Source organism: Actinokineospora sp. (assembly GCF_052390155.1).
Taxonomy (GTDB): domain Bacteria; phylum Actinomycetota; class Actinomycetes; order Mycobacteriales; family Pseudonocardiaceae; genus Actinokineospora.
Genome location: NZ_JBQTHF010000056.1, coordinates 1 through 113955, shown reverse-complemented (window position 1 = coordinate 113955; position 113955 = coordinate 1). Strand labels below are relative to the sequence as shown.

109 protein-coding genes, 2 tRNA genes, 2 pseudogenes and 1 riboswitch (1 of these 114 only partly in view) are annotated in these 113955 nt (G+C 70.6%); of the genes and pseudogenes, 55 read left to right on the top strand and 58 right to left on the bottom strand.

Annotated elements, in window-relative coordinates:
* The 4 genes from ACT4N7_RS19585 to ACT4N7_RS19570 form a co-directional block, all read left to right on the top strand.
* Positions 1–784, top strand: partial view of a ribose-phosphate diphosphokinase gene (locus tag ACT4N7_RS19585; protein ID WP_444830221.1) — the 3' portion only. Its footprint begins 197 nt before the window's first position; 784 of the gene's 981 nt are visible here — the last part of the coding sequence; its start codon lies off the left edge, out of view; the stop codon is at positions 782–784.
* A gap of 215 nt (positions 785–999) precedes the next feature.
* Positions 1000–1623 (top strand): 50S ribosomal protein L25/general stress protein Ctc, encoded by a 624-nt coding sequence (locus ACT4N7_RS19580; protein WP_444830220.1) that lies wholly within the window; start codon positions 1000–1002, stop codon positions 1621–1623.
* Positions 1624–1703: 80 nt separating this feature from the next.
* A complete protein-coding gene (pth, locus tag ACT4N7_RS19575; protein WP_444830321.1) occupies positions 1704–2285 on the top strand; it encodes an aminoacyl-tRNA hydrolase in 582 nt (193 codons plus the stop codon).
* A gap of 44 nt (positions 2286–2329) precedes the next feature.
* Positions 2330–3325 (top strand): DivIVA domain-containing protein, encoded by a 996-nt coding sequence (locus ACT4N7_RS19570; RefSeq protein WP_444830219.1) that lies wholly within the window; start codon positions 2330–2332, stop codon positions 3323–3325.
* A 169-nt stretch (positions 3326–3494) separates the two neighbouring features.
* Here ACT4N7_RS19570 and ACT4N7_RS19565 read toward each other — a convergent pair whose 3' ends face one another.
* From ACT4N7_RS19565 to ACT4N7_RS19545, 5 genes are all read right to left on the bottom strand, one after another.
* Positions 3495–5177: a fatty acyl-AMP ligase gene (locus ACT4N7_RS19565; RefSeq protein WP_444830218.1), complete on the bottom strand. Its 1683-nt coding sequence runs from the start codon at positions 5175–5177 to the stop codon at positions 3495–3497.
* Positions 5178–5199: 22 nt separating this feature from the next.
* Entirely contained in the window at positions 5200–6975 is a 1776-nt protein-coding gene (locus ACT4N7_RS19560) for an ATP-binding cassette domain-containing protein (protein WP_444830217.1), read from the bottom strand.
* Between the two features lie 220 nt (positions 6976–7195).
* Complete coding sequence (locus ACT4N7_RS19555; RefSeq protein WP_444830216.1) at positions 7196–8029, bottom strand: helix-turn-helix domain-containing protein; 834 nt, start codon at positions 8027–8029, stop codon at positions 7196–7198.
* Positions 8030–8035: 6 nt separating this feature from the next.
* Entirely contained in the window at positions 8036–8569 is a 534-nt protein-coding gene (locus tag ACT4N7_RS19550) for a DUF6879 family protein (protein ID WP_444830215.1), read from the bottom strand.
* Positions 8569–8769: a hypothetical protein gene (locus ACT4N7_RS19545; protein WP_444830214.1), complete on the bottom strand. Its 201-nt coding sequence runs from the start codon at positions 8767–8769 to the stop codon at positions 8569–8571. Before ACT4N7_RS19545 ends, ACT4N7_RS19550 begins: the two co-directional genes overlap by 1 nt.
* Positions 8770–9044: 275 nt before the next feature.
* On the opposite strand from ACT4N7_RS19545, the gene ACT4N7_RS19540 reads away from it, so the two are divergent.
* The 3 genes from ACT4N7_RS19540 (at position 9045) to ACT4N7_RS19530 (ending at position 10294) form a co-directional block, all read left to right on the top strand.
* Entirely contained in the window at positions 9045–9302 is a 258-nt protein-coding gene (locus ACT4N7_RS19540) for a hypothetical protein (RefSeq protein WP_444830213.1), read from the top strand.
* On the top strand, positions 9299–9535 hold the full coding sequence (locus tag ACT4N7_RS19535) for a hypothetical protein (RefSeq protein ID WP_444830212.1): 237 nt from the start codon (positions 9299–9301) through the stop codon (positions 9533–9535). Before ACT4N7_RS19540 ends, ACT4N7_RS19535 begins: the two co-directional genes overlap by 4 nt.
* A gap of 237 nt (positions 9536–9772) precedes the next feature.
* Complete coding sequence (locus ACT4N7_RS19530; protein ID WP_444830211.1) at positions 9773–10294, top strand: hypothetical protein; 522 nt, start codon at positions 9773–9775, stop codon at positions 10292–10294.
* Here the strand turns inward: ACT4N7_RS19530 and ACT4N7_RS19525 are convergent.
* The 7 genes from ACT4N7_RS19525 to ACT4N7_RS19495 all read right to left on the bottom strand — a co-directional run bounded on the left by ACT4N7_RS19525 (position 10291) and on the right by ACT4N7_RS19495 (position 18288).
* Complete coding sequence (locus tag ACT4N7_RS19525; RefSeq protein WP_444830210.1) at positions 10291–11256, bottom strand: 4-(cytidine 5'-diphospho)-2-C-methyl-D-erythritol kinase; 966 nt, start codon at positions 11254–11256, stop codon at positions 10291–10293. The genes ACT4N7_RS19530 and ACT4N7_RS19525 overlap by 4 nt on opposite strands.
* 79 nt (positions 11257–11335) lie before the next feature.
* The gene (locus ACT4N7_RS19520; protein WP_444830209.1) at positions 11336–12343 is read right to left on the bottom strand and encodes a methionine ABC transporter ATP-binding protein; all 1008 of its coding nucleotides are present in this window, start codon (positions 12341–12343) and stop codon (positions 11336–11338) included.
* A 192-nt stretch (positions 12344–12535) separates the two neighbouring features.
* A riboswitch (SAM riboswitch) is annotated at positions 12536–12624 on the bottom strand.
* A 101-nt stretch (positions 12625–12725) separates the two neighbouring features.
* Positions 12726–13574 (bottom strand): 16S rRNA (adenine(1518)-N(6)/adenine(1519)-N(6))-dimethyltransferase RsmA, encoded by an 849-nt coding sequence (gene rsmA, locus ACT4N7_RS19515; RefSeq protein ID WP_444830208.1) that lies wholly within the window; start codon positions 13572–13574, stop codon positions 12726–12728.
* A gap of 28 nt (positions 13575–13602) precedes the next feature.
* Complete coding sequence (locus tag ACT4N7_RS19510) at positions 13603–15126, bottom strand: alpha/beta hydrolase (protein WP_444830207.1); 1524 nt, start codon at positions 15124–15126, stop codon at positions 13603–13605.
* Positions 15127–15141: 15 nt separating this feature from the next.
* The gene (locus ACT4N7_RS19505) at positions 15142–15456 is read right to left on the bottom strand and encodes a hypothetical protein (protein ID WP_444830206.1); all 315 of its coding nucleotides are present in this window, start codon (positions 15454–15456) and stop codon (positions 15142–15144) included.
* A 173-nt stretch (positions 15457–15629) separates the two neighbouring features.
* Positions 15630–17132, bottom strand: coding sequence for a transglycosylase family protein (locus ACT4N7_RS19500; protein ID WP_444830205.1), 1503 nt, complete (start codon positions 17130–17132; stop codon positions 15630–15632).
* A gap of 304 nt (positions 17133–17436) precedes the next feature.
* The gene (locus ACT4N7_RS19495) at positions 17437–18288 is read right to left on the bottom strand and encodes a TatD family hydrolase (protein ID WP_444830204.1); all 852 of its coding nucleotides are present in this window, start codon (positions 18286–18288) and stop codon (positions 17437–17439) included.
* A 134-nt stretch (positions 18289–18422) separates the two neighbouring features.
* Between ACT4N7_RS19495 and ACT4N7_RS19490 the strand changes: the two genes are divergently transcribed.
* The 3 genes from ACT4N7_RS19490 to ACT4N7_RS19480 all read left to right on the top strand — a co-directional run bounded on the left by ACT4N7_RS19490 (position 18423) and on the right by ACT4N7_RS19480 (position 20833).
* Positions 18423–18995, top strand: coding sequence for a PadR family transcriptional regulator (locus ACT4N7_RS19490; protein ID WP_444830203.1), 573 nt, complete (start codon positions 18423–18425; stop codon positions 18993–18995).
* Between the two features lie 73 nt (positions 18996–19068).
* Positions 19069–20076, top strand: a complete 1008-nt coding sequence (locus tag ACT4N7_RS19485; protein WP_444830202.1) for an ATP-binding cassette domain-containing protein — start codon at positions 19069–19071, stop codon at positions 20074–20076.
* Positions 20066–20833 carry an ABC transporter permease gene (locus ACT4N7_RS19480; RefSeq protein ID WP_444830201.1) on the top strand — a complete coding sequence of 256 codons (768 nt, stop codon included), beginning with the start codon at positions 20066–20068 and terminating at the stop codon, positions 20831–20833. The genes ACT4N7_RS19485 and ACT4N7_RS19480 overlap by 11 nt, the downstream gene beginning before the upstream one ends.
* Here the strand turns inward: ACT4N7_RS19480 and ACT4N7_RS19475 are convergent.
* From ACT4N7_RS19475 to ACT4N7_RS19460, 4 genes are read right to left on the bottom strand one after another with little or no spacing between them, the layout of a single operon-like run.
* Complete coding sequence (locus ACT4N7_RS19475) at positions 20830–21114, bottom strand: DUF4185 domain-containing protein (protein WP_444830320.1); 285 nt, start codon at positions 21112–21114, stop codon at positions 20830–20832. The genes ACT4N7_RS19480 and ACT4N7_RS19475 overlap by 4 nt on opposite strands.
* Positions 21115–21138: 24 nt before the next feature.
* The gene (locus tag ACT4N7_RS19470; protein ID WP_444830200.1) at positions 21139–21561 is read right to left on the bottom strand and encodes a hypothetical protein; all 423 of its coding nucleotides are present in this window, start codon (positions 21559–21561) and stop codon (positions 21139–21141) included.
* Complete coding sequence (rsmI, locus tag ACT4N7_RS19465) at positions 21558–22388, bottom strand: 16S rRNA (cytidine(1402)-2'-O)-methyltransferase (RefSeq protein ID WP_444830199.1); 831 nt, start codon at positions 22386–22388, stop codon at positions 21558–21560. The genes ACT4N7_RS19470 and rsmI overlap by 4 nt, the downstream gene beginning before the upstream one ends.
* Positions 22385–22885, bottom strand: coding sequence for a hypothetical protein (locus tag ACT4N7_RS19460; RefSeq protein ID WP_444830198.1), 501 nt, complete (start codon positions 22883–22885; stop codon positions 22385–22387). The genes rsmI and ACT4N7_RS19460 overlap by 4 nt, the downstream gene beginning before the upstream one ends.
* A 98-nt stretch (positions 22886–22983) precedes the next feature.
* Between ACT4N7_RS19460 and ACT4N7_RS19455 the strand changes: the two genes are divergently transcribed.
* Positions 22984–24552: a dolichyl-phosphate-mannose--protein mannosyltransferase gene (locus ACT4N7_RS19455; RefSeq protein ID WP_444830197.1), complete on the top strand. Its 1569-nt coding sequence runs from the start codon at positions 22984–22986 to the stop codon at positions 24550–24552.
* Here ACT4N7_RS19455 and ACT4N7_RS19450 read toward each other — a convergent pair.
* Positions 24503–24742, bottom strand: a complete 240-nt coding sequence (locus tag ACT4N7_RS19450; RefSeq protein WP_444830196.1) for a hypothetical protein — start codon at positions 24740–24742, stop codon at positions 24503–24505. The two genes, ACT4N7_RS19455 and ACT4N7_RS19450, sit on opposite strands and share 50 nt — an antisense overlap.
* Positions 24743–24828: 86 nt before the next feature.
* Between ACT4N7_RS19450 and ACT4N7_RS19445 the strand changes: the two genes are divergently transcribed.
* On the top strand, positions 24829–25779 hold the full coding sequence (locus tag ACT4N7_RS19445; protein ID WP_444830195.1) for a helix-turn-helix domain-containing protein: 951 nt from the start codon (positions 24829–24831) through the stop codon (positions 25777–25779).
* Positions 25780–25809: 30 nt separating this feature from the next.
* Here the strand turns inward: ACT4N7_RS19445 and ACT4N7_RS19440 are convergent, their stop codons facing one another.
* On the bottom strand, positions 25810–27669 hold the full coding sequence (locus ACT4N7_RS19440; RefSeq protein WP_444830194.1) for a serine/threonine-protein kinase: 1860 nt from the start codon (positions 27667–27669) through the stop codon (positions 25810–25812).
* Positions 27670–27893: 224 nt separating this feature from the next.
* On the opposite strand from ACT4N7_RS19440, the gene ACT4N7_RS19435 reads away from it, so the two are divergent.
* The 7 genes from ACT4N7_RS19435 (at position 27894) to ACT4N7_RS19405 (ending at position 34803) form a co-directional block, all read left to right on the top strand.
* A complete protein-coding gene (locus ACT4N7_RS19435) occupies positions 27894–29771 on the top strand; it encodes a propionyl-CoA synthetase (protein WP_444830193.1) in 1878 nt (625 codons plus the stop codon).
* A 184-nt stretch (positions 29772–29955) separates the two neighbouring features.
* Positions 29956–30801, top strand: a complete 846-nt coding sequence (locus ACT4N7_RS19430; protein ID WP_444830192.1) for a helix-turn-helix domain-containing protein — start codon at positions 29956–29958, stop codon at positions 30799–30801.
* An 8-nt stretch (positions 30802–30809) separates the two neighbouring features.
* Entirely contained in the window at positions 30810–31001 is a 192-nt protein-coding gene (locus tag ACT4N7_RS19425; protein WP_444830319.1) for a DUF397 domain-containing protein, read from the top strand.
* 160 nt (positions 31002–31161) lie between these two features.
* Positions 31162–31359 carry a KTSC domain-containing protein gene (locus ACT4N7_RS19420; RefSeq protein ID WP_444830191.1) on the top strand — a complete coding sequence of 66 codons (198 nt, stop codon included), beginning with the start codon at positions 31162–31164 and terminating at the stop codon, positions 31357–31359.
* A 75-nt stretch (positions 31360–31434) separates the two neighbouring features.
* Positions 31435–32595, top strand: coding sequence for a glycosyltransferase 87 family protein (locus ACT4N7_RS19415; RefSeq protein WP_444830190.1), 1161 nt, complete (start codon positions 31435–31437; stop codon positions 32593–32595).
* The gene (locus ACT4N7_RS19410) at positions 32595–33983 is read left to right on the top strand and encodes a dihydrolipoyl dehydrogenase family protein (protein WP_444830189.1); all 1389 of its coding nucleotides are present in this window, start codon (positions 32595–32597) and stop codon (positions 33981–33983) included. Before ACT4N7_RS19415 ends, ACT4N7_RS19410 begins: the two co-directional genes overlap by 1 nt.
* 1 nt (position 33984) lies before the next feature.
* Positions 33985–34803 carry a putative RNA methyltransferase gene (locus ACT4N7_RS19405; protein ID WP_444830188.1) on the top strand — a complete coding sequence of 273 codons (819 nt, stop codon included), beginning with the start codon at positions 33985–33987 and terminating at the stop codon, positions 34801–34803.
* Here the strand turns inward: ACT4N7_RS19405 and ACT4N7_RS19400 are convergent.
* On the bottom strand, positions 34800–35366 hold the full coding sequence (locus tag ACT4N7_RS19400; RefSeq protein WP_444830187.1) for a TIGR03086 family metal-binding protein: 567 nt from the start codon (positions 35364–35366) through the stop codon (positions 34800–34802). The genes ACT4N7_RS19405 and ACT4N7_RS19400 overlap by 4 nt on opposite strands.
* 75 nt (positions 35367–35441) lie before the next feature.
* On the opposite strand from ACT4N7_RS19400, the gene ACT4N7_RS19395 reads away from it, so the two are divergent.
* Positions 35442–36050: a TetR/AcrR family transcriptional regulator gene (locus tag ACT4N7_RS19395; RefSeq protein WP_444830186.1), complete on the top strand. Its 609-nt coding sequence runs from the start codon at positions 35442–35444 to the stop codon at positions 36048–36050.
* On the opposite strand, the gene ACT4N7_RS19390 is transcribed toward ACT4N7_RS19395, so the two are convergent.
* The gene (locus ACT4N7_RS19390) at positions 36047–37492 is read right to left on the bottom strand and encodes a GAF domain-containing protein (protein ID WP_444830185.1); all 1446 of its coding nucleotides are present in this window, start codon (positions 37490–37492) and stop codon (positions 36047–36049) included. The genes ACT4N7_RS19395 and ACT4N7_RS19390 overlap by 4 nt on opposite strands.
* Positions 37493–37745: 253 nt before the next feature.
* Between ACT4N7_RS19390 and trxA the strand changes: the two genes are divergently transcribed.
* The gene (gene trxA, locus ACT4N7_RS19385; RefSeq protein WP_444830184.1) at positions 37746–38111 is read left to right on the top strand and encodes a thioredoxin; all 366 of its coding nucleotides are present in this window, start codon (positions 37746–37748) and stop codon (positions 38109–38111) included.
* A 139-nt stretch (positions 38112–38250) separates the two neighbouring features.
* Here trxA and ACT4N7_RS19380 read toward each other — a convergent pair whose 3' ends face one another.
* Both ACT4N7_RS19380 and ACT4N7_RS19375 read right to left on the bottom strand, forming a co-directional pair.
* Positions 38251–38658, bottom strand: a complete 408-nt coding sequence (locus ACT4N7_RS19380) for a histone-like nucleoid-structuring protein Lsr2 (RefSeq protein WP_444830183.1) — start codon at positions 38656–38658, stop codon at positions 38251–38253.
* Positions 38659–38803: 145 nt separating this feature from the next.
* Positions 38804–40015, bottom strand: a complete 1212-nt coding sequence (locus tag ACT4N7_RS19375; protein WP_444830182.1) for a hypothetical protein — start codon at positions 40013–40015, stop codon at positions 38804–38806.
* 160 nt (positions 40016–40175) lie between these two features.
* On the opposite strand from ACT4N7_RS19375, the gene ACT4N7_RS19370 reads away from it, so the two are divergent.
* Positions 40176–42437 carry a 2OG-Fe(II) oxygenase gene (locus tag ACT4N7_RS19370; protein ID WP_444830181.1) on the top strand — a complete coding sequence of 754 codons (2262 nt, stop codon included), beginning with the start codon at positions 40176–40178 and terminating at the stop codon, positions 42435–42437.
* 272 nt (positions 42438–42709) lie between these two features.
* Here ACT4N7_RS19370 and ACT4N7_RS19365 read toward each other — a convergent pair whose 3' ends face one another.
* The 7 genes from ACT4N7_RS19365 to ACT4N7_RS19335 all read right to left on the bottom strand — a co-directional run bounded on the left by ACT4N7_RS19365 (position 42710) and on the right by ACT4N7_RS19335 (position 47450).
* The gene (locus ACT4N7_RS19365) at positions 42710–43087 is read right to left on the bottom strand and encodes a MerR family transcriptional regulator (protein WP_444830180.1); all 378 of its coding nucleotides are present in this window, start codon (positions 43085–43087) and stop codon (positions 42710–42712) included.
* Positions 42976–43437: a hypothetical protein gene (locus ACT4N7_RS19360; protein ID WP_444830330.1), complete on the bottom strand. Its 462-nt coding sequence runs from the start codon at positions 43435–43437 to the stop codon at positions 42976–42978. Before ACT4N7_RS19360 ends, ACT4N7_RS19365 begins: the two co-directional genes overlap by 112 nt.
* Before the next feature lie 169 nt (positions 43438–43606).
* A tRNA-Ala gene (locus ACT4N7_RS19355) sits at positions 43607–43679 on the bottom strand.
* A gap of 54 nt (positions 43680–43733) precedes the next feature.
* Positions 43734–44474, bottom strand: a complete 741-nt coding sequence (sepX, locus tag ACT4N7_RS19350; RefSeq protein ID WP_444830179.1) for a divisome protein SepX/GlpR — start codon at positions 44472–44474, stop codon at positions 43734–43736.
* 177 nt (positions 44475–44651) lie between these two features.
* The gene (locus tag ACT4N7_RS19345; protein WP_444830178.1) at positions 44652–45305 is read right to left on the bottom strand and encodes a GNAT family N-acetyltransferase; all 654 of its coding nucleotides are present in this window, start codon (positions 45303–45305) and stop codon (positions 44652–44654) included.
* A complete protein-coding gene (gene glp, locus ACT4N7_RS19340) occupies positions 45298–46521 on the bottom strand; it encodes a molybdotransferase-like divisome protein Glp (RefSeq protein WP_444830177.1) in 1224 nt (407 codons plus the stop codon). Before glp ends, ACT4N7_RS19345 begins: the two co-directional genes overlap by 8 nt.
* A gap of 38 nt (positions 46522–46559) precedes the next feature.
* Positions 46560–47450 (bottom strand): UTP--glucose-1-phosphate uridylyltransferase, encoded by an 891-nt coding sequence (locus ACT4N7_RS19335; protein WP_444830176.1) that lies wholly within the window; start codon positions 47448–47450, stop codon positions 46560–46562.
* Between the two features lie 24 nt (positions 47451–47474).
* On the opposite strand from ACT4N7_RS19335, the gene ACT4N7_RS19330 reads away from it, so the two are divergent.
* The 5 genes from ACT4N7_RS19330 (at position 47475) to ACT4N7_RS19310 (ending at position 49895) form a co-directional block, all read left to right on the top strand.
* Positions 47475–48083 carry a 5-formyltetrahydrofolate cyclo-ligase gene (locus ACT4N7_RS19330; protein ID WP_444830175.1) on the top strand — a complete coding sequence of 203 codons (609 nt, stop codon included), beginning with the start codon at positions 47475–47477 and terminating at the stop codon, positions 48081–48083.
* 101 nt (positions 48084–48184) lie between these two features.
* Complete coding sequence (locus tag ACT4N7_RS19325; RefSeq protein ID WP_444830174.1) at positions 48185–48553, top strand: FmdB family zinc ribbon protein; 369 nt, start codon at positions 48185–48187, stop codon at positions 48551–48553.
* A 115-nt stretch (positions 48554–48668) separates the two neighbouring features.
* Positions 48669–49283 carry an SAF domain-containing protein gene (locus ACT4N7_RS19320; RefSeq protein WP_444830173.1) on the top strand — a complete coding sequence of 205 codons (615 nt, stop codon included), beginning with the start codon at positions 48669–48671 and terminating at the stop codon, positions 49281–49283.
* Between the two features lie 52 nt (positions 49284–49335).
* Entirely contained in the window at positions 49336–49734 is a 399-nt protein-coding gene (mscL, locus tag ACT4N7_RS19315) for a large-conductance mechanosensitive channel protein MscL (protein WP_444830172.1), read from the top strand.
* Positions 49734–49895 carry a hypothetical protein gene (locus tag ACT4N7_RS19310; protein ID WP_444830171.1) on the top strand — a complete coding sequence of 54 codons (162 nt, stop codon included), beginning with the start codon at positions 49734–49736 and terminating at the stop codon, positions 49893–49895. The genes mscL and ACT4N7_RS19310 overlap by 1 nt, the downstream gene beginning before the upstream one ends.
* Here ACT4N7_RS19310 and ACT4N7_RS19305 read toward each other — a convergent pair.
* Positions 49892–50392 (bottom strand): MogA/MoaB family molybdenum cofactor biosynthesis protein, encoded by a 501-nt coding sequence (locus tag ACT4N7_RS19305; protein WP_444830170.1) that lies wholly within the window; start codon positions 50390–50392, stop codon positions 49892–49894. The two genes, ACT4N7_RS19310 and ACT4N7_RS19305, sit on opposite strands and share 4 nt — an antisense overlap.
* Positions 50393–50525: 133 nt before the next feature.
* Between ACT4N7_RS19305 and ACT4N7_RS19300 the strand changes: the two genes are divergently transcribed.
* Positions 50526–51590: an NAD-dependent epimerase/dehydratase family protein gene (locus tag ACT4N7_RS19300; RefSeq protein WP_444830169.1), complete on the top strand. Its 1065-nt coding sequence runs from the start codon at positions 50526–50528 to the stop codon at positions 51588–51590.
* Between the two features lie 167 nt (positions 51591–51757).
* Here the strand turns inward: ACT4N7_RS19300 and ACT4N7_RS19295 are convergent, their stop codons facing one another.
* From ACT4N7_RS19295 to ACT4N7_RS19285, 3 genes are all read right to left on the bottom strand, one after another.
* Positions 51758–52810 (bottom strand): sensor histidine kinase, encoded by a 1053-nt coding sequence (locus tag ACT4N7_RS19295; RefSeq protein WP_444830318.1) that lies wholly within the window; start codon positions 52808–52810, stop codon positions 51758–51760.
* Between the two features lie 64 nt (positions 52811–52874).
* Positions 52875–53567: a response regulator transcription factor gene (locus ACT4N7_RS19290; protein WP_444830168.1), complete on the bottom strand. Its 693-nt coding sequence runs from the start codon at positions 53565–53567 to the stop codon at positions 52875–52877.
* An 11-nt stretch (positions 53568–53578) separates the two neighbouring features.
* A complete protein-coding gene (locus ACT4N7_RS19285) occupies positions 53579–54940 on the bottom strand; it encodes a hypothetical protein (RefSeq protein ID WP_444830167.1) in 1362 nt (453 codons plus the stop codon).
* 216 nt (positions 54941–55156) lie between these two features.
* On the opposite strand from ACT4N7_RS19285, the gene ACT4N7_RS19280 reads away from it, so the two are divergent.
* The 5 genes from ACT4N7_RS19280 to ACT4N7_RS19260 are packed head-to-tail and all read left to right on the top strand — an operon-like array spanning position 55157 to position 58614.
* A complete protein-coding gene (locus ACT4N7_RS19280; protein WP_444830166.1) occupies positions 55157–55816 on the top strand; it encodes a glycosyltransferase family 2 protein in 660 nt (219 codons plus the stop codon).
* On the top strand, positions 55813–56496 hold the full coding sequence (locus ACT4N7_RS19275) for a TIGR04282 family arsenosugar biosynthesis glycosyltransferase (RefSeq protein WP_444830165.1): 684 nt from the start codon (positions 55813–55815) through the stop codon (positions 56494–56496). The genes ACT4N7_RS19280 and ACT4N7_RS19275 overlap by 4 nt, the downstream gene beginning before the upstream one ends.
* The gene (locus ACT4N7_RS19270; protein WP_444830164.1) at positions 56493–57116 is read left to right on the top strand and encodes a methyltransferase domain-containing protein; all 624 of its coding nucleotides are present in this window, start codon (positions 56493–56495) and stop codon (positions 57114–57116) included. Before ACT4N7_RS19275 ends, ACT4N7_RS19270 begins: the two co-directional genes overlap by 4 nt.
* The gene (locus ACT4N7_RS19265; RefSeq protein ID WP_444830163.1) at positions 57113–58207 is read left to right on the top strand and encodes a molybdopterin-dependent oxidoreductase; all 1095 of its coding nucleotides are present in this window, start codon (positions 57113–57115) and stop codon (positions 58205–58207) included. The genes ACT4N7_RS19270 and ACT4N7_RS19265 overlap by 4 nt, the downstream gene beginning before the upstream one ends.
* Positions 58204–58614, top strand: a complete 411-nt coding sequence (locus ACT4N7_RS19260) for a hypothetical protein (protein ID WP_444830162.1) — start codon at positions 58204–58206, stop codon at positions 58612–58614. Before ACT4N7_RS19265 ends, ACT4N7_RS19260 begins: the two co-directional genes overlap by 4 nt.
* On the opposite strand, the gene ACT4N7_RS19255 is transcribed toward ACT4N7_RS19260, so the two are convergent.
* Complete coding sequence (locus tag ACT4N7_RS19255; protein WP_444830161.1) at positions 58552–59037, bottom strand: hypothetical protein; 486 nt, start codon at positions 59035–59037, stop codon at positions 58552–58554. The genes ACT4N7_RS19260 and ACT4N7_RS19255 overlap by 63 nt on opposite strands.
* 116 nt (positions 59038–59153) lie before the next feature.
* Here ACT4N7_RS19255 and ACT4N7_RS19250 point away from each other — a divergent pair, with 116 nt between their 5' ends.
* The 3 genes from ACT4N7_RS19250 to ACT4N7_RS19240 all read left to right on the top strand — a co-directional run bounded on the left by ACT4N7_RS19250 (position 59154) and on the right by ACT4N7_RS19240 (position 60862).
* Positions 59154–59993 carry a helix-turn-helix domain-containing protein gene (locus ACT4N7_RS19250; protein ID WP_444830160.1) on the top strand — a complete coding sequence of 280 codons (840 nt, stop codon included), beginning with the start codon at positions 59154–59156 and terminating at the stop codon, positions 59991–59993.
* A gap of 13 nt (positions 59994–60006) precedes the next feature.
* A complete protein-coding gene (locus ACT4N7_RS19245) occupies positions 60007–60327 on the top strand; it encodes a DUF397 domain-containing protein (protein ID WP_444830159.1) in 321 nt (106 codons plus the stop codon).
* A gap of 130 nt (positions 60328–60457) precedes the next feature.
* Positions 60458–60862 (top strand): hypothetical protein, encoded by a 405-nt coding sequence (locus ACT4N7_RS19240; RefSeq protein ID WP_444830158.1) that lies wholly within the window; start codon positions 60458–60460, stop codon positions 60860–60862.
* Positions 60863–61151: 289 nt separating this feature from the next.
* Here ACT4N7_RS19240 and ACT4N7_RS19235 read toward each other — a convergent pair whose 3' ends face one another.
* Together ACT4N7_RS19235 and galT are read right to left on the bottom strand one after the other, a co-directional pair.
* The gene (locus ACT4N7_RS19235; protein WP_444830157.1) at positions 61152–62585 is read right to left on the bottom strand and encodes a S1C family serine protease; all 1434 of its coding nucleotides are present in this window, start codon (positions 62583–62585) and stop codon (positions 61152–61154) included.
* Between the two features lie 65 nt (positions 62586–62650).
* Positions 62651–63682 carry a galactose-1-phosphate uridylyltransferase gene (gene galT / locus ACT4N7_RS19230; protein ID WP_444830156.1) on the bottom strand — a complete coding sequence of 344 codons (1032 nt, stop codon included), beginning with the start codon at positions 63680–63682 and terminating at the stop codon, positions 62651–62653.
* Positions 63683–63765: 83 nt separating this feature from the next.
* Between galT and ACT4N7_RS19225 the strand changes: the two genes are divergently transcribed.
* Entirely contained in the window at positions 63766–64329 is a 564-nt protein-coding gene (locus tag ACT4N7_RS19225; protein WP_444830155.1) for a Uma2 family endonuclease, read from the top strand.
* A 3-nt stretch (positions 64330–64332) separates the two neighbouring features.
* Here the strand turns inward: ACT4N7_RS19225 and ACT4N7_RS19220 are convergent, their stop codons facing one another.
* Genes ACT4N7_RS19220 through ACT4N7_RS19200 form a run of 5 tightly spaced genes read right to left on the bottom strand, consistent with a single transcriptional unit; the run spans position 64333 to position 68794 of the window.
* Positions 64333–65730: a sensor histidine kinase gene (locus tag ACT4N7_RS19220; protein ID WP_444830154.1), complete on the bottom strand. Its 1398-nt coding sequence runs from the start codon at positions 65728–65730 to the stop codon at positions 64333–64335.
* Positions 65730–66431: a response regulator transcription factor gene (locus tag ACT4N7_RS19215; RefSeq protein WP_444830153.1), complete on the bottom strand. Its 702-nt coding sequence runs from the start codon at positions 66429–66431 to the stop codon at positions 65730–65732. Before ACT4N7_RS19215 ends, ACT4N7_RS19220 begins: the two co-directional genes overlap by 1 nt.
* Positions 66432–66480: 49 nt before the next feature.
* Positions 66481–67635 (bottom strand): GNAT family N-acetyltransferase, encoded by a 1155-nt coding sequence (locus tag ACT4N7_RS19210; protein WP_444830152.1) that lies wholly within the window; start codon positions 67633–67635, stop codon positions 66481–66483.
* Positions 67629–68474 (bottom strand): 3-hydroxyacyl-CoA dehydrogenase family protein, encoded by an 846-nt coding sequence (locus tag ACT4N7_RS19205; protein ID WP_444830151.1) that lies wholly within the window; start codon positions 68472–68474, stop codon positions 67629–67631. Before ACT4N7_RS19205 ends, ACT4N7_RS19210 begins: the two co-directional genes overlap by 7 nt.
* On the bottom strand, positions 68471–68794 hold the full coding sequence (locus ACT4N7_RS19200) for an EthD family reductase (protein ID WP_444830150.1): 324 nt from the start codon (positions 68792–68794) through the stop codon (positions 68471–68473). The genes ACT4N7_RS19205 and ACT4N7_RS19200 overlap by 4 nt, the downstream gene beginning before the upstream one ends.
* A 59-nt stretch (positions 68795–68853) precedes the next feature.
* On the opposite strand from ACT4N7_RS19200, the gene ACT4N7_RS19195 reads away from it, so the two are divergent.
* The gene (locus tag ACT4N7_RS19195; RefSeq protein WP_444830149.1) at positions 68854–69495 is read left to right on the top strand and encodes a histidine phosphatase family protein; all 642 of its coding nucleotides are present in this window, start codon (positions 68854–68856) and stop codon (positions 69493–69495) included.
* Between the two features lie 59 nt (positions 69496–69554).
* Positions 69555–71123, top strand: a complete 1569-nt coding sequence (locus ACT4N7_RS19190; protein ID WP_444830148.1) for a diguanylate cyclase — start codon at positions 69555–69557, stop codon at positions 71121–71123.
* Here ACT4N7_RS19190 and ACT4N7_RS19185 read toward each other — a convergent pair.
* Positions 71099–71746 (bottom strand): response regulator, encoded by a 648-nt coding sequence (locus ACT4N7_RS19185; RefSeq protein ID WP_444830147.1) that lies wholly within the window; start codon positions 71744–71746, stop codon positions 71099–71101. The genes ACT4N7_RS19190 and ACT4N7_RS19185 overlap by 25 nt on opposite strands.
* 238 nt (positions 71747–71984) lie before the next feature.
* Between ACT4N7_RS19185 and ACT4N7_RS19180 the strand changes: the two genes are divergently transcribed.
* On the top strand, positions 71985–75242 hold the full coding sequence (locus ACT4N7_RS19180) for a penicillin acylase family protein (protein WP_444830146.1): 3258 nt from the start codon (positions 71985–71987) through the stop codon (positions 75240–75242).
* Between the two features lie 47 nt (positions 75243–75289).
* Here the strand turns inward: ACT4N7_RS19180 and ACT4N7_RS19175 are convergent, their stop codons facing one another.
* Together ACT4N7_RS19175 and ACT4N7_RS19170 are read right to left on the bottom strand one after the other, a co-directional pair.
* On the bottom strand, positions 75290–76498 hold the full coding sequence (locus ACT4N7_RS19175; RefSeq protein ID WP_444830145.1) for an ABC transporter permease: 1209 nt from the start codon (positions 76496–76498) through the stop codon (positions 75290–75292).
* Between the two features lie 70 nt (positions 76499–76568).
* Entirely contained in the window at positions 76569–77492 is a 924-nt protein-coding gene (locus ACT4N7_RS19170; RefSeq protein ID WP_444830144.1) for an ABC transporter ATP-binding protein, read from the bottom strand.
* Between the two features lie 149 nt (positions 77493–77641).
* Here ACT4N7_RS19170 and ACT4N7_RS19165 point away from each other — a divergent pair.
* A tRNA-Arg gene (locus tag ACT4N7_RS19165) sits at positions 77642–77717 on the top strand.
* Positions 77718–77777: 60 nt separating this feature from the next.
* Here ACT4N7_RS19165 and ACT4N7_RS19160 read toward each other — a convergent pair.
* The 4 genes from ACT4N7_RS19160 to ACT4N7_RS19145 all read right to left on the bottom strand — a co-directional run bounded on the left by ACT4N7_RS19160 (position 77778) and on the right by ACT4N7_RS19145 (position 80793).
* On the bottom strand, positions 77778–78260 hold the full coding sequence (locus ACT4N7_RS19160) for a helix-turn-helix domain-containing protein (RefSeq protein WP_444830143.1): 483 nt from the start codon (positions 78258–78260) through the stop codon (positions 77778–77780).
* A gap of 158 nt (positions 78261–78418) precedes the next feature.
* Positions 78419–79519 carry a DNA cytosine methyltransferase gene (locus ACT4N7_RS19155; RefSeq protein ID WP_444830142.1) on the bottom strand — a complete coding sequence of 367 codons (1101 nt, stop codon included), beginning with the start codon at positions 79517–79519 and terminating at the stop codon, positions 78419–78421.
* A 9-nt stretch (positions 79520–79528) separates the two neighbouring features.
* A complete protein-coding gene (locus ACT4N7_RS19150) occupies positions 79529–79972 on the bottom strand; it encodes a very short patch repair endonuclease (RefSeq protein ID WP_444830317.1) in 444 nt (147 codons plus the stop codon).
* Positions 79972–80793 (bottom strand): helix-turn-helix domain-containing GNAT family N-acetyltransferase, encoded by an 822-nt coding sequence (locus tag ACT4N7_RS19145; RefSeq protein ID WP_444830141.1) that lies wholly within the window; start codon positions 80791–80793, stop codon positions 79972–79974. The genes ACT4N7_RS19150 and ACT4N7_RS19145 overlap by 1 nt, the downstream gene beginning before the upstream one ends.
* Before the next feature lie 172 nt (positions 80794–80965).
* Here ACT4N7_RS19145 and ACT4N7_RS19140 point away from each other — a divergent pair, with 172 nt between their 5' ends.
* The gene (locus ACT4N7_RS19140) at positions 80966–82849 is read left to right on the top strand and encodes a trypsin-like serine protease (protein WP_444830140.1); all 1884 of its coding nucleotides are present in this window, start codon (positions 80966–80968) and stop codon (positions 82847–82849) included.
* A gap of 79 nt (positions 82850–82928) precedes the next feature.
* On the top strand, positions 82929–83849 hold the full coding sequence (locus tag ACT4N7_RS19135; protein ID WP_444830139.1) for a hypothetical protein: 921 nt from the start codon (positions 82929–82931) through the stop codon (positions 83847–83849).
* Positions 83850–83923: 74 nt separating this feature from the next.
* On the opposite strand, the gene ACT4N7_RS19130 is transcribed toward ACT4N7_RS19135, so the two are convergent.
* Positions 83924–85510 (bottom strand): S8 family peptidase, encoded by a 1587-nt coding sequence (locus ACT4N7_RS19130; RefSeq protein ID WP_444830138.1) that lies wholly within the window; start codon positions 85508–85510, stop codon positions 83924–83926.
* A 129-nt stretch (positions 85511–85639) separates the two neighbouring features.
* On the bottom strand, positions 85640–87202 hold the full coding sequence (locus ACT4N7_RS19125) for a S8 family serine peptidase (RefSeq protein ID WP_444830137.1): 1563 nt from the start codon (positions 87200–87202) through the stop codon (positions 85640–85642).
* Between the two features lie 248 nt (positions 87203–87450).
* Between ACT4N7_RS19125 and ACT4N7_RS19120 the strand changes: the two genes are divergently transcribed.
* The 8 genes and pseudogenes from ACT4N7_RS19120 to ACT4N7_RS19085 all read left to right on the top strand — a co-directional run bounded on the left by ACT4N7_RS19120 (position 87451) and on the right by ACT4N7_RS19085 (position 98782).
* Complete coding sequence (locus ACT4N7_RS19120; protein ID WP_444830136.1) at positions 87451–90348, top strand: ATP-binding protein; 2898 nt, start codon at positions 87451–87453, stop codon at positions 90346–90348.
* 344 nt (positions 90349–90692) lie between these two features.
* The gene (locus ACT4N7_RS19115) at positions 90693–92375 is read left to right on the top strand and encodes a M14 family metallopeptidase (protein WP_444830135.1); all 1683 of its coding nucleotides are present in this window, start codon (positions 90693–90695) and stop codon (positions 92373–92375) included.
* A gap of 180 nt (positions 92376–92555) precedes the next feature.
* A pseudogene (locus ACT4N7_RS19110) lies at positions 92556–93362 on the top strand (S1 family peptidase); the annotation flags it as partial.
* Positions 93363–93386: 24 nt separating this feature from the next.
* Positions 93387–93728 carry a proprotein convertase P-domain-containing protein gene (locus tag ACT4N7_RS19105; protein ID WP_444830316.1) on the top strand — a complete coding sequence of 114 codons (342 nt, stop codon included), beginning with the start codon at positions 93387–93389 and terminating at the stop codon, positions 93726–93728.
* A 138-nt stretch (positions 93729–93866) separates the two neighbouring features.
* Positions 93867–94667: pseudogene (locus ACT4N7_RS19100) on the top strand (S1 family peptidase); the annotation flags it as partial.
* A 72-nt stretch (positions 94668–94739) separates the two neighbouring features.
* The gene (locus ACT4N7_RS19095; RefSeq protein WP_444830315.1) at positions 94740–95039 is read left to right on the top strand and encodes a proprotein convertase P-domain-containing protein; all 300 of its coding nucleotides are present in this window, start codon (positions 94740–94742) and stop codon (positions 95037–95039) included.
* A 201-nt stretch (positions 95040–95240) separates the two neighbouring features.
* On the top strand, positions 95241–97043 hold the full coding sequence (locus ACT4N7_RS19090; RefSeq protein WP_444830314.1) for an AMP-dependent synthetase/ligase: 1803 nt from the start codon (positions 95241–95243) through the stop codon (positions 97041–97043).
* Positions 97044–97090: 47 nt separating this feature from the next.
* Positions 97091–98782, top strand: a complete 1692-nt coding sequence (locus tag ACT4N7_RS19085) for a substrate-binding and VWA domain-containing protein (RefSeq protein ID WP_444830134.1) — start codon at positions 97091–97093, stop codon at positions 98780–98782.
* Between the two features lie 4 nt (positions 98783–98786).
* Here the strand turns inward: ACT4N7_RS19085 and ACT4N7_RS19080 are convergent, their stop codons facing one another.
* The 3 genes from ACT4N7_RS19080 to ACT4N7_RS19070 all read right to left on the bottom strand — a co-directional run bounded on the left by ACT4N7_RS19080 (position 98787) and on the right by ACT4N7_RS19070 (position 105011).
* Positions 98787–103115: a fibronectin type III domain-containing protein gene (locus ACT4N7_RS19080; RefSeq protein WP_444830133.1), complete on the bottom strand. Its 4329-nt coding sequence runs from the start codon at positions 103113–103115 to the stop codon at positions 98787–98789.
* Between the two features lie 215 nt (positions 103116–103330).
* Positions 103331–103963, bottom strand: coding sequence for a class I SAM-dependent methyltransferase (locus tag ACT4N7_RS19075; protein WP_444830132.1), 633 nt, complete (start codon positions 103961–103963; stop codon positions 103331–103333).
* Between the two features lie 70 nt (positions 103964–104033).
* Positions 104034–105011, bottom strand: coding sequence for a DUF3068 domain-containing protein (locus ACT4N7_RS19070; RefSeq protein ID WP_444830131.1), 978 nt, complete (start codon positions 105009–105011; stop codon positions 104034–104036).
* Positions 105012–105159: 148 nt separating this feature from the next.
* Between ACT4N7_RS19070 and ACT4N7_RS19065 the strand changes: the two genes are divergently transcribed.
* Complete coding sequence (locus ACT4N7_RS19065) at positions 105160–106374, top strand: acyltransferase family protein (protein WP_444830130.1); 1215 nt, start codon at positions 105160–105162, stop codon at positions 106372–106374.
* A 38-nt stretch (positions 106375–106412) separates the two neighbouring features.
* On the opposite strand, the gene ACT4N7_RS19060 is transcribed toward ACT4N7_RS19065, so the two are convergent.
* The 5 genes from ACT4N7_RS19060 to ACT4N7_RS19040 form a co-directional block, all read right to left on the bottom strand.
* Positions 106413–107738 (bottom strand): hypothetical protein, encoded by a 1326-nt coding sequence (locus ACT4N7_RS19060; RefSeq protein ID WP_444830129.1) that lies wholly within the window; start codon positions 107736–107738, stop codon positions 106413–106415.
* Positions 107739–107825: 87 nt separating this feature from the next.
* Complete coding sequence (locus tag ACT4N7_RS19055; protein WP_444830128.1) at positions 107826–108404, bottom strand: DUF3558 family protein; 579 nt, start codon at positions 108402–108404, stop codon at positions 107826–107828.
* Between the two features lie 14 nt (positions 108405–108418).
* Positions 108419–108802, bottom strand: a complete 384-nt coding sequence (locus tag ACT4N7_RS19050) for a hypothetical protein (protein WP_444830127.1) — start codon at positions 108800–108802, stop codon at positions 108419–108421.
* Positions 108803–108910: 108 nt separating this feature from the next.
* Positions 108911–109654, bottom strand: a complete 744-nt coding sequence (locus ACT4N7_RS19045) for an ESX secretion-associated protein EspG (protein WP_444830126.1) — start codon at positions 109652–109654, stop codon at positions 108911–108913.
* A 417-nt stretch (positions 109655–110071) separates the two neighbouring features.
* The gene (locus ACT4N7_RS19040; protein ID WP_444830125.1) at positions 110072–110410 is read right to left on the bottom strand and encodes a hypothetical protein; all 339 of its coding nucleotides are present in this window, start codon (positions 110408–110410) and stop codon (positions 110072–110074) included.
* A gap of 404 nt (positions 110411–110814) precedes the next feature.
* Here ACT4N7_RS19040 and ACT4N7_RS19035 point away from each other — a divergent pair, with 404 nt between their 5' ends.
* The 3 genes from ACT4N7_RS19035 (at position 110815) to ACT4N7_RS19025 (ending at position 113748) form a co-directional block, all read left to right on the top strand.
* Positions 110815–111636, top strand: coding sequence for a helix-turn-helix domain-containing protein (locus tag ACT4N7_RS19035; protein WP_444830124.1), 822 nt, complete (start codon positions 110815–110817; stop codon positions 111634–111636).
* A gap of 2 nt (positions 111637–111638) precedes the next feature.
* Positions 111639–111794, top strand: a complete 156-nt coding sequence (locus tag ACT4N7_RS19030) for a DUF397 domain-containing protein (protein ID WP_444830123.1) — start codon at positions 111639–111641, stop codon at positions 111792–111794.
* A gap of 727 nt (positions 111795–112521) precedes the next feature.
* Positions 112522–113748, top strand: a complete 1227-nt coding sequence (locus tag ACT4N7_RS19025) for an IS4 family transposase (RefSeq protein WP_444830122.1) — start codon at positions 112522–112524, stop codon at positions 113746–113748.
* Positions 113749–113955 lie beyond the last annotated feature (207 nt).

Genomic DNA, 113955 nt, shown 5'->3' with positions numbered 1-113955 from the left:
CGCGTGCGCGCCGATCAACCAGTGGATCATGGAACAGCTCATCATGGTCGACGCGCTCAAGCGGGCCAGCGCGAAGCGGATCACCGTGATCATGCCGTTCTACCCGTACGCGCGGCAGGACAAGAAGCACAAGGGCCGCGAGCCGATCTCGGCGCGGCTCATCGCCGACCTGTTCAAGGTCGCGGGCGCCGACCGGATCATGACCGTCGACCTGCACACCGCGCAGATCCAGGGCTTCTTCGACGGCCCGGTGGACCACCTGTTCGCCCAGAGCCTGCTCGCCCGCTACATCAAGGACCACTACCCGGCGGAGAACATCACCGTGGTCTCCCCCGACGCCGGGCGCACCAAGCTCGCCGAGAAGTGGGCCGACGACCTCGGCGGCACCCCGATCGCGTTCATCCACAAGACCCGCGATCCGCTGCGCCCCAACGAGGTCGTGGCCAACCGGGTGGTCGGCGAGGTCAAGGGCAGGCTGTGCGTGGTGATCGACGACATGGTCGACACCGGCGGCACCATCGTCAAGGCGATCCAGCAGCTTCTCGGCGAGGGCGCGTCGGGCGTGGTCATGGCGGCCACGCACGGCGTCCTGTCCGGCCCGGCCCGTGAACGCCTGTCCCAGTGCGGCGCCCGCGAGATCATCTTCACCAACACGCTGCCCATCCCGGACGAGAAGCGGTTCTCCGGGATGACCGTGCTGTCCATCGCCCCCCTGCTGGCCCGCGCCATCCAGGCCGTCTTCGAGGACGGCTCCGTGACCTCCCTGTTCGACGGCGACGCCTGAGCGAGGCCGAACTACCGGCCCCGGTTGGAGGGGTAGTCGCGGGTTGCGTAGACTGTCCGGGTTGCCTCGGCGAGGCGGGCATCGCGCCTGGCGTGATCGACGTGGCGGTCTACGAGCCGTACGTCTCGTGCCCTCCGCGCCCCCCGTCGCAGGCTGCCGCCCCGACTGAGAAGTCGCGCCCCGCCGCCGCTTTTGATCGCAAGGAGAGCACCACCGTGTCCGAGGTACGTCTGGCCGCCGAGCAGCGCACGGAGTTCGGCAAAGGCGCAGCGCGCCGCACCCGTCGCGCAGGCAAGATCCCCGCCGTGCTCTACGGACACGGTTCCGACCCCCAGCACTTGGCGCTGCCCGCACTGGAGTTCGCCCGCGTCGTGCGTGAGCACGGCCAGAACGCGGTGCTGACCCTCAACTTCGGCGCGGGCACGGAGCTCGCGCTGACCAAGACGGTCACCACCCACCCGCTGAAGAACTACATCGAGCACGTCGACCTGCTGCTGGTCAAGCTCGGCGAGAAGGTCACCGTCGAGGTGCCGATCGTGGTCAACGGCGATCCGGCGTCCGGCACGCTGGTCACCCAGGATCTCACCACGCTGCTGATCGAGGTCGAGGCGCTGCACATTCCCGACCAGGTCGAGCTGTCGATCGCGGGCGCGGGTGTCGGCACCCAGATCCTCGCCGGGCACGTCGCGCTGCCCGCGGGCGCCACCCTCGCCACCGACCCGGACGCGCTGGTCATCGCGGTGAACGCGTCGCCGACCGCGGAGCAGATGGAGGCCGAGATCGACGCCGAGGGCGCCGGTGTGGTCGAGGACGCCCCGCAGACCGAGACCGACGGCTGAGTTCGGCTCAGACAAGTCTCCCGGTGCCCCGGTCCAGCAAGCTGGCCGGGGCATCGGTGTTCACCCAGGAGAGCGGAGCGATGGCGGAGAACGACGCGCCGATGATCGTCGTCGGCCTGGGCAACCCGGGCCCGAAGTACGTGGGCAACCGGCACAACATCGGGTTCCTCGTGGTCGACGAGCTGGCCGCGCGCGTGGGCGGGAAGTTCAAGGCGCACAAGGCGGGCGCCGACGTACTGGAGGGCAGGCTGGCGGGCACCCGGGTGGTGCTCACCAAGCCGCGCTCGTACATGAACGTCTCCGGCGGACCCGTGGTGGGCACCGCGAAGTTCTTCTCTGCGCCTGCGGAGAACCTGGTGGTCGTACACGATGAGCTGGACTTGCCGTACGGCACCGTGCGGCTCAAGCTCGGCGGCGGCGACAATGGCCACAACGGACTGCGGTCGATCACCAAGTCGTTGGGCGACAAGGAGTACCACCGGGTGCGCTTCGGCATCGGTCGTCCGCCGGGCCGAATGGACCCGGCCGACTACGTCCTGCGCGATTTCTCCGCCGCCGAGGGTAAGGAACTCGCCTTCGAGGTCGATCGGTGCGCCGACGCGGTCGAGGCCCTGGTCGGCCAGGGGCTGCTGGCCGCGCAGAACGCCTTCCACGTGACCTGAGCGGCCCCTACGATCGGCGGACCGGGCCAGAAGTGGAGCTGAGGATGTCGTTGACCCCGGGCGCCGTGCGGGCCGTGACCTTCGACAAGGCGCCGTTCGGCAAACGCGGCTACCACGAGGATCAGGTGGACGACTTCCTCGACCGCGTCGAGGCCGCCTTGGCCGGGGCGGGCGCCCTGACCGCCGACGAGGTACGCAACGTCGTGTTCGACGCGGCGCCGCTGGTCAAGCGCGGCTACCATGAGGACCAGGTGGACGCATTCCTGGACGAGGTGGTCGCGGAGGTCGAGCGCCGGGAACTGGCCGGATCGGGTGACACCGAGCCGATCGACCCCGTGCGCGACCCGGCGCCCACCGCCCATGCCGCCCGGCCCGGACCCGTTCCGCCAAGGCCCGAACCGGCCAACCAGGCCGCCAACCGCGCCGAACAGGTCGCACCCGACCCTGGGCAGACCGCACACACCCATCTTCCCACCCGACCAGAACAGGCCAACCAGGCAGAACCGGTCGTCGCCCGACCCGGGCAGACCGCCCACGGCGCCCCCGACCCCGGGCAAACCGCTCACTCCGCCGCTCGCCCCGGGCAGAACACCCACGTCCCCATTCGACCCGACCACACCACCCAGGTCGCCCATCCGGCGGACCCGGTCGCTCCCCGCCCCGGCCAGGCCGCCCAGCCCGGGCACAACGCCCACCTCCCCACCCGGCCGGAGCCTGCCGGGCAGGCCACCCATGGCGCAGGCAGGGCCGAGCCGGTCCACCGGCCGGAGCGGATCGCGGCGCCGGTGGACTCCGATGTGCCGTTCCTGCCGCTGCCGCCGTCACCGCCCGGCGAGCGCGGCTACCGGCCCGCCGACGTGGACAAGTTGGCCCGCCTGCTCGCCCGCGCCGCCGCCGACTACTCGTCGGCGCCCACCGTCGCCGAGGTTGCGGCGGTGCGGCTCGGCCTGACGTTCTTCGTCGGGCAGGGTTACCACCAGGGCACGGTGGACGCCGTCATCGACGCCTGGACCGCCGAACTCCGCCGCCGCGAGGCTTAGAGCCGCGCTAGTGCGGTGGCCACGAACGTTTGCCGTGGTCGGCCGGTCCACGGCGTGGCTGGCGGTGCCGCGGGAAAGACGCTCGTACTGGACGTACTTGGTCTTTTCGGCGGTGCCGTCAGGCGCGTCGTGGGCCTGTCGAACGCGGTGAACGTTGGTGGTCACCGCACTAGCTGGCCTCGGCCTCGCGTTCCTTGATCGTCATGGCCAACTGCTCCCCCGCCGCCGCGCGGCGCAGCTTGCCCGACGGGGTTTTCGGCAAGGTGCCCGGGGCGAGGACGACCACCGCGACCGGACGCGCGCTCAGCGCCTCGAAGACCCGGGCGCCGACGTCCTTGCGGATGCGCTTCTCCGCTTCCCCGTCGCCCGCGTGCTTCGACTCGACCACCACCGCGAACCGCTCGCGGCGGCTCCCGGCGTCGATCCGCACGGCGACCGCGTTGCCCGCCCGCACACCGTCCACAACGGACGCGGCGCGCTCGATGTCGGTCGGGTAGATGTTGCGACCCGCCAGGATGATCACGTCTTTGGCGCGGCCGCAGATCACGATCTCGCCCGCCATGGTGTAGCCGATGTCGCCGGTGTTGAGCCAGCCGTCGGCGTCCTGGGTGTCCATCGGACCGTTGACCGTCAAGTATCCCGGGGTCACCGCTTCGCCGCGGAGCCGGATCTCGCCGACCTCGCGGTCGCCGAGCACCTTCCCGTCCTCGTCGACGATCTGGGCCTCGATACCGCGCAATGGCTTGCCCAGCACGGCGAACGAGCGCACCGACGCGTCCGTGCCCGGCTCCACCGGGACGGCGCGGTTCTCCGCCTCCAGCTTCTCCGCGTCGATGTAGTCGAGGGTCAGGCCGGAGAACAGCGGCGCGAACGACACCGCCAGGGTCGCCTCGGCCATGCCGTAGGCGGGGAAGACGCACTCGGGCCGCAGGCCGAACCGGGCGCCCTCGTCGGTGAACGAACGGACCGCCTTCTCGTCGACCGGTTCGGCGCCGTTGAGCGCCAAGCGCAGCGAGGACAGGTCGTACGCGTCGTCATCGTCCACACCGGACAGTCGGCGGCCGAGCAGGGCGTAGGCGAAGTTGGGGGCCGCGGTGATGGTGCCGCGGTGCCGCGAGATCAGGTCGGCCCACACCAGCGGACCGGTGAGAAACTCGACCGGGGTGACCTTGACCAGTTCGAGGCCGATGGTCATCGGGACGGTCAGGAAGCCGACCATGCCCATGTCGTGGAACAGCGGCAACCACGACACCATGATGTCGGCATCGACGTCCAACCCGGACGCCTCGACCATCGAGATGAGGTTGGCGAACAGGTTGCCGTGGGTGATCCGAACGGCCTTGGGGTCGGCGGTCGACCCGCTGGTGAGCTGGAGCAGTGCGGGCGCGCTCTCGTCGACCTCGACCACCTCGGCCAGCGGCTCGCCGTCGGCGAGGTCGCCGAGCTGCCGGTAGCCGATGCCGTGCTGGTCGAGCACCGGGGCGAGCTGGTCGAACGGCGCGCCGAGCAGCACCAGCTCGGACCCGATCATCGTCAGCACCCGCACGGTGTCCGCGGCCCACTCGGCGAGGTCGGTGCGCGCGGTGGGCTGGTGCAGCATGGTCACGCTGCCGCCCGCGAGCCAGACCGCCTGCACGGCGGGGGCGATCGTCACCGGCTCCGCGGCCAGCACCGCGACGGCGCCGCCCTTCTCCAGGCCGCCCGCGACGAGCGCGCCCGCCATCCGCGTGGCCCGCTCGTGCACCTGGGCCCAGGTGTGGCGCACGGGTGCCTTCGGCTCGCCGGTGGTGATTCCCCTTGCCCCGCCGCCGGTCCTAGCGGTCTCCAACAAACTGTCGACGAACCTGCTCATAGGTTCACACGATAGATGAGACCTACTCGGCGAGATCGGCGACATCGAGCCAGCGCAGCTCGACGTCCGCCTTCTCCGCGACGACCTTGCGCAGCTCGGCGTCGAGATCGAGCAGCCTGCCCGGGTCGGTCGCGGCCTCGGCGAGATCGGCGTGCAGCCGCGCCTCTTTCTTGTCCAGCGTGCCGAGCTGACGCTCCAGCCTGGCCAGTTCCTTCTGCGCGGCGCGGCGCTCGGCGGCGCCGACCTTGACCGCGACCGCGGCGGGCTGCTGCGCGGTCTTCGGCACCGCCGCCGCCAGCATGGCCGTGCGCCGCGCCAGGTACTCGTCGATGCCGCCGATGAGCTGGGTGATCTTGCCGTCGCCGAACAGGGCCACCACGGTGTCGCAGACGCGCTCGACCAGGTACCGGTCGTGGGACACGACGACGATGGTGCCCGGCCACGAGTCGAGCAGGTCTTCGAGTTGCTGCAGGGTGTCGATGTCCAGGTCGTTCGTCGGCTCGTCGAGCAGCAGCACGTTCGGCTCGGCCATCAGCAGCCGGGCGAGCTGGAGCCTGCGCCGCTCGCCGCCGGACAGGTCGCCGACCGGGGTCCACTGCCGGTTGGCCGGAAACCCGAACTTCTCGGCGAGCTGGGAGGCCGACAGGTCCTGCTTGCCGAGCGTGACCCGGCGCGCGATCTCCTCCACGGCCTCCAACAGCCGCTGCTCGGCGGGCAGTTCCTGCAACTCCTGGGTCAGGTGCGCGAGTCGCACGGTCTGGCCCTGCACCCGCTTGCCCGCGTCCGGCTCGCTGTCGCCCGCGAGCAGCTTGAGCAGGGTGGTCTTGCCGGAGCCGTTGACGCCGACCAGGCCCACCCGGTCGCCCGGGCCGACCAGCCAGGTCTCGTCGTCGAGGATCGGCTTGTCGCCCGCGGCGATACTGACGTCCTCCAACTCCAGGACGGTGCGCCCGAGCCTGCGCTTGGCGAACGCCACCAACTCCACCTTGTCGCGCGGCGGCGGCACGTCGGAGATCAGCGCCTCGGCCGCGTCGATCCGGTAGCGCGGCTTCGACGTGCGCGCGGGCGCGCCGCGGCGCAGCCAGGCCAGCTCCTTGCGGGCCAGGTTGCGCCGCTTCTCCTCCAGCGTGTCGGCCAGCCGGGCGCGCTCGGCGCGCGAGTAGATCCAGTCGGCGTAGCCGCCCTCGTACTGCTCGACCTGGCCGCCGACGACCTCCCACGTGCGCGTGCAGACGGTGTCGAGAAACCACCGGTCGTGCGTCACGACGACGAGCGCGGTGCCCGCGGCCAGCAGGTGGTCGGCGAGCCAGCGGACACCCTCGACGTCGAGGTGGTTGGTCGGCTCGTCCAGCACGACCAGGTCCAACTCCTGCACCAGCGCCGCGGCCAGCGCGACCCGGCGCCGCTCACCGCCGGACATCGTGTCGACCGGACTGTCCAGCCCGAGCGTGGTGATCTCCAGACCCTCCAGGATCGACCGCGCCCGGGAGTCGGCCGCCCACTGGTGGTCCTCGGTGATGCCGAGCGGTTCCAGCACGGAATGGCGCACCGTCGAGCCTTTCGGCAGCTCCGTGCGCTGGGTGACCACCGCCATCCGCAGGTCCCGGTTGCGACTGACCCGCCCCGAGTCGACGGGCTCGATCCCGGCCAGCACCTCCAGCAGCGTGGTCTTGCCGCCGCCGTTGAGCCCGACCACCCCGATCCGGTCGCCCCGGCCGACACCGAGGGACACCGAGTCGAGCAGGGGGCGCACGCCGTAGCTCTTGCTGACGTTCTCCAGGTTGACCAGGTTGGTCATCTACCAGCACTTTCACCGGAAACGTGGGACGGATGTGGGACAGACGACTGTTGACTCGAAGATCGAGGAGACGACATGCCCCGCCGTATCGCCACCATCATCGCAACCGCCCTGCTCCCGCTCGTCACCGCGGCGTCGGACTGTCCGACGGAACAGGCACGGAACAAGGTGGGCTGCCCAACGGCAGCCAACTATGCCTGTGCTCGGTGACGGCTGAGTCCTACAACGTCGCCGATGTGGCCATCAGCGCACTCCTGGCGAGCTCGCCCTCGACGGCGACCGACCAGAGTTGATCAACGATGCGGTGGTGGGCGGCGATCTGCTCCGGGTCGCCGATCCTCAGCTCGGAGGTCAGCGTATCGGCGAGGACTGCCGAGTCGTCGTGCACGATGAACCCGTTGGTCACAACGAAGGGAAGCCGCCGTCCGCTCGGCAGGAAGCCCAAGCGGATGTTCGGCACGCCGATCGCGGAGACCATGCGGTCGATCTGTCCACGGAGCACGGGTACCTCGCACACCGGATGTCGCACGGCCGCCTCAGCGACGATGAACTCGAACGAGCGACCGGACTCGTACAGCACCTGCTGGCGGCGCAGGCGAGCCTGCACGGCGTCGTCGATGTCGTCGGTGGTCTCATGTAGGGCGGTCTGCGTGGTAAAGATCGCGCGGGCGTAGTCGGCGGTCTGGAGTAGGCCGGGCACGGCGAGCATCTCGACAGCGCGGACCCGGATCACGGCCTGTTCGGCGGCTGCGATCTCGCCCTGACGGGCGCGGTGTCCGGCACGGATCTCCCGGTGCCAGACGGCCTGATGCACGCGGAGGTCGGCCAGCTCGTCGAGCAGGGCGAGGCGCGTTGCGTCGTCGACGTCAAGCGTGTCGCACCAGTCGGTAACGTCGCTGTCGGTGGGCGTCTGCTTTCCGGTCTCGATCTTCGAGACTTTCGGTTGGCGGGTGCCGAGCGCGGCGGCGAAGTCGCGGCCGTTCATGCCGGATCGGGCGCGCAATTCGCCGAGCTTCGCGCCGTATGCGGCGCGGCGCTGCTCGAAGTCGGTCACTTGGCCTCACCTGTGCACTGCGAACTCTCGCTCTCGGTTTGGTTGGGCAGCTTCCCATGTCCGGCGGCGGATGGCGCGAAGGTGGGCGATCTTCGCTGGGTCGGTGACAAGTATGGCGTGGGTGAAAGTGCCGTCGACGAAGTGCAGTGTGGCGACGACCTGGTTGTCGAAGAGCCAGAAGTCCTCGTCCAAAGGAACGCCGAGTGCTGCGGCGTCGGGGCGGTCCAGCACGCGCAACTGTTCCCCGGCGGGCACGTTGCAGCGGGCGGCGAGATCCATCACGAACCGCTGATATTCGGTCGGCGGCACATCGAGCACGCGGACCCGTTCGACGCGCCGCCCGTTGCTGGGGAGGCTGCGCAGGAGGTCGAGGTAGTCGGAGGCCCAGGTGTCGTCGGGCGGTAGCCCAGCGGCGAACCGACTCACGGCGTCGGCTTCGTGGGGCTCGCGGTAGGCGGTCAGTGTTTCCAGCCGGAACGCCGAGTCCGTGAAGGTGGTGAACAGCTTCGCGAACTCGGCGCGGCCGAGCTGTCGGTCCATCAGCGGGGCGCGAAGTTGAGCAGGGCCTTGGGGATCTCGACCACGGTCTCGCCTTCGGGCAGGCCGCGGGCGCGCAGGGTGGCAAGCGCTTCGGGGTCGGTGACTTGGTAGCCCTGGACCAGGTAGGTGCCACGGTCGGTCTCATAGAGGTTCGGGCACGTTGTGGTGCCACTGGTGGTGCCCAGGTGAGTGAGTTTCACGAGTCCTCCGGTGATCGGTTCGGCGACGGGCGTCGCATCCATCGAACCGCTTCGATTCGCGGATGGGATCGCCCGATCGTGTGAATCACACCGAATATTCTCATCTGATTCTTGTTTGACTCTCACGTGTGGCGCAGAGTGTGGGCATATCTCGCCGCGCACCCGCCGCGCCGAGACGACCGGGTTCGTCGTCGCGCCACCGTCGACACGTCATGAGCGGGTTTGCAGCGGACATCCAGTTCGGAAAGTGAGCGCGGAGAGGTGGTCGCGGTGAAGTGGTCGGGTTCTTCGAGTTGATGGCCTACGCGTGGTTCGTGGTGCCGTTGCTGGTGTGGGCGGTATTGGTGGAGCGCCGTCCGGTCCGCCGCCACCGCCGCGCGAACCGTCGTCTGCTGCGCCGGGCGCGCTCCCACGACCGCCGGGTCGCCATGGCCGCCTCCCCGCAGCCGGCGGCGGCCCGGCCCCGAACCCCGGTCGGCACGGCAGACCCCCGAGCTGTCGCGTCGACCGGCCACCAGGGGCGGGCCCGGTGAACGGCCACTACGACATCGTCGACCCGCGACTCGCCGAACTCGTCGAGGTGCTCAACCTGCTGCCGAAGATGGTCGTCAACCTCAGCCTCGACGTCATGACCTCGACGCGGATCGACCCCGACCGGTGGGTCGAACTGCGCGGCGTGCTGCGCGACGCACTCGACCTACTCCCCACCCCACCACTCGTCCTCACCGAACACGACGACGACATCGGCGACTCCGGCGCTCGGTGACCCCGTCCGATCCGATCAACCCTGAGGGGACCCTCATGCGTGCTGGACAAGTCCGTCGACCTGACCAGGAATTGCGCTCAGCCTAGTTGCACTCGAACAATGACTGATGGTGAGCCCGGTCCGTGCGGGAAATGATCGTGCGCGATGGATCGGGCACGCTCAGTGTGATTCTGCCCGAAAGGGTAACGAAATCCCCCAGGTGACGACCTAAATCGTCGACTGGGAGGTGAAATGTCCGTGGCCCGCCGGAGTGCCCGGGTCGTCGCCTGCATCGCGGTGATGATCTTCGCGCTCAGTGCTTGTTCGAGCGACACCAGTGGTTCCATCGCCGGAACGCAGGTGGCGAAGCTCGGCAGGCAGATCGATATCAGCTCCAGCGGCAGCCCGCCGCTGGCCGCGCTCTGGCTCGACAGCGTCGAATCCGTCCGCTGTACCGAGCGGGGAAGTCTGCCACCCAACAACGGTCACTATCTGGCCGTGACGATCGTGCTGCGGACCACCGAGGAGTACGAGCCGGATTGGGGGTGGTGGATGAGCGCGACCGATTTCGCGACCTACGACGCCGACGGAAATGCCACCGGCAAAGGCATCTTCACCTCGTGTCTGCCGGTACAGCGCTACCTGCCCGACGACTTCTACCTCGCCGACGCGGGCTACTACGGCGTCGTCCTGCTCGACTCCAGCAGCGAACACGGCACCCTGACCTACAAGCCGCACAACATGCCCGCCGAGGTCACCGGCTGGCGCTGGCAGTACTAGGCGTGTACCTGCGGCGGCACCGGCCGGTGCGTCTCGTCGCCGCCGATGACGCGGGCGCCGGGGACCGGGCCGTGGGCGACGCGGACTGTTCGGCAGACGCCCGCGCCGGACAGTTCGGCGGCGACCCGCAGGGCCGAGTCGGCGTCCTCGCAGAGGAACGCGCAGGTCGGGCCCGAGCCGGACACCGTGCCCGCGAGCGCGCCCGCGCTGACCCCGGCCCGGAGCGTGCGGCGCAGCCCAGGCCGCAGCGACACCGACGCGGCCTGCAGGTCGTTGCCCAGCAGCAGCGCCAACTGGCGCGGATCGCCGCTGGTCAGGGCCGCCAGAACGGGTTCGACAGCGCCGACGCGCGGCGGGTCGCCCTCGGCGCGCAGCCGGTCGAGTTCGGTGTAGACCTTCGGGGTCGACAGGCCGCGCCGGTCGAAGGCCAGCACCCAGTGGTAGGTGTGCCTGGACAGCACCGGCACCAACTGCTCGCCGCGGCCGGTGCCCAGCGCGGTGCCGCCGTAGAGCACGAACGGCACGTCGCTGCCCAGCCGCGCGGCGACGGTGGCCAGGTCGTCGCGGGTGGTCTCCAGGCGCCAGAGGGCGGCGAGGCCGACCAGGGCCGCAGCCGCGTCGGCGCTGCCGCCCGCCATCCCGCCGGACACGGGGATGCCCTTGCGGATCACCACGCGGATCTTCGGCTCGTCCGGGTCGCGGCCCACGTGCCGGGCCAACTCCTGCACGGCGCGCCAGGCCAGGTTGCTCGCGCCGGTCGGCACCGCGTCGGCGCCCTCGCCGTGCACCTCGACGCCCGGCTCGTCCGCGACGGCCACGGTGACCTCGTCGGTCAGCGACAGGGCCTGGAAGACGGTGGCCAGCTCGTGGTAGCCGTCCGGCCGCGCGTCGCCGACGGCGAGGTGCAGGTTCACCTTGGACGGCACACGGACGGTCACCGGCGGGGGCACGACTGCGAGCACCTGACCAGCCTACGGGCGCGGTCGGCGCGACTCCGCCCGCCCACCGACATGCGGCACGCGGGCGGAGTCGGGAATCCGGTCAGGCGGCGATGCCCTGCGGTCCCCGCAGACCCTGGCGCACGAGGCCGCCGCGGTCGGCGATCCAGGCCAGCGCGGAGTCCGAGTGCGCGCCGGTGACCCCGAGCAGGAACCGGGCGACCGGGGTCTCGCCGACCCGGGTGAGCCCGCCGCCGAGGACCGAGATGGCGGCGCCGAAGCGGCCGGTGGCCTCCGGCAGCAGTGCGCCGACGGCGGCGAAGCCGATCAGCACGACCTCGGCGAGCCGGTCGTGCTGGGCGCGCGCCGCGGGCGGGGCGTCGATGGCGGGCAGCACCGCGCCCGCGAGCAGGCTGTCCGGGGCCTGGATCAACGAGAGCAGGTGGCCGCTCTCCTGGACGCGGCCGTCGACGAGCAGCGCCACCTCGTCGGCGACGCGCCGGATCACGCCCGCGTCGCTGGTGACGACCAGCACCGTGGCGCCCAGTTCGGCGCGCGCCCGATCCAGGACGGTGAGCACTCCGGCGGCGGCGTCGGCGTCGAGGCCCTTGGTTGGCTCGTCGGCCAGCAGCAGGCCGGGGTCGCCGACCAGCGCACGGGCCACCGCCACCCTGGCCTGCTGACCGGGGGTCAGCGCGTCGGGGTAGAGGGCGGCCTTGTCGGTGAGCCCGATCAGGTCGAGCAGCTTGCCGACCTTCGTGCGGCGTTGCGGGCCGTCGACGCCCGCCTGCTCCAGCGGCAGCGCGATGTTGCCCGCCGCGGTGCGCTGGGGCAGCAGGTCGCCGTACTGCACGACGCCGATCCGCCTGCGCGCGGCGCGCAGCCTGCGCGGGTCGAGGCTCGCGATGTTGTGGCCCTCGACGCGGATCACGCCGCTGTCGGGGCGTTCCTGGAGGGACACCAGGCGGGCCAGGGTCGACTTGCCGGAGCCCTGCGGCCCGACGACGCCGGTGATGGCGCCCGCGGCGACGTCCAGGCTGACGTCGTCCAGGGCGACGACGGGGCCGGTGGTGCCCCAGAACGACTTGCTCAGATTCTCAACGGTGATCACGATCTACTCCAACGCGGCGTGACGGCAGGCCACCCGGACGGTCCACTGTGGACGGTCGGGCGGACGAACCTCGGGGGATGCGAACGACGTACTGGCTGCTTCGAGCTAGCTACGCATTCGGCGACACGCGGTCACGCCGCGCTTACACTGGTCGATGACCCGCCTGCTGGTCAGGATCTCCATCGTCTCAGTCCTCCATCGTTCCTGGCGGTAGCACCTGCCCACGGGGGTGGTTGCTGCGGCGTCCTAGAGCCAGGTCTCTCAGCCGCTCGGGATGGATAGCGAAACCGAGTACACCCGATCCCGGCGCATGAGCGCAAGGTGCCTGTGCGGGTTGGCATGACGGGGTACCTAAGATCACACCGACGAAGTAGTCCACCGCTTACGCGCGGCTCGCAATGCGCACGAAATCGTCGACCGTGAGCTGCTCGCCCCGCCGCTTCGGGTCCACGCCCGCCGCGGTGAGCACCTCTTCGGCCCGAGCGGCCGATCCCGCCCACCCGGCCAGCGCGGCCCGCAGCGTCTTGCGGCGCTGTGCGAAGGCCGCGTCCACGACGGCGAACACGGCCGCCCGGTCGGCGTCGGGCGTCGGCCTGCGGGTCATCAGCACGAGGGCGGAGTCGACGTTGGGTACCGGCCAGAACACCGAGCGCGGCACCGTGGCCACCCGGCGGGCCTGGGCATACCAGGCGACCTTGACGCTGGGCACGCCGTAGACCTTGCCGCCCGGGCCCGCCGCCATCCGGTCGGCGACCTCGGCCTGCACCATGACCAGCACCGTGCGCAGCGACGGCAGCTCGGCCAGCAGGTGCAGCACGACGGGCACGGCGATGTTGTAGGGCAGGTTCGCGACGAGCGCGGTGGGCTCGCCGTCGAGCTGGTCGGCCCGCACGCGCAGCGCGTCGGCGGGCAGCACGGTCAGCCGGTCGGCCAGGTCCGGGGCGCGTTCGCGGGCGGTGGCGGGCAGCCGCGCGGCCAGCACCGGGTCGATCTCGACGGCGAGCACCCTGGCGCACGCGGGCAGCAGCGCGAGGGTGAGCGAGCCGAGGCCGGGGCCGACTTCGAGGACCACGTCCGCGGGGTCGAGCCCGGCGGCGGCCACGATCCGGCGGACGGTGTTGGGGTCGTGCACGAAGTTCTGGCCGAGCTTCTTGGTGGGCCGGACGTCGAGTTCGGCGGCGAGCCTGCGCACGTCCACGGGCCCGAGCAGCGCCGATCCACCCACCGTCACCCGGGTGAGCCTACGCAGGGCCCGCCGGTCACCCGGCCCGTGGTTCCCGGCCCGCGATGATGTCGCCGATGTTGTTCAGCGCCGGGTTCTCCGGGTGGTTGTCGAAGTACTGGCTGTGCGGGTCGTCGCCGGGCAGGGACACGGGTGTGTCGGACTCGAACTGCCGGGCGCCGAACTCCTCGTTCGACGGGTCCCGGCCGTGGTTGACCAGGTTGTCGGCGATCCAGTCGCCGTCGGTCTCGGTCACCCACACGTGGCCGGGCGGCAGGTTGAGCTGGTCCGCGTGATCCACCCCGAGGCCGATGCTGCCCGCCGAGACGAACTCGTCCACCGGCAGGACTTCGTCGCGCGCTGCGGCGCCCGCGACCAGCGAGCCGTAGCTGTGCCCCACCACGGTGTTGTGCGACGGCGCGCCCTGGTGGCTCGCCCGCAGTCCGTGCTGGAAGCTGTCGAGGTCGCGCCGGGCGTCGTCGGCGTAACCGGAGGCGAACGGTGCCAGCGCCAGCGGCGGGCTGTCGTAGTCCAGCCAGGTGATGACCGACGTCGACGGCGACCCGGACCGCTCGGCCGCCGCACGCAGGTTGTCGGCCCGGTCGACCGAGCCGAGCACGCTGTCCAGGCTGGTGTCGGCGCCGGGGATGAAGGTCGCCACGTTGGCCGCGGTGTCGGGGTTGCCCGCCGCCACGATGGCCCTGCCGTCGCCGCGCGGGTCGAGTCCGAGCAGGAAGTACCGGTCGTCGGGCCCGCGGCCCGCCGGCGCGTCCAGCCGTTGCTCCAAGGCGTCCAGCCTGCCGCGCTGCCGCTCCAACTCGGCGATCTGCGTACCGACGCCGGGGATCGCCCGCAGGCGGTTGAGCCGGTCGATCTCGCCGGTGAGCCGGGCCTGTTCCCGGTCGAGCAGGATGCGGTTGGCCTGGTCGCGGTGCACCGCCGAGAAGCCGTCCCGGTTGCCGACCAGGTCCGGGTTCTCCCGGATGAGCTGCTGGCGCTGCTCCTCGGTCAGCGAGTTCCAGTACGCGGCGTTCTGCTCCGGGGGCGCCCCCTCCGGCGGCGGTGGCGGCACCGCCGCGACGGCACCGCCCAGCCCGGCGACCCGGCCCGCGGCGTCGGACATGAGCTGGTTGACCATGCCCGCGAGCTGCGTGACGAACACTTCCTGGGCGACCGCCGACACGCCTGCGGGCAGCAGCGACGTGCTGGCGAAGATCCCGAGGTTGGCCTCGATGAGCGTGCGGATGCCGGTCTTCACCTGGGTCACCTCGCCCGCGAAGTACGTCGCGCGGTCGGCGAGCTGGGTCATCGTCTCCGCGCTGCGGGTCGCCTGGTCCAGGTTGGTGCGGGCGCGGTCCTGAAAGGCCACCGCCACGCTGTCGGCCCAGGAGGCGGCGACCGCGCCGACGTTGAACCGGCCCGCTTGGGCAAAGCTCGTCCCGGCCGTGCTCCACGCCGTGGCCAGGGCCTGCATCGAGGTCTCGTCCGTCTCCGGCCACCCGGAGAGCGCCTTGACCCGGGGCCACAGCCCGAGCGCGGCTGACGGCTCGGCGATAGGCATGCGCGGACCTCCGGCTCAGTGAACGGCGGGGAAGGCGGCGGCCGCGCGCTGGTCGCCGGTGCCGTAGCAGCCGACGCAGAACGCGCCCGCATCGGCGTCGGCCAGGATCGACGCGGGCACCTGGTCGGCCGCCTGCCGCGCCGCCGTGCTCGCGGGCAGGTAGACGCCGCGGAACGCCTGCGCGAGCAGGTCGGAACCGATGCCCGACTCCCCGTCCGCGATGGTCGACTTGCCGCGCTGCCAGGTGCTCGCGAGGTGTTGACCGGTCTGGGACAGGCCGTTCATGAAGCCCTCGGTGCCGCTGGTTTCCATGTGCATGAACCCGGTCATGGTGGCCTCCCAAGGTGGGCGTGACGAAGGTGGCGACCACCCGCCGACAATGTGCGCCAACCACGCGGGCCCAGACCGGAATTGACCTGTTGCTGTCAGGGTGTGCTCCCGAAACGTCGAAGCCCCGCCCTGGTGGGGGCGGGGCTTCGACGGTGAAGGCGGTTGACCGAGTCCTAGCGGGGCAGGCCCAGCTTGCGGGCGCAGCCTGGCCAGGCGCTGTAGCCGCCGCGGGCGTCGCGGAGCTTGGTCGCGATGGCGATCTGCTGCTCGCGGGTCGCCTGGTGCGGGTAGGCCGCGTACTGGCCGCCGCCGTTGGAGTCCCAGGTGCTCTTGTTGAACTGCAGGCCGCCGTAGTAGCCGTTGCCGGTGTTGATGGCCCAGTTGCCGGTGGCCTCGCAGTAGGCGAGCCGGTCCCAGACCTCACCGTCGGAGATGACCGGCTGCGGGGGCTTCTTGGTGCCGATCTTGACGACCTTCGGCTTCGGCGCGACGGTCTCCTTCGCGCCGATCTCCTCGCGCTTGGTCTCCTTGCCGTTGCGCTGGGTGATCCGGTAGGTCGCGATCCGCTCGCCGGGGGCGCCGGGGTCGAGGACGATCTCCTTGCCCTTGTCCAGCTCGGCGTCCTCGATCTTCTGCACCGGCGGCGCCACTGGCTCGGTCTGGTTGATCACGGTGACGCCGGTGCGGCTGATCCGCACCTCGGCGCCGGAGGTGATCTTCAGGTCGCCGCCGGGGGTGATCGAGTCGTTGGGGCCGAGGGTGAGCTTGAGCTCGTCCATCAGCTCCTGGACGGTCACGGCGGTGGTGGTGATCGGCGCGGGGGCGTTGCCGCCGTCGAACACCATGATGGCCTTGGCGGTCTTGATCTCGACCGCGAAGCCCTCCAGCGGAACCGGCGTGTCCATGCCCGCCGACGTCCACGCGCCCGCGACCGGCGCGTTGGCCTGGCGCAGCGCCTCGCCGAGCGAGGTGGCGCGGACCCACGCGTCGCGCTTCTCGCCGTCGACGGTCATGTGGAGCTGGCGCCCGCGCTGCAGGACGATCTTGCCGTCGTCGCCGATCTCGGCCGTCGGAGACGGGCTCAGCGAATCGTGCGAGCCGACCGCGATGCCCTCCTCCGCCAGCACCTCCCCGACGGTGTCGGCGTAGGTGTTGACCTGGCGGGCCTGGCCGTCGACGTCGACGGTGACGGTGTTGTTCATCGCGATGGCCGCGGCGCCGCCGCCGACCAGGGTGACCAGCACGGCCGCGATGGTGGCCTTGAGGAAGGTGGTCTTCCACCGCTTGACCGCGGCGACCAGGCCGGGAGCGGGCTCGTCCCGCTCGCGGGAGCCGACCTTGAGCGGCTGCGGCCCGGTGGCGATCTCGTCCGGGATGACCGGCAGCACCGTGGTCTCGGCGTTGATCAGCCGGATGAGCTCGTCGACGTCGAGACCGGCCGAGGCCATGATCTCGTCGGCCTGCGGACCGAGCGCGTGGCGCACGTCCTGGTCGGTGATGCTCAGCGAGGAGGAGAAGCCGGAGTCGTAGTCGTAGTCCGGGAACTCCGAGCGCCACGCCGTGAAATCGCCGTCCAGGGTGGCCGTGCCGACCGACGACACCGGGGTGAACCAGTCGGTGTCGGCGAAGCTGTCCTGTCGGGGGCGGTCGAAACCGCTGGTCTGTTTACCGCTCACAGGGTCGATTCCTCCAGAAGGCGGACGCCGTGGCCCACACGCGATGGCGATCGGTCAGCTCGGCTGGCGATGGCCTGTTCCTTTCGCGTGCGTGCGCGGCTTCGCGCTTTCGTGTGTGCTGACGACCCGCAACCAGCCACCCCGACGTGTACTGGCCTAGCTCCGGGCCGACCCGGGACAGGTGCCCCGAGTCGTACGGTCACGGGACAGTAACGAGCGCGGGCGGGTTGCGCAAACACATCCGGCAATGTCGTGAGTCCAGTCACACCACCGGTGGACCAATCGGGTCGCCCATTCATCGCAATCACGCACAGCCCGGAAGGTCGGACGTTACGGCCCGCAACCGGAACACCCGGTCCGCGGTCGCGGACACCGCGCGGGCGAGGTCGGCCACGGCCACGCCGCGCAGCTCGGCGAGCGCGCGGAGGGTGTAGGCGGCGCAGTACGGCTCGTTGGGGCGGCCACGGAACGGGTGTGGGGTGAGGAACGGCGCGTCGGTCTCGACGAGGAGCTGCTCGGCGGGCACGAACGCGGCGGCCTCCCGCAGCTCGGTGGCGTTGCGGAAGGTGACCGGGCCCGCGAACGAGAGCACGTAGCCCTTGTCGACGCAGCGCCGGGCGAAATCGAGGTCGCCGGAGAAGCAGTGGAAGACCACCGAATCGGGTGACCCTTCCGCGTGCAGGACAGCCAGGATGTCCTCGTGCGCGTCGCGGTCGTGGATCATCAGCGGCTTGCCGACCCGCTTGGCCAGGTCGATGTGCCAGCGGAACGCCTCCCGCTGGGCCGCGCGCGGCGAGTAGTCCCAGTAGTAGTCGAGGCCCGTCTCGCCGACCGCGACGACCCGGGGCCTGCCCGCCAGTTCCTCCACCACGGCCTTGTCCGCGTCGGAGAACTCCGCCGTGCGGGTCGGGTGCACGGCCACCGCGGCGAACAGCCGATCGTCCCAAGTGGACGCTTCGGCCGCCCACCTGGCCGACCCGAGATCGTCGGCGACGGTGATCACCCGGTCCACGCCCGCCGCCGAGGCCCGATCGAGCACAGTGGACACATCGGCGGAATCCTTGGCACCACAGGCGTCCAGGTGCGTGTGCGCGTCGACAACGGGCGCGGGCAGCGCCGGGGGCACGGGGGGCGGCTCGCCCTTGCGCGGCGTCACAGCTCGATCGGCGGCTGGGGGTGACCGACACTACGGGGGCACCGGGCGGGCAGCCGGGCCACCGGGGTCGACACGGGGGCGCTCATGACCGCTTAGCCTACGGAGGTCGGTTTCGCACGGGTGCAGGAGGCAGGATGTCGGCCACGCGGATGCTCGTGTTGGGCGTCATCCACTGGGCGGGCAAGGCGCACGGCTACCAGGTCCGCGCCGAGCTGATCGGCTGGCGGGCCGAGGACTGGGCCCGGATCAAGCCGGGGTCGATCTACCACGCCATCCGCAAGGCGGCCGCGGACGGGCTGATCGAGACGGTGTCGGCCGAGCCGGGCCAAGGCGGCCCGGACCGCACGGCCTACCGGATCACCGAGGCGGGCGACGCCGAGCTGCTGCGGCTGATCCGGGAGGGGCTGCGCCGGACCCGCGACCCGTGGATGCTCAACGCCGCGCTGGCGATGCTGCCGCTGCTGGGCCGCGACGACGCGAAAGACCTGGTCGGCGAGCGGATCGAGCGGTTGGCGACCGATCTGGCCGACCTCGAACACTGGGTGGCCAACCCCGAGCCGGACACCCCGGACCACGTGCGCGAACAGGCGACGCTGTGGATCGGGTTGGTGTCCACCGAGATCACGTGGGCCAAGACCCTGCTGGCCCGCCTCGACGACGGCGCCTACGAGATGGCGGGCGAGAAGCTCGGTGCCCACCAGGTTTGACTAGGAGTGTGCTCGATTGGCGTCTGGCATACTCCTGCCCAAGTACTCAAAGTTGATTAGCAGGGGGTCCACCATGATCGAGGCACGCGGCCTCGCGCGGACGTTCCGCACGCGCGGCCGAACCGTCGAGGCCGTCCAGGGGGTCGATCTCGACGTCGCGCCCGGGGAGCTGGTCGGCTTCCTCGGCCCCAACGGCGCGGGCAAGACCACGACCTTGCGCATGCTCACCACCCTGCTCACCCCGACCGCCGGTCAGGCCACGGTCGCGGGCTGCGACCTGGCCACCGACCCGATCGGGGTACGGCGCCGGATCGGCTACGTCGCGCAGAACGGCGGCGGCACCCCGGAGTCGAAGGTCATCGAGGAGCTGCACCTGCAAGCCCGGCTCTACGGGCTGTCCAAGGCCGACGCGCAGGCCCGCAGCGCCGTGCTCGCCGCGCAGCTCGACCTCGCCGGGCTCGACCAGCGGCAGGTCAAGACCCTCTCCGGCGGCCAGCGGCGCAGGCTCGACGTCGCGCTGGGCCTGGTGCACGACCCGAAGCTGGTCTTCCTCGACGAGCCCACCGCGGCGCTCGACCCGCAGAGCCGCGCCAACCTGTGGGAGCACATCCGCGCGCTGCGCGCCGAGCACGGCACCACGGTCTTCCTGACCACCCACTACCTGGACGAGGCCGACGCGCTGTGCGACCGCGTGCTGGTCATCGACAACGGCACCATCGTCGCGCAGGGCACCCCCGAGTCGCTCAAGGCGCGGGTGTCCGGCGACCTGGTCGCGGTCGGCGTGCCCGCCGCGGAGGTCGAGCTGACCACCGGCATCGCCGCCCGGATCGCGGGCGCCTCCGAGGTGACCGCCCGGGGCGCGACGGTCGAGTTCCGCGTCCCGCGCGGCGACCTGGCCCTGCCCGACCTGCTGCGCGCGCTCGACGCGGCGGGCATCGGCACCACCTCGCTTCAGGTGCAGCGGCCCACCCTGGACGACGTGTTCCTCACCCTGACCGGCCGCAGCCTGCGCGACGCCGAACTGGGCAGCGAGCCCGCCGCCCCCATCGACCAGCGACAGGAGGCCGGAGTTGTTGCGTGACACTTGGCTGATCTTCCGCCGCGACATGACCCTGTCGCTGCGCAACCCGGCCTGGATCGTGATCGGTCTGATGCAGCCGGTGCTGTACCTGTTCTTCTTCGGGCCGCTGCTGGAGAACATCACCGCGAACACCCCGGGCTTCCCGCCGGGCACCGCGTGGCAGATCCTCACCCCGGCGCTGATCGTGCAGATGGCGCTGTTCGGCAGCTCGTTCGTCGGCTTCGCGCTGCTGGCCGAACTGCGCACGGGTGTGGTCGAGCGGCTGCGGGTGACCCCGGTGAGCCGCACCGCCCTGCTCCTCGGCCGCGTCCTGCGCGACGCGGTCCAGGCCGTGGTGCAGGCGTTGATCATCATCCTGCTGGCGTTCCTGCTCTTCGACCTCAGCGCGTCGGTCGGCGCGATCGCGCTGAGCCTGGTGATCGTGGCGATGCTGGCGATCACCTTGTCGTCGTGCTCCTACGCGCTGGCGTTGCGGCTGAAGAACGAGGAGGCGTTCCCGGCGATCCTCAACACCGTGCTCATGCCGGTGCTGCTGCTCTCGGGCATCTTCCTGCCGATCACCCAGGGCCTGGCGCCGGACTGGCTCTACGCGATCTCGCGCTGGAACCCGTTCACCCACGTGGTCGACGCCGAGCGGGCGTCCTTCCGCGGCGACTTCAGCACCGACGCCCTGCTGACCGGCGCGCTGGTCCTGCTCGCGATGACCGCGCTCGCCTTCTACTGGGGCAGGCGCACGTTCCAGCGGGAGAACGCCTAGACGGTCAGCCGGGTGCGCATCAGATAGACGTTGTAGGGCGCCCAGCGCGACATCGCGTAGTAGACGACCGGGCCGTCGGCCGACGCCGGGTGCAGGAAACCGCCGTACAGACCGGGAAACCGGTCTCCGGCGGCGACCACCTGGCCGTCGGTCCACGGTCCGGTCGGCTGTTCGGCGGTGCGCAGCACGATCGCCGCGCGGCCCTCGTCCAGGTGCAGGGCGAGCCAGCGTCCGAAGTGGACGTTGTAGACCACGGACAGCTCGGCCACGGGCCCGCCGATGACCGGTGTGGCCGGGCCGCGGGCCTACGAGTACTGGGCGGGCGACCGGGCTTGTCCCAGGTGTGGCCAGCGTCGCGGGACACGGCGATGCCCGTGCCGAACAGGTAAACGAAGTCGGCGTCGCGGGCGAAGCAGCACATCGTCTTCGGCAACACCTACGGCTGCGGCTGGTGCGGCGACGGCGCGGCCGCCGACCGCGACCTCGACACCGGCTTGCGCATCGAGTCGGTGGTCGCCCGCGAGGAAGTTCCACGCCCGCCAGGGCCCGAGCGAGGGCGCCGATTGGCGCTGCAACGTCCTCGCGATCGCGACGAACGTGCGGCCCGCGCCGTCGTCCCACATGATGCCGAGGTCGGTGGCGTGGATGCCGTACCGCTGCGCCGTGCCGTTGATCGACTCGTGCCCGGTGATCTGCGCGATCAGGTCGGTCTCGGCGACCCGGATCACGCCCGGCTCACGGCGGCGTCGTAGAGCGACTTCTTGCTCACCCCGGTGGCCGCCGCGACCTCGGCGGCGGCGTCCTTGAGCCGGGTGCCCGCCGCGGCCAGCGCGCGCACCCGCTCGACCAGCACGGCCAGGTCCGGCGCGGCGGCGGGCTCGGCGCCCGCGAGCACGACGGTGATCTCGCCGCGCAGCCCGTCCGCCGCCCACGCCGCCAACTCGGCCAGCCCGCCGCGGCGGACCTCCTCGTAGGTCTTGGTCAGCTCGCGGCACACCGCTGCGCGGCGGTCGGGCCCGAGCACCTCGGCGGCGTCGGCGAGCAGGCTCGCGATCCGGTGCGGCGACTCGAAGAACACCGCCGTGCGCGGCTCGGTGTCCAGCGCCGCCAGCCACTTGCGCCGCTCCCCCGGCTTGCGCGGGGCGAACCCCTCGAAGCAGAACCGGTCGCACGCCAGGCCGGACAGCGCCAGCGCCGTCGTCACCGCCGACGGGCCGGGCAGGCAGGTGACCGGCAGGTCGGCCTCGACGCACGCGGCGACCAGCCGGTAGCCGGGGTCGGACACGCTGGGCATGCCCGCGTCGGTCACCAGCAGCACGGTCTGCCCGGCGCGCACGGCGTCGACCAGCGCGGGGATGCGGCTGGTCTCCACGGCGTCGTAGAAGCTCACGATCCGACCGGCGGGCGTGACGCCGAGCGCGCTGATCAGGGCGCGGGTGCGGCGGGTGTCCTCGGCGGCGATCACCTCGGCGGTGCCGAACGCGGCCACCAGCCGCGCGGAGGCGTCGCGGGCGTCGCCGAGCGGGGTGGCGGCGAGCACCAGCCTGCCGCTCACCGCGCTTGCCGGGCCTGCGCGCGGGCCACGGCCGGGCCCAGCTCGGTCTGGCGCCAGTCGGCGAAGTACGTGGTGAGCGGGACGGTGCGGTCGGCGCCGGACTTGCGCAGCCTGGCCTCGACCCCGCGGCGCAGCCCGCCCGCGCCCGCGGGCTGGACCAGGCCAGGACCGAACACCAGTTCCTCCCGGTGCGGCGTGGTCTTCACCCGCAGCTCCTCGAAGTCGGTCCAGAACAGCGAGATCCGCGCGCCGTCGCGCTCCATGACCACGCCTTCGCGCACCACGGTGAGCTTGCGCTTGCGCAGGTTGACCACCGCCATCGCGAAGGCGCCGACGCCCAACGCGATCGGCACGATGCCGATGTCGTCCAGCGTCGGATCGCCGATCAGCACACCGGACAGCACCCAGCCGACGACCGCGGCGAGACCGATGGTGACACCGGTCAGCGCGGCGTAACCGAGGACGTACAGCCAGCCTGGCCGGTAGATTGTCGCCACGGCCGAGAGCCTACCCAGGGCCCGCTGACCAGCGTGGCGTGCCGGATCTCGACCGATCCCGACGCGGATCGCACACCGCGCACCCTACGATCACCCCCGTGAGCGTCCTCGTAGCCGAAGACGAGGCCAGCCGGGCCGCGTCACCGGACCCAGCGCCCCGGCAGGCCGACGCCGCCGACGACATCCACGCCCGGGTGGCGGGCAAGCCGATGCCCGCCGACCGGCTGCGCGGCTGGCTCGTCACGGCGTTCCTCGGCGTCCTCGGCGGGATCATCCGGTTCCAGAACCTCGGCTTCCCGACCGACAACGGCACCCCGGTCTTCGACGAGAAGCACTACGTGCCGCAGGCGTGGCAGATGCTGCGCAACGGCGGGTTCGAGGACAACCCCGGGTTCGAGCTGACGGTGCACCCGCCGCTGGGCAAGACGCTCATCGCGGCCGGTCAGTGGCTGTTCGGCTACGACGGCTGGGGGTGGCGGTTCACCGCCGCGCTGGCGGGCACGCTCATGATCGTGCTGGTGGTGCGGATCGCCCGCAGGCTGACCAGGTCGACCCTGCTCGGCGCGGTCGCCGGGGTGCTGCTGATCGCCGACGGGGTCTCGCACCTGCAGTCCAGGATGGGGATGCTCGACATCTTCCTGGCCGCGTTCGTGCTCGCCGCGTTCGCCTGCGTGCTCTGCGACCGCGACCAGGTCCGCGCCCGGCTCGCCGTCGCCGCGGCCGAGGGCTGGGCCGACGAGTCGCCGCACGGGCCGCGGCTCGGTGTGCGCTGGTGGCGGCTCGCGGCGGGCGTGCTGCTGGGGCTGGCCTGCGGGGTGAAGTGGTCCGGGCTGTACTACATCGCGGCCTTCGGCATCCTCACCGTCGCCTTCGACCTCACCGCGCGCCGGGCTGCGGGGGTGCGCCACCCGTGGGCGGGGACAATGCTGCGCGACGTGCTCCCGGGGCTGTGGGCGTTCGTCGGCGTCGGGCTGCTCGCGTATCTGGGCACCTGGTACGGCTGGTTCGGCAGCGAGACCGGCGTCGACCGGCACCTGGTCGCCACCACGGGCGGCAGTCCGGTCGAGGTGATCAAGGGCGCGGTCGGGTCGCTGTTCAACTACAGCGAGAACGTGCTGCGCTTCCACAGCGAGCTGGTCACCAAACCCGACCAGCAGCACCCGTGGGAGTCCAAGCCGTGGACGTGGCCGATGGGGCTGCGCCCGATGCTCTACTACTACGAGGGGTCCACCACCGGCTGCGGTGAGACCAAGTGTGTCTCCGCCACCATGCTGGTCGGCACCCCGGCGCTGTGGTGGCTGTCGCTGCCGATGCTCGGCTGGGGCCTGTGGCGGATGATCGCCCGGCTCGACTGGCGGTACGCGGCGGTCGTGGTCGCCTATCTCGCGGGCCTGCTGCCGTGGTTCCTCAACCTCGACCGGCAGATGTACTTCTTCTACGTCACCCCGATGGCCGCGTTCCTGGTGCTCGGGATCACCCTGGCCCTCGGCCATCTGCTCGGCCACCCGGGCCAGGGCCAGGAGCGGCGGCGAACCGGCCTGCTCGTCCTGGCCCTCTACACCGGCCTCGTGGTGGCCAACTTCGTCTGGCTGTGGCCCATCCTCAACGGCGATTCGATCACCGAGAGCCGATGGCAAGCCGAACTCTGGCTTCCCTCCTGGCGGTAGTGGCCGGTCGCCGGTGCCGGGTCACGGCTCGGGTCGCGCGCAGGTCGGCGACCACTCGGGCGGTGTCGCGGTCCTCGACGTCGGTGCTCCCGGCGAGCCGGGGGCGGGGCTGGGGCTGGGGCAGGTTGTTGCGGTCCAGGCCGTAGACAAGCAGCGCCAGCAGGGCGGTGAGAACGAGTGCGGTAGTCATGGCGCTAAGTTTGCGCTGCCCGACTTCCTGCCACCAGTGGCAGGTCTGACCTTGTGCCACAAAATCCTGCCAGCTACCCTCCGGGGGTGCTGAAAACCGTGGCGGCAGTCCTGATCGACGGCCTCGCCCCGTTCGAGTTCGGCGTGATCTGCGAGGTGTTCGGCATCGACCGGACCGAGGAGGGCGTCCCGCCGATCGAGTTCCGCGTGTGCGGCGCGGTCGCCGGGCAGGAACTCCAGGCCAGCGTCGGCGTGCGGATGGTGCCCGAGTTCGGCCTGGACGCCCTCGACGGCGCCGACCTGGTGGCGCTGCCCGCGTGCACCATCCGCCCCGAGTACCCGCCCGCCGTCCTCGACGCGCTGCGCGCCGCCCACGCCTGCGGCGCCACCCTGCTGTCGGTGTGCAGCGGGGCGTTCCTGCTGGCCGCCACGGGCCTGCTCGACGGCCGCCGCTGCACCACGCACTGGCGCCACGCCGACGAGTTCGCGGCCCGCTTCCCCCTGGCCCACCTCGACCCCGACGTCCTCTTCGTCGACGACGGCGACATCGTGACCAGCGCGGGCACCGCGTCCGGCATCGACGCCTGCCTGCACCTGGTCCGCCGCGAACTCGGCTCCGGCCCGGCCACCACCATCGCCCGCCGCATGGTCGTCGCACCCCAGCGCGACGGCGGCCAGCGCCAGTTCGTGGACCTCCCGGTGCCCGAGTGCACGGCCGACAGCCTCACCCCGGTGCTCACCTGGATGCTGGAGAGCCTGGCCGACGACCACTCCGTGGCCGAACTGGCGCGGCGCGCCCGGATGTCGGAGCGCACGTTCGCCCGCCGCTTCGTCGCCGAAACCGGCACCACCCCACACAAATGGCTCTCCACCCAGCGCGTCTTCCACGCCCGGCGCCTCCTGGAGGACACCACCCTGACCGTGGACGACGTCGCCCAACGGTGCGGCTTCGGCACCGCGGCCCTGCTCCGCCACCACTTCCAGAAGATCGTCGGCGTCGCTCCGAACGACTACCGCCGCACCTTCGCCACCCGCTGAGCCGTACCAAGTGGCACCTTCGGCCCGCGGTCAGCGCATGGGGCGGGTGCGGTCGACGGCGTCGATGTCCTTGCGGCGGACGATCTGGGTGACCGGGCCCGTCTCGGTGTGGCCCTCTCGCCCGAGCCAATCGCTCAGGTCGCGGGCTACGGCTTGCAGGGTGGGGCGGCGTGCCGGGTCTGAGCCGAGGGACGCCGACAGCAGCCGCAGGTGGGCGCTCTTGTGGGGCAACTGGGATAACGGTTCGCCCTTGGCGGCGGCCATCAGGGCGGCCATCGCGTTCTCGCGGGTGCCGCGCGGCGGCTTGCCGGTGAGGGCGAAGCTGACCGTGGCGGCCAACTGCCACGCGTCGGAGGCAGGGGTGGCGTTGGCGCCCGCGGCCGTCTCGGAGGCGAGGAAGTCCGGGGTGCCGACCATCATGCCGGTGGCGGTCAGCGTGGAATCGCCCTTGGAGCGGGCGATGCCGAAGTCGATGAGGTGGGCGTTGCCGTCCGGGTCGATGATGATGTTGGACGGCTTGACGTCGCGGTGCAGCACGCCCTTGGCGTGGGCGGCGGACAGGGCGCCCGCCATGGTGATCCACAGCCGGGCGACGGCCACGTCGTCGAGCGGGCCGCCGCTGGTTACGCGGTCGGCGAGCGGCTGGCCCTCGATGTATTCCATCACCAGGCCGAGCCCCTCCGGCTCGGACACGATGTCGTACACCCGCACACAGTTCGGGTGGTGCACGGCGGCCAGCGCCCTGGCCTCGCGCAGCATCCGCTCCTCGGTCTCGGCGTCGGGGGCGTGCGCCATCTTCACCGCGACCGTGCGGTCGAGCTGGGTGTCGACCGCGAGCCACACCGTGCCGAAGCCGCCGTGGCCCAGTGCGCGGACCTTGCGGAACCGGCTGCCCGACGGCTTGACCGGCGGCGGTGGCGGGGCGGCCGAGCGCGGCGTGAACGGCAGCGGACCCGGGTCGGCCGCGAGCCGGGCGAGGGCGGCGCGGTCCGGTTCCGGCTCGCGCAGCGTCGGGTTCGGCGGCGGGACGTAGGGCGGCGGCTTGCGCACCGGCTGCGGTGGCGGCGGCTGGTACTTCGGCACCTGCGGCTGCGGCGGCGGCTGATAGGGCTGGCGGTTCACCGCGGACTGCGGATGGCTCAGCACGGACTGCGGATGGCCGGCCGATGGCTGGGGCTGGCCCGCGGGCGGCTGGTACCGGCGCTCGATGGTCGTCCAGCTCGGCGGGCCCACCACGAACACCGGGATCAGACCCAGGATGCTGATCGGCAGGAACCCCATCCACAGGTGCGCGGCCGTGTTGGCCTCGACGGGCAGGCTCAGCACCACCATCAGCGCGAACGGCGCCCACACCAGCCTGCCGGGCCACTTCGGCCCGCGGCGCAGCGCGGCGCGCGCCTGGAGCAGCACGAACAGCAGGCACAGCCCGGGCAGCACGACCAGCCCGCCGACCCGCAGCAGGTACACCGGGACGGATTCGAACGGGTGGAACAGCACCTCGTAGACGTTGGCGCGGCCACCGAGGTAGACGTCCTGCGGGCCGATCCAGCAGAAGCCGTTCTGGAACGAGGCTGTCTCCGCCGCGGTCAGCCGGACCGCGCCGTCGCCGGTGAACACGCTGCGGTAGACGCCGCTGATGCCGTTGAACAACAGCCACGGCATCAGGAACGCGGTGAACGCGCCGATGGCCCCGAAGACCGAGATGGTCACCCCGTTGTAGGTGTTCCCGGTGGCCTTGCGGACCAGTGCGATGGTCAGCGTGCCCAACACCGGCAGCAGCGCGATCAGCGCGCCTGCCGTGCTCGTCGCCCACACCCAGTCGCCCGGGCAGAGGCCCGGGCCGAAGATGGTGTGCGCGAAGGACAACAGCGAAGCCGCAAGGTCGAGCACCGCGTCCGAACTCCTCTCTGGGCCTGCCCGGTCGTCGGGTGAGACCGGGGCGTGGGTGCGTCCGGTTCCAGCCTATGTCGAGCTGTGACCAATGGCGGCGTTTCATCCACAGGACGTCCCACGGCGTGCCGAGGTTGTCCACAGGCCCCCTGTCGGACGGGGCCGAACCGCCCGTCAACTGGCAAGGTATCGGTCAACGGACCACGACGAGCGGAGGCCGGCCGATGGGCGACTACGTCGAGACCTACCAGCGCAGCCTGGGCGATCCCGAGGGCTTCTGGCTCGACGCGGCGCGCGCCGTCGACTGGACGACCCCGCCGTCCAGGGCGTTGGACGCCTCGGCCGCGCCCATGTACCGCTGGTTCCCCGACGGGGAGCTGAACACCTGCCACAACGCCCTCGACCGGCACGTGGCCGCGGGCCGGGGCGGACAGGCGGCGCTGATCTACGACTCGCCGATCACCGGCACCAAGGCGAGCTACACCTACGCCGAGCTGACCGACCTGACCGCCCGGTTCGCCGGGGTGCTGGCCGGGCTCGGCGTGGTCAAGGGCGACCGGGTGATCATCTATATGCCGATGGTGCCGCAGGCCGTGGTGGCGATGCTGGCGTGCGCGCGGCTGGGCGCGGTGCACTCGGTGGTGTTCGGCGGGTTCGCCCCGCGCGAACTGGCGACCCGGATCGACGACGCGCGGCCGAAGGTGATCGTGGCGGCGTCGTGCGGCATCGAGCCGACCAGGGTGGTGGAGTACCGGCCGATCATCGCGGGCGCGCTGGCGGCGGCGGAACACCAGCCCGAGCGGGTCGTGGTGTTGCAGCGTGCGCAGGCCAGGGCCGAGCATGTCGAGGGCGATCTCGACTGGGACGAGGCGATGGCGTCCGCGACGCCCGCCGACTGCGTGCCGGTCGCCGCGACGGACCCGCTCTACGTGCTCTACACCTCCGGCACCACGGGCAAGCCGAAGGGCGTGGTGCGCGACAACGGCGGCCACGCGGTGGCGCTGACCTGGTCGCTGCCCAACATCTACGACATCGGTCCCGGCGACGTGTTCTGGACCGCGTCCGACGTCGGCTGGGTCGTCGGGCACTCCTACATCGTGTACGCGCCGCTGCTGGTCGGGGCCACCACGGTGCTCTACGAGGGCAAGCCGGTGGGCACGCCGGACGCGGGCGCGTTCTGGCGGGTGATCGCCGAGCACAAGGCGAAGGCCCTGTTCACCGCGCCGACGGCGTTCCGCGCGATCAAGCGCGTCGACCCGGACGCCGTCGAGCTGGCCAAGTACGACCTGAGCGGGTTCAAGACGCTGTTCCTCGCGGGCGAGCGGCTCGACCCCGAGACCTACCACTGGGCGAGCGAGAAGCTGGGCGTGCCGGTGGTCGACCACTGGTGGCAGACCGAGACGGGCTGGCCGATCTGCGCGAACCTGCGCGGCCTGGAGCCGATGCCGATCAAGGCGGGCTCGCCCAGCGTCGCGGTCCCTGGTTACGACGTCCGCGTCCTCGACCAGTCCGGCGAGTCGCTGCCCCCCGGCCAGGAGGGCGCGATCGTGATCCGGCTCCCCATGCCGCCGGGCACGTTCCCGACCCTGTGGGAGGACGACGAGCGCTACGTCGAGTCCTATCTGTCGCGCTACGACGGCTACTACCTGACCGGCGACGGCGGCTACATCGACGAGGACGGCTACGTGTTCGTCATGGGCCGCACCGACGACGTGATCAACGTGGCCGGTCACCGGCTGTCCACGGGATCGATGGAGGCCGTGCTGGCCGCGCACCCGGCGGTGGCCGAGTGCGCGGTGATCGGGGTCCACGACGCGCTCAAGGGGCAGCTCCCGCGCGGCTTCGTGGTGCTCAAGGCGGGGGTGCGGATCGAGGAGTCCGTGCTGCGCGACGAGCTGGTCGCCGCGGTCCGCAGCGAGATCGGGCCGGTCGCCGCGTTCCGCGACGTCTCCGTGGTGGACGGCCTGCCCAAGACCCGCTCCGGCAAGATCCTCCGCAAGACCATGCGCGCCATCGCCGACGGCCGCGACGAGCCGGTGCCCTCGACCATCGAGGACCCCGCGGTGCTCGACGCGCTGCGGACAATCCTGCACCGTGGTTAGGCGTGTCCGGCTGACCTTCCAGGTGGGGTTGTCGCAGTCGCGGTCCAAGGTCGAGGTGGTCGATTCGACCCACGGATGCACGGGGCAAGTGCGTCTCCCAGGGTGAGACGTGATCCCGATCGTGTAGTTCCGCTGACCGGGTCTCCGCTGGTGGGATGGGCGGGCATGCCGACCGGGAGGAATTGTGACGACACGACAAGGCTCATCGAGGGCTCGGGCACTGGCCGCCGAACTCAAGGAACTCCGCGCCCGGGCGAACCTGACCACCCGACAGGCCGCCAAACGGATCGGTATCTCGTCCGCCAGCCTGAACCGGGTCGAACTCGGCTTCCGCCTCTCCAGCCCGGAGGAGGTGTCCGCGCTGCTGGTGATCTACGACGTCACCGGCGTCGAACGGGAACGAGTGCTCGCCCTGGCCAGGGAATCCAACGCCACCGGCTGGTGGGAAGTCGGCCGCAGCGACCTGCCCAAACATCTCCCCGCCCTGATCACCTTCGAATCCCAGGCCACCAGGATCACGAACTTCGAGCCATCTGTGATTCCGGGGTTGTTGCAGACCAACTCCTACTCGCACGCGATCATGCGGCGGTACGGAGTTCCCGACGCCGACGCCAACGCCCGGGTCTCGGCCCGTGCGGGTCGGCAGACCGTGCTGACCCGCAAGCGGGCGCCACGCCACTTGGCGATCATGGACGAAGCGACGTTCCATCGCCCTTTCGGCGGCCGAGCGGTCATGGCGGAGCAGATCCGCAAGCTGATCGACTCGGCCCGCCTGCCCAACGTGACGATCCAGGTGATCCCTTTCGACCGGGGCGGCTACCCGATCTACGGGCCATACGCGATGTTGGAGTTCGGCAAGGCGCCGACGATCGTGTTCCTGGAGCACAAGCTGACAACCGGGTTCCTCGACAAGCCGGAAGTCACCGATCCGATTGGTGCCCTCACCGTTACGCTGACCGAGACGGCACTCGGACCGGCAGAGTCCATCGAGTTCCTGGCCGCCATGGCGACTCGATACGAGCGAGAGTGAGACAGAACATGGACTTCTCCACCCACCACTGGCGCAAGTCCAGTTACAGCGCGGACGAGACCGTCTGCGTAGAGATCGCTCTCGTGGTCGGATCGCCTGAGGTCGGGGTGCGGGACTCGAAGAATCCTGGTGGCGGGCACCTGCACATCCCCGCCCCGGCTTGGCTGGCGCTCACGGGGACGTTGCCGCGCGGACGATAAGACCCGCCTGCTTTCGGTGGAAACGAGTCCGACCGTCCCCAGCGTCCCCGCGCCCCGGATACGCTGACGGTCGGTCTCGCCGCCGAGATCGACCGGTGGCCGGACGCGTGCGGAGATCGAACGTCCACCGAGACTCGGGAGCGCGATGGAGCGTCGGCCGGTGGAGTCCGCCAGCATCGCCTCGGTCGGGTACGACGGGATGACCGGGACGCTGGAGGTCGAGTTCCGCAACGGCGGGGTGTACCAGTACATCGACGTGCCCAAGCGGCTCTACTGGCGCCTGATGTCGGCCGACAGCCTCGGCGCGTTCCTGAACCTGGAGATCAAGGACCGGCACGAGACCCGCAAGGTCCGCTGACCCGGCCAGGGTCCATCCCGGACCATGCCGCGCCGATAGGGTGACCCCATGGGGGATGTGGGCATCCTGCGACGGGTGCCTGTCGCGGTGATCTGGCTGGCCACGGGGTTCGTCGGGACGGCCGTCGTGTGGTGGATGGCGGGCCTCGGGCTGGGGGTCGACAGCTCGGTCTACCGGGCTGGCGCGCTCACCCTGCTGCACGGCGACTCCCTGTACGCGCCGCTGACCACCGGGGCGTCGTGGGCGCCGCCGCTGCCGTTCACCTACCCGCCGATCGCGGCGGTGGTGTTCGTGCCGCTGGCCGCCGTGCCGCCGCAACTCGGGTGGGGCCTGCTCGCGGCGGCCTCCGCGCTGGCACTCGGCCTGGTGCTGCGCACCTGTCTGCCACGCGCGCTGGCCCACGGCTGGCCGTTCGGCGTGGCGCTGCTGGGCACGCTGGCCCTGGAGCCGGTGTGGCGCTCGCTCGCGCTGGGCCAGGTCAACCTGCTGCTGATGGCGCTGATCGTCGCCGACCTGCTGCGCCTGCGCGGCTCACGCGCGTCCGGTGTGCTGATCGGGGTCGCGGCGGCGATCAAGCTGACCCCGCTGATCTTCGTGGCGCACCTGGTGCTCACCCGGCGCTGGGCCGACGCCCGCCGCGCGCTCGGCACGTTCGCCGGGCTGCATCTGCTCGCCGCCGCCGTGCTGCCCGGGGACACGGTCCGGTTCTGGACCGAGGCCCTGATCGACGGCAACGACGCCACCACGAACTCGTGGATCGGCAACCAGTCGCTCAACGGGCTCGTGCAGCGCGTCACCGCCGAGGGCGCCACGGCGTTCGCGCTGTTCGCCGTGCTCGCGGTGGCCTGCCTGGCGTTCGCCGCGCCTGCCGTGCGCGCGCTCGACGCCCGCGGTGACCACCTGGGCGCGGTGCTGGTCACCGCGGTCGCCGGGCTGCTGGTGTGCCCGGTGTCGTGGACGCACCACTGGGTGTGGGTGGTGCCGCTGGCCGCGTTCCTGCTGGGCCGCGCGAGCACCGGGCCCCGGGTCGCGCTCGCCGCGCTCGCGGTGGCCTTCGCGGGCTGGCAGTTCCGGCTGGTGCCCAGCGGCGCCAAGGCGGAGCTGCGGTGGACGCCGCTGGACGCCGTGCTCGGCAACGCCTACGTCCTGGCCGGGCTGGTGCTGCTGGCGGTGTTGGCGCTGCACGCGCGGCCACGCCGTGCTGAGGTGGTCACCGAGACCGCTTCGAGGAGCTGATGACCTTGACAGGCGACACGCTGACCGTCGACATCGCGGTAGTCGGGCTCGGCCCGGGCGGGGAGGCCGTGGCCACCCGACTTGCCCGGGGCGGGCTGTCGGTGGCGGGCATCGAATCCCGACTCGTCGGCGGCGAATGCCCCTACTTCGCTTGTGTGCCGACGAAGATGATGATCCGCGCGGCCGACGCGCTCGCCGAGGCGCACCGGGTGAGCGAGCTGGCCGGGTCGGTTGAGGTGCGGCCCGACTGGGCGCCGGTCGCCGCGCGGGTCCGGGCCGAGGCCACCGACGACTGGGACGACACCGTCGCCGTCGACCGGCTCGTGGCGGCGGGGGTGACGTTCGTGCGCGGCCGCGCGCGGATCACCGGCCCGGGTGAGCTGACGGTGTCCGGCCCGGACGGCGAGCGCACGGTCCGGGCGCGGCGCGGGATCGTGCTCAACCCGGGCACCGATCCGGCGGTGCCACCGGTCCCCGGCCTGGCCGACACTCCACATTGGACCAACCGGGACGCGGTCGCTGTCGAGGTGGTGCCCGACTCGCTGATCGTGATCGGCGGCGGCCCGGTCGGCTGCGAGTTCGCGCAGGTCTTCGCCCGGTTCGGTGCCAAGGTCACGCTCGTGGAGGCGCAGGACAGGCTGCTCGCGCTCGACGAGCCGGAGGCGGGCGCGCTGCTGGCCGAGCGGTTCGCGGCCGAGCACATCCTGGTCCGCACCGGCGCCAAGATCACCGCCGCGAGCCACGACGGCCAGCGGTTCACCCTGGAGTTCGACGGCGCCGAGCCGGTCTCCGCGCACCGGTTGCTGGTCGCCGCCGGGCGCCGCACCGACCTGGCCGCGCTGGGCGTCGGCGCGGTCAGGCTGGACGAGTCGGCCAAGGGCATCGAGGTGGACGAGCACCTGCGTGCGGCAGCAGGCGTGTGGGCGATCGGCGATGTCACCGGCAAGGGCGCGTTCACGCACATGTCCATGTACCAGGCCGAGATCGCGGCCGCCGACATCCTCGGTGAGGACTCGCCGGGCGCCGACTACCGCGCCGTACCCCGCGTGACGTTCACCGACCCGGAGGTCGGGTCGGTCGGCCTGTCCGAGGCCGCCGCGCGCGAAGCGGGGCTGACCGTGCGTACCGGCATGGCGCAGATCGCGTCGTCGGCGCGCGGCTGGATCCACAAGGCGGGCAACGAGGGCCTGATCAAACTGGTCGAGGACGTCGATCGCGGGGTGCTCGTCGGCGCGACGTCGGCCGGGCCCGCGGGCGGCGAGGTGCTCGGCGCGCTGACCCTGGCCGTGCACGCCGAGGTTCCGGTGGACGACCTGCGCCGGATGATCTTCGCCTACCCGACTTTCCACCGCGCCATCGCCGACGCCCTCACCGACCTGCGGAAGTGACTTGCTCGCCGACGTCGTGCCCTACCTGGCCTGCCCGCAGTGCGCGGCCGACCTGACCGTCGACGGCGGCGCGCTGCGCTGCGCCAACCGGCACACGTTCGACGTCGCGCGGCAGGGGTACGTCAGCCTGCTGCGCGGCAGCGCCACCTTCACCGGCGACACGCCCGCGATGGTCGAGGCCCGCGCCGCGTTCCTCGGCGCGGGCCACTACGCGCCGATCGTGCGCGCGCTCGTTGACGCGGCCCTCCCCGGGCCGGGCTGCGTGATCGATGTCGGCGCCGGGGTCGGGCACTACCTGGCCGCGGTGCTCGACGCCCTGCCCGACCGGGTCGGCCTCGCGGTCGACGCGTCCAAGCACGCGATGCGCCGGGCGGCCCGGGCGCACCCGCGCCTCGGCGCCGCCGTGTGCGACGCCTGGCAGCCGCTGCCGGTGCGGCCGGGCTCGACGGGCCTGGCGCTCACCGTGTTCGCCCCGCGCAATCCGGCCGCGCTGCGCCGGGCGCTGCACCCCGATGGCACGCTGCTCGTGGTCGCCCCGACCGACCGGCATCTGGCCGAACTGGTGTCCACATTGGACTTGTTGGCCGTCGAGAAGGACAAGGCGGAGCGGATCGACGCCAAGCTCGCCCCGCACTTCACCCCGGTGCGCCGGGACGACTGCGAGTTCACCATGACCCTGCCGCACGCCGCCGTCGCGGCCCTGGTCGGCATGGGCCCCAACGCTTTCCACCGCACCGCCGACAGCGTTGGCGCACGCATCGCCGCCCTGCCCGCGCCGGTCACGGTGACCGGGTCGGTCACCGTGACCACCTATCGCTAGAGCGCCGACCAGACGGCCGAGCGGCCGGTCAGCGCGAGCAGCCGCTCGTGCGCGGGCGCGTCGTCCGCGACCGGCAGCCGGTCGGCGAACACGCCGTTCGGACCCCAGATGTTCGGGGAGTCCGGGAACATGGCCACCATCGCCAGCGCCGCCTCGGCGAGGTCGTCCTCGATCAGGACATCGATGCCCACGGCCGTGCCGATGTCCCAGCCGTGCACCAGGACGTCGGTGAAGTGGATGCCGAGCGCGACCGCCCCGGTGAAGGTGCCCAGCGCCATCTCGTACGGCACGGCGAGCGCGGTGCCGTCGGCGAACGCGGCGGTGAAGACGGCGGCCGACTCCCGGTAGTCCGCGCGCGGGTCGAGCCCCGGCGCGACCGGGGTCTCGGGGCGCCCGGCGAGCTTGTCGACCGTGCGGTGGTTGTTCTCGACCATGTGCTGGATGACGCCCCGCACCGTCCACTCGGTGCACGGCGTCGGCGCGTCGAGTTGCGCGTCATCTAGCCCGTCGATGATCGACCCGGTCGACTCGATCGCGCGCCGGTCCAATTCCCTGATGTCCATGAGCCCTCTCCATAAAAGTACGAACGATCGGTCAAATAGTTCCAGATGACCGATCGTTCGTCTAGATTGGCCGCCATGGACGGTCGACTCGCCCGCGGCGCCGAGACGCGGCGCACGACGCTGCGCCGCGCCGCCGAGATCGCCTCCGTCGAGGGCCTCGACGGGCTGACGATCGGGCGGCTGGCGACCGAGCTGGCGCTGAGCAAGAGCGGGATCTTCGCGCATTTCGGCTCCAAGGAAGACTTGCAGCTCGCCACGATCGGCTACGCCGAGGGGATCTTCGTCGAGTGGGTCGTCGACCCGGCGCTGGCGGCCGAACGCGGGCTGCCCCGGCTGACCGCGCTGTGCGAGCGCTGGCTGGACTACTCCCGCGCCCGCGTGTTCCCGGGCGGCTGCTTCTTCGCCGCCGTCACCGCCGAGTTCGACGCCCGCGAGGGCCGCGTGCACGACGCGGTGCTGTTGCGCCGCCAGGGCTGGGTCGCACTGATGGAATCCCTGATCACCGACGCCGTCGAGCTGGGTGAGCTGCCCGCCGACACCGACGCCGGACAGCTCGCGTTCGAGTTGGACGCGCTCGTCAGGGCCGCCAACGCCCAGGCCGTGCTGACCAGCGAGGACACCGCCTACGACCGGGCACGCACCGGCATCAGCCACCGCCTGGGGGAACGCAGCGTGGCGACCTAACCAGCGGCCAGACGGGCGAGCCGGGTCTGGGCCATCGGGAGCCGGGCGTCCGCGCGGGGCAGCAGGCCGACGAGGGTCTCGTGCACCTCAAGGTCGTCCGCACCGTTCGGGCCCTGGGCGAAGGTCCACAGGTCGTCCGCGTCGCCGCCGTCGAGGATGGCTCGGCGGGCCGCGGCGACCAGGTCCTCGCGGTGTTCGCGCACCGACGGCGCGTCCGAGCGCGGCAGCAGCGGCCCCGCCTCCGCGACCTCGCGCAGCTTGCCCGCGCGCAGCAGCTCGGGCACCAGCAGGAAGTCGGCGGACACGTCGGCGGCCAGCCGGTAGGGCCTGGTCAGCACCACGCGGTCGCCGAGGGTGAGCCGCAGCCGGTGCACCTCGGCGCGGGCGGTCACCGGGTTGCCCGCGTCGCCGTAGAGGCCGAGGGCGAGTTGCTCGGCGGTCAGCCCGGCGGGGTGCAGCGCGAACAGCGTCAGGATCTCGGCGTGCCGCGGCGTCAGCGGCTGGTCGCGTCCGTCCACAGTGGCCACCGGGTGGGTGGCGCCGAGGAACGCCAGCGCCAGCCGCGGCCGCCGGGACCGCCGCGGCGGCTCCGTCGTGCGCAGCAGATAGCCCTCGGCGAGCGGTTCGATCACCGCGTCCCGACCGTCTGGAAGGGACAGTGGACCGCCGGAGACGTCCAGCCGCGCGGGCAGCGGACCGCAGGAGTCGGCGGCGATGACCCGGCCGGACGCGCTCAGCAGGGCACCCGCGGCGCCGCGCAGGCCGCGCAGGTGCGGCAGGTTGCGCTGGCGCAACTGTTCGTCGCGCGCGGTCATGCGCAGCCGCAACTGGCCTTCGGCGAGCTGCGCGGCCGCGGTGACCAGCGCGAGGGTCGCCGGGTGGCGGGTGCGCATCGGGCCGGTGACGTCGATCGCGCCGAACATGGCGCCCGTGTCGGGGTCGTGCACGGGCGCCGCCGCGCACGTCCAGGCGTGGTAGGCCCGCACCAGGTGCTCGGCGGAGTGGATCTGCACCGGCTTGTCGAGCGCGAGGGTGGTGCCCATGGCGTTGGTGCCGATGGCGTCCTCGCTCCACCGGGTGCCCTCCGACAGCCGCACCCGGTCGGCCAGCAGGCACACGTCGACCTGGCCTTCGCGCCACAGGATGTGCCCGTCGGCGTCGGTGACGATCATCAGGTGCATGGCTTCGTCGGCGATGCTGACCAGTGTGGACCGCAGCAGCGGCAGCACCTGGGCGAGCGGGTGGGCGCGGCGGATCTCGACGAGGTCGGCCTCGGCGTAGACGACGGGCGGGAGATTCGCGTCCGGGTCGACCCCGCCCGCGAGGGAGCGGCGCCACGACTCGGAAATGACAGCGCGCGGCGCGGCGGGGGCCGGGTCACCGCTGAGCACGGCCTCGTGTACGCGCTGCATCAGTCGCGCGTACTCAACCGGATCGGTCATCACCGTTGATGATGCGGCCGAATCGCCGATGGAGCAAGGCTGCAACGTGACTGCAACGTTGCCGTTCGTACCCTCGCGGGTATCCGGTCGCCCGCTCGTCGAGTGTGGCCACCGTGCAGGGCGTGTCCCGGTGTGGCCCCGGTTGGGGCGCACCGACCGGCCACACCGGGACACATCTTCCTGCCGTGGAATGTTTGCCGCGGCCCGTTCGTTGCATCGCTCGACAGCGCATGCCCCGGACTGAGGAGGCCACGTGGCGACGGTCGAGCTGACCACCGAGAACTTCGACGAGGTCGTGAACGGAGGCGGCACCGTTATCGTCGATTTCTGGGCGGCGTGGTGCGGTCCGTGCAGGCAGTTCGCGCCGACCTTCGAGAAGGCGTCGGAGAAGCACGGCGAGGTCGTGTTCGCCAAGGTCGACACGGAGGCGCAGCAGCAGTTGGCGCAGGCGTTCGGGATCTCGTCCATCCCGACCGTGATGGCCGTGCGCGAGGGCGTGGTGCTGTATTCACAGCCCGGCGCGCTGCCGGCCGCGGCGTTGGATGATCTGATCACCCAGGTCCAGGCGGCGGACATGGACGAGGTCCGCGCCAAGGTGGCGGCGCAGAACAAGCAGTAGTCCCGTGGTCGCGGAATGGCTTCCGCGGCGTCCTGGTCGGCGCCGCGGAAGCCATTCGCGCGTTTGGGCCGCTCCCCGCGTTCATTGCGGGCCGATCGGATTCGACGTCGGCCGGGCCGACGTCGAGGCGAAGAATGGGTCAGCCCGAAAACGAGGCCGTCTTCGGCTTCCCGTTGGTCTTGCTCTTGCTCGCGTGGGCGTCCTCGAAGGCGTCCACGATCGCCGCGGGGATGCGTCCGCGCTCGGAGATGTCGTGCCCGTTCTGCTTCGCCCAATCGCGAATGGCCTTCGTCTGCTCCTTGCCGCGCCCCTCGCTGACAGCGGGCTTGGCCACTTGGGCCACAACGCCGACCCGCTTGATCCGCCCGCCGGTGCGCCGCGCCGCTTCGACGAACTCGGTCAGCTCGTCGCGCAGCCGATTGGCATTGGCGCCGTTCAGGTCGATCTCGTAGTGCACGCCGTCCAGACTGAACTCGACCGAGCGAATGTCGTCGCCGGTCGACCCGTCGAGGTCGTCGAAGAGCTGAACGATGGTCTTCTGAGCCATTAGACACCTCCTTGAACCCCATGTGGCCATTTATCCCCTCCCACATTAGAGCCGCACCCCCCACACTCCCAAACCGCCCCAGGAAACCCGAATGCCCGCCCACCGCTTCGGACGCAGCCGCGGGAGAACGAAGAGCGGTTCCGCTTTACCGGGTGGTGCGGAGAAGTTCGCCAAGGCGTTCGCCGATGATCGAGACACTGGGCACCGGTTCGCGGTCGAAGTAGGGCTTCTTGCGGCGACGGAGCAGTTTCTCCCCGTCGCGCGACCACAAGAACCCGGGCTTGCGCAGAAGTGCGCGAAAGACCGGGTCGGCGCCGTCGGGGTGACGCTGTACCAGGCGGCGGATCGCCAGCGGCGAGACCGACTCGTCGTCGAGGTACTCGCGCAACTGGGCAAGGCGGGTTCGGTCACGAACCAGTGCGGGGTCGGCGAAGAGAGCATCGAGGTGACCGAAGTCGCGGTAGTAACAGAGTCCTTCGACCTCGTCGTAAATCACCGCGATGCTGTCGGCATCCAGCAGGTCGTCGGCCAATCGGCCCATGTCCCCGGGTGTCGGACCGGCGGTCTCGGGACTCTTGGCTGCCTTTCCGTCGAGACGTGCCGCCGCGATGTCCCGGAGGCGGCGGTAGTGCTCCCGCAACGTCTCCTGCGCCTCGTCCGGGGGCAGCACCACGAGGTCTGAGCCGACCTGAGCAATGAATGCCGCACGATGCTCGGCCTGCGTCTCCCAGCCCGCCTGGAGCGTGACCGGGTTGCGACGCAACAGTTCCGGGTGAGCGACAATCTGCCGGGCGGCGGTTTCGGCGACCTTGCGCCGAGCGGATTCGGGGAACGCGGCGAAATGCCCGCTGACCAGCCAGGCATCGGTCGCCGGGTGGACCGGCACTATCCGGCCTACGACGAACATCCCCTTGCGCAGCGTGGCGAACACCCCGCGGCCCATAGTGGAGTAGACGCGGTAGACGAGATCGTCAATGAGATTGTGGAGCTCGATGGCATCGCCGTCGAAGCGGCGGAACTCGAAGCACCCCTCGACGACATCGCGCCACCCGAGCATCATCTCTTTCTCGACATCCGATAGCGCCGGACGCCGCTGCGAGACAAACCGCTCGACGACGGTGCGCCCGTCGGAGCGGCGGTGTTGCAACGCGAAGTGGTCAACGGTGAGTACGGCCGTGGCCTCGTCCAGACGGCCGTGGCGACCGGCGGCATCGAACAGCAGCGCGTCCAGCACCCTCGCGAATCGAGGACTCTGGGCGAACGCCACCAGTTCGACCTTGAGGTCCCCGGCGCGGGCGATCAGATCATCGACCGCGGTGTCGTCACATGCGGAGCGATCGACATCTTGCGTAGTCATCACGCCAACGATACTTTGCCGCCGCCCCAACCGAACACGACATCCGCCAGCGTGGTGCGTGGCTGACCCGACCTGCCAGGGCGCGGGCCCGGTGCCTCCTGTCGCCCGCCACTACAGTCTGGCCGCGGAAGCGCAACCTGGCGAACGCGAGTGAGAACACATGGCGACGACGGCGCGAGAACGGCTGGCGCGGCTACTCGGCGACTCCGAGCCTGCCGGATCGTTCAGTGCTCATCTGCTGGCACCGGCCCGATTGCTCCAGCTTGAGGTCGCCGGTGTCGGACCAGTGAGCCTTCCGGTCCGCGCCCCCCTGGCGAAGAAGCTGATCGCGGTGGCGAGGTCCGCGAGGTTCGGGCGAGGGGAGCGGACGCTGACCGACACCAACGTCCGCGACACGTGGGAGCTCACTCCAGATCAGATCACGCTCGGCGGACCCAACTGGACGACGCTGATGAACGGCGCGTTGGAGCACTTTCGTGGCGAGCTCGGACTCCCGCAGACCACCCGCCTGCGGGCCGAGCCGCACTCGATGCTGGTATACGGCAAGGACCAGTTCTTCCTTCCGCACCAGGACTCGGCGAAGGACGACGCGATGGTGGGCACGCTGGTGGTGTCACTGCCTTCGGCGCACACCGGCGGTGAACTGGTCATCGACCACGCCGGGGAGAGCACCGCCTACCGGGCGTCGAAAGAGGACCTGACCTTCGTCGCGTTCTACGCCGACTGTCGTCATCAGGTCACGCCGGTCAGGTCCGGGTACCGGGTGACGCTCACGTTCAATCTGCTCGCCTGCACTGCGGCCTCGGCTCTGGAGGCCGGCCCGGCAACCGAGCTGGCGCAGTGTCTGACCGAGCACTTCGGGACGCCTGCCACCCCGCGATACGGGGGCCGGGACCTCGGCCTGCCGAACCGGCTGGTCTTCCTGCTCGACCACGAGTACACCCAGCGGGGCCTGAACTGGCGCCTGCTCAAGGGTGCCGACGCGGAGCGGGCCGCGCTGGTGCGCGCCGCTGCGGAGCAGGCCGGGTGCGAGACAGTGCTGGCCCTCGCCGAGGTGAAGGAGACCTGGGACGCCCTGCCGTCCGACGGCGACCCTTGGGACAACAACGGATACGACGAGGACGAGGACTGCCGCGACCCGAGTGCGGACCCCGACGACTACCAGCTCACTGAGCTGATCGACGACGAGGTCACCCTCGGCTGGTGGACCAGCCCGGACGGCACCGGCGGCGAGCCGATCTCGCTGCACCTCCCCGACCACGAGGTGTGTGCCGCCACCCCGAGCGTGCGCCTGGCGCCCTACCAGTCCGAGTACGAGGGCTACATGGGCAACTACGGAAACACGCTGGATCGGTGGTACCGGCGGGCCGCGGTTGTCGTGTGGCCGCGGGACAGGGCATTCGCCGCACGTGCCGAGGCCGGATCGCACTGGGCTCTCCACGATCTGCGCGACCGCATCGACGCCGGAGACCTGGCGGGCGCACGTGCCGCGGCGCAGTCGCTCGCGCCGTTCTGGAAGAAGATCGGTGCACAGGCGGGGCTGTTCAGTGCGACCCTGGACGTGGCGGAGGGCCTGGGCTCCGCTGGGACGGCGGCGATGCTGCTGGAGCCGTTCCGCGTGGCGACGGTCACGCTGGACCATGCGGACAGACTGGCGGCAGCGGCCGGGCGGTACGGCGAGGACTGGACACGGGATGTTGTCGACGGGTGGTTCGGGCAGGCGCACCGCTTCGGACCCGAGCTGTCCGAGTGGATCGACGACGGCCTGCCGGAGTTGTGCGCGGCGCTGCGTACCGCTGGGAGGCCGGAGGTGGCACGGCTATTGGCCGCCCGAGCCTGGCACTGGGTGGGTGGCCAGCTCCGGCTCTGGACTACCACCCTGCGATCCGAAGTCCGCCAACCGCAATTGGAGATGCTGAGCTCGCCATTGGTGCGGCTGCTGGAGGCGGCCGATGACAAGCTGTGCGACGAGATCACGGGAGGGCTGCGCGGGTGCGGGAACAACGTACTGGAGTGCCTGATGCCTGCGCTGCGTCTGGCGGGCGCGCGGCGCGCGGCGGGGCTCGGCGCGGTCGCGCGGGACTGCGCGGAGCGACTCGGCGCGATCATCGCGCGGCCGCTGCGCGACGAAGACGACTGGTCGATCGAATGGACCGGGTGCGGATGCGGCCTCTGCGACACGTTGGGGACGTTTCTCGGCTCACGGTCACGGCAGATCTTCGCGTGGCCGCTGGCGGCACGGGCGCAGACATGTGCACGCCCAGATCGACTCGGCGGGGCTGCCGGTGCGACACCAGACCAGGCGGCAGGGGCGGCCATTCACTCTGGTGCTGACGAAGACCGACGCGCTGCACACTCGCGCGACGAACGCGCGGCACCAGGCCGTGACCGACCTGGCGTGGCTGACGTCGACGCGGGGTGACGCACCGACACGGTCGTAAGGTGACGAAGCCCCCTTCACCAGCAGCTCACCGCTCAACTCCGCAACCTGGAGAACCTGATCAGCCTCGTCGTCGACGGCAACGGGTCCCGATCTGAGACGAAACCCAGGGCACCAACAACAGGAAACCAACTCGACCAACCCACGACTCCCGCCCGCACAGGTCAAATTCCGCCAGGTCTTCAGCGGCGTGCCGGGGTCTATCTCATGAACGGTGTTTCCGTAGGTTCGCGTTCGGATCGGTGAGGGGTCTGTCAGTGCGCTCGCGCGTGGCTTTCTTCCACTGAGCGGCCGCGCTGTCGCCCTTCGATGATCGCCCGGAATCGGGAGCATTTCATGGGCTCGCCGGCCGGGCATTGCCTGCCGTGTTCGAGTGCGGCGCGGGCCACCTCGATACGGTGTTGCTGCTCGGTCAGTTCGGCCAGCTTATGATCGATCATTCCCCGTCGGTCTTGCCGCTCGCCCGCGAGGAAGCGGCCGATCTCCGCCAGCGAGAATCCGATCTCGCGGAAGAAGCGGATCACGCTGACGTCCGTGACGGCCGACGCGGCATAACGCCGTCGTCCCGCCACCCGCGCCGTCGGCCGCACCAAGCCGAGTTCGTCGTAGTACCGCAGCGCGCTCGTCGGCACGCCGGTACGTTCGGGAAGACAACTTGCTTGACCTCGGTACTGATGAGATGCCACCCAGCGCCAAAGCCAAGATCAAGCGGAAGCTTCACGACATCGAGCAGCAGCGCCAGCACCTCACCGAACGGCTGACCGAGACCAGCGAAGACATCTCCGTCGCCGCGCACCTTGTCGAGCTGTGCCTCACGCTTCTGGAAGATCCACAGGCCCTCTACCGCCGATGTGACGACGAGCAGCGACGCCTGCTCAACCAAGCCCTCTTCCACGGCCTGTACGTGGAGAACGACCGCATCGCCGATCACGAGCTGCGTCAGCCGTTCGCCCAGCTTCACGCCATCCAGAAGGGCCATCACGAGACGGAGTCCGCAGGCGACAAGCCAGACCCAGGAACGTCGACAACCGAACCTCAAGACGACAGCAGGGCCACCCCGGTTTCCGGGAGTGGCCCTGCTTCGTACTACGAGATCTCCGGCCTACTCACTGGCATGGATTTGGCCCAGTGTTCTAGTAAGCCTTCTAACGTGGAGCTGAGGGGATTCGAACCCCTGACCCCCTCGATGCGAACGAGGTGCGCTACCAACTGCGCTACAGCCCCGATGTGGTGCTGGCGAAGCTTATCAGCGGCCATCACCACCCGGTGAGCCGGGGGCTACTCCCCCACGGCCTGCCGGTACGGCAGGTTTCCCGGGTCGCCGAGTTCGTCGAACCAGGGGTCTTCGTCGTCTATGTCGACCACCACGGCGCCGGGGTGAGCCACTCTCGGCGGCGCGGTGACGCGGGCCGTGGGCACTTCTTCCTCGGCGTAGGGGTGTTCGACCGGGCGGGCGTGGGAGCGTCGGGCGGTGGACATGCGGGCGAGCCTGCGTTGCCGGATCTCCTCCTCGATGCGCACTTGCCTGCGCAGGTACGTGAGGTAGCCGACGAGGCCGATGTCGATGGCGCCGTGGGCCCACCAGACCGCGGGCACGGCGATGGCCGCGGTGACCGCTGTCGCGACGGCGGCGAGGATCATCAGCAGTACGACGCGTTGGCGGAAAGTGTATTTGGCGCGGGCGGCGCGGGCGGCGGCGTCGGGGTCGAATCCGCCGCGGCCGGGGCGGTAGCGGCGCTCGACGAGTGGTTCGTCGGTGTCGTCGGCGAGCTGGTGATCGTCTTCGAGTTCGTCGGCCACACCGTCGGCGTCGCGCATGGCGAAGTCCTCTCGGGCGTCGTCGGCCTCGTGGTGGAGGTCGGTGTCCTCGTGGTCGTGGCTGTCGCCGCTGCGCACGACGCGCGCGGCCAGCGTGGAGTCGGCCGTCCGGGCGATTTCCTGGCGCCTGCGCACGACCATCGGGACGAGGACGACGAGCCATGCCACCACTAGTGCGACCACGATCAATGAGCTCGGCATGTCCCGGCACCTCCCCCTGACGTTTCCCACACGCGACCTGCGTTCGCCACGTTAGTCACAACAGTCACACCCGTGGCGGAGGCGCGCCGACTGCGCTCACCCGTTCGGGTAGTTCGTCCGTCGACCGTTCTTCGTAACGGGTGTGATCGAACAAATACGCGGCGCTACCGGAAACCCTTACGGCAGGCTGGCTTTGCCCTCGGCGAGCAGTCGCGAGACGAGGCCAGCCGGAATGTCCTCTGTGGTCAGTGCGAGGCACAGGTGATCGCGCCAGTCGCCCGCGACGTCGAGGTAGCGGCGGAACACGCCTTCCTCGCGGAAGCCGAGTTTGCCGAGCACGCGCAGGCTGGCGAGGTTCTCCGGCCGGACGGTGGCCTCCACCCGGTGCAGCCCGGCCGAGGCGAAGCAGTGGTCGACGGTCAGCGCGACAGCCGCGGTGGCCACCCCGCCGCCGACCGCGTGCCCGGCGACCCAGTAGCCGACCCACGCCGAGCACAGCGAGCCGCGGACGATGTTGCCGACGGTGATCTGGCCCGCGAACCGGCCGTCGACGGTGATCACGAACGGCAGCGTCATCCCCCGCCGGGCCAGCGCGCGCAGCGTCGACCACTGCGCCGGCCATGCGAGGGACGCGTTGCGGTCGGTCCAGGGACCGGGCGCGGAGGGCTCCCAGTTCTCCAGGTGCGGCCGATCCCGCAGCCGGATGCGGCTCCACGCGCCGCCGTCGAGCAGACGGGGGCGCCGCAACTCGACCGTCCCGGCGGCGACCCGCAGCGGCCCGAGCCGGGCGGGCCAGCCGGGGTGTCTGCCCGCGGGCCCGCCGCTAGCCACGCTGGGCGAGGAAGCTGACCTGTACTTCCTCGCCGACCGGCACCTCGGTCGTCTCCTCGCCGATGAGCAGGAGGCAGTTGGCCTCGGCCAGCGACGAGAGCAGGTGCGAGCCGGACAGGCCGAGCGGCTGCACCAGGTACTCGCCGTTCGCCTCGTCGCGCAGGAGTTGGCCGCGGAGGAACCCGCGCCGGTCCTTGGTCGAGGTGACAGGCGAGAGCAGCCGCGCGGTGACCACGCGGCGGTGCGGGTTGCGCTTGCCCTGGGCGGCGCGGATGAGCGGGCGCACCATGACCTCGAACACCACCAGCGCGCTCATCGGGTTGCCGGGCAGCAGGAACGTCGGTACCGCGTCGGCCCCGAGCCTGCCGAACCCCTGGACCGAGCCGGGGTGCATGGCGACCCGGGTCATGTCGACGTCGCCGAGGTCGGCGATCGCGCTGCGCACCTCGTCGGCCAGCTCGCCGCCGACGCCGCCCGCGATCACCACGATCTCGGAGAGCAGCAGCCTGCTCTCCACCACCTCGCGCAAGCGTTTGACCTCGCTCGGCACGATGCCGACGCGGTTCACCTCGGCGCCCGCGTCGCGCGCGGCGGCGGCCAGGGCGTAGGAGTTGACGTCGTAGACCTGGCCCTGGCCGGGGGTGCGGTCGATGTCGACCAGTTCGTCGCCGAGGGAGATGATCGAGACCCGTGGCCGTGGGTAGACCAGCACCTTGGACCTGCCGACCGCGGCGAGCAGCCCGACCTGCGCCGAGCCGATCACCGAGCCGCGCCGCACGGCCACGTCGCCGGTCTGCACGTCCTCGCCGGTCCGGCGCACGAACGCGGCCGACGGCACCGGTTGGTGCACGGTGACCCGGGCGTGGTGGCCGTCGGTGTAGCCGGTGGGCAGCACCGCGTCGGCGAGGGTAGGCAGCGGCGCGCCGGTCGCGATGCGCACCGCCTGCCCCGGTTGCAGCCTGCGCGGCTGGCGGGAGCCGGACGCGATCTCGCCGACGACCGGCAGCAGCACCGGCTCCTCGCCCGCGGCCTGCGTGTCGACGCTGCGCACGGCGTAGCCGTCGACCGCCGCCTGGTCGAACCCGGGCAGCGCGCGCTCGGCCACGACCTCCTCGGCGCACAGCAGACCCTGCGCCTCGGAGATGGCGACCCGCACGGGGGCGGGCCGGACCGCGGCCGCCAGTGCCCTGGCGAGTTGCTCGTCGACAGACCTCATCCGGTTACCTTGTCATTCGCGCGCCGGTCGCGCGGGGCTCACGCGGTGCCGATCCGGGCCCGCAGCCACGTGTGCAGGTCAGGCCCATACTCAGGATGATCGAGGGCAAAGTCCACGGCGGCACGCAGGAAACCGCCAGGATTTCCCAGGTCGTGCCGTTCGCCGCGGTGGACGACAACGTGCACCGGGTGGCCCTCGGCGATGAGCAGGGCGATGGCATCGGTGAGTTGCAGCTCGCCGCCCGCGCCGGGGGTGATCCGCTTGAGCGCGTCGAAGATCGCCCGATCGAGCAGGTAGCGGCCCGCCGCGGCGAAGGTGGACGGGGCCTGGTCGGCGGGCGGCTTCTCCACCATGCCGTTGACTTTCTTGACGTCGGCGTCGTCGGTGTCCTCGACGTCGAACACGCCGTAGGCGGAGATCTGCTCGCGCGGGATGTCGAACGCGCAGAGCACCGTGCCGCCGAACTCGGCGCGGACGGCGGACATCCGGGTCAGCACGCCGTTGGGCAGGACGAGGTCGTCGGGCAGCAGCACCGCCACGGCCTCGTCGTCGCCGCGCAGGTTGCCCTCCGCGCAGCCCACGGCGTGCCCGAGGCCGAGTGCCTGCTCCTGGATCGCGGTCTCGACCGACAGCAGGCCGGGCGCCCGCCGGACCTTGTCGAGCAGGTGGGTCTTGCCGCGGTCGGCGAGGGTCCGCTCCAGTTCGGGCTGCGGGCGGAAGTACTCCGCGACCGCGTTCTTGCCGGGCGAGGTGACGATGATCAGGCGGGTCGCCCCGGCCTCGGCGGCCTCGGCGGCGACGTACTCGATGCCCGGTGTGTCCACGACAGGCAGCAGTTCCTTCGGCACGGCCTTGGTCGTGGGCAGGAACCGGGTGCCGAGGCCCGCTGCGGGGACGATGGCGGTGGTGAATGCGGTCGACACGCTCATGGACAGTCAGCCTAACCTCGTCATGTGGCCGGGCCTGGGAGTGATCTCGATGCGACTCGCGCGTGGACCAAGGACCAGTGGCGCAGGGCGCTGCTCGCGGAGCGGCGCCGAGTGCCCGCGAGCGTCCGATTCGCCGAGGCGATGCAGCTCACGGCGCTGTTGACCAGCGGCCGGGTGGTGCGTCGCGGGCAGACGCTGTGCGCGTACGTGCCGATCGGGTCGGAGCCGGGGTCGGTGCAGATGCTCGACGAGGTCGCCGACCATGGGGTGCGCGTCCTGCTGCCGATCGTCGCGGGCGCCGGGCCGCTCGACTGGGCGTGGTACGACGGGCGCGAGTACCTGCGGCCGGGACCGTTCGGACTGCGCCAGCCGATCGGCGAGCGGTTGGGCCAGGCCGCGCTGCGGATCGCCGACGTCGTGCTGGTGCCCGCGCTTGCCGTCGACCGGTCCGGCGTGCGACTGGGGCGCGGCGCGGGCTACTACGACCGGTCGCTGTCCATGGCCGCGCCAGACACCCCGCTGGTCGCGGTCGTGCGCGATCCAGAGTTGTTCGACCTGCTGCCCTCGGAGCCACACGACGTGCGGGTGACCGGGGTGCTGACGCCCGGTCGGGGCCTGTTGCGGCTGCCGTGATGTGAGTTTTGCCCTCGGTGTTTGCGCTCGGCGCGCGCGTTGGTCAGAATTGGGTTAGCACTCTGGTCGACCGAGTGCCAGGCTTCGAAAGGGAGCTATTCGTGCCCACGTACCAGTACGCCTGTACGGCTTGCGAGCACCGCTTCGAAGCGGTGCAGGCGTTCTCCGACGCGTCGCTGTCCGAGTGCCCGGAGTGCACCGGCAGACTGCGCAAGCTGTACGGCTCGGTCGGCGTGGTGTTCAAGGGCAGCGGCTTCTACCGCAACGACTCCCGCCCGGGCGAGAAGGTCAAGGCGGACGCGACGAGCATGGAGTCCTCGACGACCGCGAAGTCCACGGAGACGTCCAGCGGCGCCACGGAGAAATCCAGCGGCACCACGGAGAAGTCGGCCGCGCCGAAGAAGTCGGAGTCCGCCACGACCTCGACGCCAAGCTCGACGTCGACCTCGACCTCGGCCAAGGCGTCCTGAGCCGGACTTGTCCACATAGCCGCGAACTGTCCACAGCTCCGGCACACCGGGTTCCGCGGACCCGCTCCCCGCCCTAACGTCGAGTCGTCCGATATCTCGACCTGGGGAGCTTTCGATGCCCACACCGCTGTCGCCGCGCCTGCGCGGCCTGTTCGACGCGCTGCTCCGCGCGTTCACCCTGCGCCGCGTCGTCGCGACGGCGCTCGTCCTGCTCGCGGCGGCCCTCGCGCTGAGACCGGCGCCCGACTCCGTGCCGGTGCTCGTCGCGGCCCACGCGCTCGCGCCCGGCGTCGGCCTGTCGCCGTCCGACGTCCGCGTCGTGCGCGCGCCGCCGGACTTGCGACCGGAGTCCGCCCTGGTCGACCCGGCGGAGGTGTCCGGGCGGATGCTGGCGGGCGCCGCGGCCGAGGGCGAACCGATCACCGACGTGCGCCTGGTCGGTGCGGCGAACACCCGGCTGGCCACCGGTCCCGATGCCGCCGCGGTGCCCGTGCGGCTGGCCGATCCGGCGGTCGCGGGCTTGCTGCGCCCTGGCACCCGCGTCGACGTCGTCACCGCCGACCCACGCGGCCGGGAGCCGGTCGTACTGGCGCGCGACGCGGCCGTCGTCACGGTCCGAGCCGACGAGACGGGCCGGGGCAGCCTGGTGCTGCTCGCCCTGCCAAGGGAATCCGCGACACGGGTCGCGTCGGTCTCACTGGGACAGCCGGTAACGGTTACGCTCCGGTAGCCCGTTTGCCCAGGGCGGTTTGCTGCCGTCCCGCTTGCTAAGGAGTTCGCACGTGCTGAAGGGTTTCAAGGACTTCCTGATGCGCGGGAACGTCATCGATCTGGCCGTCGCCGTGATCATCGGCGCCGCGTTCACCACCATCGTGACGTCCTTCACCGACGGACTGGTCAAGCCATTGATCAACTCCATCGGCGGGTCGGATGCCGCGCAGGGACTGGGTTTCCGAATTCTCGGCGACAACCCGTCGACCTTCATGGACTTCGGCGCGGTGATCAACGCGGCGGTCAACTTCGCCATCGTGGCGGCGATCGTGTACTTCGTGATCGTGCTGCCGGTGAAGCACATCCAGGAGCGCCGCAAGCGGGGCCAAGAAGCGGGCCCGGCCGAGCCCACCGACGTCGAACTCCTCATCGAGATCCGCGACCTGCTGCGCCAGCAACAAAGCCGCTGATGAGCGAGGAGCCGCTGCCGGACGAGAAGCGCCGTGACCTGGACGCCATCTTCGGCGATGTCCTCCCGGACACCACGTCCGACGAACGCGACCCCTCGTCACCCGACGACAGTGCCGAGGACTGGTACCGGAGCAACCGTCCGCCCCATCATGGGGGCTAGTTGCCGTCCAAACCGGACAGTTCGCCGATGACGTAGGGAACCAGCGCGGTCAAGGTGGCCATGCCGTCGCGGACGGCGCTGCGGGAGCCCGCCAGGTTGACGATCAGCGTGCTGCCGGAGACCCCGACGAGGCCACGCGACACCCCCGCGTCGACCGAGCCCGCGGCCAGCCCGGACGAGCGCAGGGCCTCGGCGATGCCGGGGATCGGCCGGTCGAGCACGCCCTGGGTGGCGTCCGGGGTGACGTCGCGCGGGGAGACACCCGTGCCGCCGACGGTGACGACGAGGTCGGCCCCGCCGATCACCGCGGTGTTGAGCGCGTTGCGGATGGCGACGGTCTCCGCCTCGACCGGGACGATGCCGTCGACGATGAACCCGGCCTCTTCCAGCAATTCGGTCACCAGCGGTCCGACGTTGTCGTCGTACTCGCCGTGCGCCACTCGGTCATCCACGATCACGATGAGGGCTCGACCGAGCCGCTGCGCGCTGCGTTCCATGGGTCCAACCTAGCCGTCCGCGCCGATCGGGGTCGCCCTTGGTGAGGTGTGGCGGCCGAGGAAACCTGACGGATTTGTGACGGCCGGGTCACTCGGTGAGCGGGAGGCGTGGGGCCGCCATAGCGTCGAGGGCATGCGAGTACTGATCACCGGTGGCGCGGGTTTCGTCGGCTCCCATGTCGCGGACGAGCTGACCGGCCGCGGCCACGACGTCGTTCTGCTGGACAACCTGCTGCCCAAGGCGCACGGCACCGACGAGGCGCCACCCTGGACCGCCGCCCACCACCTCGTCCGCGGCGATGTGCGGGACGCGGATCTGCTGGCGGGTCTGCTGTCCGACGTGGACCTGGTGTGCCACCAGGCGGCGGTCGTGGGGCACGGGCTGGACCCGTCCGACGCGCCGGAGTACGCCTCGCACAACGATTACGGCACCGCGGTGCTGCTCGCCGCCATGCACCGCGCGGGCATCGGCAGGCTCGTCCTGGCGTCCTCGATGGTCGTTTACGGCGAAGGCCGCTACGAGTGTCCCGACCACGGCGTGGTCCGCCCGGCCCGCAGACGCCCAACTGACATCGACGCGGGCCGGTTCGAGCCGCCGTGCCCGGCGTGCGGGGCGGCCCTGGAGTCCCGGCTGGTGCCGGAGGACGCGCTGATCGACCCGCGCAGCACGTACGCGGCGACCAAGGCGGCGCAGGAGTACCTGGCGTCGGCGTGGGCGCGGCAGACCGATGGGCACGTGTGGGCGCTGCGGTACCACAACATCTACGGCCCCCGGATGCCGCGCGACACCCCGTACGCCGGGGTCGCGTCGCTGTTCCGCTCGGCCCTCGAACGCGGCGAGGCCCCCACCGTCCTGGAAGACGGCAACCAACGCCGCGACTTCGTCCACTCCACCGACGTCGCGCTGGCCAACGCCCTGGCGATCGAGACCGCGGGCGAACCCGGCGAACTGACCCCGGTCAACGTCTGCTCCGGCGAACCGCACACCGTCGGCGACCTGGCCCGCGAGCTCGCCCTCGCCTGCGCGGGCCCCGCGCCGGTCATCGCCGGGGGCGCCCGCGCCGCCGACGTCCGACACGTGGTCGCCGACCCGGCCATGGCCAGAAAACTCCTCGACTTCGAAGCACGAGTGGCCTTCGCCGACGGCATCAAGACCTTCGCCACAGCTCAACTGCGCGACCCCGTCACCCGCCCGTAGCCCGTCACCTTCCGACCCCGTCACCGGGACGAGGTATCCACATACCCCCGAACCATCCACAGCCCAAGCACCACAACCCCGAAATCCACCAGGAGCCGATAAGCTGGAGCAGGGCAGACCCCCCAAGGGAAGGGCGGGGGCTGCCCTGGGGCAGGCTGGGGTGTCGGTCAGACGGCGGCGAGCGGAAGCCGGACCTCGAAACGGCAGCCCCGCCCGTGGTTCTGCGCCGCGATCAGCCCGTGATGCGCCTCCACCAGGCCCTTCGCGATGGCCAGCCCCAGCCCGCCGCCCACGGGTTCGTCGCCTGCGGGGCTCGGCGTGCGGGCGGCGCTGCCGCGGAAGGCGACGTCGAATACTCGGGTCAGCTCGGCTTCGGGGATGCCGCCGCAGGCGTCGTCGACGGAGAGGACGGCGTGGGCGCCGTCGACGCCGATCTGGATGGCCACGGTGCCGTCGGGTGGGGTGTGGCGGATGGCGTTCGACACGAGGTTGCGCACGATGCGGGCCAGTTCCGGGTCGCTGCCCAGCACCACCGGCCAGGCCGCCGCGTTCGCAAGCACCGTGACGCGCTTGCGTTGGGCCACCGGCACTTGCCCGGACAGGGCATCACTCACGACGTCCTGCAAGGGCACCGCGGACAGCGTCAGCCGCAGGGCGCCCGCCGTGATCCGGGACAGTTCGAACAGGTCATCGACCATTGTGGACAGTCGGTGGGTCTCGCTGCCGATGCGGTTGGCGTAGCCGTTGACCTCGCGCGGCGACGACACCACGCCGTCGGCGAGGGCCTCGGCCATGGCCCGGATGCCTGCTAGTGGCGTGCGCAGATCGTGGCTGATCCAGGCTACGAGTTCGCGGCGCGACGCCTCGGCCGCCCGTTCGCGCTCGCGCGCCTCCCGCTCCCACACACTGCGGCGGGCGATGCGCCTGCCCAGGAACACCGCGACGGGCACGGTGACCAGCGCGACCAGCAGACACACCAGCAGCATCGTGGTCAGCGCGGTGGTGAACATGAACCCGCTGATGCCGACCACGCCCGCGACCATCGCGGCCACGGGGACCAGCACCAGCACCGTCATGGCGGTGGACAGCGATCCGTTGCGCAGCAAGTGCAACAGCACCGCGCCGAGCAGCACCACTGGCAGGACCAGCGCCAACGCGAACGGCAGGATGTCGACCAGATGCCGCAGCATCTGCCAGAAGGACTCACCGGAATCCAGCATCATCCACCCCCGTCACACCGAACGACGCCCGCCGGACGCCGCGACACCAGCCGGAAGTCGGGCATCATCCGCTCCGGTCGTACCGGTAGCCGACGCCCCATACCGTGGTGATACGGGTGGGCTTCGCCGGTATCCGCTCGATCTTCTCCCGCAACCGTCGCACGTGGACGGTCACTGTGGACTGATCGCCGAAGTTCCAGCCCCACACGCGATCCAGGAGCTGTTCGCGGGTGAACGCCTCGCCGGGGTGGCTCAGCAGGAACTCGATCAGGTCGAACTCGCGGCCGGTGAGGGAGAGGTCGGCGCCCGCGAGGCTGGCCTTGCGGGCGGCCGCGTCGAGCCGTAGGTCGCCGTCGACCAGGACGGTGGTGGCGGGTGGGGCGGCGGCGCGGGCGCGACGCAGGACGGAGGTGACGCGCAGGGCAAGTTCGCGCGGGCTGAACGGCTTGGTGACGTAGTCGTCGGCGCCGAGTTGCAGGCCGGCGATCCGGTTCTCCTCCTCGCCGAGCGCGGTGAGCATGACCACCGGGATCGAGCTGTGCTCCCGCAGCCTGCGGCACACCTCCAGCCCGTCGATGCCGGGCAGCATCAGGTCGAGCACCACCAGGTCGGGCTGGTGCTCGGCGATCCAGCGCAGCGCGTCCTCGCCGTTGTCGGCGAGCGCCACCTGGTGCCCGGCCCGCTCCAGATAGCGGCGCACCACGTCGGACACCGTGAGGTCGTCGTCCACGACGAGCACTCGGCCGGTCGGATCCATCCGCCCACCCCTCACCAGTTGGTCAGCAATAGATGATTCACCACAAGTGCGGTCGCGGCCTGTCCGGCGAGCCACCAGCGGTGCGATCGCACGGGTAGGAACGCCGCCGCGGCCACCAGCCACACCGCGAACGGCAGCCAGATCCGCTCGACCTCGGCCTTCGACAGCCCGGACAGGGTCGCGCCGAGCACAGCCACCACGGCACCGCCGATCAGCACCGATGTCGTGTTGGGCCAACGCAACCGGCGCAGCCCGGCCGCCGCGGCCGGGCCGACGGCGAGCACCAGGCACGCGAGATCGGCCCACACCCAGTACGCGTACGGCCGGTCGGAGGCGATGCCCTGGTAGTACCGCTCGACGATGAGGTGGTAGCCGTCGAGCCACCAGAAGCCCGCGAGGGCGAACACGGCGACAACGGCCAGCGCGCCCGGCACCGCCAGCGCCAGCGCGCGCCAGTTCCGCGCCGCGAGCAGCACGGCCAGCGCGATCGCGCCCATCAGCATCAGCCCATAGGACAGGAAGATCCCGTACCCGAGCACGACGCCCGCCGCGACACACCCGGCCGCACCAGCCCGCGAACCACGGCCAAGCGCGCGAGCACTGACCGCGAGCAGCGCGATGCCGGTCGCGGTGACGCCCGCGAACAGCGCGTCGGCGGACACGCCCATCCACACCGCGCCGGGGAACAGCGCGACGAACGGCAGCGCGGCCCGCGCGCGCTCGGGGTCGCCCAGCGCGGACACCGTCACCGGCACGGCGACAGCGACCAGCGCGCCGACGAGCACGCACAGCACCGCCGCCCACGAGCCGCCGCCGAGGCCGAGTCGGTCGAGCCAGACGAACACCAGGGTGGCGCCGGGCGGGTGGCCCGCCACGTGGGTGATCCAGGAGTCCGGCTGGAAATCAAGGATGCGGTCGGCAAAAGTCCGCAGCAGCACAGGAATGTCGGTGATCCCGGGGACGGCGCTCAGGTATTCGTCCTGCGAGGTGAGCTGTCCGGCGACGCCGCGGCTCCAGCCGTCGATCATGGCGAGGGCGAACGTCCACGCCACAGCGAGCCCGTAGGCGGCGGCCAGCGCCCCGCGCCACGGCAGGCGAACGGCCAGGGTGGGCCCCCACGCGACCGTGGCGACCGCGACGAGCACGGCGATCGGCGTCCCGACGCCGACGTGCGGCAGCCACTCGCCCAGCACGGGCCATTCGCCGAAAGTCGATGGCGCGCCGGGGAAGTGGGCGTCGCCGGTGAGCCGGATGTCGAACACCCAGCCGACCACGGCGGCGAGCGCGACCAGGCCGAGGGCGAGTCCGGCGGCGATCAGGTCGGCGCGGTGCGCGGACGTGCGCGGGCGCGGCGGTGAGAGCAAGGGCACCACCGGAACCTAGCCGAGCCGGGGTGCTGGGCGCGGACGGGCGCCGGGGTCGTCAGCACTCCGTAAGGTGCCGGGGCCGCGCGATCGTAGTGGTCCCGCGCGATCTCCGCCGGATGGGACCCTGGATCGGTCAGAAGTTCGTAACACTTATGACAGCGTCACTCTTTGGTAAGCGCGCCAACACTTTCCGAGTGTCCACGGCGGACTTAGGTTAGTCCCATGGATCTGCGACAGGTGGATGTGGTGCTGCCCTGCCTCGACGAGGCGGCGGCGCTGCCCGGGGTGTTGGCGGCGCTCCCGACGGGGTATAGAGCAATCGTGGTGGACAACGGATCAGTGGACGGCTCACCGGAGGTGGCCGCCGCGCACGGCGCGACCGTGGTGCACGAGTCGCGCAAGGGCTACGGCGCCGCGGTGCACACCGGTTTGGAGCACGCCACGGCCGACGTCGTGTGCTTCCTCGACGCGGACGGCTCACTGGATCCGGGCGAGTTGCCCGCGCTGGTGGCCGCGCTGGCGGGCGGGCGGACGAAGCTCGCCGTGGGCAAGCGCGTGCCGGTCGGCCGGGGCGCGTGGCCGTGGCACGCGCGGGCGGGCAACGCCGTGCTGGCCGCACTGTTGCGCAGACGCGGGCTGCCGGTGTCCGACATCGCGCCCGCGCGGGCGGTGCGCCGCACCGATCTGCTCGATCTCGGCGTGCGCGATCGCGCCTTCGGCTACCCGCTGGAGCTGCTGATCCGCGCGGCGGAGGCGAAGTGGTCGGTGGTCGAGTTGGACGTCGCCTACCGGCCGCGCGCGGCGGGCACGAAGTCGAAGGTGTCGGGGTCGGTGCGCGGCACGCTGCGCGCGGTGCGCGACATGGCGGGGGTGCTGCGATGACGTGCCTGCTGGTGGTTGCGAAAGCACCGGTGGCCGGGCTCGCGAAGACGCGGCTGAGCCCGCCCGCCACGCCCGCGCAGGCGGCCGGGATCGCGGCGGCGGCGCTGCTGGACACCCTCGACGCGGTGCTCGCCACCCCGGGCGTGCTGCCGGTGGTCGCCATGACCGGGGCACTGTGCACAGCGGAACGCGGGCCGGAACTGGCCGACCTGCTCGCCCGGTGCGCGGTGTTTCCCCAGCGGGGCGACGGTTTCCCGGAGCGGTTGGCCGCCGCGCACGCCGATCTGGCGGCGCGGTTCCCGGGCCGCCCGGTGTTGCAGATCGGCATGGACACCCCGCAGGTCAGCCCCGACCTGCTGCGCGAGTCGGTCGACCGGCTGCTCGACCCGGGCATCGACGCGACCCTGGGGCTGGCCGAGGACGGTGGGTGGTGGGCTCTCGGGCTGCGTGACCCGGCGCGGGCCGACCTGCTGCGGATGGTGCCGACGTCACGGTCCGACACTGGCGTTCGCACACTCTCGACGTTGCGGGACAACGGTTTGCAGGTGGGACAACTACCCGAGTTGTCCGATGTGGACACTATGGCGGACGCGCTGCGGGTGGCGGCCCAGGCGCCCTACGGCCGATTCGCGCACGCCGTCGCCGCGCTCGGCACCTCGTACACGGGGGCCACGCGATGACCGGCACCGATCTCTTCGAGCCCGGCCTGCTCGGTCGGGAGTGCTGGCTGGAACTGGCCAGCGGCGAGTGCATCACGCTGCCGGTCGACCGCTGGGGCAACACCCCGGGGGCGGGCGACGCGCTGTTGCTGGACCACTGCTGGGGTCCGACGCTCGATGTCGGCTGCGGGCCGGGCAGGCTCACCGCCGCGCTGGCCGAGCGCGGGGTGGCCGCGCTCGGCGTGGACACCTCGCCGATCGCGGTCGCGCTGACCCGGTCGCGCGGCGCCGCCGCCCTGCACCGCGACGTGTTCGAGCCGCTGCCCGGCGAGGGCCGGTGGCGGCACGTACTGCTGGCCGATGGCAACGTCGGCATCGGTGGCAACCCGGTGCGGCTGCTGCACAGGATGCGGGAATTGTTGTCCCCCAATGGAAGCGCGTTGGTCGAGGCGGACGAGCCGGGGTGTGGGATGCGGCCGTCGCGAGCGCGGGTGATCCGGGAGTCCGGCAGCGGACCGTGGTTCGACTGGGCACAGCTCGGCGCGGACGCGATCCCGCAAGCGGCGGCGGAGGCGGGGATGGCAGTGCGCTGGATACGGGAACACCTTGGCCGCTGGTTCACGGAGTTGGTGCCCGCATGAAACTCCCCGAGGTCAAGACTCCTGAGTTCGCCGCCCCGGCGCACGACGAGCGCGTCACCTCCCGGGTCGGCCGGTGGCTCGGCATCGCGTTCGGGATCTGCTTCCTGACCGGGCTGCTGAGCCACGGCATCCAGTACCCGCCGTCGTGGTTCTTCTGGCCGAGCAGCCCGGCGTGGCTCTACCGGATCACCCAGGGCCTGCACGTGATCACCGGGATCGCGTCGGTTCCGTTGCTGCTGGCCAAGTTGTGGAGTGTCTACCCGAAGCTGTTCGAGCGCCCGCTGGTGAAGTCGCCGCTGCACGCGCTGGAGCGCGGGTCGATCCTGGTGCTGTCCGGGGCGGCGTTCTTCGAACTGGTAACGGGAATCTTCAACGTCGCCCAGAACTACCTGTGGGGCTTCTACTTCCCGACCGCGCACTACGCGGTCGCGTGGATCGCGATCGGCTCGATCCTGGTGCACATCGCGGTGAAGCTGCCGATCATCCGGCGCGGCCTCACCACCGAGGTGGACGAGTCGCGGCGCACGTTCCTGCGCACCACCTGGCTCGCCTCCGGCGTGGCCGTGGTGGCGACGGCGGGTGCCACGGTTCCGTTCCTGCGCGACGTTTCCGCGCTGGCGTGGCGGTCCAGCGGTGGGCCGCAGGGCCTGCCGGTGAACCGGACCGCGCAGGCGGCCGGGGTGACGGTGCCCGCCCAGTGGCGGCTCGAAGTTGTTGCGGCGTCGGGCATGCGGCAGTTCACCCTCGACGAGTTGGCCGCTTTGCCGCAGGCGACCGAAGAACTCCCGATCGCGTGCGTGGAGGGCTGGAGCGCGTCCGCCCGGTGGACCGGCGTGCGCGTCACCGACCTGTTGCGCGCGGTCGGCGCGACTCCCGGCGCGGAGGTGCGGGTGGAGTCGCTGGAGCGCGACGGGCTCTACCGGGCGAGCACGCTGCCGGGCGAACACACCGAGAATCCCGCGACGCTGCTTGCGTTGCGGGTCAACGGCGAGGTGCTCTCGGCGGATCACGGGTTCCCGTGCCGGATCATCGCCCCGAACCGACCCGGTGTGCTGCAGACGAAATGGGTGTCACGGTTGGAGGTCCGATGAGGACGGTGCGGGCACTGTTCGCGGTGGCCGGGCTGGCCGCGCTCGCCTGGGGCGGGCTGCTGGCCTTCGAGTTCGCCACCGGTTCCTTCCGCGACGCCTGGCAGGGCGCGGCGTGGCTGGTGGGCGGGCCGGTGATCCACGACGCCGTGGTGGCGCCGATCGTCGGTGTGATCGGCCTGCTCATCGCCCGCCACCTGCCGCCGCCCTGGCAGGCGCCGGTCGCGGTGGGCGCGGTGTCCAGCGGGGTGTTGGTGCTGCTGGCGATTCCCCTGCTGTGGCAACCATTCGGCGTGCCGGTCAACCCCGGCCTGCATGACCGGAACTACTGGCTCGGCCTGGGCATCTCACTGGCTGTCGTCTGGGTAGGTGTAGCTGTGGGTGGGCTGATACGTACCCGACGCGTCTGAGCTGACGACAAGCCGGTCGCGGCAGGGGCCGAACAGAGCGCAGAACGCCACCGCGCCCGGGTCGAGTTCGCGCGCTTCGCCTTCCAGGGACACGAGAATCTCCTCGAAGCGGTCGTGGGACAGCGGCAGGATCATGGTTCCGGCGTAGTGCTGGTCGCAGCCGCCGAGCACGCCCACCGAGGTGATTTCCACCGCTTCGGTGATCCGGCCCTGGATCTCGGCGCGGAGCCGCCGCGCGCGCAGGGTCGAGATCGGCGCGTCCTCGGACAGGTCGAGCCCGCCGAAACTCCACGCGTACTGCCAGTGGTCGACCTCGGTTGTCGACCCGGACCAGTCTGGGCGGTGGTTGAACAGGGCCGGGATGGGGGCCTCGACAAGCGCGTGCGTCGGGGCGTCGGGGGCTGTCGTGCGGATGGTCTCCATGCCGATCGAGTATCCGGGTGGACAACCGCGACTCACCGGTACCGATCCGCACACGCAAAGTACGCACTGTGCGTGTGGATGATATGGGTAATCATTCGCACACAGGAGGTAGTCGGATGGCAGTCGTACCGCCGTTCCGCCGCAGGCGTCTCGGCCGCAGGCTCCGCGAACTGCGCGAGAGCAGGCACCTGACCATGGAGGAGGCCGCCGAGGGACTGGAGATGACCAGACCCACGCTGAGCAGGCTGGAATCGGGCCACGCCAAGGTGAACATCCACCTGGCGAAGTCCATGATGGACCTGTATGACTGCTACGACGAAGAGCTGATGGAGCAGGTCCGCCGGGCCGCGCCGCCGGGCTGGTGGACCAAGTTCGGCATCAACGATCGCGGCTACATCGGCATGGAGACCGAGGCGTCCCATGTCTACGAGTTCAGCCTGATCAATGTGCCCGGCCTGCTCCAGACCACGGACTACATGAAGGCCCTACTCGCCGCCGGTCGCGTGGACCGGACTGTCAAGGAGTTCGGCAATCAGGTCGCCGCGCGACTGATCCGGCAGAAGCGGCTCACCGACGAGACCTTCCCGCTCAACCTGACCGCCGTGATCGACGAGGCGGTGCTGCGCAGGCGGGTAGGCGGGCCCAAGGTGATGCGAGCGCAACTCATGCACCTGATCGAGCGCAGCGCGCTGCCCACAGTCACCTTGCAGGTGTTGCCGAACGACCTGGGAGCCCATGTCGGGATGGACGGGGCGTTCATTGTGCTGAGCTTCCCTGAAGCGGAAGACCCCGACATCACCTTCGTCGCCTATCCGACTGGTGCCGCGCACATCGAGCGGGCCACCGAGGTCCGCGAGACTAGACTGGGATTCGATCAGTTGCGCTCGATGGCGCTGAGCCCAGCGGACTCGGTGGCCTACATCGAAGGTGTGGCGAGCGAGTATCGAACCAAGTGAAAGAGGCGATCGGATGGCGACGGCGAACTTCTCCGGCGCGGTGTGGCGCAAGAGCAGCCGCAGCGGACAGGGCAACAACGACGCGTGCGTCGAGGTCGCGTTCGTCGGATGGCATAAGAGCAGCCGCAGCGGACAAGGCGTCAACGGCAACTGCGTGGAGGTCGCGTTTGCCGAGTGGCACAAGAGCACTCACAGCGGACAGGGCAGCAACAACGCCTGTGTCGAGGTGGCCGTCAACGCCGAGGCCGTGGGGGTCCGGGACTCCAAGAACCCCACCGCCCCCCACCTCACCTTCCCCGGCGACGCCTGGCACCACTTCCTCGCCCACAACTGACCCACGACCCGCCCAGCACATACGCCAGAGAGCACGCCGGATCATGATGGGCATCGTTGTAGTGGTGCCATTGGTCGAGAACGGGTCCGAGCGCGAGTTCGCAGGCTGGCGGGTGTAGGACAATGCGAAGATGGACGCACCCATGACGCTGACCGGGACGCGGGTCCGGTGGCGCGGACTCATGCAGGTCCAGCTCACCAAGACGGTCTACCAGGCCGAGTCCGGTGCGGGCGATCCCCGACCGCCTGGGCCGGGTGACGTCCACGAACTGGCCGAGGGGGACGAGGGAGTCATCGGCGAGTTGGTGCGTGTCGACCCGACCGGGGGGCACGTCTATGTCATCCGGTGGGATGCGGGCGTCGAGATGGAGACCGACCTCCCCTCGCCTCTGGTCGCGCCCGTACTCGCCGAACCTGCCGCCCTACCTGCCCTGTCCCGCCGCTACGCCGACATCGCGCGGCCCGGGATCTGGGCACGCACACGAACCGCGCTCCGGCGGACACTGCCGTCAGCGCACCGGACGAGCCGGGGCTGACATCGAGCGTCGCTGGTGGTCGGCCGCCGAACTCCGACTGTGCCGGGACAAGCTCCTGCCGGGCAACCTGCCCGACCTGCTCTACGACCTACTCGCCGACCGCCTGAGCGAAACGCCCTGACGCTGGTCGGCTGAGCCACCCCGCAACTGTGCCCAGGAGCCGCAAGCGGGCGGGCGAGGGGGTTTCCGCCCGCTTGCGGCTCCGTGTTCGGCCTCCGGGGTAGGGAGCCCTCCGGTCCGGGGGCAGCGAACCGGAGCTGGTCTCGGCCGCGCGAACGCGGCCGAGCGTCTACTCCGTCTCGACGGGCTGGCCGCCCAGCGTCGCCTCGACGGTGCGTGATCCGTCCCCGATCACGAGCCGGACCTTGTCACCGGGGGCCTTGGAGCGGACAGCGGCGACCAGCGCGTCAGACGTGTCGACCCGGCGGTCGTCCAACCGGGTCACCACTTCGCCCTGCTGGAGGCCCGCGTCCGCGCCCGCGCCGCCCGCGACGACCTCGGCGATGAGGGCGCCGCCCTCGGGGTTGTCGCGCACCGAGACGCCCAACACGGTCTGGGTGGCCTTGCCGGTCTTGACGATCTCGTCGGCGGTGCGGCGGGCCTGGTCGATCGGGATGGCGAAACCGATGCCGACCGAGCCCGCGTTGTCCGTGCCGGAGCGGGGGCTGTAGATCGCGGAGTTGATCCCGATCACCTGGCCGCGCATGTCGACCAGCGGGCCGCCGGAGTTGCCCGGGTTGATCGCGGCGTCGGTCTGGATAGCGTCCAGGACCGTGGTTTGGCTGCCGTTCTCGCCGCCCGCGCGGGTGGGCCTGCGCAGGGAGCTGACGATGCCGGTCGTGACCGTGCCCGCGAGTTCGAAGGGCGAACCGATCGCGACGACACCCTGGCCGACCTGGAGATCGTCGGAACGGCCCAGTTCGGCGACGGTGAGCCCGTCGACACCGGCGGCGCGGACCACCGCGACGTCGGAGGTGGGGTCGCGGCCGACGATGGTCGCCTTGGCGGTGCGGCCGTCCTGGAACACCGCGACGATCTGGCCGCCGGCCGCGGCGGCCTCGACCACGTGGTTGTTCGTCACGATCAGGCCGTCCGCGCTGATCACGAAGCCGGACCCCTCCCCAGCCGAGGACTGGCCCCGGACCTGCAACTGCACCACGCTCGGCAACACCTTCGCCGCGACCGACTCGACCGAGCCGACCGGCGCGGGAGTGGCCGCCTGCTTGGCGGGTTTCGGCGCGTCGAGCGCGGTGACCGACGTGGCGGGCGAGCGCGTATCGGCCACCAGGTAGCCGCCTGCGGCACCGGCCGCGCCGCCCACGATCAACGCGAGCACCGTCATCCCCACGACGAGCCCGCCCGCCGACCGGCGCGGCTCAACAGGCGCCGGAATGTGTTGGGGCGGTGGATAAGCGGGGTTCGCGAAGGCGGAGCCGAACAGCACCCGCTCCCCGGTCGCCGGACGGCTGGGGCCCTGCTCCCCAGCCGCCCGACCACCGGGTTCCGACGCGGCGGGGCCCTGCTCCCCAACCGCGCCGGGGCCTGTGTCGAAATGATTCGTATGGGAGACATCCCCGGTTTGGTGCCCGGTGAAACCCCGGTGGCCAGGGCCCTGCTCCCCGGCCACCGGGTTCCCCGACTCCCGTGCGGCACTACGCGCCGACCACGGGTTGACCTCTGGCCCCGGCCGACCGGGGTTGTCCTCGGGCCTGTTTTCCGTCATGGCTCCACCTTGCGCTCCGGGACTGAGAAGCACCTGAGACCGGCCTGTGGTTAGCCCGAGAGTCCTCAGTGGCCGTAGCGCGCGGGGGCCGCGCGCAGCCGCGCGGCCAAGTCCGCCGGGAGGACGTCGTTGATCCACACCGCCATGCCGGACTCGGAACCCGCCAGGTACTTCAGCTTGTCCGCTGTGCGCAGTATGGAGAAGACCTCCAGGTGCAGCCAGGCGAGGTCGCGGCCCGTGCGCACCGGAGCCTGATGCCAGGCGGCGACGTAGGGCAGCTCGCGGTCGTACAGGCCGTCGAGGCGGCCGAGGACCCGCAGGTAGACCCGCGCGAAGTCGGCACGCTCGGCGTCGGTGAGGGCGGGCAGGTCGGGCACCTGCCGGTGCGGCACCACGTGCACCTCCACCGGCCACCGCGCGGCGGCGGGCACGAACGCCGTCCAGTGCGCGGACTCGACCAGCACGCGGGCGCGCGCGTCGTTGAGGACGTCGCCCATCACCGGCCTGCCGTGCTCGGCCAGGTACCGCGCGGCGACCTGGAGCATCCGCTCGGTGCGCGGGGTGACGAATGGGTAGCCGTAGACCTGGCCGTGCGGATGGGCCAGCGTCACCCCGATCTCGTCGCCACGGTTCTCGAACGGAAACACCTGCTCGACGCCGGGCAGCGCGCCCAGCGCGGCGGTGCGGTCGGCCCAGACGTCGACAATCATGCGGACACGGTCGGGGCTCAGGGCGCCGAAGGACGTGGTGTGGTCGGCGGTGAAACAGACGACCTCACAGCGGCCCGCAGGCGCGGTGAACGACGGGAAGCGGTTCTCGAAGACGACCACCTCGTAGTCGGACTCCGGGATCTCGGTGGGCCTGGCGGGCGCGGACGGACACAGCGGACACAGCCCGGCGGGCGGCTTGTAGGTGCGGCTCTGCCGGTGCGCGGCCTGGACTACCCACTCGTCGGTCAGGGGATCGCGGCGGAGCTGGATGTCGGTGTCGTCGCGGGGTAGGTCGCGGGGGTCGACGGCGGTGCGTTCGGGAGCGGCCGGGGAGTCGAAGTAGATGATCTCCCTGCCATCGGCCAGCGTGCGGACGGTCCGCCTCACCCGCGACCTCTCGGCCCAACGGCGATGACGTGGCGCACGGACGAATCGTACGTGAGACGCTCAAGCGCGACCGGGAGGACACGATGGCAACACCATGGCCGGACCATCTGCTGACCCTCGATGAATGGACCGCGCGGCCGGTGGACACCTCCCGACACTTCGAACTCGTCGAAGGAGTGCTGGTCGCGGCGCCGAAACCGGCGCCCACCCACCAACGGGCCGCGCAACGGCTGGCCTACTGGCTCGATGAGCAACTCCCGGACGACCTGACCGCGGTGATCGACATCGAGGTCGTCGTCAGCGCCCAGTTCCCCCCGATTGTGCGGGCACCGGACGTCACCATCGCCTGCTCGGCCGCTGTCGCGTCAGGGCGGGCGCGGTTGTCCGCCGCGGACGTACGCTGCGCCGTGGAGATCATTTCGCCCGGATCGAGCCGGACCGATCGGCTGGTCAAGCCGATCGAGTACGCCGAAGCGGGCATCCCCGCGTACTGGCTGGTCGACCTCGACGCCCCAGCCAGCCTGATCGCCTGTTCCCTGGTTGCGGGCGACTACCACGCCGACGCCGAGGTCACCGGGACGTTCTCGGCCGTCTTCCCGGCGCCGGTCACCGTCAACCTGAACGATCTGACGCCACGGCGGACCTGACCCTCACCCCGGCTGCCCGGGGAGCCGCATCGCCATCAGGGCGCCGCCGTCGGCGGAGCGGCTGGCGAACACCGAACCGCCGTGGCGTTCGGCGGCCTGTTTGACGATGGCCAGGCCGAGGCCGGAGCCGGGCAGGGTCCGGGCCTCCGACGAGCGGTAGAACCGGTCGAACACGTGTGGGAGGTCGTCGTCGGTGATTCCCGGGCCCGCGTCGGCGACCTGGAGGAAGGCGTACCCGTCGCCCGCGGGCTGTAGTTCGACGCGCACGGTGCCACCCGGTGGGCTGAATTTCACCGCGTTGTCCAGCAGGTTCAGCACCGCCCGCTCCAGGGACGCGGCGTGGCCGACCAGGTGCCACGGTTGCAGCTTCACGTCGAAGTGGACGTGGCTCGCGCGTCGGCGGGCCCGGTCGAGCGCCTGCTCCACGACTTCCAGCAGCTCCACGTGCTCCTGCACGGCGGGCGCGGCGTCCTCGCGGGCCAGCTCGACCAGGTCGCCGATGAGCTGGGTCAGCTCGTCGAGCTGGGCGCGGAGGTCGTCCTGGATGTCGGCGTGGTCCTGGGCGGACAGGTTCGGCGCGCCGGGCGCCTCGGCGGCGAGCAGCAGTTCCAGGTTGGTGCGCAGGGAGGTCAGCGGGGTGCGCAGCTCGTGGCCCGCGTCCGCGACCAGCCTGCGTTGTCGCTCCTGGGACTCGGCGACGGCGCCGAGCATCGTGTTGAAGCTGTCGGTGAGTCGGGACAACTCGTCGTCGCCCGCGACCGGGATCGGGCGCAAATCACCTGTTCGAGTGACGCGTTCGGTGGCGGCGGTGAGTCGTTGCACCGGGCGCAAACTGCCGCGCGCGACCGCCGTCCCCGCGAGCGCGGCGACGATGATGCCGGAGCCGCCGATGACGATCAGCACGACCGCGAGCTTGCCCAGCGTGCTCTTGGTCGACTCCAGCGGCTGCGCCAGCACGAGGGCGGTGTCGGACAGGAACGGGAACCGCACGGCGAGCACGCGGGTGTCGGTGGCCGTGTCGGTGCGGAACGACTCCGTCCAGACGCCCGCGGCGACCTTCAGCTCGTCCGGGCCGATCGGCGGGCTGACCACCGGGCGGTTGATCGCCGACACGCCGCGCTCGTTGATCACGTCGAACTTGATGTCCGACAGCTCCAGGAAGAACTCCGGGATTTTGGTGCTGCTCTCGTTGATGACCTGGGTGTTGTTGACCAGCGCGGTGGCGCGCTCGACCAGGTTGTCGTCAATCTGCTGGTAGAGCCCGCGGTAGACGGTGATGTAGGCGCCGAAGGAGACCAGCGCGACCGCGCCGCCCACGCAGAACGCGGCCAGCAGGGTGATGCGGGAGCGCAGCGAGACGCGCTGACGGAGCCCGTCGGCCTCGCGCTCGGTGTGGATCATCAGGGTGGGGTCTCCCGGAGCACGTAGCCCACGCCGCGCACGGTGTGCAGCAGCCGCGGCTCGCCCTCAGCCTCGGTCTTGCGGCGCAGGTAGCCGACGTAGACCTCCAGCGCGTTGCCCGAGGTCGGGAAGTCGTAGCCCCAGACCTCTTCGAGGATGCGGCCCCGGGTGAGCACCTGCTTCGGGTGCGACAGCAGCAGCTCCAGCAGGGCGAACTCGGTGCGGGTGAGGCTGATCGCGCGCTCACCGCGGCGGACCTCGCGGGTGCCGGGGTCCAACTCCAGGTCGGCGAACCGCAGCGACGCGGCCGGGGCGGTGCCCGGCTGCTCCGGTGTGGCGCGGCGGAGCAGTGCGCGCAACCGGGCCAGCAACTCCTCCAGCGCGAACGGCTTGGGCAGGTAGTCGTCGGCCCCGGCGTCGAGCCCGGCGACCCGGTCGGACACCAGGTCGCGCGCGGTGAGCACGAGGATCGGCAGGTCGTCGCCGACCCCGCGCAGCCGTCTGCACACCTCCAGGCCGTCCAGCCGGGGCATCATCACGTCCAGCACCATCGCGTCGGGCCGGGCGCCGTCGGTGCCGAGCACCGAGTCGAGTGCCTGCTGACCGTCGCTGGCGAGGTCTACCTGGTAGCCGTTGAACTGCAACGACCGCCGGAGGGACTCGCGCACGGCCCGATCGTCGTCGACCACGAGTATGCGCATACGGCCAGTGTTCCCTGCCCTGCTGAGATGCGCCTGAGAGGCGCGCTGGTCAGAACGCGTCCGCGATTCGCAGCAGGCGCGGGCCGCCGACCAGCGCGTCCAGCCCCGCCGCCGACTCCCCGGTCAGCAATCCGGCCCGACGCAACGCGGCGGTGTCCGCCGAACCGGCGAACCACGGACCCAGCGCCCGCGCGTGCAACCGAACCGCCCCGTCGCCGCCCGGCTCACACACCACCCTCGTCCCGTCGAACATGATTCGATACCGACCCGCCTGCCACGGCGCGTGCTCATCGACCACCTCGACCGACACCTCGAACGGCCGCAGAAACTCGGCTGCCGGCCACCCGCGCGCCGCGACGGCGGCGGGCAGGTCGACCACGCGCAGCATCCATGGGTGCACGTCGACGGCCGAATCCAGCACCCGGGGCAACACCAGGTCGTGCACAGCCGGATCGAGCACCCGCAGCCGCACCTCGCGGAGTTGACCGGCCCACGAACCCAGGCCGCGCAGCAGCGCGCGGGCGGTGTCCGCGTCGTCGGCGACAAGGTCGTGGACGATCAGGCGGTCGCCGTCGGGGCGGTCGGCGGTGACGTAGCCGCGCAGGCCGTCCGGGCCGGGCACGACGTCGACCACATCGAGTTCGAGCACCCGGGCCACGGTGAACGGGGGCTCGCCACGGTCGAGCATGCCGTCGACCGCCGCCGCCATACGCAGGTACGCCTGACGCAGCGCGGGCAGGTCGGCCTCGGTGGCGGGCCGAACCTCGACGTCGGACTTGGGCAGGGCGGCCAGGGTCTCCGGCGCCACGACAACGCGTTCCAGCGTGCCGACCTGCTCCCAGCCGTAGCGCCGGTACAGCGTCGGCACGGACGGGTAGAGCGTGGCGATGACCTGCCCGGCCGCGCGCATCTGGTCGAGCGCGGCGCGCAGGAGTTCACCGGCGACGCCCCGGCCGCGCGCGTGCGGCGCGACCGCGACGCTGGCGATCCCGCCGGTCGGCACGGCGACGCCGCCGAAGAACTGCCGGTAGTCCCAGATGCGGAGGAAGCCCGCGCGCCGGTCGGCCAGCTCGGCGACGAAGCCGCGCCAGCCCGGCTGGTCCGTCCAGTTCGGGTCGATCTCGCGCGGCCCACCGAACGAGAGGCGCCGCAGCCGGTAGATGTCGTCGGCGTCGTCGTCCCGGAACGGGCGGACCGTCACCATGAGAAGAAGCCCTGACCGGACTTGCGCCCCAACTCGCCGCGGGCGACCTTGTCGCGCAGCAGCGCGGGCGGGGTGAAGCGCGGGCCCAGCTCACGGGCCAGGTGTTCGGCGATGGACAGCCGCACGTCGAGGCCGACCAGGTCGGTCAGCCGCAGCGGGCCCATCGGCCAGCCGTAGCCCAGACACATGCCGGTGTCGATGTCCTCGGGCGACGCGACGCCGTCCTCGACCATCCTGATCGCCTCCATGCCGACCGCGACCCCCAGCCGCGACGTTGCGAACCCGGGCGAGTCGCGGACCTCGATCACGGTCTTGCCCAGCGCCTCGGCCCAGCCGCGCACCCGGGCGGTGACCTCGGCGGACAACCCCGCGTGGTGCACCAACTCGACCAGCGACTGCACCGGAACCGGATTGAAGAAGTGCATCCCGATCACCCGCTCGCCCGGCAGCCCCACGGCCAACTCGGTGATCGACAGCGACGAGGTGTTGGACGCGAGCACCGCGTCCGGGCAGGCGTCGGCGACCTGGCCGAACACCGACCGCTTGAGGTCGAGGTTCTCCGGCACGGCCTCGACCGCGAGCGCGACATCGGCGGGCAGATCACCCAGTTTGTCCACAGTGGACAATGCGGCGAGCAGCGCGTCGGCGGTGCCGCCCGCCAGCTTGCCGCGGTCTTCCGCCTTGCGCAGCGACGTCTCGACGGCCTTCGCCCCCGCGGCGGCCCGCTCGGCGTCGGCCTCCGCGAGCACGACCGCGCTGCCCGCGGCGAGGAACACGTGCGCGATGCCCGCGCCCATCGTGCCGCCGCCGATCACGGCCACGGTCGCCGGAACGGTCACGGGTTCTCCACGACCTCGGCGGAGAACATGGCGACGAGGTCCATGCCGCCGATCTCGGTCAGGTTCGCCCCCGACGCCTGCCATTCGGGTGACTTGAACGCCTCCTTCATCGCCGCCGCGGACTCGAAGTACAGCTCGGCGATCAGGTACGGCTCGCTGTCGCCGAGGAAGCCCGGCACGAACGTGCGCTGGACCCGCGCGATCTCCTGACGCACCAGGCCAGGGGTCCGCACCGCCAGCGGCAGGTGGCTGCCGAAGTACTTCTCGTCGAACTCGTCGGCGTCGGCCGGACGCCGGTACAGGGCGATGTACTTGATCACTACGACACTCCAGGGTCTCGACGGCGACCGCACTGTAATGCGTCGGGCACCATAGGCGCGTGCGGATCATCCTCCTGCGGCACGGGGAAAGTCTCGGCAATATCGACGAGCTGGCCTACTGCCGCGTCCCGGACCACGCCCTCCCGCTGACCGACCACGGCGCCGACCAGGCGCGCGCGGAGGGCCTGCGGCTGCGGGCGCTGCTGGCCGACGCGCCCGTCGCCGCCTACGTCAGCCCGTATGTGCGCACCACGCGCACCTTCGAGCTGCTCGACCTCGCCGTCGAGCGGTTCGTGCCGGAGCCGCGGCTGCGCGAGCAGGACTGGGGCAACCTGCAGGACCCGGTGGAGCAGCAGGTCCAGAAGCAGAAACGGCACGAGTTCGGGCACTTCTTCTACCGCCTCGCGCACGGCGAGTCCGGCGCGGACGTCGACGACCGGGTGGCCAGCTTCCTCAACGAACTGGAGCAGCGGGTCGAGGTCGATCCCACGCACCCCGACACGGCGCTGGTGGTGTCGCACGGGCTGACCATGCGGCTGCTGTGTCGGCGGATGTTCTCGTGGAGCATCGAGCTGTTCGAGTCGCTGTCGAACCCGCCGCACTGCGACCACCGGGTGCTGACCTACGCGGGCGGGCGCTGGCACCTCGACCGGCCGTTCGAGCAGTGGCGCGCGTCCCCGGACGGCACCGTCCAGCTCTGACCCGTTACTCCGAACGGGGTGCACCCCAGGGGCCTTGTAGCCTCTTGAACACTGTGTCGTTGACCACGATCGCGCCGCGTGCGGCCGTTCGGCGAGACATCGAGGACTGTGTGGGGCAGGACGACCAAGTAGCGGCGACCGAGGCACTCCGTGCCGACCGCGAGGTCCGGCTGTTGATCGACGCCGGTCGCGACGACGAGGCCAACGCCCTGTTCGACCAACTGCTGTCCAAAGTGCCCCCCGGGCTCGATCCGTGGACCCGCGCGGCGATCCTGACCAGGCGCGCGGTGGCCGCGTGGCGGCTGCGGCGCATCCCGCTCGCGCTCGAACTCGCCGCCGAGGGGTGGAGCGACATCGACGCCGAGCAGCCGCGCGGCTCGTTCGCCGCGGACACCTTGGGCAGACTGGGTTACCTGCTCGAAGGCATCGGCCACCGGCGCGCGTCGCTCGACATCAGCCGGATCTCGGTCGAGGTGGCGCGGACCGGCGACGACGTGGAGATCCTGGCGCATTCGTTGCAGGGCTTGGGCGGCACGCTGAACTTCCGGGCCTGCGAGCAGCCGCCCGAGGAGGCCGAGGCGACCTTCCGCGAGGCGATCGCGCTGTTCGAGGAAGGGCTGGGCCTGGTCGACAGCGGCCGGATCCACCTCGCGCTGCTGTCCGCCTACGCGGCGTCGCTCGCCGGAATCGGTGCGCTGGACCGGGCCGAGGTCACCGCGCACAAGGCACTGGCGCTGGCTTTGGCCGACGGCGACCGGTGGGTGGCCTCGGTCGGCAACTGGGTGCTGGCCACGATCCGGCGCAAGCAGGGCAGGCTCGCCGATGCCGCCGCGTACGCGCGGATCGCGGTCGACGAGGCCGAGCGGATCAACGACACCTCGATGCTGCAACGGTATTCCCAGGACCTGGCCGACATCTGCGGGGCGAACGGCGACCCGGTGGGCGAGGCGGACGCGTTGCGGCGCAACATCAATTCGCGGCGCACCGCGATGGAAACGTTGCAGGAGGGCCTGGGGCAGGCGTTGGAGCAGCGCAGGCTCGCGATCCGCGCGCAACGGCTGGCGACGGCCGCGCAGGAGGCGGCCGCGCGCGACCCGCTCACCGGCCTGGCGAACCGGCTTGGCCTGGAGCGCACGGCGCCGGAACTGTTGGAGCGCGCCATATCCGCCGCGCGGGTGCCGTGGCTGGTGCTGATCGACGTCGACTGGTTCAAGGGCGTCAACGACGCCGCCGGGCACGCCGCGGGCGACGCCGCGCTGCGCGAGATCGCCCAACTCCTGCGCGCGGAATGCCGGGCGGGCGACTTGATCGCGCGGTGGGCGGGGGACGAATTCGTCGTGCTGCTGAGCGAATCGCCGATGGATCACAGCACCGGCCTGACCAGCCCGGTGGGTGTCGCGGTGGCCGAGCGCATCCGCGTCGCCGTCGACCGGCACGACTGGACGGCCGTGCTCGGCACCACGCAGCGCCCGACGGTGAGCATCGGCGTGGCGACCGGGCCGGACCCGCTGGAGAAGCTGTTCGCCAACGCGGATGTCGCGCTGTACCGGGCGAAACGACGCGGGCGCAACCGCGTCGAGGTGCACCAGCCGGTCGACGACGGCTACGCGATCAGGCCGCCCCGGTAGGCGACCAGCGCGGCCTGCACCCGGTTCGCGGCACCGATCTTGCCGAGCACCGAGGACACGTACCCCTTCACGGTGGCCTCGGACAGGTGCAGCGCGTGGCCGATCTCCGCGTTCGACATCCCTTGTCCGACAAGGCCGACGACCTCAAGCTCCCGATCGGACAGTGCCGAGAGCAGCCTGCGCGCGGGCTCGGCGGCACGCTCGCCGTCAGCGACCGCGTGCACCACGCGCGCCGCGACCGAGGGATCGAGCACCGCGCCGCCCCTGGCCAGATCGCGCACCGCCTTGACGAGCTGGACCGGCTCGATGTCCTTGAGCAGGAAACCGTTCGCGCCGATGCGCAGCGCCTCCTGCACGTACTCGTCGACGTCGAAGGTGGTGAGCATGGAGACGGCGGGCGGCTCGGGCAGCGCCATGAGTCTGCGCAGGGCCACGATTCCGTTGGCCGAGCGCATCCGAATGTCGAGCAGCACCACGTGTGGCCGGTGCAGGCGGACCAGGTCGGCGACGTGCTGCCCGTCGTCGCACTCGGCCACGACCTCGATGTCGCCCGCACTGGACAGGATGGTGCGCAGACCCGACCGGACCAGGTCCTCGTCGTCCGCGAGCAACACCTTGATCACAACGCCTCCCGACTGGCGGCCGCGGTACCGCCTGCCGCCCGTTGTCTCACCCGTTCGGGGCAACGTTGCCTGACTCCGAACTGGGCTCGTACACCGTCGGATCTTACCTGGTAGCTCGCTGTGATCACGGGCTCGCGTACTGGCCCGACGCCCGGAAAACCCAACGCGAAACTCTTTCGCGACCACGTCACGCGGCGGTAACGTAACGGATCGTCACGTTCGCGAGAGGAGTCTCGGCATGGCACGTGCTCGAAACCTGGCCTGCCTGGCGGCGGCGCTGGCCGTGGCGGGCGGCGTTGTCGTCGGCCAGCCCGCGTACGGCGCGTCCGCACCGCTGCCACCCAGGGCCGTCGCCTCCTTCGCCCCGGGCGACTACTGCCTCGGCCAGTGCGCCGACATCGTCCCACCGGGCCAGAACGGCAGCGCCACGCTGGTGGAGATCCTGGCGCACAAGGCTTTCGGCACCCAGCCGAAACACGCCGACGACCAACTCGGCAGGTACGACGCGCTCGCCAAGGGCTACCCCGGGCTGACCACCGACAAGATCACGAACTTCTTCAACGACGCCTCCTTCGGCGTGCCGCCGAACCAGGTGGAGAGCACGCGCAAGCCCCGCGCGGACGTGACGATCATCCGCGACAAGGCCACCGGCACCCCGCACATCTACGGCACCACCCGCTCCGGCACCACCTTCGGCGCGGGCTACGCCGCCGCGCAGGACCGGCTGTTCCTGATGGACGTGCTCCGCCGGGTCGGCCGCGGCCAGCTCACCCCGTTCGCCGGTGGCGCCGCGGCGAACCAGCAGTTGGAGCAGAGCTTCTTCGCCGACGCCCCGTACACCGAGGCCGAACTACAGCGCCAGGTCGACGATGCCGCCGCGTTGGGCCCGCGCGGGGCACTCGCCATCGCCGACGCCCGGTCCTATGTGGACGGTATCAACCAGTACATCCGCGAGGCGTACACCGGCCGGTACTTCCCCGGCGAGTACGTGCTGCTCGGACACGTGGACGCGATCACCAACGCGGGCAGGATCGAGCCGTTCAAGCTGACCGACCTCGCGGTGATCTCCTCGGTCATCGGCGCCCAGTTCGGCGGGGGCGGCGGCGGCGAGGTGCAGGCCGCGATCGCGAAGCTCGCCATCCAGGAGCGCTACGGCGTGGTCGAGGGCGAGCGGGTCTGGCAGGGCATGCGCGCCGAGGACGACCCGGAGCACATCACCACCGTCCACAACGGACAAAGCTTCCCGTACGGCAAGCGGCCCGCGAACCCGCAGGGCGCGGCGCTGCCGGACAAGGGCTCGGTGACCGCGCAGCAGCTCGTGTTCGACCGCACCGGCACGGCCGCGACCGCCACGGCGCCGCGGGCCCGCACGGACGTCACGGTGCCGAACGGCATCTCCCCGACCACTCCCGACGGCAAGCCGAACCTGGAGGCCGCCAAGGGAATCCTCGCCGACGGCGTGCTCCCCGGCGACCTGCTGGAGAACAAGCACGGCATGTCCAACGCGCTGCTGGTCTCCGGCGCACACACCGCGAACGGCAACCCGGTGGCCGTGTTCGGCCCGCAGACCGGCTACTTCGCCCCGCAACTGCTGATGCTGCAGGAACTCCAGGGCCCCGGCATCAGCGCGCGCGGCGCGTCGTTCGCGGGCATCAGCTTCTACGTGCTGCTCGGCCGCGGCCAGGACTACTCGTGGAGCGCGACCAGTTCCGGCCAGGACATCACCGACACCTACGCGGTCGACCTGTGCGCCCCGGACGGCAGCCCGGTCACCAAGGACAGCACGCACTACCGGCTGCGCGGGCAGTGCGTGCCGCTGGAAGTGGTGGAGCGCAAGAACTCCTGGTTCAAGTCGGTGGGCAGCCCGGCGGAAGCGGGCTCGTACACCCTGCGCGGCTACCGCACGAAATACGGCCCGGTGACCCACCGCGGCACCATCGGCGGCAGGCCCGTGGCCTATTCCCAGCTCCGCTCGACCTACCAGCACGAACTGGACGCCGTGATCGGCTTCCAGCAGTTCAACGACCCCGACGCGATCCGCTCGGCGGCCGACTTCCAGCGCGCGGCGGCGGACGTGTCCTTCACGTTCAACTGGTTCTACGCCGACGCCGACGACATCGCGTACTACAACTCCGGCAGCAACCCGGTCCGCCAGTCCACTGTGGACCCGAGCATGCCGGTGCTGGCGAACGCTGGCTACGACTGGGTGAACTGGAACCCGGACACCAACCGGGCCGCGTACACCCCGGACGAGCAGCACGCGAACGCGGTCAACCAGGACTACCTGATCTCGTGGAACAACGGCCAGGCACCGGGTACCGCGGCCGCGGGGCTGGAACGCCAGTCGGTACACCGCGGCGATCTGCTCGACGCGCGGGTGAAGACGTTGGTGCGGAGCGGAACCCCGGTCGACCGGGTGAGCCTGACCAAGGCGATGGCCGAGGCGGCGCTGGTCGACCTGCGGGCCGAGCGCATCCTGCCGCTGCTGTTCCGGGTGATCGGCGACGGCGCGATCAGCGATCCGGCGACCGCGACCGCGGTGGCCGAACTGAAGCAGTGGAAGGCCGCGGGCGGGCAGCGCAAGGAAACCACCCAGGGCAGCAAGACCTACGCCAACGCCAACGCCGTCAAGCTGCTCGACGCGTGGTGGCCGCTGCTGGTGAAGGCGCAGTTCCAGCCCGGTCTCGGCGATGCCGCGTACACGGAGCTGACCCGCACCATCAAGATCGACGAGACGCCGTCGACCAACAACGCCCACCAGGGCTCGTCCTACCAGTCGGGCTGGTGGGGCTATGTGCACAAGGATCTCCGCACGATCCTGGGCGACCCGGTCCAGGCCCCGCTCGGCGCCCAGTTCTGCGGTGCCGGGAACGTCGGGCAGTGCAGGCAGATCCTGCTGGACACGCTCAAGCAGGCCGCGGCCACGCCGAAGGAGCAGGTCTACCGCGGCGACGGCAACTGCGCGGCGGGCGACCAGTGGTGCGCGGACGCGATCGTCCACAATGCACTCGGTGGTCTCACCCACAAGCCGATCAGCACCCAGAACCGGCCGACGTACCAACAGGTCGTACAGTTCCCGGCCCGACGCGGCGACGCCATCGCCAACCTCTCGGCAGGCGCGAGCGCGACGGCGAGCAGCTACGAACGCGGCTTGTTCTACAGCCTGCCGCCGCACAACGCGATCGACGGCAACCTCGACACCCGCTGGGCGAGCGAACGCGGTGACAACCAGTCGTTCACCGTCAACCTCGGGTCGGTGCGGCCGGTGTCACGGGCCGTACTGAAGTGGGAAGCCGCCTACGGGTCGGCGTACCGCATCCAGGTCTCCACCACCGGCACCACCTGGCGCGACGTCTGGTCGACCACCACCGGCGACGGTGGCACCGACATCGCGACCTTCGCCCGGACCGACGCCCGGTTCGTGCGGATGCAAGGCGTGACAAGGGCAACCGAGCACGGCTACTCACTCTACGAGTTCGACGTCTATTCCAAGTAGACACCAAAGACGGGCCCCTCGCCGTGAGGAGCCCGTCTTTGTTGTTGTCAGGCCGCGCGCAGGGCCTCGGAAAGCTTGACCCGGGCGCCGCTGCGCATCACCGCGTTGCGGTAGATCCGGCCGGAAAGCCAGACCAGGGCCGGAATCAGCGCGAGCACCAGCACCACCGCGAGCCCTGCCTCCCACGCGGGCACGCCACCCATGGCCAGCCGCATCGGCATCAGCGTCGGGGCGAACAGCGGGATGATCGACAGGATCTCGATCAGCCGGTTGCCCGGGTCGGTGGGCAGGATCGAGATGCCCAGCACGTACCCGAGGATCACGAACATCAGCGGCGGCGTGATCACCCCGCCCACGTCCTCCTGCCGCGACACCAGCGCGCCGAGCGCGGCGAAAACCAGTGAGTAGGCGAAGAATCCCAGCAGGAACCAGACAACCAGCCACACCACGGTGCCGACGGCGGCGCCGACCGAGATGGTCAGCACGCCCGTTGCCAACCCCACCCCGATCCCGACCCCGCCGATGACAAGCATCTGCACCAGGCCCACCGCCCCGATGCCGAGCACCTTGCCCGCCATGAGCTGCCACGGCCGAATAGTGGCGAGCAGCAGTTCGACCACCCGACTCGACTTCTCCTCCACCACCCCCTGCGCCACCGACTGGCCGTTGATCAGCAAAGACATGTAGATCAGGATGCCCGCGATCATCCCGATGACGAGCTGCTGGCCCTGGTAGTCGAACGGCGGTTCGAGGGGCCGCACCTCGGCCCTCGCCCCCGCGACCGCCTCGCTGACGTTCGCCGGATCGCCGCCGAGATCCCGGATCTCCTGATTGAGCGCGAGCTGCCCCGCCAGCACGTCCAGCGCGGTGCGGAGAGACTCGTCGATCTCCTTCTTCACCACCACGACGATCTTCTTGCCGTCCCCCACCAACAACGCGTCCAGCGTGCCGTCGTCCACCTGCGCGCGTCCGGCGGCCTCGTCGGACACCGCGCGGGTCTCGATGGTCTGACCGATGGTGGCCGCGGAGTTCTTCAGCGGTGCCGCCAGCGCGGTACTTCCCCCCGTGACACCGACTGTTGCGTCAGACCCGCCGCTGACAAACTTCATGACGAGCGTGAAACCCACCAGCAGCAACAAAGTCGCGGCCGTGGTGATGATGAACGCCTTGGACCGCAACCGAGTGTCGATCTCCCGGCCCGCCACCAGCCCGACCGCCGCCCAGTTCCCCATCCGCACATCCGGCAGCTCACTCATGACATCCCCTCGCAAGCTCCGTGCTGTCCCTCGCGGACGCGCGGTGACACTGATTCGCTCGCAAGCTTGCTCATGCCGCCACCTCACCGTTCTCGGTGACCACGTTGCGGAACAACTCGGTCAGCGATTGCCTGCGCCTGCTGAACTCCGTCACCGGCCCGGTGCTCAACGCCGTCCGCAACACCGCCTGGTCGTCGGCGCCCGCGCCGAGTTCGAGAACGGTCTGCGCGCCCTCGTGCGCGCGCACCGTCACCCCCGGCAACCCGTCCGCCCACCCCGGCGGCGCCATCGGCGCCCCCACCACGAGCTGCTCAATCCCCCCGGCCTGCAACGCGTCGACCGTGTCACAGGCCACCATCTGTCCATTTCGGACAATGCCGACCCGGTGACACAGCCGCTCGACCAAATCGAGCTGGTGACTGGAGAACACCACCGGTACGCCGTCGTTCGCCTTGTCCTGCAAAACTTTGCTCATGATGTCCACCGCCACCGGGTCCAACCCCGAGAACGGTTCGTCGAGCACCAGGATCGCCGGATTGTGCACCAGCGCCGCGGCGAGTTGGACGCGCTGCTGGTTGCCCAGGCTCAACTTCTGCACCTCGTCCCCGATCCGGCCCGCCACCCCCAGCCGCTCCGTCCACTCAGCCACCGCCCGCTTCGCGGCGGCGGTCGACAACCCGTGCAGTCGGGCCAGGTAGACCAACTGCTCGCCGACCTTCATCTTCGGATAGAGCCCCCGCTCCTCCGGCATGTACCCGATGTGCCGCCGCGTCTCCAACGTCACCGGCTCCCCGTCCCACCGCACCTCCCCCGCGTCGGCGGCCAACACCCCCAACGCGATCCGCATCGTCGTCGTCTTCCCGGCCCCGTTGCTGCCCACGAACCCGAACAACTCCCCGGCGTTGACATCGAACGTCATCTCCCGCAGGGCAACGACATCCCCGTACCTCTTGGATACCCCGTCGATCTCCAGCCGTCGATCGGCCACCGTCATCTCCCCTTACCGTCCACGACGCACACGTCGGATTGCCCATCCTGCCGCCGCGCCAACCGGACCGACATCCGGCATGCCCCCTAGTGGACCACCCACACGCCCACACCCGCGTCACCCCGCAGGACGACGCGGTATCGTATGGCTCGCCCGCCCTCGTAGCTCAGGGGATAGAGCATCGGTTTCCTAAACCGTGTGTCGCATGTTCGAATCATGCCGGGGGCACCACCTTTCGCCGGGTGAAATCAGGCCCTGACCAGCGCAAAGCCGGTCAGGGCCTGATTCTTGTTACTCGGCGGTTCGGTCAGGGTCGCGGGGGGATTCCGGCTCGCTGAGCGAGGCACCGTGGCGATAGCGCTCGACGGTCGCGGGCGATGAGGTCGGCAGCCAGCCTTTGAACGTGCGGATGATGTCGATGAGCGTTCGGCGCTCCGGCTCGGTCAGTTGGTTTGCCAGGCTGGTGATCTCGGCGACGGTCGCGATCGGTCTGCCCGCCTGGGACGGTTCGTACTTGTCCGGCTTGTGGTCGGTCCGGGCCAACACCTCGCGGGGGTCGAGTTCGAGCGCCCTGGCCACCGAGTTGATCGTCTCGAACCTCGACTCGACCTGTTTGCCCGACTGGCCCACCCGCTCCAGGTTCTGCACGGTGGAGCGCGAGACACCCGCCCGTTTCGCCACGACTTTCTGGTTCAACCCGAGGTCGTCGCGGCGCTGCCGGAGGGCGGGGCCAAGGGGCACCGAGGGATCCAACTCGCGCTTCCAGCCAGTCATGCCGCCGATGATCCCGGAGGGTCGAGGCCCGACTCGCCGACGAAACACCGGTGCCTGTTAATGGCGAATAGTTGCGTTAAAGTAGGCATTCGGCGGTCGGGTCAGCGGCGGGAAGACGAGGGGGGCCTACCGCGCCGCGACGGGAGCGGGGAGGCTCGTCACGTCGAGCACAGTCGGCACGGCGGGGTGGTGGGCCTGCCGCCGCGCAGGTGGGCGCGGACGTGGTGGGCGATGGCTTCGGCCAGCATCGGCGGGACGGCGTTGCCGATCTGCTTCGCCACCTGGATCTTCGTCCCACACCACTCGTACGGGTCGGGGAAGGTTTGCAGGCGGGCGGCTTCGAGGTGGGTGATCGGGCGGTCCACCCGGTGGCCGGGGTGCAGGTACTGGCCCTTCTCCGGCTTGTAGAACTCGGTGCGGATGGTGAGCGACGGCTCGTCCCAGCGCATGCGGCCCATGACGTCGGTGGTGCCGGTTTTCTTGTCGCGCCAACAGCGGGGCAGCAGGTGGTCGGGCAGGTCGAACCGGCCGCCGCCGGGGGGAATGTGGCGGTAGCGCTGCAGGGAGAGCGCGGTCGGGTTGCGGCCCAGGTGCAGGTCGGGGCTCTTGAACCGGCCGGGCACGCGGCGGCCGAAGAGTTCGACCGTAGAGTCCGGCAGGCTGGTGCTGACCGGTTTCTCGGGGAGCCCGGCCAGCACCGAGCGGACGCCGTGCCAGCGGTCGCGGGGGTGGGTGGGCGCGGGCAGGGGGATGGCGCCGACGCGGGAGCCGATGACGAAGGCGCGTTTGCGGCGCTGCGGCACCCCGAAGTCGGCGGCGAGCAGCAGGCCGGGCGTCAGGTCGTAGCCGTCGAGCAGGCCGCCGGGGCGGGCTTCGGCGCGCAGTAGCCCGAACTCGGCGGAGGTCAGGAAGCGGTCGACGTTCTCGATGACGAAGGCGGCGGGGCGGGCGTGCCGGACGAAGCGCAGGTACTGCTTCCAGAGTTGGTTGCGCGGATCGTCGACGTCGCGGGCGCCCAGGTTGGAGAAGCCCTGGCAGGGCGGGCCGCCGATGATGACGTCGGCGGCGGGGATGTCGGCATCCGGGATGTCGGCGATGTCGGCCCAGCGGACGTGGTCCTCGCCGAAATTCGCCGCGTAGGTGGCGGCGGCGTGCAGGTCCCACTCCACGGCGAGGACCGGGTGGTAGCCGCCTGCCGCGACGAACCCCGAGGTCATGCCGCCGCAGCCGGCGAACAGGTCGATCATGGAGAGCGCCACGGGGCCAGGCTAGCCCGGCGGCGGACTTTCGCCCTGCCCACGCGCCGTGTCCCGTCTGGCGGCGACGACCGCGCTGATTCGGTGGGCGGCGGCGGCCGGGTCCTCGTGTTCCCACACCCGCACGGCCAGCCAGCCCAGGGACGCCAATTTACCGTCCGTGTCGAGGTCGCGGGCGCGGTTGGTCTCGATCTTGGTCCGCCAGAACGCCGCGTTGCGTTTGGGCCAGGTGGCGTGGTCGGGGCAGCCGTGCCAGAAGCAGCCGTCCACAAAGACCGCCACCTGGGTGGGGCCGAAGACCACATCGGCCTCGCGGCGGACGCCGGGCACGGGTCTGCGGTGCACGCGGTAACGCAGGCCGAGCGCGTGCAGCGCGCGGCGCAGGGCCAGTTCGGTGCCGGTGTCGCGAGAACGCTGCCTGCTCATCCGCAGCCGGGTCTCGGCGGTCGTGTCCATCATCCGGCGCGGCGTTCCATGAGGACGGTGTCGCGCCAGCGGCCGTCCAGGCGGGCGATGCGTTCGCGCAGGCCGATGGTGCGGAAGCCCGCCGAGCGGTGCAGGGCGACGCTTCCCTTGTTCTCCGGGAAGATCCCGGCCTGGATCGTCCACAGGCCACCCTCGTCGGCCGCGGTGACCTGGCGGTGAATCAGGGTCTTGCCGACGCCCCGGCCGCGGGCGGATTCCGCCACGTACAGCGAGTTCTCCACCACACCCGCGTAGCACGCGCGGGTGGACACGGGCGCCAGCGCCGCCCAGCCGACCGGTTCACCGTCCACTTCGGCCACCCAGCGATGGTCCGGCAGCCACTTGCGGTCGAGGGTGTCGCGCGGGGGGACCTTCGTCTCGAACGTCGCCTCGCCGGTGGCGATGCCCTCGGCGTAGATCCGGCGGACCACCGGCCAGTCGTCCTCGCGCAGCGGGCGGACGCGGACGTCGGCGGGCAGGTCGGCCGGGCAGCACGGGCGGGCGGCCAGCGCGCCCATCACGACGTCGGCGGCGTGCGGGAGGCCGACGCAGCAGGCGTCGTTGATGGAGACCAGGGTCTGGGTGCCTTCCTTGCGCAGCAACACGAAACCGACGTCGGCGAGCTTGCGCAGGTGGTGCGAACACGTCGGCTGGGTGATGCCGACCTGGGTGGCCAGCACGCCGACCGACACCTCGCGCGGGGCCACGGCGACCGCGTGCAACACCGTCACCCTGGTCGGATCGGCCAGGCAGGCGAACCAGTTCGCATACGTCGCCGCCGCTTCGCTGTCGAGTCCGAGAGTTCCCGCCACCCGGCCAGCATAGACGAACGTCGATGGTTGCGGCGGGCCCGGATAAAGTTCCGTACCCCTACGGATACGCATCCTGATTGTTCCTCACCGGGCGTCACTTGAAAGTGACCAGCAGCGAACCGCCGCCGTCCCTGCCTAGAGGCGAGCGTTCCTGATTCGGAGAGGAACCATCGTGAAACGAACACCACGGTCCTGGGGCCTGCTGGCGCTGGCCGCCGCCACGGTGCTGGTGCCGATCGGCACCAGCATCGCGGCCGCGGTCGAGCCGACCGCCGCCAGTCCGGCGACCACTCCCGCGGCGAACTTCGAGGGCGACACCGTTCCCGCCAGAAGCGGCGACGTGAGCCCGCTGTTCCACAACGGCGAGAACGCCACCGTGAGCGAGTTTCCCGGGATCATCGCGGGCCTGCGCGCGGGCGGTGTCCGCCCCGAGGGCCAGACCTGCTCGGGCACCGTCGTGGCACCGCGCAAGATCCTGATCGCCGCGCACTGCGCGGATGCCCAGGGCGAGAAGAGCTTCGTCTACGGCCTGGACGACCTCAAGGACTACAACGGCGGCAGCGGAACGGGTTTCGCGGTCAAGGTGGTCGAGTACAAGAAGCACCCGAAGTACGTCAACTTCGACCAGGGCTTCGACGTCGCGGTCGTCACGGTGGACCGCGACATCGCGCTCAAGGGCGGCGCGGCGTACCCGCGGGTGGCCACCTCCGCCGACGCCGGGCTCGAAGCGCCTGGCCGCAGCGGACTCGGCTTCGGCTACGGCAAGAAGGACTTCGACGACAACCTGCGCGACGTCACCCTGGACAAGGCGACCCTGCCGATCGTCAACGGCGCGCAGGTCTGCACCGGGGTCGGCGCGGGCTTCAAGGCCGCCACGATGGTCTGCGCGGGCTACCCCGACGGCCGCACGACGATCCTGCCCGGCGACAGCGGCGGCCCGCTGATCGTCGACAACAAGATCATCGGTGTCGCGTCGTGGAGCCGGGCCGACTTCAAGTGGTACGGCGTGTGGGGTCGACTCACCAACGAGATGGGCGACTGGGTCAAGCAGGAGATCGGCACGACGAACCCGCCGGTCGGCGACTTCGGCCTGTCGGTCAGCCCGACCAGCGGCTCTGTCGCGGCGGGCAAGTTCTTGTCCGCCACAGTGAACACCACCGTGGGCGAGAGCGGCGCGGAGAGCGCGACACTGTCGGCGTCGGGTCTGCCGAGCGGGGTCAAGGCGGTGTTCCAGCCGACCTCGGTCACCACCGGCTCGTCGGCGAAGATCACCTTCGACGCGGCGGCCGACGCGGCGAACGGCACCCATGAGGTCACCGTCACCGGCACCACGTCGAGCGGCAAGTCGGCCGCGGGTACGTTCTCGCTGACCGTGACCGGCGGCGGACAGCCCCCGGTTGGCGACTTCAAGCTCGCCGTGTCGCCGGGCAGCGTCAAGGTCGCCAAGGGCAAGTTCATCTCCACGACGGTGTCCAGCACCCAGGGTTCCGTTGGGGCGGAAGACATCTCGCTGTCCGCGTCGGGTCTGCCCAGCGGAGTCAACGCCGTGTTCCAGCCGACCTCGATCAGCACCGGGTCGACGGCGAAGCTGACCTTCGACGCCTCGGCCACGGCCACCGCGGGCACGTCCACCGTGACCGTCACCGGGACCAACGCGGCGGGCAAGACCGCGACCACCACGGTCTCGCTCACCGTCGAGGGCAGCACCGAACCGCCGGTCGGCGACGTCCGGGTCACCGCGACACCGTCGTCGGGCAGCGGGTGGCAGGGCCAGATCGTGCAGACGCGGGTGAGCGCGAGCGGCGGCACCGGCAACCTGACCCTGTCGGCCTCGGGCGCCCCCGCCGGCGCGCAGGTGCAGTTCAACCCGGCCACCATCGGGCAGAACGGCGCCAGCCAGGTCTGGCTGTTCACCAACTTCCAGACCCCACCCGGCAGCTACCCCATCACCATCAAGGCCACCTCGGCCGACGGAAAGACCGGCACCACCACGTTCACGCTGACCGTGACCCGGTTCGGCATGAACTCGGCCGGACCGAAGCGGATCGCGAGCTGACTCACCGCGACACCTGATCGGCAGGACGGCAGGCCCTTCACCCGAGGGCCTGCCGTCCTGCTTTGTGGAGGCAAGGATCATGAACAACCATCCCCGGTATCCCGAAGCCGTTGTGCTGGAGACCTTTCCCGCGGTGCTGTCGCGCACGATCGAGCGCAGCGGCATGAGCCTGGAACACCTGCAGCGGCGCGTTGCCGCGCGCGGCGCGAAGGTCAGCCTGTCGACCCTGAGCTACTGGCGCCGCGGCCGGACCCGCCCGGAACGCCCCGATTCGCTGCACGCGGTGCGCGTCATCGAGGAGGTGCTGGGACTGCCGAACGGGTACCTGCTGACGCTGCTGGGCCCCCGAAAACCCCGCGGGCGGTGGGTGTCGCGCGGCGGCCTCGTTCGGCCGCACGAGGCGTTGTGGGACACCACAACGGGTCTGGCGCCGATCCTGGCCGAACTCGGCGAACCCGAACCGACCGCACTGACCTACCTGAGCGTGCAGGACCAGCACTTCCTCGACCACCAGCGGCGCGACTACCACACCAGGGTGCGCATCGTGGTTCGGTCCGAAGTGGACTGGCTGGGCTCGTGTGTGGTGCTGCACCAGGCGGAACGGACCGACCGGGCGCTGCCCGTGGTCGTCGCGGGGACCGGCTGCCTGATCGGGCGCACGCGGACTCAGCCCGCGAGCCGGTTCACCGTCGCGGAGATCCTGTTCGACCGCAGGCTGAAAGCCGGGGACACGGCGATGTTCGAGTACGAGGTGCGCTGGTTCGGGGTCGGCCGGTCGACCCGGTACACCCGCGCCACCCGCCGCGCGACGCGGGAATACCTGCTCCAGGTCAACTTCCACCCGACCGCGCTGCCCGCGCGGTGCCACGAGTACGCGCAGACCACCGTGCGGGCGCCGGAAACGGTGCTGGGCAAGTTGGAGATCGGGACGCTGGCGGGGGTGCACGCGATCATGCGCGACTCCGACGCGGCGATCCGCGGCATCCGCTGGGACTGGTGAACCACGGCTTGGAGGCGTCCGATGTGGACGCCTCCAAGGCCGTACTTGTCAGTTGTCCGAACGCGGGACACGCCCTACAGGGTGACGGTCCAGGTGTCGATGGTGCCGGTGTCGTAGGTGTAGACGTCGGTCACCTGGAGTTTCCAGGTGCCGTTGCGGTTCTCCGCCGACGCGTCGACGGTGAAGGTCTCGTGCACGCCCGTGGCGGAACTGGCGCCGCGGGCCTTCTTCAGGCTGTGGACCGCGCCGGACGGGCCGACGAGGTCGATGGCGAGGTCACCGGTGTAGGTGTGGTTGATGTCCACCTTCACCTTGGTTGCGGCGGGCGCCTTGCCGGTGCAGTTGGTGACCGACACCGACGAGGACACCGGGGTGTTGTTGTCTGGAATGGACATATCGGTGCCGTTGGTGCCGCCGTTGCAGGTCGGCGGCTCCGGGTCGCCGCCGCCGATGAACCCGCTGTAGAGCAGCTTGTTCGGCGAGCCGGAACCCGGGTTGGTGACCTTGCCGTCGGTGGCGTTGGTGACCAGCGCGTCGCGAACCTGTTGCGGGGAAGCGGAAGTGTTGCCCGACAGGTAAAGCGCGCCGACGCCCGCGACGTGCGGGGAAGCCATTGACGTGCCGGACATGGTGGTGCTGCCGTTGTTGGACAGCGACGCCGAGGTGATGTTGTCACCGGGGGCGAAGATATCCGAGCACGAGCCGTAGTTCGAGAACGACGCGCGGGCATCCGTGCGGCTCGTGGCGTTCACCGTGATGATGTCGGCGATGTTGGCCGGGCCTGTCGCGCAGGCGTCGGCCGAGCTGTTGCCGGAGGCCGCGACGAGTTGGATGCCCGTGCGGAGCAGGCCCGCGATGGCGTCGTCGCCGATGTCGGCGCTGTCGAAAGTCCAACTAGCGTTGACGATGGCGGGTTTGACGCCGTTCGCGGTGATCCACTCGATGGCGCGTACACCCGCCGAGTCCGGCGCGCTGCCGCCGCAGTTCTCGCCGAGCATCCGAACCGACACCAGCTTGGCTTTCTTTGCCACGCCCCAGGTCTTGCCGCCGATCGTGCCGGACACGTGCGTGCCGTGGCCGGAACAGTCGATGCCTTCCCTGCCGTCGCCAACGAAGTCGGCGCCGACGCTCGCGCGGCCTTCGAATTCACTGTGCGCGGTCTGGATTCCGGTGTCGGTGACGTAGACCGTCACGTTCGACGCGGTGGCGGTGTAGTTGTACTTCGTGTCCAGCGGCAGGTTCCGCTGGTCGGTGCGGTCGATGCCCCAGGTCGCGTTGTCCTGGACCACGGCGGCGTGCGCGGTGCCGTCCTGGAACACGCGCTTGACCGCCGGGTCGGCCGCCAGCCTGCGCGCGCCCGTCTCCGACAGGCCCTTGACGAGGAAACCCCGCATCGACGCGGAGAACACGAAGTCCAGGTTTCCGCCGTAGGACTGGACCAGGCCAACGGAAGCGGCCTGGATCGACGCCGCGCTCGCGGTGGCGGCGCCGGGCTTGAGCGACACGACGAAGCCGCGGCCCGCCGCGGGTTGCCTGGCGCGCACGAAGTCCGCCTCGGCCGCGGTGGCCGGGCTCGCCACGGCCACCAGGGTCGCGGCGACGGACGCCACGCCCAGCACGGCGAGCGCGACCCGCCCGCGGGGGCGAGTTGTTCGGTGCATTTCTTGTCCTTCCACGAAGGTCGACACACGGCCGACAGAAGGGATCGCCATTCGGGAACACACGGCCCGGGCACCCGCGGCGCGATCGCACCGCGCGGCGGATGCCCGGGTTTCCTTGGACCGCGACGACTAGAAGGAGATCGTCCAGGTGTCGATGGTGCCGACGTCGTAGCTCAGGACGTCGGTCACCTGGAGCTTCCAGGTGCCGTTGCGGTTCTCCGCCGACGCGTCGACGGTGAAGGTCTCGTGCACGCCCGCCGCGGAACTGGCGCCACGGGCCTTCTTCACGTTGTAGACCGCGCCGGACGGGCCGACCAGGTCGATCACCAGGTCACCGGTGTAGGTGTGGTTGATGTCCACCTTCACCTTCGTCGCGGTGGACGCCTTGCCGGTGCAGTTGGTCACCGACACCGACGAGGACACCGCCGTGGCATTGTCTGGAATGGACACATCGTCGCCGTTGGTGCCGCCCGCGCAGGTCGGCGGCTCCGGGTCGCCGCCGATGAAGCCGACGTAGAGCAGGCTGTTGGTGGAGCCGGACCCCGGGCTCGTCACCACGTTCTTGGTTCCGTTGTCCACCAACGCGTTGCGCACCTGCGCCGGGGTGGCGGCGGTGTTGGCCGACAGGTACATCGCCGCCGCGCCAACGGTGTGCGGGGTGGCCATCGACGTGCCGCTGAGCTGGTGGGTGCCGCCGCCGTTCTTGGTGGAGGTGATGTTGGTGCCCGGCGCGAAGATATCGGTGCAGGAACCGTAGTTGGAGAACGAGGACCGGTTGTCCTGGTTGTCCGTCGCGTTGACCGTGATGGCCTCCGGCACCCGCGCGGGCGACGTGCCGCACGCGTCGGTGTTCGAATTGCCCGACGCCACAACGAAGGTGACGCCCGCCTGGATGGCCTTCTTCACCGCGTTGTCGGTGGCCGTGTCGCCACCGCCGCCGAGGCTCATGTTCGCCACCGCGGGCTTGACCGCGTTCTTGGCCACCCAGTCGACGCCCGCGATGATCTGCGAGAACTGGCCGGAGCCCTGGCAGTCGAGCACCCGGACGCTGATCAGGTTGACCTTCTTGGCCACCCCGTAGGTCTTGGCCCCGACCGTGCCCGCGACGTGCGTGCCGTGCCCCTGGCAGTCCGACGCGTCGCCGTCGTTGTCGATGAAGTCGTACCCGTCCTTGGCGCGGCCCTCGAACTCCGCGTGCTGCTTGTGGACGCCGGTGTCCAAGATGTACGCGTTCACGTTCGACGCGGTGTTGGGGTAGGTGTAGTTCGAGTCCAGCGGCATGGCGCGCTGGTCGACCCGGTCGAGCCCCCAGGTGGCGTTGGGCTGCGTGTCGGTCATCCGCGCGACGCCGTCCTGCTGCACGTACGCGACGGCCGGGTTCGCGGCGAGCCGCTTGGCGCCCGCCTCGTCGAGCTGCACCGCGAAGCCGCGGATGGACGAGGTGTAGGTGAGCTTGACCTTGCCGCCGTACTGCCTGGCCAGGTCGAACGCCGCGCCGTTGGTGGCCGGGGCACCCGCCGTGGCGTCCTTGAGCACGACGATGTAGCTGCCCGCGACCGGCTGGGCGGACCCGAGGATCGCGCCGGTCGCCGCTTGGGCGGACACCGGGACGGTCGCGACAGCCAGCACGGCGGCGCCCGCGGCCAGGCAGGCTACGGCGACCCGGCGGCGGGTTTTGCGATCATGTCGCATCTAGCTTCTCCATTTCGCTCCACCGGGTGAACGGCGCCACTCGGAGGCGTGGCCGTCGGGCAGGGTAGGTAACTGACAGCCACTTGCGGATCACCATCGGGCGGCGGCGGAGCGCGAACAATCCGGGTATCGGTACGTAGGGATACCCGTCTTTCACTGAAGATCGACTACTCGCAACCGAGTTTCAGATCACCGCGAAGCCGCCTACGCTCCGAAAAACACACCCCAACCCTGATCCGGGAAAGTGGATGACGCGGACACCGAAACCGAACGCGAACCGCGCCACCTTGATGCGGACCAGCTCCCCCGTGCTGGTCGGCCGGGGCCACCAGCTCGGTTCCCTGCGCTCGGCGGTGCCCGCCCAACCGGCGGTGATCATGATCGAGGGCGAGGCGGGAGTCGGGAAGAGCAGGCTCGTCCGCGAACTCCTGGACACCGACCTCGGCCCGCTGTCCGTCCTGATCGGCTACTGCCAGCCCGTCGGCGAGCCGTTTCCCTACGGCGCGGTCCTGGAAGCCCTGCGGGGCGCGGACGAACGCCTCGGCCACCGTCCCAAACTGACTCCCGTGACCGGGGTGATCGGCCCGCTGCTGCCCGAGATCAGCGAGTTCCTGCCGGACCCGCTGCCGCCGACCGGCGACCCGCGCGCGGATCGGCACCGGCTCTTCCGCGCCCTGCGCGAGCTGCTGAGCGCGCTTGGCCCGGTGCTGCTGGTGATCGAGGATCTGCACTGGGCCGACGACGGATCGCGCCAGCTCCTGCGGTTCCTGATGGGCGACCCGCCCGCGAACCTGACCATCGTGGTCACCTACCGCCGCGAGGACACCCCCGGCGGCATCCCGCTCGGCACGGCCTACCGCCCGCCCACCGGGATCACCAGCATGCTCGTCGAACTCGGCCCGCTCGACGTCGACGAGGTGCGCGCGCTGACCGCGGCGATCCTGGACGAGGACGCGGTGTCCGCGGAGTTCGCCGCGAAGCTGCACGAGCGCACCGCGGGCATCCCGTTCGTGGTCGAGGAGACGCTGCGGGCGCTGCGCAACCCGGCTGGCGCGGTGCACGCCGACGGCGCCGCCGCGCGCAGGCTGCTCGACACCGTCGAGGTGCCCGTGCTGCTGCGCGACGCGATGGCCGAGCGGCTCGCGGCGCTGCCGACCACGGCCACCCGGCTGGCGCAGGCCGCCGCCGTGCTGGGCGTACCCGCCCCGGCCGAGCTGCTCGGCGAGGTCGCCGCGATCGCCGCGCCCAGGGTCGGCGCCGCACTCACGCACGCGCTCACCGGGCACGTGCTGCACGAGGTCGAGGGCGGTCGCTACGGGTTCCGGCACGCGCTGGCCCAGCAGGCGGTCTACGACACCCTCGGCGGACCAGACCGCCGCAAGCTGCACACCCGGGCCATCGACGCGCTCGACCAGGTGGAGCCGCGCCCGCTGGTGCAGCTCGCCGAGCACAGCGAGCGCGCGGGCCGGGTGGCCGCGTGGCTGCACTACGGCGAGGCGGCGGCCGACCGGGCCACCGAGTTGGGCGACGCGGCCACCGCCACCGGGCTGCTGCAGCGGCTGCTCGCCGAGCCGTCGGTGCCCGCGCAGGACGTCGACCGGCTGGCGATCAAGCTCGGCCGGGTCGCGCACACCGGCCTCGACCAGCACGATCCGACCGAGACCCTGGAGCGGCTGCTCAACGACCGCAGGCTGTCGACGTCCGCGCGCGGCGAGGTGCGGCTCTACGGCGGACTCCTGCTGATCCGGCAGGCGGGCAGACTGGCCGAGGCCCGCTCGGAGATCGAGGTCGCCTTCCACGACCTGACCGAGCGGCCCGACCTGGCCGCCAAGGCCACGGCCGTGCTGGGCCAGCCGTTCGTCGGCATGGCGACGCTGGCCGAACTGGAGCCGTGGCTGCACCTCGCCGACCGGTACCGCGCCGCGTGCGCCGACAACGAGCTGCGGATCTCCTTGCTGGCCAACGAGTTCGGCTCCAAGCTGCACGTCGGCGACCCGTCCGTGCTGCGCGGTCTCGGCCAGCTCCCGGACACCGGGGCCACCGCGGGCGAGCAGCGCCAGCTCGCCCGCGCACACTGCAACCTGGCCGACGCGTGCACGTCGGTCGGCCATTTCCGGCTCGCGGGCGAGCTGCTGCGCAGCGGGCTGCGGCTGGCCGCCGAGTGCGGGGCGCCGTTCGTGGTGAGCACCGCCCGCGCCACCCAGGCCCGGCTCGACTGGTTCACCGGCGAGTGGACGGGCCTGGCCGACCGGGCCGCCCGGCTGCTCGACGAGTACCGCGACCTGTTCCCGGTGGCCAGCGAGCTGTGCCTGGTGCTCGGCTCGCTGGCGGGCGCCCGCGGCGAGTGGGCGGAGGCCACCAGCCTGCTCACCGAGACCGGCGCGTTCGCCCCGGCAGAGTCCATCACCCCGGTCGCCATCGCGGGCTGCGCCGGTCTGGCGTGGACGATGCTCGCGCAGGACGAGGTGGCGCGGGCCTGCGTGGACGCCGACCGCGGCCTGGACATCGTGCGCACCAAGGGAGTCTGGGCGTGGGCCAGCGAGATCGGCCCGGTCGCGGTGGCCGCCTACCTGGCCGCCGGACGCGAGCGGGACGCGGCCGGGCTGGTCGAGGAGATCGCGACAGGCATCGCGGGCCGGGACGTGCCGGTCGCCGTGGCGGCGCTGGCGCAGTGCCGTGGGCGGCTCGCCGAGTCCAGCGGTGAGCTCGTCGAGGCTGTCGAGCACTACCGGGAGGCGGGCGGGGCCTACGAGCGGCTGCCCGCGCCCTACTTCGCCGCGACCGTGGCCGAGCGGGAGGCGATCTGCCTGCTGCCGTCCGACAGCGAGAAAGCCACGGAGGTGCTGTCCGCCCTGGTCGACACCTTCGACGCGCTCGGCGCCACCCGCGACGCCGCCCGGTGCAGGCACCTGCTGCGCGGCATGGGCGGCGCCAAGCCGTCGCGCCGCGGCAGGCGCGGCTACGGCAACGAGCTGTCGCCGCGCGAGCACGAGGTGGCCAGGATGCTCGCGGGCGGACACACCAACCGCGAGATCGCCGACGTGCTGTTCCTCTCGCCGCGGACCGTCGAGCAGCACGCCGCGCGGGTGCTGCGCAAGCTGGGCGTCGCCTCCCGCGCCGAGTTGCAGGCCGACGACCTGGCATAGCCGGGTGGGGAGGGAGACGAGGGCGTTGGCGTCTCCCTCCCCGGGAGGCACACGGTGCCCGCGCCCGGACGGGCCGACAAGCCGGACACCGGTAGGTAGGCGTACGTATCTTTCGCGCGGTCCGGTGGGGCGGGGCCGCGCGGAACGTGAAACAAGTGTGAATTAAACGGGAACGAAGCACCTCTTCCGCAGCCTTGTGATGGTCACGATCAACGGGTCAGTATTCGTGCTGTCAACGTCGGACAGTCGCGGTCGTGAGGGCACCCAAGGGTTCGACCGGGCGGTTCGGCACAAAGCACACCCTCCAGTGCCGGAAACTCCGGCACTCCCTGCAGGAGGCACGCGTGAAACGCAAACGCCTGTCCGTATTGGTCGGGGCGGCAGCCGCCATGACCATGATCTTCTCGATGAACGGCAATGCGACCGGCGCCCCGCCGGAGACCGCGGGCGCCCGGGCGTCGGCCGAATACCACGTTCTCGGGGTCAAAACGTCCCAGCAGCGCAGCGCCGTCGCGGCGACCGGTGCGGCGATCAACGGCACCGAGGACAGCCGGGTCATGATCACGGCGACGCCCGCCGAGGTCGCCAAGATCCGCGCCCAGGGCTACAAAGTCGAGGCGGAGGCCGTGGCGTCCCCGTCCGCGGCGGGCGCCCGCGGCGCCATCTCGCCCGCGGACTTCCCCGGTGCCGACTCGAATTACCACAACTACGCCGAGATGACGGCCGAGTTGAACGCCGCGGCCGCGGCCTACCCCGCCATCCTGAGCAAGCAGGTCATCGGCAAGACCTTCCAGAACCGCGACCTGTTCGCGATCAAGATCTCGGACAACGTCACGACCGACGAGAACGAGCCCGAGGTGCTGTTCACCTCGAACCAGCACGCCCGCGAGCACCTGACCGTCGAGATGGCCCTGTACCTGGTCAAGACGTTCACCCAGAGCTACGCCTCGGACAGCCGGATCAGGGGGCTGGTCGACTCCCGGGAGATCTGGATCATCCCGTCGATCAACCCGGACGGCGCCGAGTTCGACGTCGCCACCGGCTCCTACGCCGGCTGGCGCAAGAACCGGCAGACCAACGCGGGCTCGTCCAACGTGGGCACCGACCTCAACCGCAACTGGGACTACAAGTGGGGCTGCTGCGGCGGTTCCTCTGGCAGCACCGGCAGCGAGACCTACCGCGGCACGGCCCCCGAGTCCGGCACCGAGGTCAAGGTGCTGTCGAACTTCGTGCGCAGCCGGGTGATCGGCGGCAAGCAGCAGATCACCGTCGGCATCGACTTCCACACCTACAGCGAGCTGATCCTGTGGCCGTTCGGCTGGACCACCGCGAACACCGCGCCCGGTCTGACCGTCGAGGACGAGCGCGTGTTCTCCACCATCGGCCGCGCGATGGCGCAGACCAACGGCTACACCCCGGAGCAGTCCTCCGACCTGTACATCACCGACGGGTCGATCGACGACTACCTGTGGGGCGTGCACAAGATCTACGGCTACACCTTCGAGATGTACCCGGGTAGCGGTGGCGGCCTGTCCGGCTTCTACCCGCCCGACGAGGTCATCCCGGCGCAGACCGCGCGGAACAAGGACGCCGTGCTCTACCTGCTCGACTACGCCGACTGCCCGCGCCGGGTCATCGGCCTGACCTGCGACGGCACCCCGCCGCCGCCGCCCCCGCCGGGCACGGTCTTCGAGAACACCGCGAACGTCACCATCCCGGACGCGGGCGCGGCCATCACCAGCAACATCACGGTCAGCGGCGTGGCGGGCAACGCCCCGTCCGGCCTGCAGGTGGGCGTGGACATCAAGCACACCTACCGCGGCGACCTGGTCATCGACCTGATCGCCCCGGACGGCAGCGCCTACCGGATGAAGAACTCCAGCGGCAGCGACTCCGCGGACAACGTGATCACCACCTACACGGTGAACGCGTCCACCGAGGTCGCCAACGGCATCTGGAAGCTGCGGGTCCAGGACGTCTACAGCGTAGACACCGGCTTCATCGACTCCTGGAAGCTCACCTTCTGACGCCACCGCGCCAGGAGAGAACTCACGATCGGATGCTCCGGGTCGGCTGACCACTCGTCGGCCCGGAGCATCTCCATACACGGCCGCCCATCGGGCGGTTGGCAGCAAACCCCTGCGTAACCACGACATCGTCGACCGTCCATCCCCCTGCTTCCACTGTGGACAGTCGCGAAAGGAATCATCGTGCGCAAGAACCTCTTCGGGAAGGCGGGTGCCCTGGCAGCGGGCATCGCGGCCGTCCTGGTCACAGCGGCGGGCCAAGCCGTCGCGGCTCCCCCGCCCACCGACCCGGGCGACCTGACGCCCCAGGTCGTCGGCGGCACCACCGCGGCCAAGGGCGAGTTCCCCTGGCTCGTCCGGCTCTCCATGGGCTGCGGCGGCGCCATGTACACCACCCAGATCGTGCTCACCGCCGCGCACTGCGTCGACGGCACCGGGCCGGACACCAGCATCGGCGTCACCTACGGCGTCGTCGACCTGCAGGACTCCACCAGGATCACCCGGACCTCGACCTACGTGCACTCCGCGCCCGGGTTCAGCGACGTCACCACCGGCAAGGACTGGGCGCTGATCAAGCTCAACAGCCCGATCCCCGGTGCCGCGCTGCTCCCCATCGCCACCACCACGGCCTTCGACAGCGGCACGTTCACCATCGCGGGCTGGGGCTCCACCAGTGAGGGCGGCGGCCAGCAGCGGTACCTGCGCAAGGCGACCGTGCCGTTCGTCAGCGACACCACGTGCAGCGCGGCGGGCAGCTACCCGAACCTGGTGAAGCCCGACTCGATCTGCGCGGGCTTCCAGCAGGGCGGCGTGGACACCTGCCAGGGTGACTCCGGCGGCCCGATGTTCCGCCGGGACGCCAACAACGCCTGGATCCAGGTCGGCATCGTGAGCTGGGGCGACGGCTGCGCGCGGCCGAACAAGTACGGCGTCTACACCCAGGTGAGCACCTTCGCCGCCGCGATCCAGGCGGCCGCCGCGAACCTCGGCACCCCGCCGCCCGGCGGCAAGGTGTTCGAGAACACCACCAACGTCAACATCCCCGACGCGGGCGCCGCGGTCACCAGCGCCGTGTCGGTCACCGGGGTCACCGGCAACGCGCCCGCGACGCTGCGGGTCGACGTGGACATCAAGCACACCTACCGCGGCGACCTGGTCATCGATCTGGTGGCCCCGGACGGCAGCGCCTACCGGCTGAAGAACTCCAGCGGCAGCGACTCCGCGGCCAACGTGATCACCAACTACTCGGTGAACGCGTCGTCCGAGGTGGCCAACGGGAGTTGGAAGCTGCGCGTGCGTGACGTCTACAGCGCCGACACGGGCTTCATCGACTCCTGGAAGCTCACCTTCTAGTTCCGCTCCACCTGATCAGACCGCCGAGAGAGACACGCCCCGGACGGGCCGCACCGCCCGTCCGGGGGCTCCCGACCGAGCCGGTCCGACCCCGGGCGGGCTCCGGTGCATCCGTGTGGAAGTGGGAAGGGACAACCAGTGACTGAGGGCACCTGGATCGGCAAGTTCCGCAAGGCGGTGCTGGTGACGGCGGGCGTGGCCGCGATCATCAGCGCCGCGGGGGCCACCACGGCCGCGGCCGCGCCACCATCGGATCCCGTGACGCCGCAGGTCGTCGGCGGCACCCGGGCCGCCCAGGGCGAGTTCCCCTGGATGGTGCGGCTCTCGATGGGCTGCGGCGGCGCGATGTACAGCGACAACCTCGTGCTGACCGCGGCGCACTGCGTCAACAGCACGGGCAACAACACCAGCATCACCGCCACCTACGGCGCGGTCGACCTGCAGGACCCCGCCAGGGTCACCCGGCAGTCGAACTACGTCTACCGCAACCCCGGCTACTCCACGTCGGCGGGCGGTGACTGGGCGCTGATCAGGCTCGCCACCCCGATCACCGGCGCGGCCAAGCTGCCGATCGCGACGACCACGGCCTACGACACCGGCACGTTCACCGTGGCGGGCTGGGGCGCGGCGACCGAGGGCGGCGCGCAGCAGCGCTACCTGCTCAAGGCCGACGTGCCGTTCGTCAACGACACCACGTGCAGGCAGGCGTACCCGAGCATGAAGGTCGCCGTGGAGATCTGTGCGGGCTTCCCGCAGGGCGGCGTGGACACCTGCCAGGGCGACTCCGGCGGCCCGATGTTCCGCCGGGACGCCAACAACGCCTGGATCCAGGTCGGCATCACCTCCTACGGCCAAGGCTGTGCCCGGCCGAACTACCCGGGCGTGTACGCCGAGGTCAGCGCGCTGTCCGCGGCTATCGCGCAGGCGGCGGCCAACCTCGGCGGCGGCACCCCGCCGCCCACCGGCAAGGTCTTCGAGAACACCAGCAACGTCAACATCCCGGACGCGGGCGTGGCCGTGACCAGCAACATCGCGGTCACCGGGGTCGCGGGCAACGCCCCGTCCGCGCTGCAGGTCGGCGTGGACATCAAGCACACCTACCGCGGCGACCTGGTCATCGACCTGATCGCCCCGGACGGCTCGGCGTACCGGGTGAAGAACTCCAGCGGCAGCGACTCGGCCGACAACGTCATCACCACCTACACGGTCAACGCCTCCACCGAGGTCGCCAACGGCACGTGGAAACTGCGCGTCCAGGACGTCTACAGCGTCGACACCGGCTTCATCGATTCGTTCAAACTGACCTTCTGATCCACCCGCGAGGCCCCGGCCGGGACACCTGTCCCGACCGGGGCCTTGCGCGTGTCCGGTAGGTCAGGTTTCGATTGCGTACACCCTCTGGCCGTTCGCGGAGGTTGCGGGCAAGATACCGACAAAGTTACCGCTAGGTAGCCGAGCTTGTCTCCGATCGGGCAAGCCCGAGCGCTCACCGTGGCCGTCGAGGAGCAGATCATGCGCGAGTTCGCCGTCCCATCCGTCGCGAAGCGTGAAGAGACTGGCGGGCTGGCCGACCTGGTCTACACGAACGCCGCGGAGGCGGGCCACCAGGTGGCGTTCCGCCGCCGAACCCCGGGCGGGCCGTGGCACGACGTGACCTGGGAGCAGTTCCACACCGAGGTCGTCGACGCCGCCAAGGGCCTGATCGCCGCGGGCATCGGCGCGGGCGACCGGGTCGCCATCCTGGCCGCGACCCGCTACGAGTGGACCCTGTTCGACTTCGCCATCTGGGCCGCGGGCGCGGTCCCGGTGCCGATCTACGTCACCTCCTCGCCCGAGCAGGTGCAGTGGATCCTCGCCGACTCCGGCGCCGTCGCGGTGATCGTGGAGTCCGGCGAGCACAAGGCCAGGGTCGAGGGCGTGCGGCACAATCTGCCCGCGCTGCAACACGTCTGGGAGATCGAGGACGGCGCGGTCGAGACGATCGTCGCCGCGGGCAAGGACACCGACTCCGGCGCCGTCGACGCGCGGCGCAAGGCGGTCACCGGCACGGACGTCGCCACGATCATCTACACCTCGGGCACCACCGGCCAGCCCAAGGGCTGCGTGCTGACCCACGACAACTTCTTCGCCGAGTGCGGCTACGCCACCGACGTGCTGGCGCCGCTGTTCAAGGGCAAGAACAGCACCGAGGACCCCACCACGCTGCTGTTCCTGCCGATCGCGCACGTGTTCGGCCGGATGGTCGAGGTGGGCTGCGTCTACACCCGCGCCACCATGGGCCACGGCCCGGACGTCAAGAAGTTGCTCGACGACCTCGCCACCTTCCAGCCGACCTTCATCCTGTCGGTGCCCTATGTGCTGGAGAAGGTCTACAACGGCTCGCGGCAGAAGGCGCACGCCGCGGGCAAGGGCAAGATCTTCGACGCGGCCGCGGCCACCGCGATCGCCTTCAGCGAGGCCGAGGGCAAGGCCGGGCTCGGCCTCAAGCTCAAGCACGCGCTGTTCGACCGACTGGTCTACTCGAAGCTGCGCGCCGCCCTGGGCGGCAAGGCCAAGTACGCCATCTCCGGCGGCGCGGCGCTGGGCCTGCGGCTCACCCACTTCTACCGCGGCATCGGCCTGGTGGTGCTGGAGGGCTACGGCCTCACCGAGACCACCGCGTCGGGCACGGTCAACGCGCCGGGCAACTTCAAGGCGGGCACCGTCGGCCAGCCGCTGCCCGGCACCACGATCCGCATCGCCGAGGACGGCGAGATCCTGATCAAGGGCGAGCAGGTCTTCCGCGGCTACTGGAACAACGATGCCGCGACCAAGGAGACGATGACCGAGGACGGCTGGTTCGCCAGCGGCGACCTCGGCGCGCTCGACGACGAGGGCTTCCTGTCGATCACCGGGCGCAAGAAGGAGATCCTGGTGACCAGCGGCGGCAAGAACGTCGCGCCCGCCGTCATCGAGGACCGGATCGCCGCGCACCCGCTGGTCGGCCAGGCCATGGTGGTCGGCGACGGGCAGAAGTACATCGCCGCCCTGATCACCGTCGACACCGAGTACTTCACCTACTGGAAGACCACGGTGGACAAGCCCGCCGGGGCCACGGTGACCGAACTGGCCGAGGACCCCGACCTGCTCGCGGAGATCCAGAAGGCGGTCGACGAGGGCAACGCCGCGGTGTCCAAGGCGGAGTCGGTGCGCAAGTTCCGCGTGCTGGACACCGAGTTCAGCCCGGAGACCGGCCACCTGACGCCTTCGCTCAAGCTCAAGCGCCGGGTGATCATGAAGGACTTCGGCGCCGAAGTGGACAGTCTCTTCACCTGAGACAGCCCGGCTTGATCCGTCCGTAGCTGCTGGAAGGCGAACCACCCATGGGACGACACTCGTCGACCACGGGGCGCAAGGCGGGCTTCCGCGCGCCGATCGTGCTGCTCAGCGCGGTGCTGGTGCTCGTGCTGGTCGGGTGGTTCGCCTTCGACTTCGTGCGGGACCGGCTCAGCGGGCCCGCGTGCGAGTCCACCACCGTCCTCAACGTCACCGCCGCGCCCGACATCGCCCCCATCGTCGACCAAGCGGCCAACCGGGTGTCCACAATGGACACAGAGTCCTGCTACCAGGTCACCGTGTCGAACCGGGATTCGGCGAGCACGGCGGAGTCGCTCGCGCTGTCCGACGGCTCCGAGAAACCCGACGTCTGGCTGCCCGAGTCGTCGCTGATGTTGCAGCGCGCCCAGGACAAGGGCGCGTGGACCACCCCGGTCTCCGGCACCTCGGTGGCCTCGTCACCGGTCGTGCTCGCGCTGACCGACGACCTCGCGGACACCCTCGGCTGGCCCGGCAGGAAGCCGACCTGGGCCGACGTGCTCGCCGCGCCGGACGCGCTGGTCGGCCTGCCCGACCCGGCCCGCGACTCGGTGGGGGTGGCCGCCCTGCTCGGCGTGCGCGATGCCGCCAAGCGCGCGGCCGACCCGGGCGCGGCGCTGACCACCACGCTGCGCAAGCTCTCGGCCAACACGCTGCCGCTGTCGGCGGACCTGTTCGCCCGGCTGCCCGGCGGCGGCAGCCCGGCCGAGCCGCTGGGCGCGTTCCCGTCCTCCGAACAGGCGCTGCTCAAGCACAACATCACCAGCTCGACCGCGCCGCTGGTGGCCGCGTACGCCGACCCGGCGGCGCCGTCGCTGGACTACCCGTACACCGTGCTGCCCACGACCACCGGCGACAAGCGCGCCGCCGCGCAGAAGTTCCTGGCCAGGCTGATCGCCCAGGACGCGGTGACCACCTTCGCCGACGCCGGATTCCGGGCGCCGGACGGGAAGGCGCTGCGCGACCGGTCGCAGGACAAGCGGACGGTCGTCACGCCGATCGAGCAGGTGTCCCCGCCCAGGGCCGAGGACGTCGACGGGGTGCTGAACCAGTGGGCCGGGGTCAACCTCAGCTCGCGGATGCAGGTGCTGCTCGACGTGTCCGGGTCGATGGCCGAGCCCGTGCCCGGTACCGGACTCGACCGGATGGCCGTCACGCTCAAGGCCGCCGAACTCGGCATCGGCCTGTTCCGACCGACGACCAAGTTCGGCATGTGGCTGTTCTCCACCAACCTCGACGGCGACAAGGACTACAAGGAACTGCTTCCCGTGCTGCCGGTGACCGACCAGCTCGCGGCCGGTGCGCTGGAGAAGCTGCGGGCCGTCCAGTCGGTCAGGGGCGGCGCCACCGGCCTCTACGACAGCGTGCTCGCGGCCTACCAGTCCGCCAGGCAGAACTGGGAGCCCGGCCGGATCAACCTGGTCGTGGTGCTGACCGACGGCAAGAACGAGGACCGCAACGGCATCACCCGCGACCAGCTCCTCGCCGAACTGGCCAAGCTCCAGGACCCCCGGCGCCCCCTGGTGATCGTCGGCATCGGCATCGGCCCGGACATCGACGTCGCCGAACTCGACGCGATCGCCAAAGCCTCGGGGGGTCAGGCGTTCACCACGCCCGACCCCACTAAGATCGGCGACATCTTCTACGCCGCTCTGAGCAGGCTGCTCTGCCAACCGCCGAGCTGCAAACCCGGCGCCTGAGCCCTCAGTACAACCAGTTGCACCGGCCGTCGTAGTCGTTGAAGTAGCGACTGGTCGAGTACTTCAGATAGCCGCCCCAGTGCAGGTTGGCCTGCATCTCGTAGGCGTTGCCCTGCCAGGCGTTCCCGTAGACCTTGAGGGAGGCCAGGGACATCGCGCCGTAGGCGGCCATGTACGCGGGCACGCTGCTGTGCCAGGACCATTGGGTGGAGTGGCGGCCCTCGTGCAGCAGCAGTGCGGGCCCGTAGCTGTCGGCGTAGGAGCGACCCCGCTCGCGGCGTACGTTGGCCCGCTTGTACGCCTCGCAGGTGATCCTGGCGTCGAACGCGCCCTCGCTCTGCGACCACAGCAGGTAGTCGCCGACGGTCATCGGCTGGCCGGTGAGGTTCGAGGTGGTGTCGTAGCAGATCCGCTGGTGATCGGAGTCCTCGCACCGGCCGGACGGCCACCCGGCGACCAGGAGATTGCTGCCGTTGGCCCAGTTGCCGAACCGGTAGCCGAATCCGCCCATCCGCCGCTCGGGCACCGCCTCGTCGGGCGAGGTCGCCGTGCTCACCCCGGAGATGTTCTCCGCGGTCACCTTGAACTCGTTCAGCTCGCCGTTGAACAGCCCGCCGGTGAGCCTGATCGAAGTGCCGGACACCGGGTAGGCCGAGCGCTGCCACGCGCCCGAGTCACCCGCCATCCGGTAGTAGATCCAGTAGCTGACGTCCGGGGTCGGGCTCGCCCCCCAGCTCAGCCGCACCGAGAACAACCCGTCCGGGGAAGCCGACAGGTAGGTGGGCGGCTGCGGGGCGGGCGGCATCGGCCGCGCGCTGACCGCGGGCGACGGGCCGCTGTCTCCCGCGAGGTTGGTGGCGAACACGCGGAACTCGAACCACACCCCGTTCGGCAGGTAGGACACGGTGTGCGTGCAGCAGCTCGCCACCGGGTACGGCAACCGCACCCAGGTCCCGCCCAGCGCGCGGTACTCGACCCAGTAGTAGACGTTCGGCGTACCGCTCGCGCCCCAGCTCAGCGTGACCTGCTTGTGCCCGCCGACCGCGGTCAGCGTGGCGGGGGCCTGCGGGATCGGCGGCATCGGCCGCGCGGTCGCCGTGTTGGACGCCCCGCTGTCGCCCGCGAGGTTGGTCGCGCGCACCCGGAAGTCGTAGGTGGTCCCGTTCAGCAGGTACGTCACGGTGTGCGTGCAGCACGTGCTCAGTGGGTACTTGAGCCTGGTCCACGAGCCGCCCGCCGGGCGGTACTCGATCCAGTAGTACACGTCCGGGCTGGGGCTGGCCGTCCACCGCAGGGTGACGCGGCCGTCTGCCGGGGTCGCCGAGAGCCCGGACGGGGCCCCGGGCAGAGGTGGCAGCGGTCGCGCGGAGGCGACGTTGGTCGCGCCGCTGTCGCCGGAGACGTTCGTCGCGCGCACCCGGAACTCGTAGGTGGTGCCGTTGAGCAGGTAGCCGACGGTGTTGGAGCAGCACGTGGTCACCGGGTATTGCAGGCGCTGCCACGAGCCGCCCGCCGCGCGGTACTCGACCCAGTAGTAGACGTTCGGCGTCGGGCTCGCCGACCACGACAGGGTCACCTGCCCGTTGCCCGCGCTGGCGTTCAGCCCCGAGGGCGGCAGCGGCAGCCCGCCGATCGAGGTCACCTGCGCGACGCTCGACGCCGGGCCCTCACCGCCCGCGTTCTCCCCGGTCACCTTGAACTCGTAGACGTGGCCGTGCACGAACGGGCCCATGGTCGCGGAGGTGTTCAGCGTCGGGTAGACCGACCTGGTGAAGCCCTGGCCCGCGGTCACGTCCCGCACGTAGACCCAGTAGTACAGGTTCGGCCCCGCGGCGTTCCAGTCGAGATCGATCGTGCCGTCGCCCGCGGAGATGGCCCGCATGCCGCCCGGCGCGGGCGGCGGTGAGTAGCGGGCTGTCGCCTGCGCGACAACGGACAGCGCGCCGAGCCCGGTGGAGTTCTCGGCGGCGACTTTGAACTGGTAGACGTGGTTGTGCGCCAGGTATCCGGCGGTGAACGAGCAGCACGTCGAGGTCGGCAGTGACAGCCGGGTGAACCCGGTCTCGCCGGCGGTCACGTCCCGCTGGTAGATCCAGAAGTACACCGGCTCGCCCGGGTCCGACCAGCTCAGCCGGACACCGCCGTCGCTCTGCGCGGTCGCGGTCAGCCCGGTGATCTGCGCGGGCAGCGGCAGCCGCGGGGTGGCGCGCACCGTGTTGGTGAACGCGGACTCGCCGCCCGGCGCCACCGCGGTGATCTTGAACTCGTACTCGTGGTTGTTGGCGAGGTAGCCGGGGGCCATCGTGCAACACGTGGTCAGCGGATACGGCAGCCGCGTGAACCCGGTCTCCCCCGCGGTCACGTTCCGCTGGTAGACCCAGTACCACGCGCCCGCGGTCGGGCTCGCCGTCCAGTTCAGGGTCACCGCGCCGTCGCCCGCGGACGCGGTCAGCGCGCTCGGCGGACCGGGCAGCGGGTAGGCCGAGGTGGCCTGCGCGGTCACGGACCGCGGCGACTCGCCCGCCCGGTTGATCGCGGCCACGGCGAACTCGTAGCGGTGCGCGTGCAGCAGGTACCCGGCGACCATCTCGCAGCAGGTGACGATCGGGATGGGCAGCTTGGTCCACGCGGTCTCGCCGATGGACAGGTCGCGCTGGTAGATCTGGTACCACAGGTTCGTGCCCGCGTCCGCCCAGGTGAGCCTTATCTGGCCGTCGGTGAGGGCCGTCGCGGTCAGCCCGGTGGGCGTCGGCGCGGGGGCGTAGCTCGCGGTCGCCGTGGCCACCGCCGAAATCGGCGACTCACCGCCGCCGTGGGTCGCGGTCACCACGAACTCGTAGGCGTGCTGGTGTTCCAGCCACTCCGCGACGAACGTGGTGTCGCCCGGGTCGCCGTCGGTGATCCGGCTGAACTCCGGGTCGCCCGCGGTCACGTCCTTGCGGTAGACGTCGTAGCGCCAGGCGGCGTGGACCGGGTTCCACGTCAGGGTGACCCGACCGTCCGGTGTGGACACCGCGGCGATACCCGTTGGCGCGGCGGGCCGGTCGATGGTGACCAGGACGCTGACGGCCGAGGAGATCGGCCCCTCGCCCACCGCGTTCGCGGCGCTGACCTTGAACTCGTAGGTGTGGCCGGTGTCGAGCATGCCGACCTGGGTGGCGGTGGTCGCGGTGTCGCGGACCGCCTTGACGAAGTGCGTGGCGCCCTCGGTCACGTCGCGGTGCCACACGTCGTAGGTCAGGCCGGTTCCCGGCGGCGGCGTCCAGGACACGGTCGCGACGCCGGTACCTCGGTCGACGCCGACCGCGACCCCGGTGGGCGCGGCGGGCACGGTCGCCGGGTCGGGGGTGGGCCGGGGCCACGCGATGTCGACGAACCGCGGCCGGTAGATGCCCGCGTCCTGGTAGACCGCGCCGTCCTCCAGGCTGTTCACGTTGTAGGACACCAGGATCTTGCCGCTCGGCGCGAGTTCCGGGTGGAACCGCGCGTCGTAGACGATCTGAGCGCGGCCCTGCGCGGGCTCCGGGGCGACGAACAGGTCGATCGGGCCGGTGAACGGACCGGTGGGCGAGGCCGCGGTGTAGGCGACCACGGCGGGGTTGAACAGCAGGCTGCCGTCGACGGTCAGCACCACGTACTGGCCGCCGATCTTCTGCACGCCGAACGCCGTGCCGACTCCCGACAGCGGCAGCCGCGCGGAGTCCGCAACCGCGGCCGACCAACCGGTGCCGTTCCAGAACTGCCACGCCCCCGCCAGTCCGCCCGCGGGCACGCGGGCGAGGTGGGCGAACCGGACCTGGCCGGGCCGGTCCTCGGAGCCGTAGAGGTAGGTGTAGCCGCCGTCCTCCAGAATGCCGGCGCCCCAGGCGATGTCGGTCCCGAGGGGCAGGTCCACCTTGCTGGTGACGGTCAGCGCGGGCAGCGCGATGGTGACCAGCGCCGTGCCCGCCAGCACGACGTCGAGCGACCCCGTGCCGACCTTGCGGTACTTGTTGTAGAGGACCTTGAGGCTGCCCGCCTCCACGGTCCCGTCGGCGACCCAGTACATCTCGTCCGGCCCCGCGGCCACCAGCGACTGCGGCACCGACGGCGACCCACCGTGCACAGTGGACACCAGCGCCGAGCCGTCCTGCACCACGATGGAGTTGTTGATGAACGCCGAACTCGTCGGCCGGGAGCCGTCCGGGTTGACGGTGCCGATGAAGGAGTCCGAGAACAGCCAGGCGATCCGCCCGTCCGGCAGCGGCACGGACGCCGTGCTGTCGGCGCCACTCCACCGGCCGCTGGTGTCCCCGTAATTGTCGAACAGCGTCGTGAGCTGCGCCCCGGTCATCCCCCCAACCGGCGGCGCCGCGGCTTGCGCGACAGGCAGGGTCGGCGACCCCACCGCCACGACACCGATCACCGAAAATGCGCACAGCAAACGTCGGCCCAAGTCCCGCATGGCCATTCCCCAGTCCATCAGACTCATCCCAGTGGGGTGAAGCTAGCAGGTCACCGGGGTTCCCAACATGGACCAAACGGCCCTGTCCGAGCGATGCGGTACACCTACCTGTTCCGTGCGCGAACAAGCAGTGTCCCCTGCTCGCGGCAGGCGGGCGGGGCAATGACCTCGGCAGTCGCGTCGTGGAATCCCATGTCCGTCAACACCTGTGCCCACTGGCTGGTGGGGTGGTTCCACTTCGCGATTGCCCGATCACCGGCCGCAGGTTCACCGGAGAACGGAACCTGGGCGAAAGCGAACACCCCGCCTGCGGTCATCCTGTTGCGCACCAAGGGAAGTAGCACAGCCGGGTCGGTGAACCAGACCGCACCGAAGACCGAATAGATCACGTCGAAGCTGGTCGTGGTGGTGGCAAGGTAGTCGACGGCATCCGCGGTGACGAACTCCAGGTCCGCCACGTGGCCCCAGGTGTCAGCGGCGACCACGGCGCGACTGGGAGCCAGGTCCACACCGACACAGCGGGCACCGAGAGTGGCGACGTGCGCCAGGTTCGACCCGGTGCCCGAGCCCAGCTCCAGCACTCTCGCGCCACTGAGGTCGCCGAGCACGGACTCGTCCGGGCCGTGGTCGGGGTACTGGGTCCAGTTGAGCCACGTCACCGCCCCAGCGGCGTTGGTTTCCCTTCGCGGCTTGGCTTTCCCCGCGTAGCGTTCCCACGCCCCGACTGCGGTGAGCACTTTGCGGAACCTCCGGTGCGCCGCGCCGCGACAGCACCAGGCGGACTGTCGCGGCGCCAAGGGGCAGGTGCTAGGCGTCGGCGGTTTCCCGGGTTGTGCCGCGGTTCGCCTCGCCGCGGTTGGCCCGCAGGAGCAGGAAGATCGCCAGCCCGAGGAACAGCACGCCGAGCACGGCCACGATGATCGGCAGGATCGTGGTGATCAGCAGCACCTGGCCGCGGCTCTCCTTGGCCCGGTCGAGCGACGCGGTGACCTGTTCGTCGGTGAACGCCATCCGGCCGTCGAAGGCCACGATCTTCTCGGCGCCGCTGCTGTCCTCCAGGACCTGGCGGCGCTGCTGCTGGCCGTTGACGATGACGCCGGTCGCGGGCTCGACCCAGTAGGTGATGGTGTTGGAGTAGTGCATCTGCAGGCGCAGTGACTCACCCTGGGCGCCCTCGCCCGCCCACAGCGCGGGCAGTTCCACCGGGTCGCCGACCTCGGTCTCCGGCACGGTCAGCTCGAACTTGTAGACGTCGAGGCCCTGCACGGAGTCCGTGGCGACGAACTTCGCGGGCAGCGACTTGCCGATCGCGGCGACCCAGAGCGGGTAGTCCTGCTGCTCGGTGCCGAACGGGAACTTGACGATCAGCCCCTCGTGCTGCGTGCCGTTGGGCACCGCGGCCACATCGTTGATCGTCTCGTCGTACTGCGGGCCGTGCACGAACTCGCCGGTCCGCCGGTCGAGAGCGAAGCGCTCGCGGCCGAAGGTGACCACGTGGCCGTCCCGGTTGGACACCTTGAGGTCGTGGTCGAACACGATGACCTCGTCGGTGCTCTTGTTGAGGTCGACCCGGTAGTCGTCCTGCGAGTCCAGGTTGCTGGTCTTGACGGCCTGGGTGGGGTCGGCCACGCCCGCCTGGACGTCGAGGTGCTTGACGTTGAGGCCCGCGGCGAAGGACTGCTGCAGGGTCGGGGCGAGCGGAATCTTGAGAACCCTGGGTTCGACGTACCACTTCAGCAACGGAATAAGCGCCACCATGAGTGCGCCCAATGCGAGTGAGATCAAGCCGAACACCTTGGGTCGCACTACGGCCTCCGAGCTTTTCGTCCCTGGACGGTGGGCAATGTTCGCGTACGATACCGGCTGGTAATAAGAAGAGACAGTGCCGTAAAGACTCACTTCGGACACATCGGTGACCAGCGCGAGGAGCCCCATGGCAGGCAGTCAGGGCTCGCTGCCCGCCCTGGACGGCCTGCGCGCGGTGGCCGCGTTCGCCGTGCTGACCACCCATGTCGGCTTCGACGCCGGGCTGCCCACCGGAACCGGCCTCGCGGGCGCGATAACCAGCAGACTGGACCTGGGCGTGGCGATCTTCTTCGCCCTCTCGGGATTCCTGCTCTACCGCCCGTTCGTCGCGTCCGCACTCACGGACAAGCCGACCCCCGACGTCCGCCGCTACCTGCTCCGCCGCGCGGCCCGCATCCTGCCCGCGTACTGGGTCGCCGCGATCGCCGTGCTCGTGGTGTTCAACCGGCAGTGGCTGCACACCCCGCTCGACTGGGCGATCCCGCTGGGCCTGACACACATCTACTTCCCGCTGCGGCTTCCGCTCGGTTTGGAACAGACGTGGAGCCTCGCGACCGAGGCCGTGTTCTACGTGCTGCTGCCCGTGTTCGCGTTCGTGCTCGGCAGGCTCGCCCGGGGCGCGGGCCCCGCCACCAGGGCGCGCGCGCAGTTGGCCGGTCTCGCCGTCCTGGCCCTGGGCGGCTACGTGTGGAGCGCGCTGATCCACGCGGCGCCGTTCGCGCCCGCCACGCTGTCGGGCATGTGGCTGCCCGGGTACCTGCCGTGGTTCTGCGCGGGCATGGCGCTGGCCGTCATCGCCGAGTGGGCCCGGACCGACGACCGACCCGCCGAGTGGCTGGGCACCATCGCGGCCGTGCCCGGCACCTGCCTCCTCATCGCGGGCGGCGCGTTCGTGGTGGCGTGCACCCCGCTCGCGGGCGGCAAGACGGTGCTCGAATCGACCAGGCCGTGGGAGGCCCTGGCGAAAACCCTGCTCTACACCGTCATCGCGGCCATGCTCCTGGTACCGCTGATCACCGCGACCCCGCACCCGCGTACGCGGCTGATCCTGGCGAACCCGGTCAGCCGCTTCCTGGGCCGCATCTCGTACGGCATCTTCCTGTGGCACCTCCCGGTACTGCGCGGCTACCTGGCGGTGACCGAGACGCCGTCGTTCCGGGCGCCGTTCCTGCTGACCATGGCCGTGGTTTCCGGGGTCACGGTGGCGCTGGCCACGGTGACCTACTACGCGATCGAGCAGCCGGTCAGCAGGTGGGTCGGCCGATACCGCGCCCGCACACACCACCATCCGCTATGCCTGCCGAACACCATCCCCGAACCTGCCGGCCAACCCGGCCGATAGCTCCCGCGCCCTCGATCGAACTGTCCGTGCTCGGATGATCACAGGCCGATCACCGGCGGCGCGGTGATCTCGTCGGTGCCGAACAAGCCATCCGGGTCGGCCTCGACGAGGTAGTCAGGACTCAGGTGCTCGATGTCGTCCGCACCCGAACCGCCGCGCCCACCAGCGCCCATGCCGGCACCCGTGCCCGCCGCACCAGCCCGCCCGGCACCACGACCCCCGACAGTCCCGCCCCCGGCGACCGGCCCGCCAAGCGGGGACACTCCCGCGCGCCCACCGCCACCGGGCGCGCCAACAGAACCAGGCCCACCGCCTGCGCCTTTCCCACCAAACCCGCCGGGACCACCTCGTCCGACACCGCCCGGGCTGGGGCCGACACCACCGTGCGCCCAGTGCGGATTGTCGGGTCGTGGCCCAAGGCCAGGTCGGTCGGCCGGATTCGAACCACCTGTACCCGGCGCGCTGATCGGGCCGGCACCCGAGCTGCTGGTCTGGCCCGCAACCGCAGAACCAGGACCGCCGGGGCCGGATTGCCCACCGGTCGGACCGGACCCGCCGCCGCCTGCCGTCCCTCGACCACCCACGTCGCCCCGGGACCGCTCGGCTGAACCGCCCTTCAACTCCGTACCGGGGCCATCGTGACCGTCAGCAGGTGCGGCGGCAGGCGGTGCCGGGGCGAACGCGGGCGCCGCCGACGCGGTCGCGGTCAGCGTCTGGTCATAGGTCCGCACGGCCTGCGCTGCCTGCTGATGCGCCGCCTGCTGCGCGGCGGCCTGCTCCTGGTTCTGCTGGGCCTGCTGCGCGTAGGCGACCGGATCAGTGATCGTCTGCAACTGCTGCGCCGCCGCTCGCGGGTCATAGGGCGGGTTCGGTGGCGGCGGCACGGTGTTCTTCGCCGTGGCCAATGCCTGCGCCTGCTGGGTGCCGACCGTCCCCGCGAGCTGCGATGCCTTCCCCGCCTCCCCGGATCTGTTGGCCAACCCGGCCATCGCCTGCCGCGCCCCCTCGGCAGCGGTACCGGTCCACGTGGTCTCGCTGCCGCCGATCGCCCTGGCCACCACGTCACCGAGACCAACCAGCCTGTTGCCGACCTGAATCCACGCCTCGCCCACCGAGCCGACCGCGCCCGGGTCGACGCCGTTGTTCACCGCGTCCCACAACTGCTGGTGCGGGATGCCCTCGTAGTGCACACCCGGCGCACCCGGCGCAGTGCGGGTCAACATGCCCTCCCGCAACTGCCGCGCCTGCGCGTCGAGCTTGTCATCGGTCTGGCCCAACGTGTTGAGCATGCCCATCAACGGCCCCAGGAACGGCCCGTACCGCGCCCGCCCCTCCGCCACGATCTGCTCCCGCAACTCATCCACCGTCGGCGCACGACCGTAATCCCGAATCCCGTACTCCGCCGCCACATCAGCGGCCGGCCTCTCTCCACCCATCGCCCACCAACCCCTTTACGACTCCGGCAAATTCGGCTCGATCAACTTCGCCGCCCGCAACGCCAAATCACACGCCTCATCCTGATCACCCTGACGATCACTGCCGAGGACATCTACCCGCGACGACGCTGTGACACCGATGAACACAAAGCAGCCGCCGGTGGTGGTTCGCATCTGCTTCGCTTGATGCGACCCGATCGTCACATCGCTGATCGCGCCGTCGACCACGATTCCAGCCAGGCCAACGTCGGTTCGAATGCCCGGGTCCACGCCACCCTCAGGAGTCCTCAGTCGGCAGATTCGGCCGGTGCCGAACCTTTCGGGCCCCGAGACTTTCGTGACGCCTAGGGTGGCCTTGTCCGTGTTGGTGAGAAGATCGCAGGGGTTGGTGTCGGCCAGCGATTCGGACTTTGCTGAGGTGCTGCTCGCTGCTGTGCTGGTAGCGGTCTCGGAATTGCTGCCAGTTGTCGTCGTCACCGGCACCGGGGTGCCCGGCGCTGCCGTGTCGCCGCAAGCGGCCAAACCAACACTGATCATGACCACCGTCGCGGTGATAGCCGCGCGTCTGGCGATCGCGATTGTGGTGGGTGTCACGTTGCGGTCCCTGTTCATGAGCCTGCGGCGGTGATGCCGCTCGCGCCGGTCTCGTCGCTGTCCTGGTAGGCGGTCATCGACTGCCGCAGCGACGCCTCGACATCAGCCAAATCCCGTTGCAGGCCCTGCATGAACGGGACGAACCCCTGCACTCGGTCGGTGGCAATGGAGGCCATGAACGGCTTGTACACCTGCGCCGCAGGGGTCTGCCCCAACGCTGGTTCCTGCCCGAACCGGTCGGCATTGGCGAGCGCCTCGCGCACGACGTCCTGCATTTCGATGACCGCGTCGATCATTACCTGGGCTCCTGGCCCGGCGACGGTGAAGCCTTCCTTGGCTGCGGCTTTGAGTTGTTGTGCGGCGTTGTTGATTCCGGCGAAGCTGTCCCACAGGTTCACTGTCACTCTCCCCGCCTCCCCGTCTACCCAGAGTGAACGGTAGCAGCCGTGATTGCCGCGCAACCACGGTTTGAGACGACGTGGTGGACCCCGCTGGTTCCGTCCTGATCAGGTGTGTTTGGCGAGCAGTCGGTGGATGTGGTGCTCGATCCTGGCGAGGTCGGCGGGCAGGTAGGTCACGTGCCGGCGGCCGTCTGGGCCGGTGGTGACGGTGACGGCGTAGCGGCCCGCGTCGGTGTCGATCCAGGAGACGGTTTCGCTGGGTCCGGGCCTGCCCGCTCTGGTGGGTGCGTTGATCAGGAATGAGCCGCCGCCGCGTCGGGGGCGGGTCAGGATTCGTTGCGCCGCGTGGCGGTCTTGTTCGGCGTACGGGCGTGCCCGTTGCATGAAGCCGGACACGGCGGATGGAGCGTCGGTTGTCTGTTGGCCGGTGACGCTCACCGAGGCGCCTGGTCCCGGCGGTAGCGGCGGAAGCGCGGCGACCAGGGCGCGGACCATGCTTTCTGCTGGCAGCGCCTGGAAGGTGATGTGTTCCTCGCGCAGTGTGGCGAGTACGCCGTGGCGGGCGCCGAGGACGGCGAGCGCCGTGACGTGGAATCGGTCGGTGATGCCGTTGACCGCGATGGACACCGGCCCGGTGGCGTAGCGGCGCAGGGTCCGTACGAGGTCGGGGTCGAACCGGTCTCCGTGGATCAGTCCTCGCCGGGTGAGGCTGGTGTTGACGGCGGCGAAGAGTTCGGGGCGGCCGACCCCGCCGAAATGCGGGGTGGTGAACGGAAACCGCCACACCGCAAGATCCAGCGCCGCGCCGAGCGCGTCCAGTTCAGCGAGCGAGCACTCCACCCGGGCCATGGCCGAAATCGTGGCACATGCCGTGCGTCGATCGGCTGATTCACACCCGAAACGGCCCAATCCAGGAGTGCGGATCAAGGCTGTGGGTGGCCGCCGACCAAAGTACGGAGGCATGTTGCGCACGTTCTGGCATTCGGGGATTCCACCGGGCTGGCGATGTCCGCCACCAGCCAGCCACCGCATACGGCGGGACCGACTCGCTGGTCTCCGATGTCCTGCGCCACAACGGTTCCGTCCCGGACTGCCCGCAGATGGGCGAGAGGTGAGCCGAGGACGCTTCGGCCCCACCGGTTGGAATCGCCACTCACGACGCGCCCGAACCCCTGCTCGGGGCACTGTTCGAGATCACCCGACTCGTCGTCCCACTCGCACGACGCCGACCACTTCACCATCGCGATCCGGCTCCCCGCCGACCAACTACCCGGCTCTGGACACAAGAACCGACTTGTCGCTCGGCTTGTGTGGATGCTGTTCCGCGCTGAGCGTGTCGCCGATCGTGATGGTGTGCTGACGAGGCTCAGTCAGGTAATTGAACTGGCCGATGTCCATCAGTGCCTGGTTCGAGCGCAGCGCCGGTATGGCGTGTTCGATGATCGAGGCGAGGGTGATCACGCATTCTGCGGAGAAGTTGAGCGCGATCGTCATTGCCGAGTCGTCCGCGCCGACGAAGAGTTCCAGGTAGTCCTCGGAGATTCGGTAGCCGATGGGCCCGGTGGTCAGATCGAGGCTGGTGGTCAATGCGTGCGGTGTGGACACGAACGTCGCTCCGGGTTCTTGGGGTCGGTGCCTGCCGCTTTCCGAGCACGGCCGGACAGCGCGCCGGTTCCGCTCATCTGCTCAGGTCCCAGCGAGTGTGGTTGATCTTGAAATGACACCGGACGGCGTCGATGGACGGCTGCCCGTCGAACGTGATCGTGAACGAACAGCCGGCGGTCGAACAACTCGCCCGGATGTCCTTGGCTCGCTCATCGAAGTACCAGATGACTCGATTGTCGTCACTGCTGCTACCCCCCGGCGGTACCAACTTGAGCGCCGCGCCTGGCGTTGTGTTCGTCACCGCCGACCCCCTCTCGCACTCTCTGTGCTCATGTCGTCACCACACTGTAGGCTCCTTTGCGGCATGGGTCGGACAATTTGCAATAGCGGAAAGGATGCGGATGGTGGGGCAGCGGAGAACGCCGCAGGCGCGGGACCGGACGCTCGGGGCGCAGCTCCGGGCCATTCGGCAGGAGCAGACCACGCTCAGTCTGGAAGCGGCGGCATCGGTCATCGGCTGGTCGGCGGCGACGCTGAGTCGCACGGAGAACGGCAAGCGGCACGTCAGCAGCGAGGACGTCGCGGCGCTGCTGGCGGTCTACGGTGTGCCCGCCGCACAACGCGACGAGCTGGTCGAGAACGCCCGCGCGGCCAGCCAATCGGGCTGGTGGTCACGGCCGCTGCCGGGAGTGCTCCCCGATCTCGGGACGCTGGCGAGCTACGAGTCGACAGCTCGGGCTCTCACGAACTGGTCGGTCATGGTGATCCCGGGACTGTTGCAGACCCACGACTATGCGGTGGGATACATGCTCGCCGATGGCGCGGAAATGCGGGACGTGGAGACCCGATGGATGGCGCGGCTGCGCCGCCAACAGGTGCTGCCCAAGGTCGACTACGCGGCGTTCATCTACGAGGGAGCGCTCCGTGTGCCGTTCGGCGGTATCGAGTCGCTCAGGGAGCAGTTGGGACACCTGCTCGACTCCTACACCAGAGGGCACACCATCCGGGTGGTTCGGCAGGCCCACGCCACGCTGCTGCACTCCTGGCTGCTGATCGAGTTCCCCCGGGCGTCGCCGGTGATTCACGTCGAACTCCTGCGCAGCGGCGTGTTCCTGCATGACGCCGAGGTCCGGCACTACGAGGACGTGCGGGACAAGCTGGCGCGGGTGGCCCTTTCCGGGGCGGAAAGTCGCAGTATGATCGAGAGACTGAGAGAGAGGTTGTGATCATGGAGTGGCGTAAGTCGTCCCGCTCGGGCAACGCGACGGACTGTGTGGAGCTTCGGCAGGACCTGAATGCCGTCCGAGACAGCAAACGACCCGGCGTGTCGCTACCCGTGTCTCGCGGCGCGATACACGACCTGATCGCCAAAATCGTCCGTTAGGGCAGGCGGAGCAGCCGAGACCGCCGCCGCGCACACCACAACCCACGCGACCACACACAGCACCTGCGGCACACCGTCCCCAAGCCAACCCACCAAACCGGCGGGCATCTCACCGCGCAAGTCGGCCAACGCGAGATCACGGCCCGAGGCAACCGCCTGACACAACTCGGCCGCCACAACCGCCACCGGAGCGACCACGTGCGGGCGAAGCCCGCCGAACAACCGCGTCCAGCGGAAGGGCATGATCGGTGTGGTGGGCCACGACACCCCACGGCGAATGGCACCAGACGCCGCAGGTCGACCACGGCCGCGTCACCAGCATCCGGCACGCCCATCCGGCCGAACACCACGTCGTCCGTGCTGGTCATGGGCCTCACGTCCAGTCCTGCACTCCGGAAACACAAGACCACCGGAATGAACGGGCAGGGGTTGCCTGCACGCTCGACGGAAGAATCGCCTGGATCTCGGACCAGATTCCCGCCAGCAAGCACTACACACCCACTGCCTCGGCAAGTCGAACATCCCGTCGGCGGGCGACCCGACTGAATCGGTAACTGGTTAGACCTTCGGGCCCAGCCACGAACCCAGTCCCAAAGGATCAGTGCCTCCAACTCACCCGGTACGGTTCACTCAGGTCACAGCTGAATAGCTACCTTTCTTGGTAGGTGAACCAGAGCCCCACCCAATGTCACTGCCTTAAGTGATCGACATGGGCTAGGATCGTCGCGTGGCTGGTGTGACACGTGAGGTGAAGGCTGCTCTGGAGCGGCTCCCCGACCGAATCTCGATCGGGGTGTTGGCGAAGACGTTCACCAACGACCTGTTGGACGAGGTGATCGACGAGGCGGACGTGCGGGAGGTTCGGGTCCGACTGCTTCCTGCCCGACTGGTGATGATCTTCACGTTGGCCTGCTGGCTGTTCATGCGATCCGGCTACGGGCTGGTGATGTCCAAGCTCGCCGACGCGCATGCGGCGCGGGGGCCGGGTTGGGGGGATTGGGAGGCTCCCACGACCGGGCCGATCAGCAGGGCGAAGGCACGGTTGGGGGCCGATCCGTTGAAGTTGTTGTTCCGCCGGGTGTCCGGTCCTACTGGCACGCCGGGCACGCCAGGGGTGTTCCACCGGGAGCTGCGGGTGCTCAGCGTGGACGGATTCACCCTGGATGTGCCTGATACCAAGGAGAACGAGGAGTTCTTCGGGCGCGGCACCAACGGTTCCGACACTCCCAACCCGTATCCGCAGTTGCGGGCGCTGGCGCTGGCCGAGTCGGGGACCCGGTCCCTACTCGGTGCCGCCTACGGGCCGTATCGGACCGGTGAGCAGACCCTGATGGACGATCTTCTCCCTGTCCTCGGGCCGGGCATGCTGTTGCTGGCCGACCGCAACTTTGCCTCCTACGCGCTGTGGCGCAAGGTCGCGGCCACCGGCGTGGCGCTGTGCTGGCGGATGTCGGCATCGTTCGCGCTGCCGGTGCGGACGGTGCTCGACGATGGCACCTATCTCAGCGAACTGCGGCCACCGCGCAAGAAAGACGGACCGCCCATCGTCGTGCGCGTCGTCGAGTACAGCGTCATCACCGAAAACGACAAAGGCGAGCAGGTATCGGAACTGTTCTGCCTGGCCACCACGCTGCTCGATCCCGACCACGCCCCGGCGGGTGACCTGGCGGGCCTCTACCATGACCGCTGGCAGGCCGAGACCGGGATCGGTGACCTCAAGACCACCCAGCGCGGCGGCCCCGAGGTGGTCCTACGCTCCAAGACCCCCGCGATGATCGCCCAGGAGTTCTGGGCCATGGTCTGCGTCTACCAGGCCATACGCGACCTGATCGACCACGCGGCCACATCCGGCCTCGATCCCTCGAGGATCAGCTTCAAACGCACCCTCGAAGCCGCCCGCGACAGTGCCACGCGGGCGGTTCTCTCCCCCCGCGACACCTCGTCCGCGAGGTGAGACACCTTGCCACGCAACTGCGCAAACCCGCCAACCTCGTACTGAAACGGGAAGGCCGCACAGCACCCAGGGCACGCAAACGCGGTGGCTCCAACCGCTACGACCGACGCCCCGCGAACACCCCGGCCGTTCAGACCGTCACCTACCGGATCGTCCTGCACCCGCTACAGCCAAAACCAACATGATCTTTTAAGGCAGTGGCATTGC

Coding starts and splice junctions, on each gene's coding strand:
- ACT4N7_RS19570 (WP_444830219.1), top strand. CDS start 2,330: ATGTCGTTGACCCCGGGCGCCGTGCGGGCCGTGACCTTCGACAAGGCG.
- ACT4N7_RS19120 (WP_444830136.1), top strand. CDS start 87,451: ATGACGCGGACACCGAAACCGAACGCGAACCGCGCCACCTTGATGCGG.
- ACT4N7_RS19235 (WP_444830157.1), bottom strand. CDS start 62,585: ATGACGGAAAACAGGCCCGAGGACAACCCCGGTCGGCCGGGGCCAGAG.
- ACT4N7_RS19505 (WP_444830206.1), bottom strand. CDS start 15,456: ATGACCGGGTTCATGCACATGGAAACCAGCGGCACCGAGGGCTTCATG.
- ACT4N7_RS19390 (WP_444830185.1), bottom strand. CDS start 37,492: ATGACCGATCCGGTTGAGTACGCGCGACTGATGCAGCGCGTACACGAG.
- ACT4N7_RS19255 (WP_444830161.1), bottom strand. CDS start 59,037: ATGGAGACCATCCGCACGACAGCCCCCGACGCCCCGACGCACGCGCTT.
- ACT4N7_RS19210 (WP_444830152.1), bottom strand. CDS start 67,635: ATGGTGACGGTCCGCCCGTTCCGGGACGACGACGCCGACGACATCTAC.
- ACT4N7_RS19395 (WP_444830186.1), top strand. CDS start 35,442: ATGGACGGTCGACTCGCCCGCGGCGCCGAGACGCGGCGCACGACGCTG.
- ACT4N7_RS19180 (WP_444830146.1), top strand. CDS start 71,985: ATGGCACGTGCTCGAAACCTGGCCTGCCTGGCGGCGGCGCTGGCCGTG.
- ACT4N7_RS19270 (WP_444830164.1), top strand. CDS start 56,493: ATGACCGGCACCGATCTCTTCGAGCCCGGCCTGCTCGGTCGGGAGTGC.
- ACT4N7_RS19150 (WP_444830317.1), bottom strand. CDS start 79,972: ATGGACACGACCGCCGAGACCCGGCTGCGGATGAGCAGGCAGCGTTCT.
- ACT4N7_RS19375 (WP_444830182.1), bottom strand. CDS start 40,015: ATGACTACGCAAGATGTCGATCGCTCCGCATGTGACGACACCGCGGTC.
- ACT4N7_RS19135 (WP_444830139.1), top strand. CDS start 82,929: ATGAACAACCATCCCCGGTATCCCGAAGCCGTTGTGCTGGAGACCTTT.
- ACT4N7_RS19510 (WP_444830207.1), bottom strand. CDS start 15,126: ATGCCTATCGCCGAGCCGTCAGCCGCGCTCGGGCTGTGGCCCCGGGTC.
- ACT4N7_RS19290 (WP_444830168.1), bottom strand. CDS start 53,567: ATGGATCCGACCGGCCGAGTGCTCGTCGTGGACGACGACCTCACGGTG.
- ACT4N7_RS19565 (WP_444830218.1), bottom strand. CDS start 5,177: ATGAGCAGGTTCGTCGACAGTTTGTTGGAGACCGCTAGGACCGGCGGC.
- ACT4N7_RS19400 (WP_444830187.1), bottom strand. CDS start 35,366: ATGGACATCAGGGAATTGGACCGGCGCGCGATCGAGTCGACCGGGTCG.
- ACT4N7_RS19030 (WP_444830123.1), top strand. CDS start 111,639: ATGGAGTGGCGTAAGTCGTCCCGCTCGGGCAACGCGACGGACTGTGTG.
- ACT4N7_RS19295 (WP_444830318.1), bottom strand. CDS start 52,810: ATGCTGGATTCCGGTGAGTCCTTCTGGCAGATGCTGCGGCATCTGGTC.
- ACT4N7_RS19125 (WP_444830137.1), bottom strand. CDS start 87,202: ATGCGACATGATCGCAAAACCCGCCGCCGGGTCGCCGTAGCCTGCCTG.
- ACT4N7_RS19090 (WP_444830314.1), top strand. CDS start 95,241: ATGCGCGAGTTCGCCGTCCCATCCGTCGCGAAGCGTGAAGAGACTGGC.
- ACT4N7_RS19435 (WP_444830193.1), top strand. CDS start 27,894: ATGGGCGACTACGTCGAGACCTACCAGCGCAGCCTGGGCGATCCCGAG.
- ACT4N7_RS19065 (WP_444830130.1), top strand. CDS start 105,160: ATGGCAGGCAGTCAGGGCTCGCTGCCCGCCCTGGACGGCCTGCGCGCG.
- ACT4N7_RS19300 (WP_444830169.1), top strand. CDS start 50,526: ATGCGAGTACTGATCACCGGTGGCGCGGGTTTCGTCGGCTCCCATGTC.
- ACT4N7_RS19080 (WP_444830133.1), bottom strand. CDS start 103,115: ATGACCGGGGCGCAGCTCACGACGCTGTTCGACAATTACGGGGACACC.
- ACT4N7_RS19560 (WP_444830217.1), bottom strand. CDS start 6,975: ATGACCAACCTGGTCAACCTGGAGAACGTCAGCAAGAGCTACGGCGTG.
- ACT4N7_RS19485 (WP_444830202.1), top strand. CDS start 19,069: ATGATCGAGGCACGCGGCCTCGCGCGGACGTTCCGCACGCGCGGCCGA.
- ACT4N7_RS19450 (WP_444830196.1), bottom strand. CDS start 24,742: ATGACTACCGCACTCGTTCTCACCGCCCTGCTGGCGCTGCTTGTCTAC.
- ACT4N7_RS19370 (WP_444830181.1), top strand. CDS start 40,176: ATGGCGACGACGGCGCGAGAACGGCTGGCGCGGCTACTCGGCGACTCC.
- ACT4N7_RS19085 (WP_444830134.1), top strand. CDS start 97,091: ATGGGACGACACTCGTCGACCACGGGGCGCAAGGCGGGCTTCCGCGCG.
- ACT4N7_RS19275 (WP_444830165.1), top strand. CDS start 55,813: ATGACGTGCCTGCTGGTGGTTGCGAAAGCACCGGTGGCCGGGCTCGCG.
- ACT4N7_RS19170 (WP_444830144.1), bottom strand. CDS start 77,492: ATGACGGTGGCCGATCGACGGCTGGAGATCGACGGGGTATCCAAGAGG.
- ACT4N7_RS19215 (WP_444830153.1), bottom strand. CDS start 66,431: ATGCGCATACTCGTGGTCGACGACGATCGGGCCGTGCGCGAGTCCCTC.
- ACT4N7_RS19380 (WP_444830183.1), bottom strand. CDS start 38,658: ATGGCTCAGAAGACCATCGTTCAGCTCTTCGACGACCTCGACGGGTCG.
- ACT4N7_RS19250 (WP_444830160.1), top strand. CDS start 59,154: ATGGCAGTCGTACCGCCGTTCCGCCGCAGGCGTCTCGGCCGCAGGCTC.
- glp (WP_444830177.1), bottom strand. CDS start 46,521: ATGAGGTCTGTCGACGAGCAACTCGCCAGGGCACTGGCGGCCGCGGTC.
- ACT4N7_RS19260 (WP_444830162.1), top strand. CDS start 58,204: ATGAGGACGGTGCGGGCACTGTTCGCGGTGGCCGGGCTGGCCGCGCTC.
- sepX (WP_444830179.1), bottom strand. CDS start 44,474: ATGCCGAGCTCATTGATCGTGGTCGCACTAGTGGTGGCATGGCTCGTC.
- ACT4N7_RS19310 (WP_444830171.1), top strand. CDS start 49,734: ATGAGCGAGGAGCCGCTGCCGGACGAGAAGCGCCGTGACCTGGACGCC.
- ACT4N7_RS19130 (WP_444830138.1), bottom strand. CDS start 85,510: ATGCACCGAACAACTCGCCCCCGCGGGCGGGTCGCGCTCGCCGTGCTG.
- ACT4N7_RS19280 (WP_444830166.1), top strand. CDS start 55,157: ATGGATCTGCGACAGGTGGATGTGGTGCTGCCCTGCCTCGACGAGGCG.
- ACT4N7_RS19175 (WP_444830145.1), bottom strand. CDS start 76,498: ATGAGTGAGCTGCCGGATGTGCGGATGGGGAACTGGGCGGCGGTCGGG.
- ACT4N7_RS19245 (WP_444830159.1), top strand. CDS start 60,007: ATGGCGACGGCGAACTTCTCCGGCGCGGTGTGGCGCAAGAGCAGCCGC.
- ACT4N7_RS19425 (WP_444830319.1), top strand. CDS start 30,810: ATGGACTTCTCCACCCACCACTGGCGCAAGTCCAGTTACAGCGCGGAC.
- ACT4N7_RS19045 (WP_444830126.1), bottom strand. CDS start 109,654: ATGGCCCGGGTGGAGTGCTCGCTCGCTGAACTGGACGCGCTCGGCGCG.
- ACT4N7_RS19320 (WP_444830173.1), top strand. CDS start 48,669: ATGCCCACACCGCTGTCGCCGCGCCTGCGCGGCCTGTTCGACGCGCTG.
- pth (WP_444830321.1), top strand. CDS start 1,704: ATGGCGGAGAACGACGCGCCGATGATCGTCGTCGGCCTGGGCAACCCG.
- ACT4N7_RS19490 (WP_444830203.1), top strand. CDS start 18,423: ATGTCGGCCACGCGGATGCTCGTGTTGGGCGTCATCCACTGGGCGGGC.
- ACT4N7_RS19305 (WP_444830170.1), bottom strand. CDS start 50,392: ATGGAACGCAGCGCGCAGCGGCTCGGTCGAGCCCTCATCGTGATCGTG.
- ACT4N7_RS19410 (WP_444830189.1), top strand. CDS start 32,595: ATGACCTTGACAGGCGACACGCTGACCGTCGACATCGCGGTAGTCGGG.
- ACT4N7_RS19335 (WP_444830176.1), bottom strand. CDS start 47,450: ATGAGCGTGTCGACCGCATTCACCACCGCCATCGTCCCCGCAGCGGGC.
- ACT4N7_RS19160 (WP_444830143.1), bottom strand. CDS start 78,260: ATGACTGGCTGGAAGCGCGAGTTGGATCCCTCGGTGCCCCTTGGCCCC.
- ACT4N7_RS19550 (WP_444830215.1), bottom strand. CDS start 8,569: ATGGACCGACAGCTCGGCCGCGCCGAGTTCGCGAAGCTGTTCACCACC.
- ACT4N7_RS19220 (WP_444830154.1), bottom strand. CDS start 65,730: ATGATCCACACCGAGCGCGAGGCCGACGGGCTCCGTCAGCGCGTCTCG.
- ACT4N7_RS19265 (WP_444830163.1), top strand. CDS start 57,113: ATGAAACTCCCCGAGGTCAAGACTCCTGAGTTCGCCGCCCCGGCGCAC.
- ACT4N7_RS19240 (WP_444830158.1), top strand. CDS start 60,458: ATGGACGCACCCATGACGCTGACCGGGACGCGGGTCCGGTGGCGCGGA.
- ACT4N7_RS19225 (WP_444830155.1), top strand. CDS start 63,766: ATGGCAACACCATGGCCGGACCATCTGCTGACCCTCGATGAATGGACC.